This is a genomic window from Ruegeria sp. HKCCA0370, assembly GCF_013033705.1.
Taxonomy (GTDB): Bacteria; Pseudomonadota; Alphaproteobacteria; order Rhodobacterales; family Rhodobacteraceae; genus Ruegeria.
In genome coordinates this window covers 53,720-167,661 of the sequence record NZ_WQEP01000006.1, presented here as the reverse complement: position 1 = coordinate 167,661, position 113,942 = coordinate 53,720, and the positions used below count along the sequence as shown (strand labels likewise).

General features: G+C 59.2%; 108 protein-coding genes (2 of these 108 running past the window's edge). 65 read left to right on the top strand and 43 right to left on the bottom strand.

Features of this window, described 5'->3' with window-relative positions; all coding sequences use genetic code 11:
• Window positions 1–436, top strand: partial view of a nickel/cobalt transporter gene (locus tag GOW31_RS14105; RefSeq protein ID WP_171170883.1) — the 3' portion only. Its footprint begins 500 nt before the window's first position; the window shows 436 of its 936 coding nt (coding positions 501–936); its start codon lies off the left edge, out of view; it ends in the stop codon at window positions 434–436.
• Window position 437: 1 nt separating this feature from the next.
• On the opposite strand, the gene truA is transcribed toward GOW31_RS14105, so the two are convergent.
• Window positions 438–1,205 (bottom strand): tRNA pseudouridine(38-40) synthase TruA, encoded by a 768-nt coding sequence (gene truA, locus GOW31_RS14100; protein ID WP_171170881.1) that lies wholly within the window; start codon window positions 1,203–1,205, stop codon window positions 438–440.
• Window positions 1,206–1,312: 107 nt separating this feature from the next.
• Between truA and GOW31_RS14095 the strand changes: the two genes are divergently transcribed.
• The 6 genes from GOW31_RS14095 (at window position 1,313) to ileS (ending at window position 10,898) form a co-directional block, all read left to right on the top strand.
• Window positions 1,313–2,728 (top strand): YcjX family protein, encoded by a 1,416-nt coding sequence (locus GOW31_RS14095; RefSeq protein ID WP_171170880.1) that lies wholly within the window; start codon window positions 1,313–1,315, stop codon window positions 2,726–2,728.
• A complete protein-coding gene (locus GOW31_RS14090; RefSeq protein WP_171117459.1) occupies window positions 2,725–3,180 on the top strand; it encodes a GNAT family N-acetyltransferase in 456 nt (151 codons plus the stop codon). Before GOW31_RS14095 ends, GOW31_RS14090 begins: the two co-directional genes overlap by 4 nt.
• Window positions 3,173–4,162, top strand: a complete 990-nt coding sequence (locus tag GOW31_RS14085) for a YcjF family protein (protein ID WP_171170879.1) — start codon at window positions 3,173–3,175, stop codon at window positions 4,160–4,162. Before GOW31_RS14090 ends, GOW31_RS14085 begins: the two co-directional genes overlap by 8 nt.
• 60 nt (window positions 4,163–4,222) lie before the next feature.
• A complete protein-coding gene (locus GOW31_RS14080; RefSeq protein ID WP_171170878.1) occupies window positions 4,223–4,933 on the top strand; it encodes a VIT1/CCC1 transporter family protein in 711 nt (236 codons plus the stop codon).
• Window positions 4,934–5,111: 178 nt separating this feature from the next.
• Window positions 5,112–7,820, top strand: a complete 2,709-nt coding sequence (locus GOW31_RS14075; protein ID WP_171170877.1) for a DUF2339 domain-containing protein — start codon at window positions 5,112–5,114, stop codon at window positions 7,818–7,820.
• Between the two features lie 165 nt (window positions 7,821–7,985).
• A complete protein-coding gene (ileS, locus tag GOW31_RS14070; RefSeq protein ID WP_171170875.1) occupies window positions 7,986–10,898 on the top strand; it encodes an isoleucine--tRNA ligase in 2,913 nt (970 codons plus the stop codon).
• A gap of 40 nt (window positions 10,899–10,938) precedes the next feature.
• Here ileS and GOW31_RS14065 read toward each other — a convergent pair whose 3' ends face one another.
• Window positions 10,939–12,897 carry a hypothetical protein gene (locus tag GOW31_RS14065; protein WP_171170873.1) on the bottom strand — a complete coding sequence of 653 codons (1,959 nt, stop codon included), beginning with the start codon at window positions 12,895–12,897 and terminating at the stop codon, window positions 10,939–10,941.
• 134 nt (window positions 12,898–13,031) lie between these two features.
• Here GOW31_RS14065 and GOW31_RS14060 point away from each other — a divergent pair, with 134 nt between their 5' ends.
• Both GOW31_RS14060 and GOW31_RS14055 read left to right on the top strand, forming a co-directional pair.
• The gene (locus GOW31_RS14060; RefSeq protein ID WP_171170871.1) at window positions 13,032–13,487 is read left to right on the top strand and encodes a methylated-DNA--[protein]-cysteine S-methyltransferase; all 456 of its coding nucleotides are present in this window, start codon (window positions 13,032–13,034) and stop codon (window positions 13,485–13,487) included.
• 76 nt (window positions 13,488–13,563) lie between these two features.
• Window positions 13,564–14,031, top strand: a complete 468-nt coding sequence (locus tag GOW31_RS14055; protein ID WP_152457211.1) for a hypothetical protein — start codon at window positions 13,564–13,566, stop codon at window positions 14,029–14,031.
• 21 nt (window positions 14,032–14,052) lie between these two features.
• Here the strand turns inward: GOW31_RS14055 and GOW31_RS14050 are convergent, their stop codons facing one another.
• From GOW31_RS14050 to fsa, 4 genes are all read right to left on the bottom strand, one after another.
• A complete protein-coding gene (locus tag GOW31_RS14050; RefSeq protein WP_152457212.1) occupies window positions 14,053–14,748 on the bottom strand; it encodes a phosphatidylcholine/phosphatidylserine synthase in 696 nt (231 codons plus the stop codon).
• Between the two features lie 68 nt (window positions 14,749–14,816).
• Entirely contained in the window at window positions 14,817–15,737 is a 921-nt protein-coding gene (locus GOW31_RS14045; protein WP_171117476.1) for a tyrosine recombinase XerC, read from the bottom strand.
• On the bottom strand, window positions 15,734–16,441 hold the full coding sequence (locus tag GOW31_RS14040; RefSeq protein WP_152457214.1) for a DUF484 family protein: 708 nt from the start codon (window positions 16,439–16,441) through the stop codon (window positions 15,734–15,736). The genes GOW31_RS14045 and GOW31_RS14040 overlap by 4 nt, the downstream gene beginning before the upstream one ends.
• A gap of 196 nt (window positions 16,442–16,637) precedes the next feature.
• A complete protein-coding gene (gene fsa, locus GOW31_RS14035) occupies window positions 16,638–17,291 on the bottom strand; it encodes a fructose-6-phosphate aldolase (RefSeq protein ID WP_171170869.1) in 654 nt (217 codons plus the stop codon).
• 88 nt (window positions 17,292–17,379) lie between these two features.
• Between fsa and GOW31_RS14030 the strand changes: the two genes are divergently transcribed.
• The 4 genes from GOW31_RS14030 (at window position 17,380) to GOW31_RS14015 (ending at window position 22,278) form a co-directional block, all read left to right on the top strand.
• Window positions 17,380–19,575 (top strand): primosomal protein N', encoded by a 2,196-nt coding sequence (locus GOW31_RS14030; protein WP_171170867.1) that lies wholly within the window; start codon window positions 17,380–17,382, stop codon window positions 19,573–19,575.
• Between the two features lie 79 nt (window positions 19,576–19,654).
• Window positions 19,655–20,887 (top strand): MFS transporter, encoded by a 1,233-nt coding sequence (locus tag GOW31_RS14025; RefSeq protein WP_152457217.1) that lies wholly within the window; start codon window positions 19,655–19,657, stop codon window positions 20,885–20,887.
• A 66-nt stretch (window positions 20,888–20,953) separates the two neighbouring features.
• On the top strand, window positions 20,954–21,832 hold the full coding sequence (locus tag GOW31_RS14020) for a 50S ribosomal protein L11 methyltransferase (protein ID WP_171117480.1): 879 nt from the start codon (window positions 20,954–20,956) through the stop codon (window positions 21,830–21,832).
• An 89-nt stretch (window positions 21,833–21,921) separates the two neighbouring features.
• Entirely contained in the window at window positions 21,922–22,278 is a 357-nt protein-coding gene (locus GOW31_RS14015; RefSeq protein ID WP_224857539.1) for a hypothetical protein, read from the top strand.
• Between the two features lie 113 nt (window positions 22,279–22,391).
• Here GOW31_RS14015 and GOW31_RS14010 read toward each other — a convergent pair whose 3' ends face one another.
• Complete coding sequence (locus tag GOW31_RS14010; protein ID WP_170344966.1) at window positions 22,392–22,607, bottom strand: DUF1127 domain-containing protein; 216 nt, start codon at window positions 22,605–22,607, stop codon at window positions 22,392–22,394.
• 333 nt (window positions 22,608–22,940) lie between these two features.
• Between GOW31_RS14010 and ruvC the strand changes: the two genes are divergently transcribed.
• The 18 genes from ruvC to GOW31_RS13920 all read left to right on the top strand — a co-directional run bounded on the left by ruvC (window position 22,941) and on the right by GOW31_RS13920 (window position 39,355).
• Entirely contained in the window at window positions 22,941–23,438 is a 498-nt protein-coding gene (gene ruvC / locus GOW31_RS14005) for a crossover junction endodeoxyribonuclease RuvC (RefSeq protein WP_152457220.1), read from the top strand.
• The gene (gene ruvA / locus GOW31_RS14000; protein ID WP_171117485.1) at window positions 23,435–24,112 is read left to right on the top strand and encodes a Holliday junction branch migration protein RuvA; all 678 of its coding nucleotides are present in this window, start codon (window positions 23,435–23,437) and stop codon (window positions 24,110–24,112) included. The genes ruvC and ruvA overlap by 4 nt, the downstream gene beginning before the upstream one ends.
• A gap of 4 nt (window positions 24,113–24,116) precedes the next feature.
• Window positions 24,117–25,136 (top strand): Holliday junction branch migration DNA helicase RuvB, encoded by a 1,020-nt coding sequence (gene ruvB / locus GOW31_RS13995; RefSeq protein ID WP_171170866.1) that lies wholly within the window; start codon window positions 24,117–24,119, stop codon window positions 25,134–25,136.
• Between the two features lie 63 nt (window positions 25,137–25,199).
• Window positions 25,200–25,823, top strand: coding sequence for a hypothetical protein (locus GOW31_RS13990; protein ID WP_171171017.1), 624 nt, complete (start codon window positions 25,200–25,202; stop codon window positions 25,821–25,823).
• Window positions 25,820–26,203, top strand: coding sequence for a tol-pal system-associated acyl-CoA thioesterase (gene ybgC / locus GOW31_RS13985; protein ID WP_171170865.1), 384 nt, complete (start codon window positions 25,820–25,822; stop codon window positions 26,201–26,203). The genes GOW31_RS13990 and ybgC overlap by 4 nt, the downstream gene beginning before the upstream one ends.
• A gap of 110 nt (window positions 26,204–26,313) precedes the next feature.
• Complete coding sequence (tolQ, locus tag GOW31_RS13980) at window positions 26,314–27,009, top strand: protein TolQ (protein WP_152457225.1); 696 nt, start codon at window positions 26,314–26,316, stop codon at window positions 27,007–27,009.
• Between the two features lie 2 nt (window positions 27,010–27,011).
• Window positions 27,012–27,488 carry a protein TolR gene (gene tolR / locus GOW31_RS13975; RefSeq protein ID WP_152457226.1) on the top strand — a complete coding sequence of 159 codons (477 nt, stop codon included), beginning with the start codon at window positions 27,012–27,014 and terminating at the stop codon, window positions 27,486–27,488.
• Window positions 27,489–27,497: 9 nt separating this feature from the next.
• Window positions 27,498–28,601, top strand: a complete 1,104-nt coding sequence (locus GOW31_RS13970) for an energy transducer TonB (RefSeq protein WP_171170864.1) — start codon at window positions 27,498–27,500, stop codon at window positions 28,599–28,601.
• A complete protein-coding gene (gene tolB / locus GOW31_RS13965; protein WP_152457228.1) occupies window positions 28,598–29,917 on the top strand; it encodes a Tol-Pal system beta propeller repeat protein TolB in 1,320 nt (439 codons plus the stop codon). Before GOW31_RS13970 ends, tolB begins: the two co-directional genes overlap by 4 nt.
• Window positions 29,918–29,989: 72 nt before the next feature.
• Window positions 29,990–30,496 (top strand): peptidoglycan-associated lipoprotein Pal, encoded by a 507-nt coding sequence (gene pal, locus GOW31_RS13960; RefSeq protein ID WP_152457229.1) that lies wholly within the window; start codon window positions 29,990–29,992, stop codon window positions 30,494–30,496.
• A 4-nt stretch (window positions 30,497–30,500) separates the two neighbouring features.
• On the top strand, window positions 30,501–31,325 hold the full coding sequence (gene ybgF / locus GOW31_RS13955) for a tol-pal system protein YbgF (RefSeq protein ID WP_171170863.1): 825 nt from the start codon (window positions 30,501–30,503) through the stop codon (window positions 31,323–31,325).
• Window positions 31,316–32,575, top strand: a complete 1,260-nt coding sequence (gene tilS, locus GOW31_RS13950; protein WP_371807890.1) for a tRNA lysidine(34) synthetase TilS — start codon at window positions 31,316–31,318, stop codon at window positions 32,573–32,575. The genes ybgF and tilS overlap by 10 nt, the downstream gene beginning before the upstream one ends.
• 75 nt (window positions 32,576–32,650) lie before the next feature.
• Window positions 32,651–34,567 carry an ATP-dependent zinc metalloprotease FtsH gene (ftsH, locus tag GOW31_RS13945; RefSeq protein WP_171117497.1) on the top strand — a complete coding sequence of 639 codons (1,917 nt, stop codon included), beginning with the start codon at window positions 32,651–32,653 and terminating at the stop codon, window positions 34,565–34,567.
• A 97-nt stretch (window positions 34,568–34,664) separates the two neighbouring features.
• Window positions 34,665–35,261, top strand: a complete 597-nt coding sequence (locus tag GOW31_RS13940; RefSeq protein WP_171170861.1) for an MOSC domain-containing protein — start codon at window positions 34,665–34,667, stop codon at window positions 35,259–35,261.
• A 144-nt stretch (window positions 35,262–35,405) separates the two neighbouring features.
• Window positions 35,406–37,082, top strand: coding sequence for a formate--tetrahydrofolate ligase (locus GOW31_RS13935; RefSeq protein WP_171170859.1), 1,677 nt, complete (start codon window positions 35,406–35,408; stop codon window positions 37,080–37,082).
• A 60-nt stretch (window positions 37,083–37,142) separates the two neighbouring features.
• Window positions 37,143–37,448: a chorismate mutase gene (locus GOW31_RS13930; protein ID WP_171117503.1), complete on the top strand. Its 306-nt coding sequence runs from the start codon at window positions 37,143–37,145 to the stop codon at window positions 37,446–37,448.
• Between the two features lie 53 nt (window positions 37,449–37,501).
• Window positions 37,502–38,392, top strand: a complete 891-nt coding sequence (gene folD / locus GOW31_RS13925; RefSeq protein ID WP_171170857.1) for a bifunctional methylenetetrahydrofolate dehydrogenase/methenyltetrahydrofolate cyclohydrolase FolD — start codon at window positions 37,502–37,504, stop codon at window positions 38,390–38,392.
• Window positions 38,393–38,656: 264 nt separating this feature from the next.
• A complete protein-coding gene (locus GOW31_RS13920; protein WP_371813767.1) occupies window positions 38,657–39,355 on the top strand; it encodes a LytTR family DNA-binding domain-containing protein in 699 nt (232 codons plus the stop codon).
• 2 nt (window positions 39,356–39,357) lie between these two features.
• Here GOW31_RS13920 and pdeM read toward each other — a convergent pair whose 3' ends face one another.
• From pdeM to GOW31_RS13845, 15 genes are all read right to left on the bottom strand, one after another.
• Window positions 39,358–40,020, bottom strand: coding sequence for a ligase-associated DNA damage response endonuclease PdeM (gene pdeM, locus GOW31_RS13915; RefSeq protein WP_171170852.1), 663 nt, complete (start codon window positions 40,018–40,020; stop codon window positions 39,358–39,360).
• A 40-nt stretch (window positions 40,021–40,060) separates the two neighbouring features.
• On the bottom strand, window positions 40,061–42,472 hold the full coding sequence (locus tag GOW31_RS13910; RefSeq protein ID WP_171170850.1) for a ligase-associated DNA damage response DEXH box helicase: 2,412 nt from the start codon (window positions 42,470–42,472) through the stop codon (window positions 40,061–40,063).
• A 40-nt stretch (window positions 42,473–42,512) separates the two neighbouring features.
• On the bottom strand, window positions 42,513–43,820 hold the full coding sequence (locus tag GOW31_RS13905) for an ATPase (protein ID WP_152457240.1): 1,308 nt from the start codon (window positions 43,818–43,820) through the stop codon (window positions 42,513–42,515).
• 116 nt (window positions 43,821–43,936) lie between these two features.
• Window positions 43,937–44,482 carry a prepilin peptidase gene (locus tag GOW31_RS13900; protein ID WP_171170848.1) on the bottom strand — a complete coding sequence of 182 codons (546 nt, stop codon included), beginning with the start codon at window positions 44,480–44,482 and terminating at the stop codon, window positions 43,937–43,939.
• A 3-nt stretch (window positions 44,483–44,485) separates the two neighbouring features.
• Window positions 44,486–45,337, bottom strand: coding sequence for a lipopolysaccharide assembly protein LapB (locus tag GOW31_RS13895; RefSeq protein ID WP_171170846.1), 852 nt, complete (start codon window positions 45,335–45,337; stop codon window positions 44,486–44,488).
• 30 nt (window positions 45,338–45,367) lie between these two features.
• Window positions 45,368–45,910 (bottom strand): tetratricopeptide repeat protein, encoded by a 543-nt coding sequence (locus GOW31_RS13890; protein WP_371419729.1) that lies wholly within the window; start codon window positions 45,908–45,910, stop codon window positions 45,368–45,370.
• 57 nt (window positions 45,911–45,967) lie between these two features.
• Window positions 45,968–46,942, bottom strand: coding sequence for a type II secretion system F family protein (locus GOW31_RS13885; RefSeq protein WP_171170844.1), 975 nt, complete (start codon window positions 46,940–46,942; stop codon window positions 45,968–45,970).
• 10 nt (window positions 46,943–46,952) lie between these two features.
• On the bottom strand, window positions 46,953–47,921 hold the full coding sequence (locus GOW31_RS13880) for a type II secretion system F family protein (RefSeq protein WP_152457244.1): 969 nt from the start codon (window positions 47,919–47,921) through the stop codon (window positions 46,953–46,955).
• An 11-nt stretch (window positions 47,922–47,932) separates the two neighbouring features.
• Window positions 47,933–49,375 (bottom strand): CpaF family protein, encoded by a 1,443-nt coding sequence (locus tag GOW31_RS13875; protein WP_171170842.1) that lies wholly within the window; start codon window positions 49,373–49,375, stop codon window positions 47,933–47,935.
• Window positions 49,376–49,400: 25 nt separating this feature from the next.
• Window positions 49,401–50,636, bottom strand: a complete 1,236-nt coding sequence (locus GOW31_RS13870) for an AAA family ATPase (protein WP_152457246.1) — start codon at window positions 50,634–50,636, stop codon at window positions 49,401–49,403.
• A 199-nt stretch (window positions 50,637–50,835) separates the two neighbouring features.
• On the bottom strand, window positions 50,836–51,465 hold the full coding sequence (locus tag GOW31_RS13865; RefSeq protein WP_152457247.1) for an OmpA family protein: 630 nt from the start codon (window positions 51,463–51,465) through the stop codon (window positions 50,836–50,838).
• Window positions 51,466–51,482: 17 nt separating this feature from the next.
• The gene (locus GOW31_RS13860; RefSeq protein ID WP_152457248.1) at window positions 51,483–52,889 is read right to left on the bottom strand and encodes a type II and III secretion system protein family protein; all 1,407 of its coding nucleotides are present in this window, start codon (window positions 52,887–52,889) and stop codon (window positions 51,483–51,485) included.
• A 195-nt stretch (window positions 52,890–53,084) separates the two neighbouring features.
• The gene (cpaB, locus tag GOW31_RS13855; RefSeq protein WP_152457249.1) at window positions 53,085–53,963 is read right to left on the bottom strand and encodes a Flp pilus assembly protein CpaB; all 879 of its coding nucleotides are present in this window, start codon (window positions 53,961–53,963) and stop codon (window positions 53,085–53,087) included.
• A gap of 291 nt (window positions 53,964–54,254) precedes the next feature.
• Window positions 54,255–54,491: a hypothetical protein gene (locus GOW31_RS13850; RefSeq protein WP_171170690.1), complete on the bottom strand. Its 237-nt coding sequence runs from the start codon at window positions 54,489–54,491 to the stop codon at window positions 54,255–54,257.
• Between the two features lie 312 nt (window positions 54,492–54,803).
• Window positions 54,804–55,034: a Flp family type IVb pilin gene (locus GOW31_RS13845; protein WP_117869713.1), complete on the bottom strand. Its 231-nt coding sequence runs from the start codon at window positions 55,032–55,034 to the stop codon at window positions 54,804–54,806.
• Window positions 55,035–55,387: 353 nt separating this feature from the next.
• On the opposite strand from GOW31_RS13845, the gene GOW31_RS13840 reads away from it, so the two are divergent.
• A complete protein-coding gene (locus GOW31_RS13840) occupies window positions 55,388–56,254 on the top strand; it encodes a lytic transglycosylase domain-containing protein (protein ID WP_171170840.1) in 867 nt (288 codons plus the stop codon).
• Window positions 56,255–56,291: 37 nt separating this feature from the next.
• Here GOW31_RS13840 and GOW31_RS13835 read toward each other — a convergent pair whose 3' ends face one another.
• Window positions 56,292–56,918, bottom strand: a complete 627-nt coding sequence (locus tag GOW31_RS13835; protein WP_152457252.1) for a CoA transferase subunit B — start codon at window positions 56,916–56,918, stop codon at window positions 56,292–56,294.
• Window positions 56,918–57,622, bottom strand: coding sequence for a CoA transferase subunit A (locus tag GOW31_RS13830; protein ID WP_152457253.1), 705 nt, complete (start codon window positions 57,620–57,622; stop codon window positions 56,918–56,920). The genes GOW31_RS13835 and GOW31_RS13830 overlap by 1 nt, the downstream gene beginning before the upstream one ends.
• 163 nt (window positions 57,623–57,785) lie before the next feature.
• Between GOW31_RS13830 and GOW31_RS13825 the strand changes: the two genes are divergently transcribed.
• On the top strand, window positions 57,786–58,163 hold the full coding sequence (locus GOW31_RS13825) for a hypothetical protein (protein WP_171170838.1): 378 nt from the start codon (window positions 57,786–57,788) through the stop codon (window positions 58,161–58,163).
• A gap of 72 nt (window positions 58,164–58,235) precedes the next feature.
• Here GOW31_RS13825 and topA read toward each other — a convergent pair whose 3' ends face one another.
• The 3 genes from topA to tldD form a co-directional block, all read right to left on the bottom strand.
• Window positions 58,236–60,863, bottom strand: a complete 2,628-nt coding sequence (gene topA, locus GOW31_RS13820) for a type I DNA topoisomerase (protein WP_171170836.1) — start codon at window positions 60,861–60,863, stop codon at window positions 58,236–58,238.
• Window positions 60,864–61,030: 167 nt separating this feature from the next.
• Window positions 61,031–62,155, bottom strand: coding sequence for a DNA-processing protein DprA (gene dprA / locus GOW31_RS13815; protein WP_171170834.1), 1,125 nt, complete (start codon window positions 62,153–62,155; stop codon window positions 61,031–61,033).
• A 237-nt stretch (window positions 62,156–62,392) separates the two neighbouring features.
• Window positions 62,393–63,814 (bottom strand): metalloprotease TldD, encoded by a 1,422-nt coding sequence (gene tldD, locus GOW31_RS13810; RefSeq protein WP_171117528.1) that lies wholly within the window; start codon window positions 63,812–63,814, stop codon window positions 62,393–62,395.
• A 176-nt stretch (window positions 63,815–63,990) separates the two neighbouring features.
• Here tldD and coxB point away from each other — a divergent pair, with 176 nt between their 5' ends.
• From coxB to GOW31_RS13755, 11 genes are all read left to right on the top strand, one after another.
• Window positions 63,991–64,902, top strand: a complete 912-nt coding sequence (gene coxB / locus GOW31_RS13805) for a cytochrome c oxidase subunit II (RefSeq protein ID WP_152457258.1) — start codon at window positions 63,991–63,993, stop codon at window positions 64,900–64,902.
• A gap of 88 nt (window positions 64,903–64,990) precedes the next feature.
• Window positions 64,991–65,941: a heme o synthase gene (cyoE, locus tag GOW31_RS13800; RefSeq protein ID WP_152457259.1), complete on the top strand. Its 951-nt coding sequence runs from the start codon at window positions 64,991–64,993 to the stop codon at window positions 65,939–65,941.
• Complete coding sequence (locus GOW31_RS13795) at window positions 65,938–66,099, top strand: hypothetical protein (RefSeq protein WP_171170832.1); 162 nt, start codon at window positions 65,938–65,940, stop codon at window positions 66,097–66,099. Before cyoE ends, GOW31_RS13795 begins: the two co-directional genes overlap by 4 nt.
• Complete coding sequence (locus tag GOW31_RS13790) at window positions 66,099–66,674, top strand: cytochrome c oxidase assembly protein (RefSeq protein ID WP_152457260.1); 576 nt, start codon at window positions 66,099–66,101, stop codon at window positions 66,672–66,674. Before GOW31_RS13795 ends, GOW31_RS13790 begins: the two co-directional genes overlap by 1 nt.
• A 22-nt stretch (window positions 66,675–66,696) precedes the next feature.
• Window positions 66,697–67,512, top strand: a complete 816-nt coding sequence (locus GOW31_RS13785; protein ID WP_152457261.1) for a cytochrome c oxidase subunit 3 — start codon at window positions 66,697–66,699, stop codon at window positions 67,510–67,512.
• Between the two features lie 157 nt (window positions 67,513–67,669).
• A complete protein-coding gene (locus GOW31_RS13780) occupies window positions 67,670–68,347 on the top strand; it encodes an SURF1 family protein (protein ID WP_171170830.1) in 678 nt (225 codons plus the stop codon).
• Window positions 68,344–69,732: a threonine synthase gene (gene thrC / locus GOW31_RS13775; RefSeq protein WP_171170827.1), complete on the top strand. Its 1,389-nt coding sequence runs from the start codon at window positions 68,344–68,346 to the stop codon at window positions 69,730–69,732. The genes GOW31_RS13780 and thrC overlap by 4 nt, the downstream gene beginning before the upstream one ends.
• Entirely contained in the window at window positions 69,729–70,991 is a 1,263-nt protein-coding gene (locus tag GOW31_RS13770; RefSeq protein WP_171170825.1) for a pitrilysin family protein, read from the top strand. Before thrC ends, GOW31_RS13770 begins: the two co-directional genes overlap by 4 nt.
• Window positions 70,991–71,575, top strand: coding sequence for a GNAT family N-acetyltransferase (locus GOW31_RS13765; protein ID WP_171117536.1), 585 nt, complete (start codon window positions 70,991–70,993; stop codon window positions 71,573–71,575). The genes GOW31_RS13770 and GOW31_RS13765 overlap by 1 nt, the downstream gene beginning before the upstream one ends.
• Before the next feature lie 102 nt (window positions 71,576–71,677).
• Entirely contained in the window at window positions 71,678–72,496 is an 819-nt protein-coding gene (locus GOW31_RS13760) for an MBL fold metallo-hydrolase (RefSeq protein WP_171170823.1), read from the top strand.
• A gap of 38 nt (window positions 72,497–72,534) precedes the next feature.
• Entirely contained in the window at window positions 72,535–73,950 is a 1,416-nt protein-coding gene (locus GOW31_RS13755; RefSeq protein WP_171170821.1) for an FAD-binding oxidoreductase, read from the top strand.
• Window positions 73,951–73,986: 36 nt separating this feature from the next.
• Here GOW31_RS13755 and GOW31_RS13750 read toward each other — a convergent pair whose 3' ends face one another.
• Together GOW31_RS13750 and GOW31_RS13745 are read right to left on the bottom strand one after the other, a co-directional pair.
• Window positions 73,987–74,469 (bottom strand): fasciclin domain-containing protein, encoded by a 483-nt coding sequence (locus tag GOW31_RS13750; RefSeq protein WP_117869700.1) that lies wholly within the window; start codon window positions 74,467–74,469, stop codon window positions 73,987–73,989.
• 170 nt (window positions 74,470–74,639) lie between these two features.
• Window positions 74,640–75,179 carry an adenine phosphoribosyltransferase gene (locus tag GOW31_RS13745; protein ID WP_152457268.1) on the bottom strand — a complete coding sequence of 180 codons (540 nt, stop codon included), beginning with the start codon at window positions 75,177–75,179 and terminating at the stop codon, window positions 74,640–74,642.
• Between the two features lie 441 nt (window positions 75,180–75,620).
• On the opposite strand from GOW31_RS13745, the gene GOW31_RS13740 reads away from it, so the two are divergent.
• Window positions 75,621–75,794: a hypothetical protein gene (locus GOW31_RS13740; protein ID WP_171170819.1), complete on the top strand. Its 174-nt coding sequence runs from the start codon at window positions 75,621–75,623 to the stop codon at window positions 75,792–75,794.
• 7 nt (window positions 75,795–75,801) lie between these two features.
• Here GOW31_RS13740 and GOW31_RS13735 read toward each other — a convergent pair whose 3' ends face one another.
• The 3 genes from GOW31_RS13735 to GOW31_RS13725 form a co-directional block, all read right to left on the bottom strand.
• Entirely contained in the window at window positions 75,802–76,431 is a 630-nt protein-coding gene (locus tag GOW31_RS13735) for a LysE family translocator (RefSeq protein WP_171170817.1), read from the bottom strand.
• 303 nt (window positions 76,432–76,734) lie between these two features.
• Entirely contained in the window at window positions 76,735–77,607 is an 873-nt protein-coding gene (locus GOW31_RS13730) for an S-methyl-5'-thioadenosine phosphorylase (protein ID WP_171117547.1), read from the bottom strand.
• 66 nt (window positions 77,608–77,673) lie between these two features.
• Complete coding sequence (locus tag GOW31_RS13725) at window positions 77,674–78,234, bottom strand: hypothetical protein (protein WP_171170815.1); 561 nt, start codon at window positions 78,232–78,234, stop codon at window positions 77,674–77,676.
• 166 nt (window positions 78,235–78,400) lie between these two features.
• Between GOW31_RS13725 and GOW31_RS13720 the strand changes: the two genes are divergently transcribed.
• Entirely contained in the window at window positions 78,401–80,035 is a 1,635-nt protein-coding gene (locus GOW31_RS13720) for a SulP family inorganic anion transporter (RefSeq protein ID WP_171170813.1), read from the top strand.
• 31 nt (window positions 80,036–80,066) lie between these two features.
• Here GOW31_RS13720 and GOW31_RS13715 read toward each other — a convergent pair whose 3' ends face one another.
• Both GOW31_RS13715 and GOW31_RS13710 read right to left on the bottom strand, forming a co-directional pair.
• Window positions 80,067–80,705 (bottom strand): CatB-related O-acetyltransferase, encoded by a 639-nt coding sequence (locus tag GOW31_RS13715; RefSeq protein ID WP_171170811.1) that lies wholly within the window; start codon window positions 80,703–80,705, stop codon window positions 80,067–80,069.
• Window positions 80,705–81,310, bottom strand: a complete 606-nt coding sequence (locus GOW31_RS13710) for a flavin reductase family protein (protein WP_171170809.1) — start codon at window positions 81,308–81,310, stop codon at window positions 80,705–80,707. The genes GOW31_RS13715 and GOW31_RS13710 overlap by 1 nt, the downstream gene beginning before the upstream one ends.
• 71 nt (window positions 81,311–81,381) lie before the next feature.
• Here GOW31_RS13710 and GOW31_RS13705 point away from each other — a divergent pair, with 71 nt between their 5' ends.
• The 5 genes from GOW31_RS13705 to GOW31_RS13685 all read left to right on the top strand — a co-directional run bounded on the left by GOW31_RS13705 (window position 81,382) and on the right by GOW31_RS13685 (window position 84,435).
• Entirely contained in the window at window positions 81,382–81,876 is a 495-nt protein-coding gene (locus GOW31_RS13705; RefSeq protein ID WP_171170807.1) for a GNAT family N-acetyltransferase, read from the top strand.
• Window positions 81,877–81,928: 52 nt separating this feature from the next.
• Window positions 81,929–82,672, top strand: a complete 744-nt coding sequence (locus GOW31_RS13700; protein WP_171170805.1) for an EcsC family protein — start codon at window positions 81,929–81,931, stop codon at window positions 82,670–82,672.
• Between the two features lie 132 nt (window positions 82,673–82,804).
• On the top strand, window positions 82,805–83,266 hold the full coding sequence (locus GOW31_RS13695; protein WP_152457279.1) for an NUDIX hydrolase: 462 nt from the start codon (window positions 82,805–82,807) through the stop codon (window positions 83,264–83,266).
• Window positions 83,267–83,338: 72 nt separating this feature from the next.
• The gene (locus GOW31_RS13690; protein ID WP_152457280.1) at window positions 83,339–83,794 is read left to right on the top strand and encodes a DUF1178 family protein; all 456 of its coding nucleotides are present in this window, start codon (window positions 83,339–83,341) and stop codon (window positions 83,792–83,794) included.
• A 2-nt stretch (window positions 83,795–83,796) separates the two neighbouring features.
• On the top strand, window positions 83,797–84,435 hold the full coding sequence (locus GOW31_RS13685; RefSeq protein WP_171170803.1) for an SDR family NAD(P)-dependent oxidoreductase: 639 nt from the start codon (window positions 83,797–83,799) through the stop codon (window positions 84,433–84,435).
• Here GOW31_RS13685 and GOW31_RS13680 read toward each other — a convergent pair.
• Window positions 84,429–84,785: a hypothetical protein gene (locus GOW31_RS13680; protein WP_152457282.1), complete on the bottom strand. Its 357-nt coding sequence runs from the start codon at window positions 84,783–84,785 to the stop codon at window positions 84,429–84,431. The genes GOW31_RS13685 and GOW31_RS13680 overlap by 7 nt on opposite strands.
• Window positions 84,786–84,950: 165 nt before the next feature.
• On the opposite strand from GOW31_RS13680, the gene GOW31_RS13675 reads away from it, so the two are divergent.
• The 6 genes from GOW31_RS13675 to GOW31_RS13650 all read left to right on the top strand — a co-directional run bounded on the left by GOW31_RS13675 (window position 84,951) and on the right by GOW31_RS13650 (window position 93,760).
• A complete protein-coding gene (locus GOW31_RS13675; protein ID WP_152457283.1) occupies window positions 84,951–86,189 on the top strand; it encodes an aspartate kinase in 1,239 nt (412 codons plus the stop codon).
• Between the two features lie 46 nt (window positions 86,190–86,235).
• A complete protein-coding gene (ptsP, locus tag GOW31_RS13670) occupies window positions 86,236–88,479 on the top strand; it encodes a phosphoenolpyruvate--protein phosphotransferase (protein WP_171170801.1) in 2,244 nt (747 codons plus the stop codon).
• Window positions 88,480–88,628: 149 nt separating this feature from the next.
• Window positions 88,629–90,074 carry a glucose-6-phosphate dehydrogenase gene (gene zwf, locus GOW31_RS13665; RefSeq protein WP_171170799.1) on the top strand — a complete coding sequence of 482 codons (1,446 nt, stop codon included), beginning with the start codon at window positions 88,629–88,631 and terminating at the stop codon, window positions 90,072–90,074.
• Window positions 90,075–90,076: 2 nt separating this feature from the next.
• Window positions 90,077–91,882 carry a phosphogluconate dehydratase gene (gene edd, locus GOW31_RS13660; protein WP_174831776.1) on the top strand — a complete coding sequence of 602 codons (1,806 nt, stop codon included), beginning with the start codon at window positions 90,077–90,079 and terminating at the stop codon, window positions 91,880–91,882.
• 3 nt (window positions 91,883–91,885) lie between these two features.
• The gene (locus GOW31_RS13655; protein ID WP_171170797.1) at window positions 91,886–92,518 is read left to right on the top strand and encodes a bifunctional 4-hydroxy-2-oxoglutarate aldolase/2-dehydro-3-deoxy-phosphogluconate aldolase; all 633 of its coding nucleotides are present in this window, start codon (window positions 91,886–91,888) and stop codon (window positions 92,516–92,518) included.
• 51 nt (window positions 92,519–92,569) lie between these two features.
• A complete protein-coding gene (locus GOW31_RS13650; protein WP_171170795.1) occupies window positions 92,570–93,760 on the top strand; it encodes an alanine--glyoxylate aminotransferase family protein in 1,191 nt (396 codons plus the stop codon).
• A gap of 129 nt (window positions 93,761–93,889) precedes the next feature.
• On the opposite strand, the gene GOW31_RS13645 is transcribed toward GOW31_RS13650, so the two are convergent.
• Window positions 93,890–94,999, bottom strand: coding sequence for a pyridoxal phosphate-dependent aminotransferase (locus GOW31_RS13645; protein ID WP_171170793.1), 1,110 nt, complete (start codon window positions 94,997–94,999; stop codon window positions 93,890–93,892).
• 70 nt (window positions 95,000–95,069) lie between these two features.
• Between GOW31_RS13645 and GOW31_RS13640 the strand changes: the two genes are divergently transcribed.
• Both GOW31_RS13640 and GOW31_RS13635 read left to right on the top strand, forming a co-directional pair.
• Window positions 95,070–96,158: an SMP-30/gluconolactonase/LRE family protein gene (locus GOW31_RS13640; protein ID WP_253284213.1), complete on the top strand. Its 1,089-nt coding sequence runs from the start codon at window positions 95,070–95,072 to the stop codon at window positions 96,156–96,158.
• Between the two features lie 66 nt (window positions 96,159–96,224).
• Window positions 96,225–97,007: a crotonase/enoyl-CoA hydratase family protein gene (locus GOW31_RS13635; protein WP_171170791.1), complete on the top strand. Its 783-nt coding sequence runs from the start codon at window positions 96,225–96,227 to the stop codon at window positions 97,005–97,007.
• Here GOW31_RS13635 and GOW31_RS13630 read toward each other — a convergent pair whose 3' ends face one another.
• The 4 genes from GOW31_RS13630 to GOW31_RS13615 form a co-directional block, all read right to left on the bottom strand.
• Window positions 97,008–97,340 carry a DUF1992 domain-containing protein gene (locus GOW31_RS13630; RefSeq protein ID WP_171170789.1) on the bottom strand — a complete coding sequence of 111 codons (333 nt, stop codon included), beginning with the start codon at window positions 97,338–97,340 and terminating at the stop codon, window positions 97,008–97,010.
• Window positions 97,341–97,380: 40 nt separating this feature from the next.
• Window positions 97,381–98,544 carry a benzoate/H(+) symporter BenE family transporter gene (locus tag GOW31_RS13625; protein ID WP_171170786.1) on the bottom strand — a complete coding sequence of 388 codons (1,164 nt, stop codon included), beginning with the start codon at window positions 98,542–98,544 and terminating at the stop codon, window positions 97,381–97,383.
• A 138-nt stretch (window positions 98,545–98,682) separates the two neighbouring features.
• Window positions 98,683–101,844 carry a valine--tRNA ligase gene (locus GOW31_RS13620; RefSeq protein WP_171170784.1) on the bottom strand — a complete coding sequence of 1,054 codons (3,162 nt, stop codon included), beginning with the start codon at window positions 101,842–101,844 and terminating at the stop codon, window positions 98,683–98,685.
• 79 nt (window positions 101,845–101,923) lie between these two features.
• Window positions 101,924–102,652 carry a dienelactone hydrolase family protein gene (locus tag GOW31_RS13615; protein ID WP_152457295.1) on the bottom strand — a complete coding sequence of 243 codons (729 nt, stop codon included), beginning with the start codon at window positions 102,650–102,652 and terminating at the stop codon, window positions 101,924–101,926.
• A gap of 112 nt (window positions 102,653–102,764) precedes the next feature.
• Here GOW31_RS13615 and GOW31_RS13610 point away from each other — a divergent pair, with 112 nt between their 5' ends.
• The 3 genes from GOW31_RS13610 (at window position 102,765) to GOW31_RS13600 (ending at window position 107,856) form a co-directional block, all read left to right on the top strand.
• Window positions 102,765–105,056 carry a xanthine dehydrogenase family protein molybdopterin-binding subunit gene (locus tag GOW31_RS13610; protein ID WP_171170775.1) on the top strand — a complete coding sequence of 764 codons (2,292 nt, stop codon included), beginning with the start codon at window positions 102,765–102,767 and terminating at the stop codon, window positions 105,054–105,056.
• On the top strand, window positions 105,034–106,110 hold the full coding sequence (locus tag GOW31_RS13605; RefSeq protein WP_171170773.1) for a DUF2235 domain-containing protein: 1,077 nt from the start codon (window positions 105,034–105,036) through the stop codon (window positions 106,108–106,110). The genes GOW31_RS13610 and GOW31_RS13605 overlap by 23 nt, the downstream gene beginning before the upstream one ends.
• Before the next feature lie 153 nt (window positions 106,111–106,263).
• Window positions 106,264–107,856, top strand: coding sequence for a GMC family oxidoreductase (locus GOW31_RS13600; RefSeq protein ID WP_170380577.1), 1,593 nt, complete (start codon window positions 106,264–106,266; stop codon window positions 107,854–107,856).
• A gap of 217 nt (window positions 107,857–108,073) precedes the next feature.
• Here the strand turns inward: GOW31_RS13600 and GOW31_RS13595 are convergent, their stop codons facing one another.
• Both GOW31_RS13595 and GOW31_RS13590 read right to left on the bottom strand, forming a co-directional pair.
• Window positions 108,074–108,811, bottom strand: coding sequence for a methyltransferase domain-containing protein (locus tag GOW31_RS13595; RefSeq protein ID WP_171170770.1), 738 nt, complete (start codon window positions 108,809–108,811; stop codon window positions 108,074–108,076).
• Window positions 108,812–109,161: 350 nt separating this feature from the next.
• Complete coding sequence (locus GOW31_RS13590) at window positions 109,162–109,737, bottom strand: GcrA family cell cycle regulator (protein ID WP_152457300.1); 576 nt, start codon at window positions 109,735–109,737, stop codon at window positions 109,162–109,164.
• Window positions 109,738–109,863: 126 nt separating this feature from the next.
• Here GOW31_RS13590 and GOW31_RS13585 point away from each other — a divergent pair, with 126 nt between their 5' ends.
• Entirely contained in the window at window positions 109,864–110,667 is an 804-nt protein-coding gene (locus tag GOW31_RS13585) for an ABC transporter permease (protein ID WP_171170768.1), read from the top strand.
• 75 nt (window positions 110,668–110,742) lie between these two features.
• Here the strand turns inward: GOW31_RS13585 and GOW31_RS13580 are convergent, their stop codons facing one another.
• Window positions 110,743–111,627, bottom strand: a complete 885-nt coding sequence (locus GOW31_RS13580; protein WP_171170766.1) for a DMT family transporter — start codon at window positions 111,625–111,627, stop codon at window positions 110,743–110,745.
• A 273-nt stretch (window positions 111,628–111,900) separates the two neighbouring features.
• Between GOW31_RS13580 and GOW31_RS13575 the strand changes: the two genes are divergently transcribed.
• Together GOW31_RS13575 and argF are read left to right on the top strand one after the other, a co-directional pair.
• On the top strand, window positions 111,901–113,088 hold the full coding sequence (locus tag GOW31_RS13575; protein ID WP_171170763.1) for an aspartate aminotransferase family protein: 1,188 nt from the start codon (window positions 111,901–111,903) through the stop codon (window positions 113,086–113,088).
• A 76-nt stretch (window positions 113,089–113,164) separates the two neighbouring features.
• Window positions 113,165–113,942, top strand: the 5' portion of a protein-coding gene (argF, locus tag GOW31_RS13570; RefSeq protein ID WP_171117603.1) for an ornithine carbamoyltransferase. The gene runs 149 nt beyond the window's last position; the window shows 778 of its 927 coding nt (coding positions 1–778); it begins with the start codon at window positions 113,165–113,167; its stop codon lies beyond the right edge, outside the window.

The window sequence follows — 113,942 nt, the reverse complement described above, 5'->3', positions numbered from 1 at the left end:
CGCGTCGTCCCATGATCACCATCATCGTGAAAACGATCACACGCATCATCACCACCACGAAGGAGAGGTCTGCTCAGATTGCGGTCACCGCCATGGCCCCACCGCGCAGGAAATTGCAAATGTGGGTTCACTGCGCGAGGCCCTGATCCTGATAGCAGGCATCGCGGCGCGACCGTGCACAGGGGCTTTGTTCGTGCTGATCCTGACGTGGCAGATGGGCATCGCGATGGTCGGTATCGCCGGGGCCTTTGCCATGGCATTGGGCACGGCGTTGGTGACGACCTTGGTGGGATGGACGTCCTTTGGCCTTCGCGGAGGTCTGCTGGCCTCAGCCTCGGCCACACGGTTCGCATCGGTGCTGGCCCCAACCATCGAACTGGTCGCCGGGCTGATCATTGCCGTGATCGCAAGTGGATTGCTTCTGCGAGCGATTTAGGTCAGTCGAATACCGGTTCCGGGTAACCAACCCGCGCCAGATACAGCCCTTGCGGCGGGCACACTGGCCCGCAGGCCGCACGGTCGGCGGCTTCCAACGCCTTGCGAACATCTTCCGGGGTCCACGCGCCGGCGCCCACACGTTCCAGGGTTCCGACGAAACTGCGCACCTGATTGTGCAGGAATGACCGTGCCCTAACGTGGAAATGGACCTCGGGGCCGGAAAATCCCTGAACCTGTTCAACCCGCAACTCATCCAGAGTTTTGACCGGGCTGGCCGCCTGACAAATCGACGACCTGAAGGTCGTGAAATCATGGCGACCCAGCAGCATGTTCGCCGCTTCCTGCATGGCCTCGACATCCAGCGGATGATTGATCTGCCAAACCTGCCCTTTGTCATGGGTTGCAGGCGCGCGCCGCATCAGGATGCGGAACAGGTATTGCCGTTCGACCGCCGAAAACCGGGCGTGCCAATCCGCGTCGACCCGTGCTGCCTCAACAATCGCCACCGGCTGCGGTTTGAGGTGATAGTTCAGCGCCTCGGACAGGCGGAACGGATTCCAGTCCTTGGCCATGTCGCAATGAGCAACCTGTCCCAATGCATGAACACCGGCGTCGGTGCGCCCTGCGGCAGCAATCGTATGCGCACCCGGTTGAATGCGGGACAGGGCCTGTTCGATTGCCCCCTGCACGGACGGTTGATCCTTTTGCCGCTGCCATCCGGCAAACGGCTCCCCCTGGTATTCGACTTTCAACGCGTATCTGGGCATGTGCCGCTGGTACAGCGCGGCGCGGGAACGGGCAAGGGGGCGAAAGCGCTGGTATGTGCGGTACCCTCTACCTATCTTGGGTGAAACGATAATTGCGGGGCGACGGATTGGTCATCTCATCACTGGCAGACAGTCTTGTGCGCGGCGTCGAAACCATCGGCGACAGCGTATCCGAGACGTTTTTTGAGCCTGTAATCCGCCTGGGTGTCACCGGGTTGGCGCGGTCGGGCAAGACGGTTTTCATCACCTCGCTGGTGGCGAACCTGCTGGATCGGGGGCGCATGACCGGGCTGGTTGCGCAGCAGGAAGGTCGGATCAATGCCGCCTATCTGCAACCGCAACCGGATGACACCGTACCCCGGTTCGATTATGAAACGCACCTGTCCGCCCTGACGGGTCCGACACCGCACTGGCCGGACAGCACGCGCGCGGTGTCAGAGCTGCGCCTGTCCTTCAAAGCCCGCCCAGCCGGCTTGCTTGCCGGCTTGCAGGGACCGCGCACCGTTCATCTGGACATCGTCGATTACCCCGGCGAATGGCTTTTGGATCTGGCCCTGCTAGACAGGTCTTATGCAGACTGGTCTCGGGAAACACTGGAACGTATCGAGGCCCGCTCGGAGGCAGCCGAGTATTTGGGGCAGGCCCATGCCGCAGACCCGTCCGGCGCGCATGACGAGCCGACAGCGCAGGCGCTGGCATCCTCGTTCACGACCTATCTCAATCAGGCGCGTGACGCGGGGTATTACGACTGTACCCCCGGGCGGTTCCTGCTGCCGGGGGACCTGGCCGGATCTCCGGTTCTGACCTTTGCGCCGTTGGTGGTGTCTGGCCCGTCGCGGCGCAGAACGCTTCAACGCGAGATGGAACGGCGATACGAAGCCTATAAAGCCCAGGTCGTGAAACCGTTTTTTCGCGATCATTTCTCGCGCATCGACCGGCAGGTGGTTCTGGTCGATGCGCTGGGCGCTATTCACAAAGGTCCACAGGCGGTCGAGGATATGCGCCGCGCCATGGCTGATATCCTGTCGGCCTTTCGCCCCGGCCGAAATGCGTGGCTCAGCCAATTGCTGTTGGGCAAAAGGGTTGAGCGCATCCTTTTCGCGGCGACAAAAGCGGACCACCTGCACCACCTGCAGCATCCCCGCCTGACTGCGATTATCGAGGCGTTGACGCGCGAGGCGCGTGATCGGGCGAATTTCGCCGGAGCCCGGACCGAGGCCCTGTCTCTGGCTTCGCTGCGTGCTACGACCGAAGAACTGCGCCACCACGACGGGACAGACTTGCCATGCGTTCGGGGTACCCTGTTGGAGAGCGGCAAACAGGCCGCCTTCTACCCGGGAGAATTGCCCGAGGATCCAGCGCATCTGTTGGGTCCGGCCCGCAACGGGGCTGATGCGTGGTTGGGCGAAGATTACGGCTTCATGGCCTTTGCCCCGGCAAAGCTGTCGCTGAAACCCGGTGATGGCCCGCCGCATATCCGGCTGGACAGGGCGGCACAGTTCTTGATCGGAGATCGGTTGTGACGACAATTCTGCGCCACGCACGCCCGACGGATGCGGGCACCATCGGGTCGATCCTGCACAATTTCGCCTTGGAAAAAGACTGGATGCCTGAATTGCACAGCTGCGCCGAGACGATCGCTTTCTGTGGTCGAATGATTGATCTGGAATGGGTGACCGTGGCCGAAACCGAGGCCGGCGTTGTTGGTTTTTTGGCGCTCGACGGTCGTGAAATCCATTCGCTTTATCTGGATGCTTCGGTTCGGGGCCGCGGGATTGGTCGGCAATTGCTGGATCACGCCAAATCGGCCCGCTCAGAGCTGAGCTTGTACGCGTTTCAGGACAATGCCCGAGCCTGCCGGTTTTATGAACGTAACGGCTTTGCCGAGGTGGCTCGCAGCGATGGGGCGGACAACGACGAAAACCTGCCGGACATACGGTTTGTCTGGCGCAGCGAGGATGTGATCAATGGCTAAAGGCCCGGTTTTGATCGATCTTGAAACGGATGAGCCCCCTGCCGATGTCGCCAAGGCCCCGCCGGTGCCGGACATCGCGCAACCACAAGGGCAGGCGATGCAAAGCGCGGCGCGGCTGGCGGCGCGCAAACCATCGGCTCTGGCACGCTGGTTCTGGGGGCTTGCACTGGCAGTGATCGGGGCGGCCGTATCGGTGGCCGCGTGGGATTTTGCAACTTCGCTGGTGGCGCGAACGCCTTTTTTGGGTTGGATCGTAACCGGATTGATCGCCGCGCTGGTTCTTGTGGCGCTTATGATTGCAATCCGTGAACTGGCCGCATTGGGGCGGTTGTCCCGTGTGGATGGCCTGCGCCGGGCCGCAGATGCCGCGTTGGCTGAGGACGATCTGGCTCAGGCCCGCGCAGTCACCAATCGTATCATCGCATTCTACAAAGGCCGGGAAGACACGCGCTGGGGCCGCGAACGATTGACCGAGCGGATGGCGGATCAGTTCGATGCGTCAGCTCTGCTGGAACTTGCCGAAGTTGAGCTGTTGGCGCCTCTGGACGAAGCCGCCAGCCGCGAAGTCGAGGCCGCGGCCCGGCAAGTTGCAACCGTGACCGCATTGGTGCCATTGGCGCTTGCGGATGTGATAACCGCGCTGGCCGCGTCATTGCGGATGATCCGCCGGGTTGCCGAAATCTATGGCGGGCGCGCGGGTACGTTGGGCGGCTGGCGTCTGACCCGCAGTGTATTTGTGCATCTGGTGGCGACAGGGGCGGTTGCAGTCGGCGATGATCTGCTGGAGCCCGTCCTGGGCGGTTCGGTTCTGAGCAAACTGTCACGCCGGTTCGGCGAGGGTCTGGTCAACGGGGCCCTCAGCGCTCGTGTGGGTGTGGCCGCGATGGAGGTGTGCCGCCCGTTGCCCTTCTCGGACAGGCACAAACCTTCGACGCGGGGCATCATCAAGCGCGCCTTGCAGGGCCTGTTTTCCAAGGGTTGATCCAAAGCAAGGCGCCCCGGCCTGCGCTTCGGCACACTGAATGTGTCAAAGGAGCCAGCCATGACGGATCACGGTCACAGCCCGCAGGAAATCGCCGAACGGATCAACGCGCCGCCCGGCCGCGGCGTGTTGCGTGATGTCGTATATGGCGGCATCGACGGGTCCGTCACCACATTTGCCATTGTGGCAGGCGTTGCAGGGGCAGGTCTTTCCCCTTTCGTTATCGTGGCGCTTGGCCTGGCGAATGTTCTGGCTGACGGGTTTTCGATGGCTGCGGGCAATTATTCGGGCACCAAGGCCGAACTGGACAACATTCGCCGCATCCGCGCGGTCGAGGAACGCCACATTGCGTTGTACCCGGATGGTGAGCGCGAAGAAGTGCGAGAGATCCTTGCGCAAAAAGGGCTGTCTGGCGACATTCTGATCGATGCCACGGCAGAGATCACCTCGAGCAACGAAAACTGGATCAACCTGATGATCGAAGGTGAATATGGTCTGGGCAGTGTCGACCCGCATCCGATGAAAGCCGCATTGGCCACCTTCTTTGCGTTTCTGGTGGCGGGGATGATCCCATTGCTGCCGTTTCTGGCGTCCGTGCCGAACGCGTTTGCGATCTCGGCCTGGATGACCATGGCTGTCTTTTTTGCGATTGGCGCGCTCAAAAGCCGGTGGTCACTGGCCCCCTGGTGGCGGTCGGGGATCGAGACGTTTTTGATCGGCGGGCTGGCCGCGCTGATCGCGTATCTCGTCGGGTCCTTGTTCCACCCATGAAATTTGCGGCGCTGGGATGACGGTTGTTGCAGTGGGCCTTACCGCAGACCCCGGACCTTTTCAGGCCGACGATCGCGCGCCCGGCGATTTCGGTGCTTTAGATCGGATCACAGCTTTCCTTACTGTCACTTTCGGACGGCTCAAGATAGCCTGACCTCCAAAAGGATCGGAGACTCGGTTGGAATCGCTGCTTGTTCTTGTTGGCCTGATTGTTCTGGCCATCCCTGTGACATTGATCGCACTTTTGGTCGGGCATTCCCGTTTGCGTCGCCGAGTAGAGCAGCTGGAAGCGCAAATTAACGCCTTGGCCTCAGGCGATGCGACGGTCCTGCCGCAACCGGAACAGGAAACGCCTGCACCGCAACCTGCTGCTGAAGAAAAGCCGCGCAGGCCGGCACCTTGGTCGGCTCCAAAACGGCAGGAAGACAACAGTGCCGACGCTCAGGATGCAGAGGTTTCTTCTCCGGCTGTCGTGTTTCGCCATGACAGGTTTGCGGCTTTGGGCGCGTGGCTGCGCGAGAACTGGTTTTATGTGGTTTCGGCCCTGTCTCTGGCGCTGGCCGGTATTTTTCTTGTGCAATACGGCGTCGAAAACGGTTTGCTGCCGCCGGCGGCCCGTGTCGTCGCTGCCCTGGGTTTCGGCACGGTTCTGATCATCGGAGGAGAAGTCCTGCGCCGCAAGTTCGGTGATGACGAAGCGGTGGCAACCGCCTATCTGCCCTCGGTCTTTTCCGGTGCCGGGCTTGTCACTTTGTTCGGGGCGATCCTGTCCGCGCGCCAGCTGTACAACCTGATCGGTGCCGAAACGGCACTGGCAGGGATGGTCGTTGTCGCGCTGGTGGGGCTCGTTCTGGGGTGGTTCCATGGTCCGCTGCTGGCTGCGGTCGGTTTGATCGGTGCCTTCGCGGCGCCTTTCCTGGTCGGAGGCGCGTCCGATGATCCGTCGTGGCTTTACGCGTATTTCCTGCTGGTTGCCGTCTTGGGTCTGGGTATCGACACGGTACGGCGCTGGGCATGGATCTCGGTCCTGACACTGTTCGGGGCCTATGCGGCGAACCTGCTTCTGGTGATGGGCGCGCCGAGTACGGAATCGGGATACCTGATCGCGGCAACGGTGCTGGCGCTTTTGGCAACCGCCATTCCGGTGCGGCGCATTTGGCCAAATCACGCGGGCCCCATGCTGACTGAGATGATCCGCCGCCCAAAGGCCCGCCCTTGGCCGGAATTCCCAACTCGACTGGCCGCCGGGGCCATCGCGGCAAGTACGGTGATCCTGTCCTGGCATTGGGCGGACACGGAACCCGAATTCTGGTTGGGCGTGTGCCTGTTGTCTGCCCTTGTTCTGGCGCTGCTTCTATGGGCTAAGGATGCACCGGCCCTTCGGGACCTGACCGTCCTGCCTGCGGCTGGATTGGTGGTCTTTGTCGCCTCTCACGGGCTTGAGAATGGCGCGGTTCTGGACAGGTTTGCGGGCACTTACGCGGAAACGCCCGAGGCCGACTATCCGATGGTGGTCACTGTGCTGGTCGCTTTGGGAGGTTTGATGTCGGCCCTGATGGCGTGGCGGTCATTCAAGGCAAACCAGTATCGCGCCGTCTGGGCCGGAGGAGCCGCGCTTTTTGCACCCGTGCTGGCCATCGCGCTGGAAACAGGCTGGCATCCGGCTTCGGTGATCGGGGCTTATCCTTGGGCGCTCCACGCGATTGCGCTGGCTGTGTTGATGGTGGTTCTGGCTGAACGCTTTGCCCGCGTTGACGGCGATGACCGGATGCGGGCGGCACTGGCCACCCTGTCCATGCTGTCGTGTCTGGTCTTTGCCTGTGTCATCGTGCTCAGCTCGGCGGCGCTGACGGTTGCATTGGTCGCCAGCGTTGTTGTTGCGGCCGCGTTGGACCGCAGGTTCATCCTGCCGCCGATGAGCTGGTTCATCTGGGCTGGTGTCTTTACCGTCACGGTGCGTTTGGTGCTTGATCCCGGGCTGGACTGGGCCAATTCCGCTCCGGTGTCCGAGATGGCGATGGTCTATGGCGTGGCCACATTGGGATTTGTCGTGGGCTGGTGGCTTTTGCGTCCGTTGAAGCGCCCACTGGCGGCGCTGCTGCTGGAAAGTGCGGCCTGGGCGACAGCGGGTATCCTGCTTTCATTGCTGCTGCTGCGTTGGCTCGAAGGCTTCGGCGAGGGCGGCGCTGACAACAGCCATTGGGGCCTGGGTCTGTTGGCCGTCATCTGGCTTTTGCTTGCGTTCGCGCAGGTGCAGAGGTTCGGGTTGGGTGGCAAACTGAACTATTTGCGATACCTGCTTGCTCTGTTCTTTGCGGGTCATGGCCTTTTCTATCTGTTGCAGGCATTGGCGGACCAGAGCCCCTTGTTTGATCCGAATGCGGATCCGGTTCTTGGGCCGCCGGTTTTGAATACGCTGGCCGTTGCCTATCTGTTGCCCGCATTGGTCATCGGCGGATCGGCCTGGAGGATCCGGGAAATGCCGAAACCGATCATGCAAGCAAGCTTTGCCGTTGCAGGGACGTTAGCGGCAGTTTGGTTGGGTTTGACGATCCGTCACGTCTGGCAGGGCGCGGCGGGTATGTATGAAGGCAACGGCGTCACCCAGCCGGAACTGTATACCTACACTTTGGTGCTGCTGCTGATCGGGGCCGCTCTGTTCTATCAATCTCTTGCCCGCCGATCCGACCTGATGCGCAAGGCAGGGCTGGCGGTGATCGGGTTGGCGGTTGCCAAGGTCTTCCTGATCGACATCGCCGGTCTGGGGGGCCTGATCCGGGTGTTTTCGCTGTTGGCGCTGGGCCTTGCGCTGGCCGGTCTCGCGTGGCTGAACCGGTGGGCGAAACTGCGCCATTCGCTGCAGCGGGCAGAACCTCTGGACCATTAGGTGCAGGCGTCATATAAGCGCGGTCATGCATGACCGGATGGCCATCATTATTCGAATTATATCCCCGGCGCTCTGACCTCCTGAGACGCCGGGCAAAGGTGTTTGAGACTTCGCACCGACCGCTTCGATCCAATAGACGACCAGATCATCCAAAGGACGCCCCAAATGTGCGCCGACACGATCCAGACACCTGATTACAAAGACACGCTGAACCTGCCCAAAACCGATTTCCCCATGCGCGCCGGCCTGCCCAAGCGCGAACCCGCATGGCTGGAACGGTGGGAGACCATCGGTGTCTATGACCGCCTGCGCGAGAAAAAGGGCCGCTCGCCCTTTACCCTGCACGATGGCCCTCCTTATGCAAATGGGCATCTGCATATCGGCCACGCCCTTAACAAGACCATCAAAGACATGATCGTGCGATCCCATCAGATGATGGGCTTTGATGCGCGATACGTCCCCGGCTGGGACTGCCACGGCCTGCCGATCGAATGGAAGATCGAGGAACAGTACCGCAAGAAGGGCAAGAACAAGGACGAGGTGAACATCGTCGACTTCCGTCAGGAATGCCGCAAGTTCGCCGAGGGCTGGATCGACATCCAGCGCGAAGAGTTCAAGCGTCTGGGCATCACCGGCAACTGGGCCGATCCCTACATCACCATGGATTATCACGCCGAGGCGGTGATTGCGGACGAATTCATGAAGTTCCTGATGAACGGCACGCTCTATCAGGGCTCGAAGCCTGTCATGTGGTCGCCCATCGAAAAGACGGCCCTGGCCGAGGCCGAGGTCGAGTATCACGACAAGGAAAGCTTCACCATCTGGGTGAAGTTCAAGGTCGTGAATGCGGGCGATCTTGATGATGCCTATGTGGTAATCTGGACGACGACGCCGTGGACCATGCCGTCGAACAAGGCCGTCGTCTATGGCAAGGACATTTCCTACGGTCTCTACGAAGTTACCGGCACGCCCGAGGAATGCTGGGCCAAGGTAGGCGACAAGTTCCTGCTGGCCGACAATCTGGCCGCTGACGTTCTGGGCCGTGCCCGTCTGAACGACGAGCAATGGACCCGTGTGCGCGACGTGACCGCCGACGAATTGGAGAGCGTGCAGCTGCTTCACCCGCTGGCCGGGGCCGAAGGCGGCAATGGCGAATGGGACGACATCCGCGATTTCCGCGCCGCTGACTTCGTGACCGATACCGAAGGCACCGGTTTCGTCCACTGCGCGCCGTCCCACGGGATGGAGGAGTTCGAGCTGTACCGTGATCTGGGCATGCTGGAACAGGTCATCACCTATAACGTGATGGACGATGGCTCGTTCCGTGCCGATCTGCCGTTCTTTGGCGGCAAATACATCCTGTCCCGCAAGGGCGGCGAGGGTGACGCAAACAAGGCCGTCATCGACAAGCTGGCCGAAGTCGGCGGGCTGCTGGCGCGCGGCAAGATCAAGCACAGCTATCCGCATTCGTGGCGCTCGAAGGCGCCGATCATCTATCGCAACACGCCGCAGTGGTTCGCATCCGTCGACCGCAAACTGGATGACGGTATGGGCGAGATGGGCGACACCATCCGCGAACGTGCCCTGCGGTCGATTGACGAGCTGGTGAAGTGGACGCCGCAGTCCGGCCGCAACCGCCTGTATTCGATGATCGAGGCCCGCCCGGACTGGGTTCTGTCGCGCCAGCGTGCATGGGGTGTGCCGCTGACCTGCTTCACCAAGAAGGGCGCTCTGCCCACCGACGCGGATTACCTGCTGCGCAACGCCGAACTCAACGCCCGCATCAAGGCGGCGTTCGAGAAGGACGGTGCGGATGTTTGGTACACCGACGGTTTCAAGGAAAAGATCCTCGACGGAATTGCCAACCCGGACGACTACGAACAGGTCTTTGACGTGCTGGATGTTTGGTTCGACTCGGGTTCCACCCACGCGTTCGTTCTGCGCGATCGCGAGGACGGCACCGAGGACGGCATCGCCGACGTTTACATGGAAGGCACCGACCAGCATCGCGGGTGGTTCCATTCCTCGATGCTGCAAGCCTGTGGCACCAAGGGTCGTGCGCCCTACCGCAATGTAGTAACCCATGGCTTCACGCTGGACGCCAAAGGCAACAAGATGTCCAAGTCGCTGGGCAACACCATCGTGCCGGAAGAGGTCGTCAAACAATACGGCGCCGATATCCTGCGCCTGTGGGTGGCGCAGACCGACTATACCGCCGATCAGCGGATCGGGCCGGAGATTCTGAAAGGCACCGCCGACAGCTATCGCCGTCTGCGCAACACCATGCGGTTCATGCTGGGCTCATTGGCCGACTTCACCGAGGCCGACCGCGTCGCGCCCGAGGATATGCCGCGTCTGGAACGCTGGGTTCTCAGCCGTCTGGCGGAATTGGATGAGCAGGTGCGCAAGGGTTATGCCGCGTTTGACTTCCAGGGTGTTTTCAGCGCCGTGTTCAACTTTGCTACGGTTGATCTGTCGTCCTTCTATTTCGACGTTCGCAAGGATGTTCTGTACTGCGACGGAGACAGCACACGCCGCCGCGCCGCGCGCACTGTTCTGGATATCCTGTTCCACCGTCTGACCACCTGGTTGGCCCCGGTTCTGGTCTTCACCATGGAAGAGGTCTGGCTGGAGCGGTTCCCGGGCGACGACAGTTCGGTCCATCTGGTGGACTTTCCGGACACACCCGCCGATTGGCGCGATGCCGAGCTTGAGGCCAACATGGCCAAGGTGCGCCGTGTGCGCCGGGCCGTGACCGCCGCGCTCGAGGTTCAGCGTCAGGACAAGGTGATCGGCTCCAGCCTCGAGGCGGCACCGATCGTGCATGTCGAGGATGGTGATACCCGCGATCTGCTGGCCACGTTCGACGTGGACGACATGTGCATCACCTCGGGCCTGACCGTGACCGGCGATCCCGCCCCGGCCGAGGCGTTCCGTGTGCCGGAAATCGAAGGCGTTGCCGTCGTGTTCGAAAAAGCAGAAGGCGAGAAATGTCAGCGTTGCTGGAAAATCCTGCCTGATGTGGGCCGCCACACCCACGCGGGCGTCTGCGGGCGCTGCAATGAGGCATTGGGATAAATCAACGCGCCCCCCGAATTCAGTCGGGGGGCATTTAGGGCTATGTCTGCACAGGCTGCGGTGTTGGATTGAACAGATCAAAGCCAATCGCGGGATCTGACAGGGCTTTCCAAACCTGATAGTCCGTAAAGTAACCGGTGTGCCCGCCGGGATCGACCGGGATGTTTCGATTTGCAAAAATGAGACCACCCTCGATCTCGGTTCCGACAAAATCGTCCTGCCGGAAGATGTTGAACCACGAGGCGTTCAACTGACTGGCGGTGATGGTGAACATCTCGGGAAAATAGCGCTGATAGATATGCGTGACCGGAGAGCCCATCGTGATGAGTGTCAAAGTCCGCCCGCCGATGCGTCTCTGGACGCGTGGGTCAGCAAGCATCTGTGTGGCAATCACGGTGCCCTGCGAATGGGATATCACCGTAATATGATCCGCTGGAAAGATATCGAGAACATAGTACAACGTGCGATAGAAACGCTCGTCTATCGCCTTGCGATCCGGATAGTTGCGTTGTCGCGTTTCCAGATCTTTTCCCAGATAGCATTTGTCACGAATGGCGTAGGTAACGATATCCCGTGCAACGCCCAGCCCGGCGGAAACAAAATCAGAAAACCGGTACATCAACGCAGTTGCGCCAAGAACGATCAGGCCGATCTCGCCTTGCGAACAGGCCAACCTGTCCAAAGCCCAAGAGATCGGGTTGGTTTCACCTATGCCCACGTTGCATGCGGCCTCAAAACTCTGGTTGGCTGCGATCTCTCGGATCGTGACCAGAACCAGCACGATTGTACCAAACAGAAAGACCCACTGCGCCAGCCGGTTTACAATCGCCCGGCTGATTAGACCGCTGCGGGTGTGAAGGTTGGCCTTGTACGTTTTGCGACCTGCAAAAAGCCCGACGCCAACGAACCCCAACAGAACGATGGCCACAAAGGCCACGCTGAGAGTTTCGATGGACTCGTTCAAATTGCTTTCAAAAAGACGTTGCAGCTGACCGCCGGACAGGCCCGAAACAGTTTCCAGCAATTGCTCTATGGTCAACCAGAGGCCGGAAATGAAGAACATCCAGAAAACCAGCATGCCTGCACAGATGCTGGGGTACAGCCGCCTGTGCTCTGAAAGTGTGTCATTGATCTGCAACGTCCAGGCGGACAACGCGTAAAGAATGAGTGTCAGGAAGATAAGAGTCGCCCAGAAGATGGAGAGCAGAAAAACCTGAAACGCCACGAATTGCTCCAGGGCCGGCGGGCAATTTCCCGTGTCGGAAGGGACGCAGACCCACAATTTCAGGCCCAGCGGTCCTATGACCAGGCACAGAGTCAGTGCTGTTCCCATTGCGAGCATTCCACGCCAGAAGACCCGCCTGAGATAGGTCGGCGCCGATCGGCTTTGCCCCAGCCCGACAATGGCCCCGCCGGCGTACAGCCCGAACAGAAGCCAGAACAACAGGGTAGGGTTCTGGAAAACCGAGACAGGTATCCGGTCGGTCATGACCGCTGCGGCACCAATCAACAAAAAGACGTTCAGCGTCGCAACCGCACCGAAGAAGATCCATGTGAAAAGATGTACCAGCTGTGCCGCAAGTGTATTCCTGCCATTGGGCTGGTCCGAGGCAACGCCTTTGCGGATGTGGGTTTGCTCGACATTGTCCATCGCCAGATATCCCAACGCCAGAACGACCCAAATCAGGTCCAGCACGGTTTTGATCGCTCCTTTCGGGGCCGGAGAGCGATCAGCCCAATAAACTTCGGCAAACAGGGCCTTGTCCTGAGGAACAGCCGGGTCAGTCACCGTGCGCAGATTGACTTCGAACAGCTCTGCATTTCTTGGATTTCCGTCGAAGGTGGATTCGGCCAGTTCGATCATGCCGCGTTCGACTTCGATCGGTGGTCTGGGGTTTCCATCCAGCCAGGTTGTCGCTGCGCCAACGACCTGATCGACGGTTTCGCCGGGTTTTTGTTCACCGATTCCATGTACCGTGAGGATCAAATGTCGACCCATTGCGTTCTCCAAAATCTCTTTAAGTAACGGCAGGAGCGTATCACGAATGGCGCCAATGCCCAAAAATGACTTTTTGCGTGGTCTTGCACATTCCCGCGCTTGTGCTTGGCGCTTTGATCTGAAACCGTCGGTCCATGGCGATGATTTCCGTTGAAACTCAGTTCGGACGACTTGGTGTTGAAGAAACAGACGGGGCCCTTACACGGCTTGTCTGGAACGGCAGGGACGAGGGTGAGCCGACTGCGCTGCTGCGCGAAGCCGCCGCCCAGTTGAGGGCCTATGATCAAGGACGGCTTGACCGTTTCGATCTGCCGTATCGCGTTGACGGATCAGAGTTTCAAAAGCGGGTCTGTGACATGATGTATGCCATCCCGCTTGGAGAAACGCGCACCTATGGCGATATCGCCAAAGAACTGGGGCAGCCCGCCCAGCCGGTTGGCCAAGCCTGCGGATCAAACCCCATTCCCGTGATCATTCCCTGCCACCGGGTACTGGCCGCAAATGGCTTGGGCGGTTTTTCGGGCGACGGTGGTGTTGAGACGAAAGTTGCCCTGTTGCGGCATGAGCGGGCGGCAGGTCTTTTGATCTGAGCGTCGAAATTCGGTTGCAATCCGCTTTTTGCAGACACAACTTGTAACCATTGCTGAATTTGAAGGACCGCATTGCATGACCACTGAACAAGACCGTGCAGCCCGCAAGAAGGCCATTATCGACCGGTTGATGTCGCTTGAAGCGCAAGAGCTTGCAACGGCGCAGGCGCATTACGATGCGTTTTTGAAAGATGCCCAGTTGGACGACCGGGAAGGTCACGACAAGGATGACATTGCCGCATCGCGGGAAAACGCCGATCTGGCGGCTGCCTTTGATGCCCCGGTCCATGCGCATCATGCAAAGATTGATGTCATCGAAAATACCGATTTCAGCCTTGCCGACACGGTCAGGCCAGGAGCTGTGATCAAGTTCAACAACCGCAGATTTGTTGTGTGTGTTTCAACAACGCGGTTTGAAGTGGATGGCAAGACCTATATGGGCATTTCAACCCAAAGCCCGATATATCTGGCGATGGCAGGTCTGCAAAAGGGCGACGTCTTTACCCATAACGGCACCGAATTCGAGGTGCAGGACGTTCTGTAAAACGGGACGGGCAGCGCTGCGTCAGGCGCGGCGCTGCGGAACAACCTGTTGGGCGATGCCTGCGAAGGTCAGGTACAGGCTGGTGATGACCAGCCCCCAATGGGCCCAGCTTTCCGGGTGGAAATCGACCCATGCGGCCCAACCCGCGAAGAACGTCCATGCCAGCGCCATCGGCAAAGTCAGGCTGCGCCAGCGCTCGGTGCGCACGGGATGAACGAATTTCAGCGGTAGAAACATGGCCAGCGACAGCAGGGTGACCAGCAGCAGGATGATCCAGAAATTCGGTTCCAGCGCGAAGATCACGATCACGAACATGTTCCAGCACCCGGGAAAACCGGAAAAGGAATTGTCCTTGGTTTTCATGCGTGTATCCGCGAAATACATCGCACTGGCAAATGTGATGACGATGATCGCGAACCATCCGGTCCAGCCGTCCATCAGCCCCGATTTGAACAGGGCAAAGGCCGGGATGAACACATAGGTCAGGTAATCGATGATCAGATCCAGCAGAACGCCGTCGAACTCGGGCGCGTTGTGCTTGACGTGATAATGTCGCGCCAGCGGGCCATCGATACCGTCTACAATGAAAGACACGACAAGCCAAAGATACATAAGGCTCCATTTCTCTTCGACTGCGGCCAGCATGGCCAGCATGGCAAAAACAGCGCCTGTTGCAGTAAAGAGATGAACGGAAAGAGCTTTGAATCTGAGTGTCATGCGAGCGTCATGACTGATGCGCGTCCGAGATGCAAACCAAAAGCCCGGGTTTCTAGGTGATGTGCACGTCAGGCTTTGGGATGCGCGCGGTTGTAGACCTCCATCAACCGCGCTGTGTCCACCGCCGTATACGCCTGAGTCGTCGACAAAGAGGCGTGGCCAAGAAGCTCTTGGATGGCACGCAGGTCGCCTCCGGCTGACAGCAGGTGGGTGGCAAAGCTGTGCCGCAACGCGTGAGGTGTCGCGGTTGAGGGCAGGCCCAGCTGCATACGCGCTTTGGCCATAACCCCTTGGATTGCACGTGGGTTCAATGGCCCGCCACGGACACCTCGAAATAGGGCTTTGTCCTGTGCTCGTGGATGGGGGCATAACTTCAGGTATCTGTCGACCGCTTCGCGAGCGGCAGGAAGAACCGGTACGACCCGTTCTTTGTCGCCTTTCCCGACGATGCGCAGCGTGGCGGGCAAAGGCACGTCCGCTCCGGTCAGGGACAGCGCCTCGGATATGCGCAGGCCGCATCCGTACAGCAGCGTCACAACCGCGACGTCGCGCGCCGCGACCCAGTCGGATGTGGATTGCAGTTCCACCGTATCGATCATGGCGCGGGCTGCATCTTCGGCCAGTGGCCGGGGCAGTTTCTTGGTGAATTTCGGCGCGCGGGTGGACAGAACGGCGGTGGGCTCGAACCCCTCACGCTCTGCCAGCCAACGGTAGAAGCTTTTGACCGCCGACAGTTTACGCGCCAAAGACCGCGCGCTGACGTCCGCGCCGCGCTGATCCGCCATCCAGGCGCGCATATCCGACACTGTGATCCGTTCCAGCGCCTTCAGGCCATGCCGTTCGGCGTGATGCAGGGTCATGAACGACAGAAACTCGACGACGTCGCCACGATAGGCGTTTAGCGTATTCTCGGATCGTCCGGCCAGTGCGCTCAGGCTGTCCAGCCAATGCTGAAGCGCGTCGCGGCAGGCAGGCGAGATCAGGCTCACGACAACCAGTGGCGCATCGAGCGTTCGAACACGCCGGCAAAAAAGGCCAGAAGATCGGTGCCCAGCTGCGGTGTGAAATGCCGCGGGTCGCGGGCGGCCATGACGATCATGCCAGGCAGGCGACCGGCCCCGAGGTCCAGCTTCAGGCAGGCCTCGGAACGAAGCTGATCGGCCTGTGACCCGAAAATACGCCGACTCGGCTGATGGATTTCCCGCAAGATCACATCCCGCGCAGGACCGCCGCGATCAATGGTCAGGTACCGGTCGATGAAACCGGGTTCCGCAATCGTCAGGACCCCGCCCAACGTGTCGATTGCGGGATCGTTCTGAACCACGGTTGTTTCCAGAACCAGCGTAACGCTGTCGACGCGCAGGATGTCCGCCACATCGGCGCCCAGCGTGCGCAGGAAATCTTCGAACTCGACAGGTTCCAGCAATCGCAGAATGGCGCGGTGGACCTGATTGGTGCCCGCGAGGTTTTCATAGGCCGCAGCGATGACGGAACGGTGGGTGTCTTCCAGCCGATCCAGTCGGGCCTCGAGCCGTTGCATCGCAATGCCGCGCAGGTCAATCACGTTGTCGCCGCGCGCTTGCTCGTTGGCTGCGACAAGCGCCTGCATCAGGTCTTTGTCGTCCAGCACGACATCCGGCTCGGCCAGAATCGCCGCGCGGAGGTTATCCTCGAGTTTGGGGGTGCTGCTCATGTCCCGTCCGGTCTTTTTTGTTGTCGCGGCTTATAACATGCCGGACCGGATTTGCCTTGGAAAAAATGCACGCAAAGGTGGATTTCCTTGTATGCTGTGGCAAGGGGCTCCCGCCCGCCATGCCTGATCACAGATCAGACATTTGGCCGTTGGGCCGGGCGCGGCGCCTTTCGGCACCGCGCGGTCGGGTCTGGGATCAGAGGATCTTCTGACCGGTTTTAACCCAGTCCGCGAGGAAGGTTTCCAGGCCTTTGTCCGTCAAGGGATGGTCGGCCAGTTTCTTGATCACGGCAGGCGGTGCGGTGATCACATCGGCCCCGATGCGGGCGCTGTCGGTCACGTGGTTGACGGTACGGATCGATGCGGCAAGGATTTCGGTCTCGAACCCGTAGTTGTCATAGACCTGACGGATGTCTGCGATCAGATCCATGCCGTCGAGGTTGATATCGTCAAGCCGTCCGATGAATGGCGAGATGAATGTCGCGCCCGCTTTTGCAGCCAGAATCGCCTGATTGGTCGAGAAGCAGAGTGTCACATTGACCATCTGGCCTTCGTCGCTGAGCGTCTTGCAGGTTTTCAAGCCGGCCCATGTCAGCGGCACTTTGACGGCGATATTCGGCGCGATCTTGGCCAGTTTGCGGCCTTCGGCGATCATGTCGTCAGCTTCGGTGGCGACAACCTCGGCCGATACCGGGCCATCGACCAGATCACATATCTCTTTGGTCACTTCCAGAATGTCGCGACCTGACTTCAGGATCAGCGAAGGGTTGGTGGTGACGCCGTCCACCATGCCCAGATCGTTCAGTTCGGCAATGGCGTCGATCTCGGCGGTGTCTACGAAGAATTTCATGAGGGCAGTCCTTTGATGGGTTGGCCTTGGTCGCGGATGGCTTTACCTCAAAGAGACCCCTGCTGGAACCCCCTGCGAAGGATATGCCGTGAGCGCTAACGGATTTTTCGACCAAGGAGAGCTGGTTGCGGTGCTTACAACGCAGCCGCTTGACCGGACGCTGGATTACAAGGCGCCCGAAGGCGGGTGCGTTCTGGGCGCGTTTGTCGAGGTTCCTTTGGGCCCGCGCAAGGTGCTGGGGGTGGTTTGGGGGCCTGGGCAGGGCGGCTTTGACCTGAGCAAGGCGCGCTCGGTAATCCGGGTTCTTGGCGTTGCACCGATGCGTGAAGAGATGCGGGTGTTTCTGGAAAAGGTCGCCGATTACACTCTGACACCCATGCCTGCGATGCTGCGTCTGGCGACGCGGGCACCGGGCTTGGGTGATCCGCCATCGATGCGCAAGGTCTATCGGTTGGGTGAAGGTCAACCAGACCGAATGACCGATGCCCGGACCCGGGTTCTGGAGGTATTGCGCGACTACGGCGGGCTGGCTTTTACCTTGAAGGAACTCGCCGAGCAGGCGGGTGTAACGTCATCCGTTGTCAAAGGGTTGGTCCAACAAGGCGCCGTGCGCGAAGAGGACAGCCCGCGCGACCTGCCTTATCCTCATCTTGATCCGGACCTTCCCGGGAAAGACCTGACAGCGGATCAGGCAGCGGCGGTCGAACGGCTTCAGGCCGGGCAGCGGACCGGCGATTACGGCACCACGCTGCTGAAAGGAGTTACCGGTTCTGGTAAGACCGAGGTTTATTTGGAGGCTGTGGCCGAGGCACTGCGCATGGGGCGGCAGGCCTTGGTTCTGCTGCCCGAGATTGCCCTAACCGCAGAATTTCTGACCCGGGTCGAGGCGCGGTTCGGTGCGCGCCCGGCGGAATGGCATTCCGGCGCAACCATGACGGAACGGCGGCGGGTCTGGCGGATGGTCGGGCAGGGCAATGCGCAACTGGTCGTTGGCGCCCGGTCGGCGCTGTTTCTGCCATTTCGCGATCTGGGGCTTGTGGTCGTCGATGAGGAACACGACACGTCCTACAAACAGGAAGACGGCGTGCACTACAGCGCACGCGACATGGCGGTTCTGCGCTCGGCGATCTGTGGCGCGCGGGTGATTCTGGCCAGTGCGACACCTTCGCTTGAAAGTTGGGCCAATGCCGAGGCGGGCAAGTACGAAAGGCTTGACCTGACCTCGCGCTTCGGAGCGGCGGTATTGCCCGAGATGAAGCCCATCGACATGCGGGCCGAGCAGATGCCGCCCGGAACGTGGGTTTCTCCGTCTTTGCGGCAAGCGGTACAGCAGCGGATCGAAAAAGGTGAACAATCGCTGTTGTTCATCAACCGCCGTGGCTATGCGCCGGTCACCTTGTGCCGGGCCTGTGGCGAGCAGATCGCCTGTGATCAGTGCGACGCACGCATGGTCGAGCATCGGTTTCTCAAGCGATTGATGTGCCACCAATGCGGCGAAACCAAGCCGATGCCCGAAGCCTGCCCCTCCTGCGGCGTGGAGGGTAAGCTGGCCCCGGTCGGGCCGGGGATCGAACGGCTGGCGGAAGAAGCCGAGGCGACCTTCCCCGAGGCGAAAATCGCGATGCTGAGTTCCGATCTTTTTGGTTCAGCCCGGGCATTGAAAGCCAAGATTGAAGAGATCGCCGCCGGGGATGCCGACATCATCATCGGTACGCAATTGGTGGCGAAGGGGCACAACTTCCCCAAGCTTACATTGGTCGGTGTGATTGACGCTGACCTTTCCCTGCACGGCGCGGATCTGCGCGCGGCTGAGCGTACGTTTCAATTGATGCGGCAAGTGGCGGGGCGCGCGGGACGGGCGGACAAGCCGGGGCAGGCGCTATTGCAGACCTTTCAACCGGAACACCCGGTGATCCGGGCCATCCTGTCGGGTGATGAGGAAGGGTTCTGGAAAGCCGAGGCAGCGGGTCGACAGGCGGCAGGCGTGCCGCCCTATGGTCGCATGGCCGGGATCGTGTTGTCGGGCCCCGAGGTCGGGCCGGTGTTCGATATCGGCAATGCAATGGCCCGCAACGATGCGCCCCTGCGCGCCATCGGTTCTCAGGTCTTTGGCCCCGCGCCGGCACCTATTGCGCGTATACGCGGCCGCCACAGAGTGCGCTTGTTGGTGAAAGCCCCCAAAGGGGCGCCGATTCAGGATGCCATTGCGCGCTGGATCGCCCCATTGCGTCTGAAGGGCGATATCCGCCTGACCGTCGATATCGACCCACAGAGTTTTTACTGACCTCTGCAACTGTGCAGGGTGATTGTGCGCAGACCGCTTCCCTCTCGCCAAAGCAGCGAAATGGGCGTAGAGGGGTCTCATGCTGAAACCGATGCCCCTTACCGAGGCGCAGAGCCTGCCGTTCTGGCGCCGCCCCATCACGCTGTTGTTCATGATGGCGCTGACCATGCCCATTGCGTTCAACGCATGGAGCGCGCTGCTGAACAACTTTGTTATTGAAGTGGCGAACTTTGATGGCGCGGATATCGGTCTGCTGCATACGGTGCGCGAGATTCCGGGGTTTCTGGCGGTTGGCGTGATTGCCGTCATCATTTTCATTCGCGAGCAGGTGCTGGCGATGATCTCTCTGATGATGCTTGGCGTCGCAACGGCGGTGACCGCGTGGTTTCCCAGCCTGGGCGGGTTGCTGTTTGTGACCTTGTTCAGCTCGATCGGGTTCCATTACTACGAGACCGTAAACCAGTCGCTTCAATTGCAGTGGCTGCCCAAGGATCGTGCTCCGCAGGTGCTGGGATGGCTGGTTGCGATGGGATCGGCGGCGACCATGGTGGTGTATGGGCTGATCGTACTGACCTGGGATCGCTTTGATCTGTCCTACAACTTTGTATTCATGGCGTCGGGTGGAGTTACGGCTGCGCTGGCACTGTTCTGTCTGTTCGCCTATCCGCAATTTGATGCGCCCACGCCGCAGACCAAGAAGCTGATCCTGCGTCGCCGGTATTGGCTGTATTACGCATTGCAGTTCATGGCAGGCGCGCGGCGGCAGATATTTGTCGTTTTTGCCGGGTTCATGATGGTCGAGAAATTCGGCTTTGAAGTGCATGAGCTCACCAGCCTTTATCTGATCAATCTGATGATCAACATGATGGCCGCCCCATTGCTGGGAAAAGCGGTGGCAAAGTTCGGTGAGCGGCGCACGCTGATATTTGAATATACCGGTCTGGCCATCGTGTTCGCAGCCTATGGCGGCATCTATTGGTTCGGTTGGGGCGTTCTGCTTGCGGCAATCCTTTATGTGATCGACCACGTGCTGTTTGCGCTGGCTTTGGCATTGAAAACCTATTTCCAGAAAATCGCCGACCCTGCTGATATCGCGCCGACCGCTGCGGTGGCCTTTACGATCAATCATATTGCGGCGGTGTTTTTGCCCGCTTTGCTTGGCCTGCTTTGGGTCGTGTCGCCGGGTGCTGTGTTTGGCCTGGCCGCGGCGATGGCGATCGTTTCGCTGCTGCTGTCCCTGTTGATCCCGCGTCACCCCGAGCCTGGCAACGAGACCATCCTGACCAAATACGCTCCGGCTCCTGCGGAATAGGTCTCGGCGCTTGACGTTGACGGCGCGGCGTCCTAGGCGCGGTGTCAATCGAGACAGGAGGCCCCAATGCCCACATTCACCGCACTGACGACGCTGACAGGTAAGAAGGCCGCCGAAGGTCTGGGCGAGGCGATGGAACGTCTGGAGCCAGAGCCAACCGGCGTTGGTGTGTTCGAAGTCGAAGACGGCTCCGGCCTGTGGGAGGTCGGCGGATATTTCACCGAAGCCCCCGACGAGACCGCACTGGCGGTTCTGGCCGCGGCATTCGACGCCAAACCGTTTGTTGTTTCAGAGCTGCCGGAAACCGACTGGGTTGCGCATGTACGGCGCGAGCTTGCGCCCGTCGAGGCGGGGCGTTTCTTTGTCTATGGAAGCCACGATGCCGACAAGCTGCCCGAGGGTCGCATTCCATTGCTGATCGAGGCCGCAATGGCCTTTGGCACCGGCCACCATGGTACGACGTTGGGGTGCCTCAAGGCCTTTGACAGATTGCTGTACGAAGGGTTCACCGCGACGAAAGTGGCGGATATCGGCTGCGGCACCGCCGTTCTGGCCATGGCCGCAGCCCGGGTTTGGGACGGCGACATCATTGCCAGTGACATTGATGAAGTGGCCGTTGACGTGGCCGAAGCCAACCTCAAGGCGAACGGGATGTCCGGTGCCGTACGGTGCGTGGAAGCCGCTGGTTTCGATCACCCCGATCTCAGGGCGCACGCGCCCTATGACCTGATCTTTGCCAATATTCTCAAAGGTCCTCTGGTCGCCCTCTCGCCGGAAATCGCGGCGAATCTACGTCCCGGAGGGTATGCAATCCTGTCGGGGATCCTCAACGAACAGGCCGATGATGTGGTGTCCGTTTATTCTCAAAATGAATTCAATCTTACCCATAGGGATGAGATTGGTGAATGGACGACCCTAATCTTAATGAAACAGGGCGCAAACTAGGCCATTTGCAGGAGTTTTGTGGAATTTTGCCACGTTTTTGTCGTAATCTCTTTTTACCGTTTTCTGACTGAAGTCGAGGGGGGCGGTTTTTGGAGGCTGCCATGACGGGTAAACAACTGGAGTTCACTCAGCGCGTTAATCGCCTGAACAAAAAACATCAAAAGATGAGCCGTGGCTATCGCGCGACGATGCGCAAGGATGGTCTGGTCGTCATGAAGCCGCAGCGGGTAAGCTCGGCAGTGCCGGCCAGGGTGCTGTTGCTTACGCTTCTGAGTGTTGTGGCGTTCAAGGCGTTTCTTTTGTCCAGCCTTGGCCCGACCGGATACCAATATCGGATCGACAGTTTAAACGAAGGCACATCGGTCGAAAAAGCAGGTGCCTGGGTGATGCAGATTGACCCGGTGTCGCAGGCGATTGCCGTGCAACTCAACAAGATTTTATACTGAATCTCAGTTTTGACTCAGTTTTCGGACGAAAAACACCGCGTGCCCGGGGCGCTCGGTGTTTCTGTTTGCCCCTCAAGGGAGGAGGAAGGGGCGTATGCGAGTGGTGGTCGGTATCACCGGCGACCTTGGGCGATGGCGTCGATGTCGCCACGGCACAGGCCGATATCTTCCAGTTCACGATCGCTTAGACCGGTCAGCGCGTTGCGGGTAACGCGGGCGTCATTCCATTCGACGGCGGCGTTCACGGCCGATACGAAAAATGCGCCGATACGGCCAACGAGGCCGAACGAGCCAGTGGAGGCGAAGCGGGTGGTGTCCAGTGCAGCCATATCCTGTTTCCTTCTGGTTGGTGTTCATTTTGCAGTCTTGCGATCTGCCCGGCATCTAGTGCCGCCAAATCGCCCGCACAAGTTCAGTTTTTGCATGTGTCCTATGCGTTTCCTGCAATGCTCCAAAAGGCTGTAATCCCCTTAAATAATTGGTGAAAACGCGTTCACAAAAGTGTCGAATTCAGACTTTTTGAAGTCGCAATTGGCGTGTTGAGTCGCCTATGGGACAGGTGTGTCGTTTTCAGGCCTTGGGTCAATTCGCTTGGAAAATGTTCACGCTTCGTGCTAGGCGTTGAAAAAAGATCACAGAACCCGAGCAGGCCGAGGCAAAACATGCGAATTCTGGGCATTGATCCGGGGCTTAGGACCCTGGGGTGGGGCGTCATCGAATCAAATGGCAGCCGCCTGAGCCACGTGGCCAACGGTTTGTGCAAGTCGGATGGGGATGATCTGGGTGAGCGGCTGTTGTCTCTGCATAACCAGATTGTCGAAGTCATCGCCGATCATCAACCGGACCAGGCGGCCATCGAACAGACCTTTGTGAACAAGGATGGCGCCGGTACGCTCAAACTGGGTCAGGCGCGAGGCGTGGCGTTGCTGACGCTGGCACAGGCCGGATTGCCGGTGGGGGAATACGCCCCGAACCGGGTCAAGAAAACGGTCGTGGGTGTCGGGCACGCGGAAAAGGAGCAGGTGTTGCACATGGTCAAACTGCAATTGCCCGGATGTCAGCCCAAAGGGGCGGATGCAGCAGATGCTCTGGCGATTGCGATTTGCCATGCCTATTACGGCAAGACCCAACAGGTGCGTGTGAAAGAGGTGCGGGCATGATCGGAAAACTCACCGGAAGGCTGGACTATCGCGCAGCAGATCACGTGCTGATCGATGTCCGGGGTGTGGGATACATCGTCTATTGCTCTGACCGGACCATGGCTGCACTGCCGGGTGTAGGCGAGGCGGTTTCGATCTATACGGACATGGTCGTGCGCGAGGACCTGATGCAGCTTTATGGCTTTCTTTCGCTGGTCGAGAAGGAATGGCACCGCCTTTTGTGCTCGGTTCAGGGGGTCGGAGCGAAAGTCTCTCTGGCGATCCTCAGCGCGCTGGGGCCGGACGGTGTCAGCCGCGCAATCGCACTGGGAGATTGGGCGGCGGTCAAGGCGGCGAAAGGTGTGGGGCCGAAAACGGCGCAGCGGATCGTTCTGGACCTCAAAGACAAGGCGCCGGGCGTGATGGCCATGGGTGGCACCTTGACCGATGCGATGGATGGCCCTTCGATCGAAGTTGTAGAGCCTGTCGAGGCAGCGCCTGCTCGGAAGCAGACGCCAAAACCGGCCTCTGGGGCCGCCGCGGCGTCCGCGGGTGCGCTGTCTGCCTTGTCTAATCTGGGTTATGGGCCATCGGATGCAGCAGCCGCGGTTGCCGAGGCGGCCGCCAACAACCCGGATGCAGACGAAGCGGGTCTGATTCGTGCCGCGCTGCAATTGCTGGCTCCGAAAGGCTGAATGAATGGTAGACGCTGATCCCACTGTGCGCCCCGATCCATTGCCCGAGGACAACGACCGCGCATTGCGCCCGCAGGGCTTGGATGAGTTCATCGGTCAGGCCGAGGCACGCGCCAATCTGCGCATCTTCATCCAATCCGCCCGCCAGCGGGGCGAGGCGATGGATCACACGTTGTTCCATGGCCCTCCGGGGTTGGGCAAGACGACGCTGGCGCAGATCATGGCGCGTGAACTGGGGGTGAATTTTCGCATGACGTCCGGGCCGGTTCTGGCGAAAGCGGGCGATCTGGCTGCGATCCTGACCAATCTCGAAGCGCGGGATGTCTTGTTCATCGACGAAATCCACCGCCTGAACCCGGCGGTGGAAGAGGTGCTTTACCCCGCGATGGAAGATTTCGAACTTGATCTGGTGATCGGCGAGGGGCCCGCCGCGCGAACGGTTCGGATCGAGTTGCAACCCTTCACGCTTGTCGGGGCCACGACGCGCATGGGTTTGCTGACCACACCTTTGCGCGACCGGTTTGGTATTCCGACCCGGTTGCAGTTCTACACTGTGGACGAACTGCATGAGATCGTCACCCGAAACGCGCGGAAACTCGGCGCTCCGGCGGATGATGAGGGCGCGCGCGAGATTGCGCGCAGGTCACGCGGTACACCGCGCATCGCCGGACGTCTGCTGCGGCGGGTGGTGGATTTCGCCATTGTCGAAGGAGATGGGCGGATCACCCGCGAACTGGCTGACGGAGCCTTGACGCGGCTGGGGGTGGACCATTTGGGACTGGATGGTGCGGACCGCCGGTATCTGAAACTGATCGCCGAGAATTACAGTGGTGGTCCTGTCGGGATTGAAACGATGTCAGCCGCCTTGTCTGAAAGCCGTGACTCGCTGGAGGAAGTGATCGAGCCCTTTCTGTTGCAACAGGGGTTGATCCAGCGAACACCGCGTGGGCGGATGTTGGCGCAAAAGGCCTGGACGCATCTGGGCATGACTGCACCCAAACGGCAGAGCGATCTGTTCGGTTGAAGCTTGCGCTTGGAAAATTTATGCCTTCGGCGAGAGTGTTTTCGAAAAGATGAAGGCTTGACCGTGACACCGGAAGAGATTGAGGCGCTGTTCACGCGCGAAAGCGGTGAGTTTCTGTTTGCCCGTTGGGGACGACCCATCGTGCCGATTGTGTTTGGTGTTGAAGATGAAACGCTGTCCACTGTGAAGGGCGCCTTCGAGGCGGTTGTCACCTTGGCCGGTCACAAAATGGCCGAAACCGACCCCGAACTTGGTGCCAACTGCATGGTCTTCTTCTTCCGGGATTGGCAAGAGCTGCTGGACGTGCCGGATCTTGATCGTCTGATCCCGGATCTGGCACCGTTGGTCGGGCGCTTGGTTGAAGCGGATGCAAACCAGTATCGCATTTTCCGGTTCGAGGAAGACGGCGCGATCCGTGCGGCTTTTGTTTTTCTTCGCATGGACAAGCAGTTGTCCAAGGTACCGGCGGAAACGCTGGCGCTGAGCCAGGTGGTGCAGACCATCCTGCTTTGGTCCGATACTGCGTTTCGGACGCAATCTCCGCTGGCCGTGGCGGGCGAAACGACGATCCTGCGCCCCGATATTGCTGCGTTGATTCGGGCTGCTTACGATCCGGTTTTACCGGGTTCGGCGCAGGATGCGTCTCATGCGCTCAGGTTGTTTGCCCGGTTGGAGCCACTGCAATGAAACATACCTATCCGGTTCGCGTTTATTATGAAGACACCGACATGGGCGGCGTCGTCTATCACGCGAACTATCTGCGGTATATCGAACGTGCGCGTTCGGATTGGGTGCGCAATCTGGGCAATGACCAGAACGCGATGCGGGAAGAAGGCATTGTTTGGGTCGTGCGGCGGGTCGAGGCCGAATACCTTGCGCCTGCCAGGTTCGATGACGAACTGATCGTCGAAACCGAAGTCACGGAAATCTCGGGTGTGCGGCTGACCATGGCGCAGCTGGTCCGGCGCGGCGAGACCGAGATTTTTCGCGCCTCGGTCACTGCCGTGTGCATCAACAAGGATGGCAGGCCGATCCGGCTTCCGGCAGAGATTCGCGCATTGATGTAACAATTTGCGGGTCAGGGGTGGTTCTGTTGGCATTTCAGCCCCAACTGCGTTAGCGTTTGGCAAAACAAGGCCAAACAAACGGCCGTCAGGCAAAAACAAAGAGCAGGTTCATGGAAGCTGAAACGCTGGCGCTGGCGCAGGAGATCGATTTCTCCATGTGGGGGCTGTATGCCCGCGCGACCTTTATCGTCAAATTGGTGATGTTGATGCTGATCGGTGCATCAATCTGGTCCTGGGGCATCATCATCCAGAAGCTGATCAATTACCGCGCGGCCCGTCGCGAGGCGCAGGCATTTGACGAGAGCTTCTGGTCCGGCAACCCTTTGGACGAGCTGTTCGAGCAGATCGGAACCCAGCCGGATGGCAGTTCTGAAAAGATTTTTGCTGCTGGAATGATCGAATGGCGCAGGTCGCACCGAAATGATGGCGGATTGATTGCCGGAGCGACCGCGCGGATAGACCGGTCCATGGATGTGGCCATAGCGAAAGAGGCAGAGACCTTGCAGAAAGGTCTGCCCATCCTGGCCACGGTTGGATCGACTGCGCCGTTCATCGGCCTGTTTGGTACCGTCTGGGGCATCATGAATGCGTTTATCGAAATCGCCGAACAGCAGAATACCAATCTGGCGGTCGTGGCCCCGGGTATTGCCGAGGCACTATTGGCAACGGGGCTCGGCCTTCTGGCCGCGATCCCGGCGGTTATTTTCTACAACAAGCTCAGTGCAGACTGTGACCGCATCGTTGGCGGCTACGAAGCCTTTGCCGACGAGTTCGCGACCATCCTGTCGCGTCAGTTGGACAGCTGACAATGGGCGCGGCGGTTCAGCAATCCTCGGGTGGAAACGGGCGCAGACGCGGTCGGCGTCGCGGGCGCGCGCAACCCATGGCCGAGATCAACGTGACCCCGTTTGTGGATGTCATGCTGGTTTTGCTGATCATCTTCATGGTGGCCGCGCCATTGCTGACCGTCGGTGTTCCGGTAGATCTGCCCAAGACCGCCGCCAGTGCTTTGCCCGGTGACAATGAAGAACCTTTGACCGTAACCCTGACGGCAGATGGACGTGTGCAGATCCAGACAACAGACGTGTTGCGCGAGGAACTGATCGGCAAGCTGCGGGCCATCGCCGCTGAGCGGAGCAGTGACCGGGTTTTCCTGCGCGCCGATGGCGCGATTCCTTACGCGCAGGTCATGCAGGTAATGGGCGCGCTGAACGCGGGCGGGTTTTCCAACGTTGGGCTTGTGACCGATACGGGCGGGCCGACGCTGGACGAAGGTGGAGAGTGAGGGCGCACGGTGGATACCGGCACCAAGATTTCGGCGATTGCGCATGTCAGCCTGATCGGAGTGGCGCTTTTCGGCGGCACCTTCCGGTCCGAGCCTTTGCCGATGGCCGTACAGGATGTGTCCGTGATCACCGCTGAACAATTCGCGGCCATGACGGCCCAGCGGGATGCGCCTGAGATCCCAGAGGTGCCGGCGGCATTGCAACAACCGCCCGAACCACAGGCTGATAGCACGCCGCCAGAACCTGTGGTCGAGGAACAGCCCCGCCCTGAACCCGTCGTGCCTGCCGAACCCGAACCCGAGCCTGCGCCCGTTATCGTCGAAGCACCGCCGGAACCGGACGTGCCGGATGAGCTACCGGTACTGACAGAGCCCGAGGTCGAACCTGTCGCACAGCCTGTGCCTCCGGGGCCCGAGGCGCAGCCTCGCCCGTCCGATCGTGTTGCCCCCGAGGCCATAGCGCCACCACCGCCCGAGGCAAAACCGGATGATTTCGAAACGCCGCCCGTTTCACTGGATGAGGGCGCCGAGGTTCAGCAGGAACAACAGGATCAGACCGCGCCGGAAGAAGCGGCCCCCGAGATCGTGACCGAGGCAGAGGAAACCAAAGAGCAGTCTCCGCTTACGTCTCCGCGACCGCGGGTGCGTCCGAACCGCCCAAGCCCACCGCCCGAACCCGTTGTGGCAGAGACGCCCGAGGCGGCGCCCGAACCGAACGCGCAGGCCGACGAGGCCGCGATCAATGACGCTCTGGCCGAAGCCTTGGGTAGTGGAACCCAGCCATCCGGCCCACCACTGACCAGCGGCGAGAAGGACGCGATGCGATTGGCCGTGTCCAAGTGCTGGAATGTGGGCTCTTTGTCTACGGATGCACTGAGTACTGTGGTCGTTGTGGCTTTTTCGCTAAACCGTGATGGTACGGTTGTGGATGGCAGCATTCGGATGCTGGACAGTTCTGGTGGGTCTGCTGGCGCGGCCAATCAGGCCTATCAGGCCGCCCGGCGCGCGATTTTGCGCTGCGGGGCCAGAGGATATGACTTGCCTGCTGACAAATACGCTCATTGGCAGGATGTTGAGATTACATTCAATCCCGAGAGGATGCGGATCAAATGATGAAACTTCTGACCAGCCTCTTTGTCGGCCTGACGCTGATGTCTACGCCGGTTCTTGCACAGAACAGTCCCCTGCGGCTGGAATTGGACCAGGGCATTATCGAACCATTGCCCTTTGCGGTGCCGAACTTTGTTCCCGATGGCCCGTCAGCGGCGCAATATGCACAGGACATCTCGCGCGTGGTGGCAGCTGATCTGACAGGAACCGGGTTGTTTCGCGAGATCTCTTCGGATGCCTTCATCAGTCGGGTCAGCAGCTTTGAGGCTCCGGTTCAGTTTGCCGATTGGAAAGCGATCAATGCGGATGCGCTGATCACGGGGGCGGTCAATGTTTCGGGCAAGAACCTTACGGTTCGGTTCCGGGTCTGGGATGTGTTTTCGGGTCAGGAACTGGGCAATGGGTTGCAACTGGCGGGTACCACCGAAGGTTGGCGGCGCATGGCGCATAAGGTGGCGGACCAAGTTTATAGCCGGATCACAGGTGAGGGCGGGTATTTCGACAGCCGCGTGGCCTTCGTTTCGGAAAGCGGGCCGAAAAACCAGCGCCTGAAGCGACTGGCGATCATGGATTATGACGGGGCGAATGTGCAGTACATGACCGACAGTGCCGCAATCGTTCTGGCGCCGCGGTTTTCGCCTACCGGCGATCGGTTGCTTTACACCAGCTATGAAAGCGGCAGCCCGCGCATCTATGTTCTGGATGTGGGGCGCGTCAAACGGCAGGAGTTGAAGACGCAGGACGGAACCATGAGCTTTTCGCCCCGCTTTTCGCCGGATGGCCGGTCGATCGTGTATTCCTTGATTCAGGGCGGAAACACGGATCTGTGGAAAATGGATCTGGCGTCGGGGCAAAGCACTCGTCTGACCAACACGCCAGCGATTGAGACCGCCCCCAGCTATTCGCCGGATGGCAGCCGGATCGTGTTTGAAAGCGACCGTTCGGGTACACCTCAGCTGTACGTGATGCCCGCGAATGGCGGTGAGGCCACGCGGATCAGCTTTGGCTCGGGTCGTTATGGCACGCCGGTATGGTCGCCGCGCGGCGATCTGATTGCCTTTACCAAGCAAAATCAGGGCCGCTTCCACATCGGGGTGATGCGCACGGACGGATCAGAGGAACGCTTGTTGACCGCCTCGTTTCTGGATGAAGGCCCAACCTGGTCGCCCAATGGCCGCGTCATCATGTTCACCCGTGAAACGCAGGGCGCCAGCGGCCGGGCCTCGCTTTATTCGGTGGACATCTCGGGTCGCAACCTGCGCCCGGTGCGTACACCGGATGGCGGCAGTGATCCGTCATGGGGCCCACTACAGAATTGATCGCAGCAAAGTTCACAACGAATCGTCCCTGTGGTAGACAGGCGGCAACAATCAAAACACGAGGCACTTGAAATGAATGTATTGAGCAAAGTCCTGGCGTTGGGCGCGCTGAGTGTGATCGCCGCCTGTACGAACAATGACCCATCCGCCTTGGGCGGCAGCGGTGCCGGCGGCACAGGCGCAATTGTACCGGGCTCGCCCAGTGACCCGCGTTCGCCTGCGTATTTCCAGCAGACCGTCGGGGATCGTGTTCTGTTCGCCGTGGACCAGTCCACCCTGACACCACAGGCGCAGACCGTGTTGCAAGGGCAAGCGGACTGGCTTCTGGCCAATCCGGATTTTGTTGCCACGATCGAAGGTCACGCGGACGAGCAGGGTACGCGCGAGTATAACCTTGCGCTGGGTGCGCGTCGCGCAAATGCCGCTCGTGAGTATCTGATTTCGCGCGGTGTTGCTGGCAACCGTCTCAAAACCGTCAGCTACGGCAAGGAGCGCCCAATCGAGATTTGCAGCGTTGAGGAATGCTATTCCAAGAACCGCCGCGCAGTGACTGTGCTGACCGGATCAACACTGGGGTAAGACAATGCGTATGGCAGGATGGGTATTGGCGGCGGTCGTGGCGACAGCCGGTGTTGCACAGGCACAGGATCAGCAAACCCTGGCCGACATACGTCAGGAGCTGACGGTGCTGCATGTGGAAATTCAGCGCCTGAAGCGCGAGTTTTCCACCACAGGATCGCCAGCGCCAAACTTGTCCGGCAGTTCGGTTCTTGAACGGGTTGACGCCATTGAAGCGGAACTGCAACGCCTGACCCGTCAGACCGAGCAGCTGAACCAGCGTGTGCAAAACATTGTCTCGGACGGCACCAATCGCATCGGAGATCTGGAGTTCCGCCTGTGCGAGCTTGAGGCAAACTGCGAGATTTCAGGCGAACCGACCAGCACACTGGGCGGAGAGGGCACAGATGTAGGTACGGCCGTCATCACGCCTGCCACGCCATCCCAAACCGATCAGGGTGAACTGGCCGTGGGAGAGCGGGCGGATTTCGACGCGGCATCGCAAGCACTGGCCGATGGGGATTACCAGACTGCGGCTGATTTGTTTGCGCAGTTTGATACGAACTATCCCGGCAGCCCCCTGGCGCCCGAAGTGAATCTGAAACGTGGTCATGCGCTTGAAGGCCTTGGCGACACCCGCGAAGCGGCACGGGCGTTCTTGGCAAGCTTTACCGGAGATTCCGAAGGAGCATTTGCCCCCGAGGCCCTGTTCGAGTTGGGCGCGGCGCTGGGGCGTCTGGGGCAGACCGATCAGGCCTGCATCACGCTCAATGAAGTTGGCGTGCGCTTTCCATCCGCACCGGCGTTTGCGGATGCGACGCAAGAGATGTCTGCGCTGGGGTGTTCTTGAACCGTCACAGCGAAAACCTGCTTGCAGAGCTTCGCGCCCGGCTTCCCGAAAGGCTTCCGCCTAAACTGGGCGTGGCGGTCTCGGGCGGTGGGGATTCCGTCGCGTTGATGCATCTTTTGCATCAAGTCGCCCAAAACGAAGAGATCGCCCTTTTTGTGGCCACGGTCGATCACGGCTTGCGCCCCGACGCAGCGCAGGAGGCCGTGACAGTGTCGCGCCAGGCCGCTGCTTTGGGGCTGCCGCATGACATTTTGCATTGGGCGGGTTGGGACAGGTCGGGCAATGTTCAGGACGAGGCCCGCAAGGCGCGTTACAGCCTGCTTGCCGGTTGGGCGCAACAGCGCGGAATCGACGCTATCGCGTTGGGGCACACGGCGGATGATCAGGCAGAAACGTTGCTGATGCGACTGGGTCGTTCATCAGGTGTTACGGGACTGTCCGGCATGTCGGCAAGCCGGCAATGGGAAGGTGTGACATTGCTGCGGCCAATGCTGGGGATCACACGCAAGGATCTGAGAACCTACCTGACCGGTATCGGCGCAACATGGGTCGAAGATCCGTCGAATCAGGACCCTCGTTTCGACCGGATCAAGGCACGAGAGGCCGTGTCCGGCCTCAAACCACTGGGAATTGACGCGCTTTCATTGTCGCGAGTGGCCGAAAATCTGGCGCAGGCCCATGCAGCCCTGGGTGTGTTTGCGCAGGAATCCGCACGGAATGTCGCCCAGGTCGAACAAAGCGACGTGAAGGTGGACAGGGCCGGTTTTGCCGCATTGCCCAAGGAAATCCGACGCCGCGTGTTGCTTGGATGCCTTGCCTGGATCGCAGGGCAGGGATATCCCCCGCGTCAGGCGGCGGTCGAGCAGGCCATGAAGGCCATAACCGACGGGCGGGCAGGGTCGCTCAGCGGTTGCCTGTTGGTCCCGGAAGGGATGAGTGTTTGGATTTGCAGGGAATTCAAGGCCGTGGAGGCTCGGATTTCAGCACGTGACGAAGTTTGGGATGGCAAATGGGTCTTGACCGGGCCCGAGATTTCCGGTGCCGAGATCCGCGCTCTGGGTGAAGACGGGCTGCGACAGGTGCCCGAATGGCGCGAAACAGGCCGGCCCAGGCTGGCCTTGAGTGCGACGCCCGCAGTCTGGAAGGGGGGCGCGGTGCTGGCCGCTCCGCTTGCGGGATTTGCGAACGGATGGCGCGCGGACACGACGCCGGAATGGCCCGAGTTCTACGCATCTTTTTTATCGCATTGAACATACCACAATCCTCTCTATTTTAAGAGGTAACTTGGCAGCTCCTCACCTGCCGGAACTTTTGGGAGAATTTCCTTGGGCAACGCTCGCAATATCGCGTTTTGGGTCGTTCTGTTTCTGCTGATCCTTGCACTGTTCAATCTGTTCAGTGGACCGGGCGGAACGCTTCAGAGCAATGAAAGAACTTATTCCGATTTCGTCGGCGCCGTGCAAAGCGGTGAAGTCAAGAACGTGACGCTGGACGGCGAACAGATCCGCTATACGACCGAAAGCGGTGCGACTTACGTCACGATCAAACCCGGCGACGCCGAGGTCACCAAGCTTTTGATCGATGAGAACATCCCGGTTCAGGCGGTCAAGCAACAGCAGTCGGGCTTCCAGTCTTTCCTGATCACGCTCTTGCCGTTCCTGCTGCTGATCGGTGTCTGGGTCTATTTCATGAACCGGATGCAGGGCGGCGGCAAAGGCGGTGCGATGGGCTTTGGCAAGTCGAAGGCCAAGATGCTGACCGAAAAGCATGGCCGCGTCACATTTGACGACGTCGCGGGCATCGACGAAGCCAAGGAAGAGCTGGAAGAGATCGTCGAATTCCTGCGCAATCCACAGAAGTTCAGCCGCCTTGGCGGCAAGATCCCGAAAGGCGCGCTGCTGGTCGGTCCTCCGGGTACTGGTAAAACATTGCTGGCCCGCGCCATCGCGGGTGAGGCAGGCGTTCCGTTCTTCACCATTTCGGGGTCCGACTTCGTCGAGATGTTTGTCGGCGTCGGTGCATCCCGTGTCCGGGACATGTTTGAACAGGCCAAGAAGAATGCGCCTTGCATCGTCTTCATCGACGAGATCGACGCGGTGGGTCGCCATCGTGGCGCTGGATACGGCGGTGGTAACGACGAACGCGAACAGACCCTCAACCAATTGCTGGTTGAGATGGACGGGTTTGAGGCCAACGAAGGCGTGATCATTCTGGCGGCTACCAACCGTAAAGACGTTCTGGATCCCGCGCTGCTGCGTCCGGGCCGTTTTGACCGCAACGTGACCGTTGGTAACCCCGACATCAAAGGCCGCGAGAAGATTTTGGGCGTGCACGCACGTAAGACGCCTCTGGGCCCCGATGTCGATCTGCGCATCATTGCGCGCGGTACGCCGGGCTTCTCGGGGGCCGATCTGGCGAACCTCGTGAACGAGGCTGCGTTGATGGCCGCCCGCGTGGGGCGCCGCTTTGTCACCATGGAAGACTTTGAGAACGCCAAGGACAAGGTGATGATGGGCGCCGAGCGCCGCTCGATGGTGCTGACGCAGGACCAGAAGGAAAAGACAGCCTATCACGAGGCGGGGCATGCCGTTGTCGGCCTGACCCTGCCGTTGTGCGATCCTGTCTACAAAGCCACGATCATTCCGCGCGGTGGTGCGCTGGGTATGGTGGTTTCGCTGCCTGAAATGGATCGCCTGAACTACCACCGTGATGAGTGTGAGCAAAAGCTGGCCATGACCATGGCCGGCAAAGCCGCCGAGGTTATCAAATACGGTGAAGACCACGTTTCGAACGGCCCGGCCGGGGACATCATGCAGGCCAGCCAGTTGGCGCGTGCCATGGTGATGCGCTGGGGCATGTCGGATAAGGTCGGTAACATCGACTATGCCGAGGCGCACGAAGGCTATCAGGGCAACACCGCAGGGTTCTCGGTGTCGGCGCATACGAAAGAGCTGATCGAAGAAGAGGTGAAACGCCTTATCCAGCAGGGTTATGAGCGCGCGCACCAGATTTTGACCGAACAGCGCGAAGAATGGGAACGCCTGGCGCAGGGCCTGCTTGAATACGAAACCCTGACGGGTGATGAGATCAAGCGCGTCATGAATGGTGAATCACCCAGCGAGGATGATGATGAAGGCGATAAGCCGGATGAAGGCAGCGCGCCCAGTGTCACGGCCATTCCCAAGACAAAGGCCAAGAAATCTCCGCCCGATGGCGGGATGGAGCCCGAACCCACCGCATAGTCAAAAAAGACCCGGCGCATAGTCCGGGTCTTTTTTCTTTTCATCGGTGTTTTGCCTGGCAATATGCACGCAAGAAAAAGAGCGAAAAGGGAAGGCTATGCCATTTTTGCGTGAAACCGAATTTGCCGCCGAAGCAGTCTGGCTTGGCCATGTCTCTGCGGGACCCCCTTTACGGGCCAAGGCTGTTGACACGCTGGATCTGGGTTTTGACGGCGTGAAGGGTGAGCGCCACGAAGGCCTTAATCGGGCGTCCTGTGTCAGGGTCTCGAACCTTTACCCGAAAGGCACTGAAATTCGCAACGTGCGTCAGCTTTCAGTTTTGTCCGAGGAGGAGTTGCAGCAAATTGCGCAGGACATGGGGTTGGATCAGCTTGATCCGTCCTATCTTGGGGCTTCCATTGTGCTGCGCGGAATCCCGGATTTTTCACATATCCCCCCGTCTTCACGTCTTCAGGCAACAAGCGGGGCGACGATAACGGTGGACATGGAAAACGCCCCTTGTGTTCTGCCGGGGCGCGAGATCGAAGCGGATCAACCGGGGCATGGCGCGGCTTTCAAACCTGCGGCGGTCGGGCGTCGGGGCGTCACGGGATGGGTCGAACGCCCGGGGCGCATTCAACTGGGGGATCGGCTGAAACTGTTTGTTCCGGATCAACCTGCGTGGGTTTGTGAAAACAGGCTTGTTTCCGATTAGAAACCCCTGAAACGAACTTACGACGCTTCGCGACGCCAGAATGTCGGAATCCATGGCTATCGGGATTGTACACAAGGGTATGGAATGCACAGCGCCGACGCCCCGCGTCGGTTTTGCACGGTATTCAATCAAGGACCCCGGCCAATGAGCTACAAATCCGATATCGAAATCGCCCGCGAAGCGAACAAAAAGCCGATTCAGGAAATCGGTGCCAAGATCGGCATCGACTCTGCGGATCTGCTGCCTTACGGCCATGACAAGGCGAAGGTCAGCCAGAACTTCATCAACTCGGTGCAGGACCGCGAAGACGGCAAGCTGATCCTGGTGACTGCCATCAACCCGACCCCGGCAGGTGAGGGCAAGACCACGACCACAGTGGGTCTGGGTGACGGTCTCAACCGCATCGGCAAGAACGCGATGATCTGTATCCGCGAAGCCTCGCTTGGCCCGAACTTCGGTATGAAGGGCGGCGCTGCGGGTGGCGGCTATGCGCAGGTCGTTCCGATGGAAGAGATGAACCTGCACTTCACCGGTGACTTCCACGCCATCACCTCTGCTCACTCGCTGCTGTCGGCGATGATCGACAACCACATCTACTGGGGCAACGAGCAGGAGATCGACACCCGCCGCGTCGCATGGCGCCGTGTGGTCGACATGAACGACCGTGCCCTGCGTCAGATCACCGCCAGCTTGGGTGGTGTGTCGAACGGCTTCCCGCGTGAGGCAGGTTTTGACATCACCGTAGCGTCCGAAGTCATGGCGATCCTCTGTCTGGCGAACGACCTGAAAGACCTGGAAAAGCGTCTGGGCGACATCATCGTTGCTTATCGCCGCGACAAGACACCGGTCTACTGCCGTGACATCAAGGCCGAAGGCGCAATGACCGTTCTGCTGAAGGACGCGATGCAGCCGAACCTGGTGCAGACGCTGGAAAACAACCCGGCCTTCGTCCATGGCGGCCCGTTCGCGAACATCGCGCATGGCTGTAACTCGGTCATCGCGACCAAGACCGCTCTGAAAGTCGCCGACTATGTCGTGACCGAAGCCGGTTTCGGTGCGGATCTGGGTGCCGAGAAGTTCATGAACATCAAATGCCGCAAGGCGGGCATTGCCCCGTCGGCAGTTGTTCTGGTTGCGACCGTGCGCGCGATGAAGATGAACGGCGGCGTTGCCAAGGCCGATCTGGGTGCGGAAAACGTTGAGGCCGTCAAATCAGGCTGTGCCAACCTGGGCCGTCACATCGAGAACGTGAAATCCTTCGGTGTACCGGTTGTCGTCGCCATCAACCACTTCGTCACCGATACCGATGCCGAAGTTCAGGCGGTGAAAGACTATTGCGGCGAGCACGGCGTCGAGGCGGTTCTGTCGCGTCACTGGGAACTGGGTTCCGAAGGGTCTGCGCCGTTGGCTGAGAAAGTCGTCGAAATCGTCGAAGGTGGCACCGCGAACTTCGCACCGATCTACCCCGACGATATGCCTCTGTTCGAGAAGATCGAAACCATCGCCAAGCGCATCTACCGCGCTGACGAGGTTCTGGCTGACAACAAGATCCGCAACCAGCTGCGTGAATGGGAAGAAGCCGGATATGGCAACCTGCCGGTCTGCATGGCCAAGACGCAGTATTCCTTCTCGACCGACCCATCGCTGCGCGGTGCACCTACGGGCCATTCGGTTCCGGTGCGCGAGGTACGCCTGAGCGCGGGCGCGGGCTTCATCGTGGTCGTCTGCGGCGAGATCATGACCATGCCTGGTCTGCCCCGCAAGCCGGCTGCCGAAACCATCTGCCTCAATGACGCAGGTGAGATCGAGGGCTTGTTCTAAGCCGCCGAATAGGACATCTCGTGGTCCGGGGATTCATTCCCGGGCCATGAGGAGATGACGATGCCCACTCTGACACCGCCTCAGAACTGCAACACGATGCAGGAGCTGCGGGCTGAGATCGACAAGCTGGATCGCCAACTGATCGAAATGTTGGTAACGCGCGCGACATATATTGACCGCGCGTCGCAGCTGAAACCGGGCGAGGGCCTTCCGGCCCGAATCCCGGAACGTGTCGAAGAGGTGGTGCAACGCGTGCGTGCAAGTTCGGACGCGCTGGGGATGGACCCGGATCTGGCCGAGAAGCTATGGCGCATATTGATTGACTGGTCGATTGCACGCGAAGAGCGCGTGATTGGCACCGACTGACTGACCGGGCGTTCTGTGCGCCCGATCCGTTTTTTGAAAGAAGGGATCGAAGTATGGTAGCTCAGGTTATCGACGGTAAGGCCTTTGCCGCAAAAGTGCGCGGTCAAGTTGCCGATCAGGTCGCAAAGCTGAAAGAAGAAAACGGCATCACCCCCGGCCTGGCCGTGGTTCTTGTGGGCGAAGACCCCGCCAGCCAGGTCTATGTCCGTTCGAAGGGCAAAATGACCGTTGAAGTCGGCATGAATTCGTACGAGCACAAGCTGGACGTCGATACATCCGAGGAAGATCTGCTGGCGCTGATTGACAAGCTGAACAACGACCTGGCCGTGCATGGCATTCTGGTCCAGTTGCCGTTGCCCAAACACCTGAACGAGGATCTGGTGATCAACTCGATCGACCCGGCCAAGGATGTGGATGGCTTCCACATTTCGAACGTGGGCCTGCTGGGCACCGGTCAGAAGTCGATGGTGCCCTGCACCCCGCTGGGCTGCCTGATGATGCTGCGTGACCACCACGGCTCGCTTTCCGGCATGGACGCGGTTGTGATCGGCCGCTCGAACATTGTGGGTAAACCGATGGCGCAGCTGCTGCTGGGCGATAGCTGCACCGTGACCATCGCACATTCGCGCACCAAGGATCTGCCGGACGTCGTACGCCGCGCCGACATCGTCGTGGCTGCCGTGGGGCGTCCGGAAATGGTGCCGGGTGACTGGATCAAGGAAGGCGCGACCGTGATCGATGTAGGCATAAACCGCATCGAACGCGACGGAAAGAACAAGCTGGTCGGGGATGTGGACTATGCCAGCGCGTCCCAGCGTGCTGGCGCCATCACTCCGGTTCCGGGGGGTGTAGGTCCGATGACCATTGCATGCCTGTTGGCCAACACTTTGACTGCGTGCTGCCGCGCCAACGCTCTGCCCGAACCAGAAGGTTTGACGGCGTAAGGTAATCTGGTCGGGTCGATCTTGTCGGCCCGGCACATTCCTCGGTTGTGCATGACTTCGCGGGACAATCATCGGACGCTCCAGTCAATTTGCCCTGAATAGGTTTGACAGCTTAAAAAATCGTGATATCCCTGTATTCCCAGTTGGTTACAGGTAAGGTGCTTCAGTGCTTGTCGTGCTAAGGTTGAATTTTGTTAAGTCATGCACAAAAGCGGTATGACGTCTGGGATAAACACTATTCGGAATGCTTGTACCCCACAGCGAGTGACGGCGGGCCTTGTCTTTCTTCCATTGCTTGCTTACGCGTTTCCTCCGTTTCTGGTCGCGGATCTGAGCTTCGGTTTGCGTCTTCTTTTCTGGACCGGGGTGATGGTTCTTGCCCTGACAGTCACCGGGTTGGCGCGCAACTTGATGCAGAAAAACCCCGTTCTGTTGAATGTTCCCGTCCGTGATCTGGCATTCGCGGCACTGATCCTGGTTCTGTTCACGCCGTCCCTTTGGATGTTGGCATGGATCCTGTTCACCTGCGGAGGTCACATGGCACCAGGCGCCCAGACCGTGGCGGTATATGGGGTCCTGTTTGCAACGGGCTTGGTTCTTGTGCAACGCAATGATCTGAACCCATTGATGGCCTCGACACCTGAAACCGAGAGGCCGCGCCTGATCAGGCGTCTGCCGCCTGACTTCCATGGTCAAATCCATCGTTTGACGGTCAGGGATCACAATGTGGATATTGTCACTTCGGAAGGCACGTTCACGGTCCGCTCGCGCTTTACGGACGCAATTGCCGAGATGGAGCCGGTTCCCGGACACTGTTCGCACCGTTCACATTGGGTGGTGGACGCATCAATCGTTGGGGTTGAAAAATCGGGGGGCAAAACTTTTTTGCGCCTGATGAACGGCGATCTGGTTCCAGTAAGCCGCAAGTACAAACCGAAGTTGGAAGAAGACGGGTTGATCTGAACTCAACGCGGCATTGGAATCATCTGTGGTTGCTGGCCCGTCAGAATGGCCATGGCGTCCGCGCCCAAAAGATCGGAAAGTGCCCGATCCGAACTGCGCAACCCCCCGGTGTAAGTTCCGTAGGCAGGCAGGATCAGCCGATTTCTGTCCAGCAGAAAGGCAGGTCGTGAAATGTGCCTGCCTTTCGTCCGAATCTGTGCTTTCGGATGAAAATGGCCCGAAATTTCACCTTGCGGCCGATCCTGGGCGATGTGACGAAAGACGAGAGGGCCGCACTGCCATTCGACCAGATGAGAGCCCCCCATCTCGATCGGGCCGGGATCGTGATTGCCTTCGATCCAGATCCAATGGCGCCCGGCCTGCAAAGTCGCAATCCTCAACCCTTCTGCGTCGGGCAAGGCTTGGGCCGCTTCGAGATCGTCAAAGCTGTCACCTAGGCAGATGACGGTTTCGGCGTTGGTGTGTTCCAGATCGCGGGCCAGCCGGTCAAGCGTTTCGCGACTGTCATAAGGCGGCAGCGTAGCCCCGCGCCGACGGGCCATACGTTCGGATTTTCCCAGATGCAGGTCCGAAACACAGAGCAGTTGCCGCGCCGGCCACCATAATGCGCCAGACGGCAACGCATCGAGTTGCTGGCCTGCAAAGGAAAACTTGCACACGTTCATGATACGTTCTTGGCCTGATTCGACATCTTGCGCAAGGGGATCAAAGCTGGTCCAACCCGGCGGCTTCCAGCAGGCGTGCGCTTTCTTCTGCAAGCAGCCTTTCCTCGGCGGCCCCTTTGACAGGCACCTTTCCGACCTCAAGAAACAGCGGCGCGGCCAGTGGGGAAACGCGATCTAGACGCAGCAGGTCGATGCGGTCGCCGATGCGCGCCAGCATTGCCTCGATCCGACCGAAGTCAACCAACCCGCGCATGGCTTCTTCGCGGGTGATCTGCATCAACAGATGATCGGGATCATATTTCAGCAAAGTGTCATAGAGAATATCTGACGAAAACGTGGCTTGCCGCCCGGTTTTCCGTTGCCCGGCCATGTTGCGTTCGATCAGACCGGCAATCGTGGCCGACGCGCGAAAGGTACGCTTCATGACTGCGTTGCCTGCCAGCCATGTGTCCAGCCCGTCACGCAGCGCTTCGGGTTGAAACAAAGGGCGTGGGTCAGTGACCGCATCCAAACCCCAAATCAGCGTGGCATAGTCTGTGGCGACAAACCCCAGCGGCGCCAAACCGGTATCCTCCATCCGCTTGGTCAACAGCAGCCCCAGTGTTTGTTGCGCGTTGCGGCCAGCGAATCCGTATACGCACAGATGCTCTCGCCCGTCGCTTGGAAAGCTTTCGATCAGCAGACGATCCCGTTGAGGCAGGCGGGACATTTGACGCTGCAAGTCCAGCCAATCAGCCGTATGGGAGGGCAGGTGCGGCCAGTCAGTTTGGGCGAACATGCGCAGAATGCGGTCGCTGAGTTGCGTTGAGGTCGCAAATTTCGTGCCCGAGAAGGTCGCGATCTTTGGTTTGCGATCGGCGCGACGGCTGACTTCGACCACCATTTCGCGCAGACCTTCATACCGTACGATCTGTCCGCCGATCAGGAAGGTATCGCCGGAGGTCAGCGAAGCAGCAAAGGCTTCCTCGACTTCGCCCAACGGTTTACCGCCACGGCTGCGTTTAAGGCGAACTTTGAGTGTATCCGTGTCCTGAATCGTGCCCAGATTCATGCGAATGCGCGACGCTGCGCGAGGATCGCGCAATTGCCATTGCCCGTCGGCACGCTTCTGCAACCTTTGCCATCGATCATAGGCGCGCAAGGCGTAGCCGCCGGTGGCACAGAAATCCAGACAGGCGTCAAATTCCGGTCGGGTCAACTGTGCGTAAGGTCCGGCGGATGTCATCTCGGCATATAGATCATCAGCGTCAAAGGGCCCGGCACAGGCCGCAATCAGAATGTGCTGGCACAACACATCGCGGGGGCCGGGGCCTCGGGGTTCTCCGTCCAGTTCATGGGCTTTGGCAGCCTCGAGCGCAGCGACGCATTCGACAACCTCAAAACGGTTCGCAGGAACCAGCAGCGCCTTGGAAGGCGCGTTGTAGCGGTGGTTGGCCCGACCAATCCTTTGCACCAGCCGCTTGACGTTCTTGGGCGCACCGATCTGAATCACCAAATCGACATCGCCCCAATCAATGCCCAGATCGAGGCTGCCGGTGCAGACGATGGCACGCAATTCGCCACGCACCATCGCGGCCTCGACCCGCTCGCGTTGCTGTCGGTCAAGGCTGCCATGATGGATGCCGATGGGCAGGCCGTCGTCATTCGCCAGCCACAGATTGTGAAAGTAGATCTCGGCCTGCGCGCGGGTGTTGTGAAAGATCAGCGTGGTCTTGTGCCGCCGGATCTGGTCCAGCACAGCCGGAATCGAATAGGCCGCGCCTCCGCCGGACCAGGGCGGCATTTCCGTTGTTTCCAACATCTGGATGTCTGGGTCCGGGCCGGGATCGGCCTGCACAATCCGGCAGGGGTCCGGGTGGCGCGCCAGAAAGCCGGCAATTGCCGCGGGGTCTTCGACTGTGGCTGACAGGCCTACACGACGTAGACCCGGGTTGAGGCGCTGAAGGCGTGCCAGGGCCAGCATCAGCTGATCGCCGCGCTTGCTTTCCGCCAGCGCGTGGATTTCGTCGACGATGATCCGCTGTACCCCATCGAACATGCGCGGCGCATCTTCGTACGAGGTCAGCAGTGCCAGACTTTCCGGTGTGGTCAGCAGGATATGGGGTGGATCGGCCCTTTGGCGTTTTTTCTGCGTGGCCGAGGTGTCACCGGTGCGATCCTCGATCCGAATGGGCAGGCCGATCTCTTCCACCGGGGTGCGCAGGTTACGTTTGATATCCGCTGCCAGCGCCTTGAGCGGCGAGACATAGAGTGTATGCAAACCGTTGTGGCCACCGTCGGCCAGCTCGGACAGGGAAGGCAGAAATCCGGCCATGGTCTTGCCGCCACCGGTTGGGGCGATCAGCAGGGTTGCCGGCTCCTCCGCCCGGTCGAACATCTCTTTCTGATGCGGGTGGATGGACCAGCCTTTGGAGGAGAACCACGTACCAATCCGAGCGGGAATCTGCGTCATGGTTGCAGATTACCCGCCCGGAGGAGGGATTGGCACGGCGTTATTTAACGATTTTCTCGTCTTTTACGAACATGTTGGCCCAGGCACGGTCAATCAGGTCCGGGCTCATCTGATAAGGGATGCCTTCGAACTCGCAGATCGAGATCATCTGATCAATCAGGAAGATCGGTTGGTAGTTGGCATAAATATTGTTGATAGTCGGGTACTTGACCTTCAAGAGGTGCACCAATGCCGCCTCGTCCAGCGGCATTCCACGTTTGCGGGCCACCATGGCAAAGATTTTCAGAAAGTTCTCCTGATTGGGGCCGTCAATCTTGATCTTGAAGAAGATCCGGCGCAAGGCCGCTTGGTCGAAGATCTCATTGGGGTGGAAGTTGGTCGAGAAGATGACCAGCGTGTCAAACGGAACTTCGAACTTTTCACCTGATTGCAGGCCGAGGATATCCTTGTTTTCTTCAAGCGGGACAATCCAACGGTTGACCAGCGCCTGCGGCGGTTCGGCCTGACGGCCAAGGTCATCTACGATGAAAATGCCACCGGTGGATTTCAGCTGCAACGGGGCCTGATAGGTTCGGGCGGTCGGGTTATAGACCAGATCCAACATACTGAGCGAGAGCTCACCACCGGTTACGACGGTGGGGCGTTCACACTGAACATAGCGAGAATCGAACCGCTTGCGACGACGCAGGCTGTTGGGGTCGTCCGGCTCCTGTTCGATCGCCGTGTGCACGATCGGGTCATAGACCGTGATCACCTGCCCCGCATATTCGATAGCGTAGGGCACATAGACGTTGTCACCCAACGCATCCCGGATGCCGTTCGAGATTGAGGATTTACCGTTGCCCGGAGGACCGTACATCAGAATCGACCGGCCCGCGCTAACCGCCGGGCCCAGATGGTCCAGCAGGCTGTCGGGCAGAACGAGATGACCCATTGCGCCAACCAGTTGCTCTCGCGTGACTTGAATATTTCGGATCGACTGGCGTTTGACCTGCTCGCGATAGACATCCAGCGGCACCGGCATCGCGCCGAAATATTCGGATTGGCTCAGCGCATCCAGCGCGCGGGCCTTGCCTGCATCGGTCAGCTGATACCCCATCTCATTGCCGCTATTGGCGTTCAGTGTCCCGGTCGCTTCAAGCAGTTTCTGATCGCGCGCGATATCGACCAGTTCCTGAGTTACCGATCCCGGGAGACAGATCGCTTCGGCCACTTCTGAAACCGTGCTCGCGTTTTTACGAAAAACCGTCTTCAGAAGGATGTCCCGCATCATTACAAGCGGAAGCTTCATTTCGCCCAAACCCTTGGGGGCAGGGGGGGCCATAACAGAGGAATTCTGCATATTCATGCGCGGTGCTCGTCCATCAATTTGTCACGCCAAGAACCCGAAAAAGGGCGTCTTGAAGAAAAATGAACCAGCTTTGTGGCGGGACAAAGGCAGCGACAAGGCGCGCTGATGATAGTTTACGATCCGAGAACAGTACCCAAAATCAGGTACATGGCCAATGATCCGCCCAAGGCGAAACCCATCGGAAACTGCTTGCCCCGGCTCCAGCTTTCCCAATGCGGCGCGATCGTGCGCAGCCTTGTGATTTTGGCCAAACGATGTGTGACCACGGCAGCCAGAACACAGGCGGTCAGGATCATCAGTATTATTCTCAGATCGCCCAGCCAGACAAACGCCGAAGCGGCGGCCAGAAATTTGGCATCGCCAGCGCCCATTGTGCCCGCGGCATTCAGAAAGATGCCAGTAACCAAAACCACGACAATATGCAGCAATTGCCAGAAATAGACCGGCATAGACACGGTGACCGGCCCCAGATTGCCGCTGAGGCTGCCTGTGGACCAGGGTGGAATGGCGATCAGACCTATCACGATGTAAACCAGCGTCAGCGCAAGGACTGCATGGTTCTTGATCCGCATCTCACGCATATCCGTGAAGGCCACGTAAAAGCAGATCGGCAGCACAAACGGCAGAAACCAGGCCGCTGCCACTGCGGGTATTTGCATGTGTCAGGCCCCTTCAAGCGCCCGAAGCGAGCGGACCGCCTCGTCGAAATGCTGCGGGTGGGTTGAAATGGCTTCGCGGAACAGGTTCTTGGCTGTGGTGATATCGCCCTGTTTGACTGCCGAAATACCCATCGTGTTGAGCAGACGCGCCCGCTCGACCTGAGTCATCGGGACGACTGGCAGGCTGTAGTTGCCTTGCGCCGATCGGGCCAAAACCAGGTTGTTCTTGGCGGTAAACAGCGAATTGTCCTGTCGGATCGCTTCCGAGAACAACCGCTCCGCTTCGGCATATTCGCCGCGAGTCAATTTGGAATAGCCCCAGTTGTTCATCACACTGCCCGGACGTGTCGTCAGCCCGACAGCGGTTTCATAGAAATGATCCGCGCGTTTCCACTCTTTCCGGGAATCCGCGACGACTGCCTCGAGGCGATACCGTTTGAAGGTTTCAAAGGTGGGGGGAACCGAATCCAGAACCGTTTTGGCCTGCGACCAGTCGCCGTTTCGGACCAAGGCGTCCGCGTATTCAACCTTGTCCGCGGCGTTCGTGCCCTTCATCGTTGTGACGCGCTTCCATGCGGTCACGGCCTCGGTCGTGCGTTTGGCGCGGCCCAAAGAAATTGCCAGTCCGCGCTGAAGATCGATCCGGTCCGGGTTCTTGAGTGCCGCACCATGGAAATAGGTCACCGCCTCGTTTGGATCTGCGGCGCTCAGAAGCACATCGTTCAGGTTTGTTTCGTCAATAACGTTCACTTCCTGAAACGTTCGTTCAACCTTTTCCTCTTCGGTTTCCTTTGCACAGGCCGAAAGGATCAGACCACTGATAACAACAGTCGGAATCAAGAATTGCTGGCGCATTTTTTGCGTCCTTTACTGCTCTCGCCTCAATTACTGGATCTTGCGTAGCGTGAATTGCCCGTCGCCAAGCTGCTCCAGTGTGTATTCTTGTTGTTCTTGTGGGGTATTATTAACAGGATTTTCCATTTTTGCGAGCGCTAAGCGCAGATTGTCCCGGATTGCGTCACTTTCGCCATTGTCCAGCGCATAGGCCCGCTGAAACACTTGCGCGGCCTCGGGGTATTCCTGTTTTTCCATCAGCAGGACACCGAGATTGTTCCAGGCCACCGGCCAGTCCGTGTCGTCTTCGACGGCTCTGCGCAGCAGTTTTTCGGCCTGTCCCAAGCGGCGTAGCCCCACATTTGCGGTACCCAGAGAGGTTAGGACCTGGGGCGTCATACCCTGTTCAAGCGCGGCCCGGGTAAAGGTTTCAAGCGCCAGTTCGTATTCTCCGGCGGCCATCAATCTGTTTCCGACCTCGATGTTGTCCTCTGCCTGACCCTTGGCGTCAATTCCCGGTGCATCCAATCCGTTGGATGACAGGCCTTCTGTGCAAGAAGCCACCATGGCAAAAACCATGGTGGCCCGGAGCATTCGGCGAAACCCGGAAGGGAAGCACCTGAATTCAGCTTTCATATGGTTCTATCCGACCTAGCGTCCAAAACTCGAAATAACATTCGCCGACGGGCCAACCAGAATAATCAGCAGCGGCGGGACCGTCAGCATCATTGTGACAAGAGTCATCTTGGTCGGCAACTTGTTCGCGGCCTCCTCGGCGCGCATCACGCGTTTGTCGCGCATCTCGCCGGCGTAAACCCGCAACGCCTCGGCAATCGATGTACCAAATGTCGCCGATTGGATCATAACGGTGACAAAAGAGTTCACATCCTGCACACCACATCGCACGCCGAAATCACGCAGGACGGTGTCCTTGTCCTTACCAGCCTTCATTTCGTGCGCGACAGTTTCGAATTCCTGCGCGATATCCGGATATGACGCACTCATTTCGCTGGCAACGCGAACGATGGCCTGATCAAGCGATTGACCGGCCTCGACACAGACCAGCATCAAATCGAGCGTATCAGGAAAGCCAGCGGTAATTGCTTCCTTCCGTTCTTCAACCCTGCGCGTGATCCAGTATTTTGGAGCGAAATAGCCAATCGCACCGGGGACAAGCACCCGGATCATCATCTGTGTTCCGGTAAATTCCTGGCCGCCGGAAAAGACCGTGACCAGCAGTACACCAATGAAAATACCAAGGATACCCAAGGAAAACTGCGCAAAGTGGAAGAACCGAACCGAATCCTTCGACCTGTAGCCCGCCTGGCGCAGCTTCAGCTCGACGGCCGAGTATTCTTCTTCGTTCTTGGGCTCAAGGAATGTTGCGAACTTCTCAAGCTGCTCGTTTCGGCTTGAGTTTCGAAGCTGCTCTTTCTTCCCTTTTTTCTGCTTTGGAGGAGCCGCATTCGATCTTTGCAGTTTCTTCAGCGGGTCTTCCGGCTGCTTCATCATCAGTGTGACAGCGACCAGAACCATCAGCAGGCCAAGTACGCCGACAATGATAAGGGGGCCGAATTCGCCCAGATGTTGGGTTAACAGGTCATTGATGCTGGTCAGGAATTCCATTGTGCTGCCCTCAGACCTTGATGTTGGTGATGATTTTCATGACGATCAGGTTCAATGTCAGCAGGATGGCGACAACAAAACACGCGGGAATAAACCATGGGTGATCCAGCACCTCGTCGTAATAGCCCGGGTCTTTGACCAGGATAAAAATCAGACAGGCAACGGGAAACCCGGACAGGAACTTGCCGGACCATTGTGCCTCGGCCGTAATCGCCTTGACGCGACGGAACAGGCGAAAACGAGCGCGGATCACCTTTGCCAATCCGGCCAGAATTTCGGCAAGGTTGCCGCCGGATTGCTGCTGAATACCCACGGCTACGGCAAGAAAGCGCATATCCTGCATGTCCAATCGTTCAGCCATGTCCTTCAGCGCCTCGCCCACATCGCGACCATAGGCACATTCATCAGCGATAACGCCAAATTCGGTTCCCAGCGGATCCTGAACTTCGTTTGCAACCACCTGAATCGTCGACACAAATGGATTGCCAACACGCAGAGATCGAACCATCAGCTCAACCGCATCGGGCAGTTGTTCTTCGATCATACCCATGCGTTTCTTGGCCTTGTGGTTGACCCAGGCGTAAACGCCGCCGATGCCGATTGCGATGGAAACAACGATACGAAGTGCCGTGTCCGTTGCGGTGCCAATGCTCAAACCGACAAAGGCCATGGCTGATACCAGACCCATGATCATAATCAATTGACGTGGAGAGAACGCGATTGCAGCCTTTTGCGCCTTGTCAGCAAGAAGTGAGTACAGAGGAATGCTCTGCGATTTCATATGCTGCTGCATCTCTTTGCGCAGCTGCTCCAGCACCTGTTCGCGTCCGGCACCCTTTTCCAGCATATCCAGGCGTCGGTTGACCCGGCTGTTCAGGCTGATGGACTTGCCGAAGGCGACAAGATAGATGCCCTCGACCAAGGCAAGAACCCCCACAAAGATGGCGACATAAATGATCGCCTCCATAGGCAATTGCATACCTGGTTCTCCTACATTGTGGTTGGGTCGTAGATGGACGCTGGCAAGTCAAAGCCCCACAGACGGAACCGTTCCGAATAGTGGCTGCGGACGCCAGTGGCGGTGAAATGCCCGATGATCTTGTTGTCTGGTGTCAGGCCAACGCGTTGAAAACGAAAGATTTCCTGCATGGAAATCACGTCCCCTTCCATCCCGGTGATCTCGGTGATCGAGGTCATCCGGCGTGAACCGTCCTGTAGGCGGCTGGCCTGCACGATCAGGTTCACAGCCGAGGCGATCTGACTGCGGACCGCCTTGATCGGCATTTCGATCCCGGCCATCGCGATCATGTTTTCCAGACGTGAAATGCCGTCACGGGCCGAGTTGGCGTGAATCGTGGTCATCGATCCGTCGTGACCGGTGTTCATGGCCTGCAACATGTCGATGACCTCGGCGCCGCGTGTCTCACCCACGATGATGCGGTCAGGACGCATACGCAGGGCGTTTTTCAGACAGTCGCGCGGGCTGACTTCACCTTTGCCTTCCACGTTGGGCGGGCGGCTTTCCATCCGACCCACATGCGTCTGTTGCAGCTGAAGTTCCGCCGTGTCCTCGATGGTCAGGATCCGCTCGGCATCGTCGATGAAACTGGACAGGGCGTTGAGAGTGGTTGTTTTACCCGAACCCGTACCCCCGGAAACGATGATATTCAGTCGGGTGGACACGGCGGCCTGCAAATACGCGGCCATTTCTTCGGTGAACGCACCGAAATTGACCAGGTCGTCAATTCCCAGCTTGTCTTTCTTGAATTTACGAATGGAAACAAGCGATCCGTCCACCGCGATCGGAGGCACCATGGCATTGAAACGCGATCCATCGGCCAGACGGGCGTCAACATACGGGTTGGATTCATCGACGCGGCGGCCCACGGCGGACACGATCTTGTCGATGATCCGCATCAGGTGCTTTTCATCCTTGAAGGTAATGTCGCTGAGTTCCAGCTTGCCGGCACGTTCCACAAAAATCTGTTGTGGACCATTCACCAGAATATCGTTGACCGAATCGTCCTGAAGCAGCGCCTCAAGCGGGCCAAGGCCCGTCACCTCGTCATACAGTTCCTTGTTCAGTTGGGACCGGTCTTCGCGGTTCAGAACAATGTTTCGTGTTTCCAGAACTTCACTGGCGATAGCACTGATTTCAGTGCGCAACTCGGCTTCGCCGGCGTTTTCCAGCGCTGCCAGGTTCAGGTTCTCCAGCAGCTCGCGGTGCAGTTCGATCTTGATCTCACCCAACCGCTCCTTGCGTTTGCGGTCTTTGTCTGAACTTGCGACCTCACCTGCAATCTTTTTCACGGGTTTGCGTGCCACCGCGGTCGCAACAGGTGTCGCCTGTGCGGAAGACGCCGTTGTTTCAGCCGGTTGTGCCGGCGTTTTGACGGGCTGCGCTGCAGGTTGCTTTTTGTATCTTGAAAACACGGCTTATCCCCCCTTTGGGATGATGTTACGCAGCTTCTTCGGCACTGCTGCCGAGGCTGTGAAGCGACTTCGCCAGCTTTGCGATTTCCCGGCGCAACGGGTTCTTGGCGGCCGCATTTGCCAGAGGCAGACCATGATCCCCACTTTGCATGACCGGTTTGCCACCATCAGGCAGCAGCAGGTCGATGGAGATTCCAAGACTTTCCCCCATGCGTTTCACGCGGCTTTTCCCGTTCAGATCGGTAAATTTCGGCGCTCGGTTCAACGCAAAACGCAGCTTGTTGAATGGCAGTTCCTCTGCCTGCAACGCACGCTTCAGACGCAGGGCATTCTGGGCGGACCGCATGTCCAGCTCGATCAGGGCGAAATACACATGGGCGGCCTGCAAAACTGTTTCCGACCACAGGACCAGCGTTTTTGGCATGTCGACAATGACATAGTCGAAATGCGCGCGCGCCATGTCGATCACGCGCTGAATGTCTTCCGGAGTGATCAAGTCCAGTGGCACCATATCGGAGGGTGCGGTTAAAACCTGAAGCTTTTCTTCATATGTTTGAAGGGCTTGCGAGAATACTTCGCTGTCCATCGCATCGGTGTCCGACAGCATTTCAAACACGGTCTCTCGTCGCGGCAGATCCAGATAGGTGGAAACGGTCCCGTATTGCAGGTCCAGATCGATCAGACACACGGTCGGCGCGTCTTTGTCAGAGGCACAGGCCAGTTCCCAGGCCAGGTTAACGGCCAGTGTCGTTGCACCGACACCACCTGCCAGGCCCTGAACGACAAACAAAGCGCCTTCTTTGGACGCGCCGCCGGCCAAAGGAACGGCGGCTGCTTGCGCAACGGCAACCGGGTCGGGCTGCTTCATACGCTCAATGGCTTCCTGCAATTCGCCTTCGGGAAGAGGATAGGGCACGAACTCGTCAGCACCCTTGCGTAGCAGTTGGTGCAGGGATGCCGGAGTAACATCCTCGGCGATCAGAACGACTTTTACTTTCTTTTCATTGGCTTGAGTGATTATCTCACCTAGCAGAGAAAGGTTGTCTTCGTCTTCTCCGTCGATCGCCAGTGCTACGAATTCCAGCGTTTCAGCTTCGGGTTGGCTGAAAAAGGCCAACGCTTCTGCAAATCCCAGATCTCCCCAGCGTTCGCCCAAGATGGCTTCCATGTCTTCGATCAGAAGGTCGAAATTCTGAACATCCCGACTGATGGTGCAGGCCAAGATTGCAGTATTGTCGTCTTGCGGCGTCGCGCTGGTCATAAACACTATCCTCGTCGTGAGGGCTCAGCATGTCATATGAACGAAATCCGCCAGATTGATGTGCTGTCGCCCCAATACGGTCAAATTTGGCCGCAGGTCACCCTATTGTTCACAATGTTGCTTTGAAGTTGGGCGAGAATTGGGCGCAAAAGAACCAATTGTAGGGAAATGGGCGACGATGTCGCCCATTTCAAACGTATTATCCACCGCTGCCAGCGTCTTGGGCGTTCACTTCCTGAATCTGGCTTACAGCGGTCGCACTTTCCACATATTCGCGGTAAATGATCTGAGCGTACTTGCCGTCCAGAAGCTGCGGGTTGCGATCAACGAATCCCGAAACTTCAGTGACCGTTCTGCGATTCCTGCGATCCCGGTTTTGCGTTGCGATCAACGGTTGCGTTTTGCCAAACGATACCACCGCCTCAAGCCGTGAGCGCGAGATACCCTGCTGCCCCAAAAACGCGACGACTGCTTGAGCGCGGCGAAGGCCAAGGCTTTTGTTGTAGCTGGCCGACCCCACAGCATCCGTATGTCCGTAAACGCGGAACCGGGCCTCGGGGAACTGCTTGATCCAGTCAGCCTGTTGCAAAAGAATGCGCTGAGCCGAAGCATCGAGTTGCGAGCTGTTGAACGCAAAGTTTACCTGGCTGGGTACATCCGCGGCAAACCGGCGGCTGAGAATCTGCGCGTAGGTTAATTCGCCGCTTTGTACCTGGACGTTGTTGAGCGTCGCGTTTCCGAAAGTGCCTGTATCGATCTCGTACCCGGCCTCGCGGGTGCATGCGGCGACAGCGACCGAAAGACCCAGTGTGATGATCCACTTATGCATTGGTCCTATCCTCCTGATCAATCTAGGACGTAGCCGTAGGAGCTGCCGAAGTTCTGCTTGGCAACCTCTGACGCTCCGCCGGCGCCCGTGCGCTGTGTGCGCGCCACCTGGCCGTTCAAGAACAAGTCAAATTCGCTGGGCGGTTTGACCCGATCGGTTGGAAGCGCAAGAGTTTCGCCCCGAGTCGGTGAAACCAGATGCGCGGTGATGATAACGACGAGTTCACTTTGCTCGCGCTGGTAGTTGGCGCTGCGGAACAACGCGCCCAGAACCGGCACATCCCCCAACCATGGGATCTGGTTGCTCAGATCCGCGAAATCGTCCTGGATCAGGCCTGCAATGGCAAAGCTTTCACCATCGCGAAGTTCAATCGTTGTTTTGGCCCTGCGGGTGATGAAGCTAGGAACCGAATCCCCGTTGATGGTAAAATCCGAGCTGTTGTCGATACTCGAAACAGCCGTGCCCATCTCAAGGTTGATCAGATCGCCATCCACGACGCGTGGGATGAAGTCCATTTCAACGCCGAAGGCCTTGTATTCGATGGCCACAACGCCGTCATCCTGCGGTACCGGGATGGGAACTTCGCCACCGGCTAGGAACGATGCCTCCTGGCCGGACAGCGCGGACAGATTCGGCTCGGCCAGGCTGCGGGCCAGCCCCTTGGTTTCCAGAGCTTCCAGCAACAGGCGAACCTGCGTCGAACCCGCGCCAAACCCAAACAGGATGGCACCGGTATTGGCCTGAACTGCCGGAATGTTGTTCGCCAAAGCGTTGTTCAGTGCGAACTGGTTGTTGAGCGTGTTAAAGCCTCCGGTAACGTCGCTTCCACCGAAGCCAAGCGACGCTGTCAGGCTTTTGGCGACCGAGCGGTTCATCTCTGCAAAGCGGACCTTCAGCATGACCTGCTGCACACCACCGACCGACATCAGGTTCGAGACACGCTCGGGGGCATACCGTTCAGCCAGTTCCAGCGCGCGCGCCAGTTTGGCCGAGCTGGAGATCGTACCGGACAAAACAATGCCATCATTGGCTGTGCGAACCTCGATTGGTTCGTTGGGCAGGATTTGACGCAGACGTTCCTTGAATTCTGTAACATCCGGTGCGACCCTGACGCGGACATTGGCCAAAAGATTGCCCGCGCCGTCAAACAGTGTCAGCGTGGTCAGGCCAGGCGCCTTGCCTAGAACATAGATCGTGCGCTCCGACAACGACGAGATGTCTGCAATGCCGGCATTGGCAATGCTGAGCTCTGCGAAAGGTTGTTCGCTTTCTACGACGATTGCGCGGTTCATCGGGACGTCCAGTGTTTCCACAGTCCCTTTTTTCACCACGCGCAAAGTTTCAGCCCAGGCGGTGTCGCCAATGGGGCCCATAACAAGCGACAACCCCAGCAGGGTTGCGCTGATCCAGGTACGTATTGTCATGTGACCTGCCTCTCCGATCACGCCTCGTTTTTTTGGGTCTTATGCCCTATGGGAGGAGAGACTGCGCGAAATCCGAATTTATTGCAATAATCAATGGTTTCCGTAAGTTTCCTTATGTGGGGAATTGGCAACATCCGCAAAAAAATGAGCCGCACCAAGGGCGCGGCTCTGAACCTGTAACGTTCTGAATTGGCGTCAATTTGTGCAGGGGATAGGCACATTTACAATTTCGCCACCGCGGCGAATACGTGTCGTGCATACCCTTTCGGCTTTTGCTTCTGGTTCCGGCGCGGCTTCTTGAATTCCCAACAGCTTGCGCTGATCCACTTCAATCGTAGAGGCAACGGACTCATCCTGTACCCCAACCAGAGCCAAGGAAAGACGCCCCGTGTTCTGAGCCTGTGCCAAAGCCGCGACCTGTTCAGGTGTGGCTGCGACCGTGACTGTACGTGCAATGGTTGTGTTGGTGACGTCTGAACCAGCGGTCTGATCGACGGCAATGAGCTGCACGTTGGTTTCGATCAGGCGGGTAATTCCGCCGCTGTTCCCTTCGATGGTTCCACTGGAACCGGTCCAATAGATGTCGACACTGTCGCCGGGCCGCAGGAAACCTGAAACGCCAGAAGCTACGTCAACGCTGATCGCAAAGGCACGCATACCTTTTTCCAGACGTGACGTCAGGCCGGCCTTTTCGCCTGGACGAGTGATCTTGACCTCCATGATCGCTTCGTCTTTTTCCATTGCCCTCAAAACGAAACGTTCATTTGCGCCGCTTTCGGGGAACAGGGCTGTGAGCTCTGTGAATGTACCTTCCGGAATCGCGTTTTCCGGCCAGTCAACTGCGCGGATATCTTCCTCCGTCAACCGCTCGCCGTATTTAAGGGCGCGGTTCGATACCAATACAGTGACTGTCGGAACAACATCGACTTTGGCATTGGCCAGAGCCTCTTCCGCAGCAAGCCTTTGGCGGGCCAGTTCACTTTGGTAAGCCGCGATATAGTTTCGCGCCATGTATACGGCGCCCCCGGCCAGTGCAACGCCGACAATCAGGACAAGTCCGAAAACTGCTCGCATGCGTGTACCTCATTCTTTTGTTTGGTCGAATACTTAGCGGCCAAGGAACCACATTGAAACAGCCTATTTGCTAACCGCAAATTGTGTCGAAATGTGGGACAAAAATGCCTGATTGTCAGATTTCTGCGCCTTCTTCCGCACAATTCCGCATGGTTATTGTTACCTTTCCCATGATTGCCAGCGGACCGAGCGTAACAAAACAACGCTGCACCCAACGGGCGCAGCGCTTTGCTTCGAAAGGGTTAAGCAAGACGTTTTTGGAAACCAGCCAGAGCGCGCACCAGCTGCAACTTAGCCGCCGCCGGCAGTTCCCGCCGTGATAATACCAGAAGGTGCAGTATTCGAGCCGGTGCTGACGACGGCGCTGTTCATGGCCCCGTTGATATTGCCGCCCATGCTGTCGACGCTTGAGCTTATTACAAGGTAGGTCGCGCCCGACAATCCTATGACCACTGCGGTCAACACCACCCAGTCAACTGTCACCGCTCCTGCTTCGTCAGATTTGAACTGATTAAGGAACCTTAACATGTGCTTATCTCCAAATACGTCGCGTCAGTGCTAACAACAGGTTGGCCTAAAACTGGTTCGCATGGATGGCGAAAGTTGGGCTAAATATTGATTTCGTAGGGAAATTTTGAGTTCCTACCAGGTTTTGCGCGTTGGTCGAGTTGATCGGGGCAGAAGAAACGCGGCAATTACAGCAAAACGCCATGATCGTCGCGATTGCCTTCACAACTTGCGCGCGGGCAGGCTCCAGCGAACTTGGGATGGAGCAGTTTCAGATCATAAAAAAGGCCGCGCCCGATGAGCGCGGCCTTGGAAATTCTCTAGATCAGCAACTTAGTTGCTTTTGCCTTCGCCGGTGATACCACCTGTCGCGGTGTTGCTGCCGGTGCTCAGCGATGCGGCGTTCAGCGCTTCGTTTACGCCGGTTGCCAGGCCAGTGGCGCCAGCCGAGATCTGCTGATAAGCAACGGCGGCCAGGCCGATGACTGCTGCGGTCAGAACAACCCAGTCAACTGTTACTGCGCCGTCTTCGTCTTTGCGGAAGTTCTTGATGAACTTGATCATGTTACGTCCCTCCTAAAGGATCAAAAAGAGTTTAACAAACCTAGGCGTCTTTCAGAGCTTTCTCTCTCAGTCCGCTCATGTCCGTCTCGGTATGGGACTATGTTTGACCGTTGGGCGTGGCAGGAATTGGGCCAAACACAGATTTTTTTTCGCGCGGCTTAACTTTTTGGTTATATTTTTTATAACATCATGAAAATAAAAGATAAAAAAATCACAACGGTTGAAGCAAAGGCTCTATAGCGATGCAAAATTGCGCCAAATGAGGCGAAACTGCCCCATTTCGCTTTGTTTTTCTGGCCTTGCGGGAAGATTCGGGGTTCAAATCGCCTAAAAAGAAAACATGAGGCAGGCAAATGAATCTCCGGAACGCACTTCAATGCGCCGGTGTGCTGGCGTTTCTGATATCGGGCACCGCATCTTTAAATGCGACCGAGACAGAGCCGCGCGGCGTATACAAGCGCGTCAAAGCCCCAAAACCCGGTGAACGTCCGCGTGTGACCGTGCAGATCACTCCGGAAGAACACGCAGCCAACCCTTCAGCGCCCAGCACGGGCACTGAACTGGTAGTCCCGGAAATCATCGCGCGTACCAAAGTCGCCCCGCTGCCAGCGCCGGGTGCGGAAGTCAAACGAGATCCCAAAGGATCGTACAAGGCTTTCTGGAGCCGGATTTCACCGCACATTGATGAACGCGGGGCCGGGCGGCTTGACGCAGCGATCAACGCGCTGGCCGCAACCAACGTGAGATCACCGCGACTACAATCGCTGCAAGATATCGCAAAGGAACGCGGGATCGATATCCTCCGTTCCACTGTGGGAACTAATGTTTCACCAGCGCTGGTGCTTGCGGTCATCTCGGTGGAATCGGCCGGACGTGCAGACGCGGTCAGTTCCGCAGGCGCACAGGGGCTCATGCAATTGATGCCCGCGACAGCGGCCAGATTCGGAGTAAAGGACAGCCTTAAGCCCTCTGAGAACATTGCGGGCGGTGTGAAATACCTCAACTGGCTGATGGAAGAGTTCGGGAATGATCCAATACTTGTATTGGCTGGATACAACGCGGGAGAGGGGGCCGTGCGCAAACACAGTGGCGTGCCACCCTATGCTGAAACTCGAGACTACGTGCCAAAAGTCCTCGCCGCGTTTCAGATCGCGCGGGCTTTGTGCGCAACGCCGCCAGACCTGATTTCCGATGGCTGTGTTTTTCAGACTTCCAACTAATAAGGCCCGCCGTGATCCGGCGGGCCTTTCCATTTGATCAGGAAACGATTGTCGCTTCCGTTGCGGCGCGCAGCTCGTCTTCGCTGACACCTTCCGCCAGTTCGACGATTTTCAGACCGCCTTCAACCACATCCAGCACACCAAGATTGGTGATAATGCGATCCACGACGCCCTTTCCGGTCAGTGGCAGGGTGCATTCCTTCAGGACCTTGCTGTCGCCATGCTTGTTGGTGTGATCCATCACGACAATCACTCGGCCCACGCCTGCAACCAGGTCCATCGCGCCGCCCATGCCCTTCACCAGCTTGCCGGGGATCATCCAGTTTGCCAGATCGCCCTTCTCATCTACTTCCATGGCACCCAGAATCGCCGCAGCGATCTTGCCACCGCGGATCATGGCGAAGGATGTGGCACTGTCGAAATAGGCCGTGCGGGACAGTTCGGTGATCGTCTGCTTGCCTGCATTGATAAGGTCCGGGTCTTCTTCGCCCTCAAAGGGGAAGGGGCCCATGCCCAGCATGCCGTTTTCCGATTGCAGAGTGATGTCCTTGTCACCCACATAGTTTGCCACCAGCGTCGGGATCCCGATGCCCAGGTTCACATACATGCCGTCTTCCAGTTCCTCTGCCGCGCGTGCGGCCATCTGATTGCGGTCCCAGGGCATTATGCTTCCTCCTTCTTGCGGGTGGTGCGCTGTTCGATGCGCTTTTCGTGTTCGCCCTGAATGATGCGATGCACATAGATACCGGGCAGGTGGATGCAGTCGGGGTCCAGCGAACCACGCGGAACGATCTCTTCCACTTCGGCAACGCAGATCTTGCCACAGGTCGCAGCAGGAACGTTGAAATTACGGGCGGTCTTGCGGAAAACCAGATTGCCGGTGTCGTCAGCCTTCCAGGCTTTGACGATGGCCAGATCGGCGAAAATGCCTTCTTCCAGAATGTAGGTCTCGCCGTTGAAGTCCTTGTGCTCTTTCCCTTCGGCGATCACGGTGCCGACGCCGGTCTTGGTATAGAAGCCCGGAATGCCCGCGCCACCGGCGCGCATCCGTTCGGCCAATGTTCCTTGGGGGTTGAATTCCAGTTCCAGCTCACCGCTCAGATACTGGCGCATGAACTCGGCGTTTTCACCGACATACGAGCTGATCATCTTTTTGACCTGCTTGGTCTGCAACAGGATGCCGATTCCAAAATCGTCCACACCGGCATTGTTCGACGCAAAGCTCAGGTCTTTGACGCCCGAGTCCCTGATGGCCTCAAGCAACAGTTCCGGAATTCCGCAGAGGCCAAACCCGCCTGCGGCAATCAGCATGCCATCCGACAGCACCCCATCGAGCGCCTCGGTGGCATTGGCATAGACTTTCTTCATGGAAAACTCCCCCAATGACATGGTGATGGGCTGGTTGTGCCGCCGTGTCACGGGGAAGTCAATGAAACCAAGGGGGAGGTGGTATTTCTACCAGTGAAATGAGCTGTTGCAATGAACCGGACGGTTCAGCATAAGCGACGTACCTTTATAGAAGATTGAAAACATGGAACGAATTTGGGTCGGAACAGTCGCGGGTGTTGCGCTTTTGGCTATGTCAGCCTGTGAGCCTGAGCAAGCGACCGTACTTCCGCTCGACGATAACAAGATCAAAGTTATAGGAACCGGTTATTCTGAGAAGTCTTCACTTGAATCTGCAATTTCAACCGCCAACGCACGGTGCGCACAGCAGGGTAAAGAGGCCTTCGTTCTGGCCAGCGATACCGGCTATCAGGGGGTGGACAAGAATGCAGCCCTGATCATCGATGTCCTGACGGCTGCTGCCCAGAACTCAGGCAGCGCGCCCGGCTACTATCCTAGCTCAAGCAGCTCGGAAGACTGGCAGACGACGCTCGAAGTCCGGTGCGGCCCACAGCCCAAGTAACACGCTGACAGCCCCCCGTAATGCCGAAACGGCGATTGCGGGGGGCTTGTTCAACCCCGAACACCTGACCGCCTAGGTTGTTGCTTTCTTGGTGGTTGCTTTCTTTTTAGACGTGGCCTTTTTTTTGGTGCCTTTTTTGGCTGCGCGCTCGTTGACAATCTCGATGGCCATTTCCTGCGTCACGTCCTCGGGTTTAATGTCCTTGGGGATCGTTGCGTTGACCTTTTCCCATTTCACATAAGGCCCATAGCGCCCGTCCAGAACCTGCATCGCGCCGCCATCGGGATGCTCACCCAACTCCTTCATGGGTTTTGCCGCGGCCCGCCGCCCACGACCGGGGTTTGCCCGTTTTTCGGCCAGCAACTCAACGGCGCGATTCATGCCGATCTCGAACACGTCATTGGGGTCTTTCAGATTGGCATAGACCGGCTTTGCCTCCGCCGGCAGCTGATGCATCAGGTAAGGCCCGAACCGCCCGAAATTCGCGCTGATCATGCCGCCTTCGGGGTGTTCGCCGATCTGACGGGGCAGGGAAAGAAGCGTCAGCGCCTTTTCCAGGTCCATGTCATCCTTGCTCCACCCGCGCGGAAGGGATGCGCGCGGGGGCTTTTTGTTCTCGGGCGTGGGTTCGCCCCGCTGAACGTAAGGACCGAACCGGCCGGATTTCAGCCAGATCTCATCCCCGGCATCTTCGCCCAGCAGCCTTTCGTCACCTTCCGCGCCTTCTCCGGCAATCGGGCGCGTATAGGTACATTCCGGATAGTTCCCGCATCCAACGAACCCACCCGTACGAGAGGTCTTCAGGTGCAACTGACCGGTGCCGCATTTCGGGCAAATACGCGGATCGGACCCATCCTCGCGCGGCGGGTAGAGCTGCGGAGCCAGAGCTTCATCGAGCTTGTCCAACACTTCCGAAATCCGCAGTTCGGAGGTCTCGCCAATCGCGGCTGAAAAATCACGCCAAAACTTGCCCAGCAGGTCTTTGTAGTCGCGCTCCCCGGCGCTGACGTCATCAAGTTCTTTTTCCAGATTGGCAGTGAATTCATACCCCACATACTGCCGGAAGAAATTCAGCAAGAAGATCGTGACGATCCGGCCCTTCTCCTCGGGGATCAGCCTGTTCTTGTCCTTGCGGACATATTCCCGATCCTGGATCGTCGTTACGATCGAGGCATAGGTTGATGGGCGCCCGATCCCCAGTTCTTCCATCCTTTTGACCAGCGTCGCTTCGGTATAGCGCGGGGGCGGTTGGGTGTGGTGTTGAAGGGCCAGAACGGATTCGTTCTCGGACAGGATTGCTTCTTTCGCGATCTTGTCGCCGCTGTCGCTGGTCGCCTTGGCAAACTGATCCTTCAGAGAGGTTTTGGCAAAACGGGCCGGATCGCCCTGCGCGATCTGTGGCAGACGCTTTTCATCCTCGTCCGAAACGTCATCCCGGCCTTCTTCGTATACCCGCATGAACCCATCGAACATGACCACCTGGCCGGTGGCGCGAAGGCCGACCTGACCGTCGTCGCTGCCGATCTCGACGGTGGTGCGCTCCAGACGCGCGGCAGCCATCTGACAGGCGATGGTGCGTTTCCAGATCAGATCATAAAGCTTGCGCTGATCTTCATCCGTGACCTTCAGCGCCTTGGCATCGCGCGACATATCCGTCGGGCGGATACACTCGTGAGCTTCCTGAGCGTTCTTGGCCTTGTTCTTATACATGCGCGGGCTGTCCGGTACATATTCAACACCGTAGCGATCTGCGATTGTTTCGCGCGTGGCTGCCACGGCCTCAGGCGCCATGTCGATGCCGTCGGTCCGCATATAGGTAATGTACCCGGCCTCATAAAGCCGCTGCGCCACCTGCATTGCGTGGCGCGCGCCCATGCCGAACTTGCGGCTGGCTTCCTGTTGCAGGGTCGATGTCATGAACGGCGCGCTGGGGTTGCGGGCGGCGGGTTTGGCCTCGACCGAAGTCACGCTCAGCGTGCGGCTGGTGATGGCCTGAACCGCAAGCTCGGCCTGCGTCGCATTGGCCAGATCGTGCTTGTCCAGCTTCTTGCCGGCCAGCGTGACCAGACGCGCCTCATAGGTCTGCCCACGCGGTGTCTCGAACAGCGCCCGAACCGACCAGTATTCCACCGGCTTGAATGCCTCGATTTCCATTTCGCGTTCGACGATCAGGCGCAGACAGACGGATTGCACGCGACCTGCCGATTTCGCACCTGGCAGTTTGCGCCACAAAACCGGAGACAGGTTGAAACCCACCAGATAATCCAGCGCGCGGCGGGCCAGATAGGCCTCGACCAACGGCATATCGACCTGACGCGGGTTCTGCATCGCCTCGGTCACGGCGTCCTTGGTGATGGCGTTGAAGGTGACGCGGCTGACGGGCGTATCCTTCTTGATCGAACGGCGTTTGGTCAACGCCTCTTGCAGGTGCCAGCTGATCGCCTCGCCCTCGCGGTCGGGGTCGGTGGCGAGGATCAGCGCATTGTCTTCTTTCAACGCGTCGGCAATGGCCTTGACATGCTTGCGGCTGTCGTTACCGACCTCCCATTTCATCGAGAAGTCATGTTCAGGATCGACCGATCCATCCTTTGGCGGCAGGTCCCGCACATGGCCGTAAGAGGCCAGAACTGTGTAGTCGGGGCCCAGGTATTTATTGATTGTTTTTGCTTTGGCCGGAGATTCTACAACAACTACGGGCATTTAAGGGGAAACCTCGCTCGACGAATTTGGCGCCTTCTATGGTGGTGCAAAATGTGTGGGGCAAGCGGGAATTGTCAATGCGTTCCTTTCGCCGGTGGAAAAGCGCCGTGATTTCAGTGCGCTACCACTGATCTTAACAAAGTGGGCACGCCGTAAGGAGGGTTCGATCAACTTGCCAGCGACAGCAGACCTCCGGGCTGACGTTGGATTCGCCCATCAAGTTCAAGGTCGATCAGCGCCGGTCCAAGCTCACCGGCCGAGGCCGCGATATCCCGCAGCAATTGATCCTCGGCGATGGGTGAGGGGCCAAGCCGCGCGATGATTTGCTCGTGCAGGTTTCTTGCAGGACGCGCAATTGGTTCCGAGCGCGGTTCGATTGGTCGAGAAAACAGGTCGTCCTGCCGCGGCAAGGCTTCAACAACGTCTTCAGCGGATCGGACAAGTGTGGCGCCATCACGAATCAACAGATTGCAGCCGGCGGCCCGCGCATCGAACGGATGGCCCGGAACGGCCAGAACCTCGCGCCCCTGATCCAGTGCGTCCCGTGCCGTGATCAGACTGCCGGACTTGGCGGCAGCCTCGACGACGACAACCGCCTGCGCAAGCCCGGAAATGATCCGATTTCGGCGTGGAAAGTGCCGGGCCTGGGGTGTCACGCCCATCGGTTGTTCCGAAATCCGCAAGCCGCGGGACGCGATGTCATGGGCCAGTTCCGTGTTTTCGGCCGGATAGATCACATCAACGCCACCGGCCATGACTGCCACCGTGCCGGTTTCCAGCGCGGCCATATGCGCGGCTGTATCGATGCCACGCGCCAAGCCCGAGACGATAACGTGCCCTTTGCTGCCCAGTTCGGTGGCCAGGCCACGTGCCATCCGCGCGCCGAGCGAGGAACAGTTTCGCGCGCCGACCATCGCAATTGCTGGTTTTTGCAGCAGCGAAACGTCTCCGATCGCCCAAAGCAGCGGCGGGGCTTCGTTCAGTTCAGCCAGGGCCGCGGGGAATTCAGCGGACCCAAGGCACAAAAGCCGCGCTTTAGCGGCTTTTGCGGCCCTGAGTTCCGCCTCGATCACGCCGGGGGGGCAGGTTTCATACCCTTTTATACCGGCGGCGCGTGCCATTTCAGGCAGCGCGGCCAGCGCGTTCTGCGCTGAGCCATGTTCGCGAAGCAGCCGACGAAATGTCACCGGACCGACCTTGCGAGAACGCAACAGACGAAGCCACGAGAACCGGTCCTCTTCCGTGGTGGGTGGGAGTGGGGGGTGATTGGAAGAAAGCTGCTCTTCGGTCATCCGTTGCTCCGCCTTGTTGCAGAACTGGTTTACGGGACAGGCAGTTAACAGCTTGTGAATCGTTGAAAATTAGAAGTGATTTTTTGCAATTCTGTCGGGGGAAAGCATATAACATATTGATAATAAGTAAAATAAATAATGCTCAATCAGAAAGGGCGCTTTGGTCACCTAAGGCGATCTTCGGAAAAAAGAGACGCTGGGTTAACCCTGCGCCTCTTGGACTGCGCCGCGTCCGACTCAGGCGGCCGAACCGCCGACAGTCAGCCCGTCCATAAGGACGGTCGGCTGGCCAACACCTACCGGCACCCATTGTCCGTCCTTGCCACAAGTACCCATGCCGGGGTCCAGCGCCATATCGTTGCCCAGCCCTCGGATACGTTTCAAGGCCGATGGCCCGTCACCAATCAACGTGGCGCCCTTGACCGGCGCGCCGATTTTGCCGTTTTCGACACGATACGCCTCGGTGCACGAGAAAACGAACTTGCCATTGGTGATGTCCACCTGACCGCCGCCGAATCCAACCGCCCAGATACCGTCCTTGATATCGGCTACCAGGGCCCGCGGGTCGGCTTCGCCACCCAGCATGATCGTGTTGGTCATGCGCGGCATGGGTTTGTGCGCATAGCTCTGCCGCCGCCCGTTGCCCGTAGGAGCAACCCCCATCAGCCGCGCATTCTGGCGGTCCTGCATGTAGCCGGTCAGCACGCCATCTTCGATCAGCACCGTGCGCGCGCTGGGCGTGCCCTCATCATCCACGGTGATCGAACCGCGACGATCAGCAATCGTGCCGTCATCCACCACGGTCACACCTTTTGAAGCAATCTGCTGCCCCATCAACCCGGCAAAGGCAGAGCTGCCCTTGCGGTTGAAGTCGCCTTCCAGGCCGTGGCCGATGGCCTCGTGCAGCAGGATGCCGGGCCAGCCGGGGCCAAGCGCAACTTCCATGACACCGGCCGGCGCAGGAACTGCGTCCAGGTTGACCAGTGCGATACGCAGGGCTTCGCGGGCCTTGGCCTGCCAGTCGGCGGGGTCGATCAACCCGCTCAGGCCAACCCGGCCACCACCACCGGCGGATCCGCTTTCGCGGCGTCCGTTCTGTTCGACAATGACCGATACGTTCACGCGGGTCATGGGGCGCACATCGCGAACCATCACACCGTCAGGGCGCAGAATCTCGATTTCTTGCACGGCTGCCGCGATCGTGGCGCTGACCTGAACCACACGCGGGTCCAGATCGCGGGCGAAGGCGTCGATCTCACGCAATGTCTCGATCTTGACCGGGAACGCGGCAGAATCAATCGGGTCTTCGTCCGTGTAGAGGCGCGTATTGGTGGAGCGCGGAGCATCCGCCAAGACCCCGCCGCCATCCCCGACAGCCAGTCTTGCCGTTTCCGCCGCCCGTTTCAGGGCAGGAATCGAAACGTCTGTGGAATGCGCATATCCAGCCACTTCACCTTGTACGGCACGCAGCCCGAACCCTTCCGACGCATCGTAAGACGCGGTGCGCAGACGGCCGTCATCGAACACGAGAGACTCGGATTTTCGCCGCTCGACAAACAGCTCTCCGTCCTCGGCACCGTCCGTGGCCGAGCGCAAAATGGCAAGCGCTTCATCGTGCGGTAGAGCGCTTTCAAACGGGCGAAACGGGGCGTCGGACATGGGTTGGGACCTTTCGGGTTTGATCCAGATCAAAAATAGCGTCTGTTTGACGCAAGCATTTTGCTTTATCTACCCGACGGAATATGGTTTTTAACGCGGCCAAAGACAACGGGAGAGGTGCGACCGATTCACACCTTTTCGCCAGGGACGCAAAGATCAAACGATCAGGACAGAACATGAAGAATGCTTTGATGCTTTCAGGGTTTATGACAGCCCTCTCCAGCCTTCCAGCCATGGCTCAGGAGCTTGAGATTATTGGCAAACCGGTTGACGGCGGTATGGGCTTTCAGCCGGCAGCCACCAGCCTTGCCACAGGAATTCAGCGTCTGGACGGCATGATTCTGGTGATCATCACCGTTATCTGCCTGCTGGTTGCCGGCCTGCTGGTTTATTGCATCGTGCGTTACAACGAACGCGTTAACCCGAAACCGGCACGTTTTTCGCACTATACCCCGGTTGAGATTGCATGGACCCTTGGCCCCATCCTGATTCTGGTCTTCATCGGTGCGTTTTCGCTGCCGGTTCTGTTCAAACAGCAGGAGATCCCGGAAGGCGATATCACCATCAAAGTCGTGGGCAACCAGTGGTATTGGACCTATGAATATGTTGATCACGATTTTGCCTTCGACAGCTACCTGCTGGGCCATCCGGCCACTCTGGACGAGGGCGCGCGCCCGGCTGACGCCGACGTGACCCCGTTTGTGCTTGACGATGCCATGCGCGCGAAGCTGGCAGATGCGGGTTACAGCGATGACGAATGGCTGCTGGCCACGGACACTGCCGTTGTTGTTCCGGTTGGCAAGGTTATCGTGATGCAGGTTACCGCATCTGATGTGATTCACTCCTGGACCATCCCATCCTTCGGCGTAAAGCAGGATGGCGTGCCCGGGCGTCTGGCGGAACTGTGGTTCGAGGCCGAGAAGGAAGGCATCTACTTCGGTCAGTGTTCGGAACTCTGCGGCAAAGACCACGCCTATATGCCAATCACCGTGAAAGTCGTCAGCCAGGAAGCGTATGACCAGTGGCTGCAAGGCGCGATCGAAGAATATGCCGGTTTGCCGCAAAGCTATCAGGTTGCATCGAACTGAGCACACTGAGGGCGGGTTGAAGCCCGCCTGACACGAAATGCAGGCTGTGCGGGCTGACCGCGCAGCTTTCGCCCCAGAAGGACCCGAGATGACCGACGCAAGCATCAATGCCAGCACAGCGACCGCCCACGCGGACGAGGCCAGCTTTGGCGATTACTTCGCCTTGCTGAAGCCACGCGTGATGTCTCTGGTCGTGTTTACGGCGCTGGTCGGTCTGCTGGCGGCCCCGGTTCCGGTCCACCCCTTCGTCGGGTTCTGCGCCATTCTGTTCATCGCCATCGGTGGCGGCGCATCCGGTGCGCTGAACATGTGGTGGGATGCGGATATCGACAAGGTGATGAAACGCACCAAAGGTCGCCCGATCCCCTCCGGCAAGGTGGAAGAGGGTGAGGCGATGGCCATCGGCCTGACCCTGTCGGGCCTGTCGGTGATCATGCTGGGCCTTGCGACCAATTGGTTCGCGGGTGCGTTTCTGGGCTTCACAATTTTTTTCTATGTCGTTGTCTACACGATGTGGCTGAAGCGCTCGACGCCGCAGAACATCGTGATCGGTGGTGCGGCGGGCGCTTTCCCTCCGGTGATCGGCTGGGTGGCCGCAACAGGGTCCATGGCGGTTGAGCCGTGGCTGATGTTCGCCCTGACCTTCATGTGGACACCGCCGCATTTCTGGGCTCTGGCCCTGTTCATGCGCTCGGACTATGACGATGCGGGCGTGCCCATGCTGACTGTGACTCACGGCCGCCGTGCAACGCGTGTACACATTCTCGTCTATACGGCCCTGCTGGCGATACTGGCGGTGGGAACCGCATTCTCTGGCATCGGTGGTCCCATCTATCTGACCGTGGCTTTGGTGTTGAACGCGTTGTTCCTGCGCGGCGCCTGGCAAATTTCGCGTCGGACCGAGGATGACTCGGAGGCCGATAATTTCAAGGTCGAACGCAGCTTTTTCAAGCTTTCGCTGCTCTACCTCTTCCTGCATTTCGGCGCTATTCTGGCCGAAGCCTTGCTGAAGCCCTATGGTTTGGGAGGATGGTCATGAGCCTGCGCAAAAGCCATGAACTGCATCAGAGACGGTTCAGCCGCAATCTGGGCGTTGGACTGACACTGGTAGCCTTTATCGTGATCATTTTCGGCCTGACGATCGTCAAGGTCTCGGGCACTGATTTCAATATGGCCACACAGGAGGTCCAGAACTGATGGCTTTGTCTGGTCCACAGAAAACGGTCGCTCAAACCGTAGGTGTGGTTGTCCTGATGGGCAGCCTGGCCTGGGCGGCGGTACCATTCTACGACTGGTTCTGCCGCGTGACCGGATTTGGCGGTACAACCGGTGTGGCCGAAGCCGCCCCCGAAGACATTCTGGACCGCACGGTCACAGTACGGTTTGATGCGTCCAAGGCCAAAAACATGGCCTGGGAATTCAAACCGGTCGTTCGCGAGATGGAAGTGCGCATCGGCGAGACCGGGCTGGCTTTCTATGAGGCCTACAACCCAACGGATCGTCCAATAGCGGGTCAGGCCTCATACAATGTGGCACCCTACTCGGCAGGCGGGTATTTTCAAAAGATTGCCTGTTTCTGCTTTGAAGAGCAGGTGCTGCAACCCGGCGAGCGGGTAGAGATGCCGGTGACCTTCTTCGTCGATCCTGAAATGGTCGAAGATCTTGAAGCAAAGTATGTTCATACGATCACGCTGTCGTATACATTCTACGAAATCGACCTGCCAGAGGGCTATGCCGCCCTTGAAGCGCAGGCAGAAACAAACACGAATTAACGCCTGTAGGTGAGGGACGCTGATGGCACACGCTAAAAACCATGATTATCACATTCTGGCCCCGTCGATCTGGCCTCTGATCGGAGCTGTCGGCGGCTTTGTGATGTTGTTCGGAGCCGTCCTTTGGATGCACGGATTGACCCCGTGGATGTTCTGGGCCGGTCTGGTCGCAGTTCTTTACACCATGTTTGCATGGTGGTCCGAAGTTGTTGTCGAAAGCCGCCAGGGGGATCACACCCCTGTCGTTCGCATCGGTCTGCGCTACGGTTTCATCCTGTTCGTCATGTCCGAGGTAATGTTCTTCTTTGCCTGGTTCTGGTCGTTCTTCAAACATCGCATGTACCCGATGTACGACTATGCCGGCACCGAATACATCCAGCCGGACATCCACGCGGTTGACCCGTTCCACCTGCCGCTGATCAACACTCTGGTTCTGCTGCTGTCAGGCTGTGCTATTACCTGGGCGCACCACGCGCTGGTGCATGACAACGACCGCAAAGCGCTGATCAACGGCCTGGCCATCGGTATCGTTCTGGGCATTGCCTTTACCGGTTTGCAGGCGTTCGAGTATTACGAGCTGCTGGCCCATGAAGGCTGGAAATTTGGCGATGATCAGTTCTATTCGAACTTCTTCATGGCGACCGGTTTCCATGGATTCCACGTCATCATCGGCACCATCTTCCTGTCGGTCTGCCTGATCCGGGCCCTCAAAGGCGACTTCACACCGGAAAAGCATGTCGGGTTCGAAGCGGCGGCCTGGTACTGGCACTTCGTTGACGTTGTCTGGCTGTTCCTGTTTTTCGCGGTCTACATCTGGGGACAGGCCCCGCTGATGTAAGCCCGATCAGCTGATCAAATTGCAAAAGCCGCCCTTGAGGGGCGGCTTTTTCTCTGTTCCGGGCGCAAGATTGCGCCCCATACAATTGCGTGGTTGCAATTTGGCCCACACACCCCTTAACAAGACGCCGGTTCCTGAAACGAGGTTCGACCCTGCCATGCGCCGCATTCTGTTCTTGCTGATCTTCGGCCTCGCCGGTTTGGGCGTTCTGCTGTCGCTGGGGATCTGGCAGACGCAGCGTCTGGCCTGGAAACAGGAGCTGTTGGCAGAGATCGAAAGCCGCATTTCAGCCGACCCCATCGCCTTGCCCAGGCATGTTTCAGAGGACACCGACAAATACCTTCCGGTAACGGTTTCGGGTGAGATGGAACCAGGCGAAATCCATGTGCTTGTTTCGGTCAAACAGGTCGGGGCAGGGTATCGCATCATCCAATCGTTCAGCACCGAGGACCGCACAATTCTGGTCGATCGGGGTTTTGTGCGGACAACGGCGAAACAAGCGCAGCGTCTGACCGGCCCGATGGAGATCACCGGCAACCTGCACTGGCCGGATGAGGTCGACAGCTATACGCCCGAGCCCGATATTGACGACAACATCTGGTTTGCCCGGGACGTGCCCAATCTGGCCGCAGCGTTGGGGGCCGAGCCGGTGTTGCTGATCGCGCGGTCCCAGACCGACCCGAACGTGACGCCTTTGCCGGTGGATACGGCGGGGATTCCAAATGATCACTTGCAATATGCAATCACCTGGTTTGGCTTGGCTCTGGTCTGGGCTGTGATGACCGGGTATTTCCTGTGGCGCAATCGCGCCCCTTCTGAGAGTGAAGAGCAATGAAATACATCTCGACCCGTGGCCAAGCGCCAGAACTGACCTTTGAAGAGGCGATGCTGACCGGATTGGCCCGCGATGGGGGGCTTTATCTGCCCGCCGAGATCCCTGTGATGAGCCATGACGAGATCGCGGCGCTTGCTGGTCTGCCCTATGAAGACATCGCATTCCGTGTGATGTGGCCCTATGTCAGCGGGTCCTTTGCCGAGGATGAGTTCAAGCAGATCATTGCCCACGCCTATGAAGGATTTGGTCATGACGCCCGCGCACCGTTGAAGCAACTGAACGAGAACCATTTTCTGCTGGAACTGATCCATGGGCCCACGCTGGCGTTCAAGGACTTTGCCATGCAGTTGATCGGCCAGCTGTTCCAGGTGGCCCTGAAACGGCGCAATGATCGCGTGACCATCGTCGGCGCGACCAGCGGTGACACCGGCTCGGCCGCGATCGAGGCCTTCCGGGGGCTGGATTCCGTGGATGTATTCATCCTGTTCCCACATGGCCGCGTGTCCGAGGTGCAGCGTCGCCAGATGACGACGCCTGCGGACAGCAATGTTCATGCTCTGGCCGTGGATGGCGATTTCGATGATTGTCAGGCTGCGCTGAAAGATATGTTCAACGATTTCGACTTCCGCGACGGGGTCAAGCTGGCGGGTGTGAATTCGATCAACTTCGCCCGGGTGCTGGCGCAGATCGTCTATTTCTTCTCGGCCGCCGTCAGCCTCGGCGCGCCGCACCGCAAGGTCAGCTTCACCGTGCCGACCGGCAATTTCGGCGACATCTTCGCGGGCTATCTGGCCAAGCGCATGGGCTTGCCCATCGATCGTCTGGTCGTGGCAACCAACCAGAACGACATCCTGCACCGGTGTCTGTCGGGTGAGGGGTATTTCAAGGGCGACACCATCCCCTCGATCAGCCCGTCGATGGACATTCAGGTCAGCTCGAACTTTGAGCGGGCGTTGTATTACGCCTATGGCGAGGACGGCGGTGCCGTGGCGCAGTTGATGGATGAGCTCAAGTCCGGCGGCTTCAATGTCAGCCAGGGCGCGATGGAAGCGCTGCGCGAGAGTTTTGACTCGGGCCGGGTGTCCGAAGGCGAAACGCTGGCGACGATCAGGCATACGCTTGCCCACAGCGCGGAACTGGTCTGCCCCCACACTGCGGTCGGGATCAAGGTCGGCCAAGACCACCGTGCCACCGATACCCCGATGATCACCTTGGCCACTGCGCATCCCGCCAAGTTCCCTGCCGCAGTCGAGAAGGCGAGCGACGTGCATCCGCCTCTTCCATCCCGCATGTCTGATCTGTATGAACGTCCGGAACGGGTCACCCGGATCGCCAACGATCTGGGCGCCATCGAGGATCATATCAAAGGGCACATCGCCGAGTGACTGTCAGACAAGACCAACTGAAGAACGGCTTTCGTATCGTCAGTGAACATATGCCGGGGCTGCAATCTGCGGCCATCGGCATCTGGGTAACCGCCGGTGGGCGGCATGAGCGGATCGAACAGAACGGCATCGCACATTTCCTTGAACATATGGCGTTCAAGGGAACCGAGCGACGTTCGGCGCTGCAAATCGCCGAGGCGATCGAGGATGTGGGCGGGTATATCAACGCCTATACCTCGCGCGAGGTAACGGCCTATTACGCGCGCGTCCTGAAGGACGACGTGGCGCTGGCGATGGACGTGATCGGCGACATCGTTCTGAACCCGGTTTTCGACCCGCGCGAAATCGAGGTTGAGCGCGGCGTGATCCTTCAGGAGATCGGCCAGGCCTATGACACACCTGACGATGTGATCTTTGACTGGTTGCAGGAGCAGAGCTATCACGACCAGCCTTTGGGCCGCAGCATTCTGGGACCCTCCGAACGGGTCAGTGCGTTTTCACGAGAAGACCTCTCTGGCTTCGTAGCAGAGCATTATGGCCCTGATCAGATGATCCTGTCCGCTGCCGGTGCCGTGGATCACGATCAGCTGATGAAAATGGCCGAAGAGATGTTCGGTCATCTGCAACCACGCACCGGGCTGATCGCCGAGCCTGCGCGTTTTACCGGTGGTGAAGCGCGGCAGGAAAAAGTGCTGGAGCAGGCCCATTTCGCACTTGCGCTGGAAAGCCCGGGCTATCGCGACGATGCGATCTATACGGCGCAGATCTATTCCACCGCTTTGGGGGGTGGCATGTCTTCGCGGTTGTTCCAGGAGGTGCGCGAGTCGCGCGGGCTGTGCTATACGATCTTTGCCCAGACCGGTGCCTATGCCGATACCGGTACGACGACGATCTACGCCGGTACCTCGGCAGATCAGGTGGCAGAGCTTGCCACTATCACCATCGACGAAATGAAGCGCGCAGCAGAGGACATGACCACGGAAGAGGTTGCCCGTGCCCGTGCGCAGATGAAAGCCGGGATGTTGATGGGGCTGGAAAGCCCGTCAAACCGGGCCGAACGCTTGGCGCGGCTGGTTCAGATCTGGGGGCGGGTCCCGTCTCTGGAAGATACGGTGGCCCGGATTGATGCGGTCAGCACCGAAGATGTGCGCGTATTTGCCGAGCAGATGGCCGTCAACGCACCTGCCGCTTTGGCGCTGTACGGGCCGGTTTCGGGGGCGCCGACATTGGCCGAGCTACAGGAGAGGCGGGCGGCGTGATGCTGTTGGGCAGACGCAAGCTGAAACTCGAGACTGCGCGGCTCAGCCTGCGCCCGCCAGTACATTCCGACTTCAACGATTGGGCCGCGTTGCGGCGGGCCTCGAAAGACTATCTGACACCTTGGGAACCGATCTGGGCCAAGGACCACCTGAGCCGCAAATCCTTTACCAACCGTGTGTATTGGGCACAACGTTCGGTAGCGGCCGGGACGGCAATCCCGCTTTTTCTGTTTCGCCGCGAGGATGACGTGTTGGTTGGGGCCATCACGCTGGACAACATTCGGCGCGGTCCCGCGCAGGCGGGCACATTGGGGTATTGGACCGGTCAGGCTTTTGCCCGACAAGGGTATATGCGTGAAGCCATCGGCGCGATGGTTCACCATGCCTTTACCCGTTTGGACCTGAGCCGGATCGAAGCCGCCTGCCTGCCGGAAAACCGGGCGTCGCGCGGATTGCTGGAAAGTTCGGCCTTCAAATACGAGGGCGTGGCGCAGTCGTATTTGCAAATCAACGGGCGGTGGCGGACGCATGTTCTGTATGCCAGCCTGCGGTCCGACCGGCGCGGAAGAACCGACGCGGGATAGGGGGCGCTGCCCCCGTCGCGGCAAGCCGCGCCTCCCCCGGGATATTTGGGGCCAGATGAACAAGGGGCATGACTTGTCGTCGTTCTGCGCTACACTCGGGGTATGCGCTGGTTGATTGCGGCATTGATGGTGATTTCGGGCGGGGCCGCTGCGCAGGAGCGTCGGCCAAGTCACTGTGTCGCCATTGCCGATGCGGCGCCCGGACTCGAGTATCTGCACAGGGCGGCCTGGCAGGATCCGGTACCGGAATTCTCGGTGCGGATCAGCTATATCGCGCATGCCTCTTTCATGATCCAGACCCGCGGCGGGCTGAATGCGGTGACCGATTTTACCGGATTTATCGGCAGCGCAAACCTCATCCCTGACGTGGTGACGATGAACCATGCCCACGGCACGCATTGGACGGCGCATCCCGACCCGGCCATTCCGCATGTTCTTCCGGGGTGGGGAGAGTTCGGGAAAGGTATCGAACATCATCTGGATCTGGGGGAGATGCTGGTGCGCAATGTCTCGACCGATATCCGGTCTGTTTATGGTGGGGTCGAAGAACGCGGCAATTCAATTTTTGTGTTCGAGGTTGAGGGGTTGTGCATAGGTCATCTGGGACATTTGCATCATGTCCCTTCGGATGAGCAGTTTGCCGCGCTTGGGCGGCTGGATGTGGTCATGGCCGCCGTTGATGGCGGGACCACCATGCCTCTGCCCGATATGATTGCGGTTCTGAAACGGCTGAAGAGTTCTGTCATCATTCCGATGCACTGGTTCTCGCAGTTCTCGCTGGATCGGTTCCTGGTGGATATCAGGGATACATTTCCGGTTGAGCGCGACGGGGTTTCGGAGATCACCGTGTCGTTGCGGAACCTTCCGGACCGCCCCACGGTTGTGGTGCTTGAGCCGCGCTATCTGATTGATCTTGAATAAGGCTTGCGGCAACCGCATCGCTTGGGCATTGGAGGCGCATGAGTTTGAACCCCGCTGATGACCGTTTTGCCGCGCTGCTCCGTTCGAAACTGGGCGACGGTGTGCTGCGCCCCGTAGAAGAACGGTATTTGGAAGAACCGCGTGGGCGTTTTTCGGGACGGGTCGGTCTGTTGGCCTTGCCGCGCAACACCGATGAGGTGGCGGAGTTGGTAAAACTTTCTGCGCAGGCACAGGTTCCAATCGTTCCATATGGCGGCGGCACTGGCCTGGTCGGCGGGCAGGTGATGTCGGCGGGGCCCGCGCCGTTGGTGATTTCGTTAGAACGGATGACCGCCATCCGGTCTGTCTTTCCAACCGAGAACGTTCTGGTCGCCGAAGCCGGGGCTGTTCTTCAAGATGTTCAGACCGCAGCCGAGGCGGTAGACCGTTTGTTTCCTTTGTCATTGGCGGCGCAGGGGTCCTGCCGGATCGGGGGCAACCTGTCGACCAACGCAGGGGGCGTCAACGTTTTGCGGTATGGCAACGCGCGCGACCTGTGCCTGGGGCTTGAGGCGGTGCTGCCCAGTGGTGAGATCTGGCACGGCCTCAGCCGGTTGCGAAAGGACAACACCGGCTATGACCTGCGCAACCTGCTGATCGGGGCCGAGGGGACGCTGGGGATCATCACTGCGGCATCGCTCAAGCTGTTCCCGCGACCTGCCGGTGTCGGGACGGCGGTGTTTCAGGTGGCTTCTCCCGAAGCGGCGATCGACCTGCTGGCTTTGGCGCGCGACAAGGTGGGTGAGGGCGTCAGCACGTTTGAGCTGATCCACCGGCAGGGGCTTGATTTCCTGACCGAGGTTCTGCCGGATGTCCGTCAACCGTTCGCCTCGCCGCCGGAGTGGAGCGTGCTGATCGAGCTGGGTCTGGCTGACGGGCAATCACCATTTGCCGCGTTGGAGGAACTCTTTGTTCGCGCTGAAGAGCTTGGTCAGGTTCAGGACGGAGTAATCGCCCAAAGTGAAGCGCAGCGGGCCGATTTGTGGGCGGTGCGCGAACGCATTCCCGAAGCCAATCGTTTGATCGGGTCAGTGTCGAGCCATGATATCTCGATCCCGATTTCTAGAATCCCCGATTTCATTTGCGAAGGCAGAGAATTGATTGCGGGCCTGGGGCCCTTCCGGATCAATTGCTTTGGCCATCTTGGTGACGGCAATCTGCATTACAACGTGTTCCCGCCCAAAGGGCAGCACCGATCGGAATTTGATGATCAAAGAGGCGCGATCAAGCAGACCGTCCATGATCTGGTTTACGCCTTCGACGGTTCGGTCAGTGCCGAACATGGGGTCGGGCGCCTCAAAACCAACGATTTGGAACGCTATGGCGATCCAGCCAAGCTGGGCGCGATGCGGGCTATCAAACTGGCATTGGACCCGCAGGGCATCATGAATCCCGGCGCGGTTCTGAAAGGGTGAACACGGCCCGAGCGTCGGACCGTGCCCGGTTGTTTCTTAAGAGGCAGGCAGGATCACCTTGTCGATCACATGGATCACGCCGTTCTTGGTTTCGATGTCGGCCTGAACCACGTTGGCGTCATTCACCATCACACCCGAATCCAGATCGATCGTGATATCGCCGCCTTGTACGGTTGCAGCCGTCATGTCATCGCTCAGATCACCTGACATCACTTTGCCCGGCACGACGTGGTAGGTCAGAATGGCCACCAGCTGATCCTTGTTTTCGGGCTTCAGCAAGTTTTCGACGGTGCCTTCGGGCAAAGCCGCGAACGCGTCATCGGTGGGGGCAAATACGGTGAACGGGCCTTCGCCTTTGAGTGTGTCCACCAGTTCGGCGGCCTGAACTGCCGCGACGAGTGTTTCAAAGCTGCCAGCGGCGACGGCTGTGTCGACAATGTCCTTGCCGTGACCATCGGCGAATGCAGCAGTGCTGAACAGGATCGAGGCGACACCGGCGGCGGCGAATTTGCGGAACATGAGCTAAACTCCCTAGGTTGAAATGCTTCAAGCAGCATCACCCGGGTTACGGGGCAACCTGACCGCAAGATCACTTGTATTGATCCGTTTTGCGCCTTGATCGGCGCAAAAACCGCGCTAAGCCCGCCCGGTTTTCAGTTTCCAGTCACGTTTTTGTGAAAAACTCCTGGTCAGAGTCCTTCGAATTCGCACAGAACATGCACGTCCATGCCCATCTCTTCCAACACTTTGCTGCCGCCAAGTTCGGGCAGGTCAATGATGAAGGCGCACGAGACGATTTCGCCCCCAAGCCGTTCGATCAGCTTGATACCTGCCGCTGCGGTTCCGCCCGTGGCCAGCAGATCGTCAACCACCAGAATTTTTTCACCGGGTTGGATGGCATCGTCATGGATCTCGACGATCGCCTCTCCGTATTCCAACTTGTAGTCCTGACTGATTGTTGTGCCGGGCAGTTTGCCTTTTTTGCGGATCGGGACAAAACCGACGCTCAACTGATGTGCAATCGCACCGCCCAGAATGAACCCGCGTGCTTCGAGCCCGACCACTTTGTCGATCCGCTCACCGGCATAGGGGTGCAGCATCTGGTCAATCGCCATCCGAAACCCGCGGGGGTCGGCAAACAGGGTTGTCACATCCCGAAACATGATCCCTTCATGGGGGAAATCGACGATGGTTCGGATGTAATCTTTGACAGATTTGTTTCTGGACATGGACCAACCTTTTAGCGTCAAACACAGATATTGTGTTTGGCCCAAGAGGGTTGGCCATGCAAGGAACAATTCCAAGGCCGGATCAGCAGCGGATTTGGGTTGCAGCGTTGAGCAGGCCAAAAAACCGAGGCAACCCGCGCGCCGGCCATGATAAGTCTCCGACCCATTTGCTTGCTTGCTGCCACCTGTTCCAAACAGCCCCCCGCGCTTGGATTTCCGGAAGCGCAATGAGCAATCTGTTTGGTTTGCAATTCGACATGTCCGGGTCCCAGGCGCGGTCGGCTTCAATTGGGAGGAACCGGCTCAAGAACTGCCCGAAAGTGGAAAGGTTCATTGTCAATTTCCTGTCCTTGCCGTTAAGTGCCCGATAACGACAAAAACTATGCTATGGATATACACGGCATCGCCAGATAGAGCTTAACTTCGTTGGGAAAAATACACGTGGCCAGGAATGAAGGCAAAGGATCGACCAAGAAAAACAGTCAGTTGGTCTTGCGCCTCGACAGGGATGAACGTGACTCGTTTGTCGAGCTTTGCAAAGAGCTGGACACGTCGGCTGCGCGCGAAATCCGCAGATTTATCCGTGGATTCATTAAAGAGCACGCCGAAGACTGATGCGGTATCAGGCCGGTCGGCGCAGGACCGCCGTGGCCATGCCCATTCCGATCAACGTCAACCCGCCAAATCGTGTCATCGCAGTGATCACGCTGGCGCGACCGATAAGCCGCCGCAACCTGTCCGCCAAAAGCGCGTAGGCCAACGCATTCAACCAGGCCAGCCCGACGAATGTGGCAATCAGGATGACGAACTGAGGTCCAAGTGGTTCAGCAGGGCGTATGAACTGCGGCACAAAGGCAACGAAGAAGGCGATGGATTTCGGGTTCAGGGCAGTAACGGCGGCTGCGTGGCCGAATACTCTGCTCGCGGTGACATCCCGCCCGGTGTCGACCGTGCTCAATCCACCGGCCGGTGCGCTGCGCAACAGTTTGACCCCAAGCCAGACCAGATAGGCTGCGCCGACCCATTTCAGCACGGAAAACAGGGTTGCCGATGCAAGAACAAGCGCGCCTAGTCCCAACAAAGATGCAGTCATGGCCACAAGATCGCCCACCGCAACACCTGTGGCGGACGCGACGGCGACACTGCGCCCCTTGGACAGGGCATAGCTGAGCACCAGCAACACCGTCGGGCCGGGGATCAGCAGCAATGCCGTGGAAGCAGCCACAAAGGCCAGCCAGACTTCAAAAGGCATGATGCGGTTCCTTTACTCAAGTCAGTTCATACAGATTTTCTGTCATACTACGAATTGGATTCAAGTCGACAATGCCGGACTCAATATCCCTGTTCGAGGCGACAAAACAGGCCAAAAAACGCAAAAAGCATTACGCTCGAAACCCAAGAAGTTCTAGAAAGCGCTTTCTTCAGTAAACACTTAACGAAAAATGCCAAGGAACGCTCCGTTCTGAAGAACTGGCAAAACAATAAACCTTACTAGTACCCAGTGCTAGGCCGGGCTTCGGCGCGATCCCCAGCCAGCAGTAGAAAAACCGGGCGTTTACATCACTCGCCCGGCCACCGCATCCAACTTGGCCAAAAGCGCCGGATCGCGGTTTTCCGGTGCGGTCAGGATTGCGTATTCCAGCGCCCGGTCGCAGCCATGCGGGCAGGGTGCTCGTTCGGCCCCCAGAAGGGATGGCAGGCCCTTGACTAGTGTGCGGCCCTTGTCGGCATTGCCGGTCAGGGTGGCGATGATCGTGGACACGTCCACCTCGCCATGGTCCGGGTGCCAGCTGTCATAGTCGGTGACCATCGCGATCGACGCGTAACACAGCTCGGCCTCGCGGGCGAGTTTCGCCTCGGGCATGTTGGTCATGCCGATCACGTCACAGCCCCATTGCTCGCGATACATCCTGGATTCCGCAAGGCTGGAAAACTGGGGGCCCTCCATCGCCAGATAGGTGCCGCCCCGGTGGATGGTGATGCCGGCGGCCTTACCTGCCGTCTCGCATGCGTCCGACAGGCGTGGGCAGGTGGGATGGGCAACGCTGACATGGGCAACGCAGCCCGTTCCGAAAAAGCTCTTGTCCCGTGCAAAAGTGCGATCGATGAACTGATCGACAATCACGAAGTCACCCGGAGCCATATGTTCGCGGAACGATCCGCAGGCCGAAACCGAGATCACGTCCGTCACGCCCAACCGTTTCAGCGCATCGATATTGGCGCGATAAGGTACATCGGTGGGTGAATGCACATGACCGCGCCCATGACGTGGCAGAAAGGCCATATCGACACCGTCAAGCGCTCCTGTCAGGATCTGGTCTGACGGCGTTCCCCAAGGGGTCTCAACCTCTACCCATTCCGGGTTTTCCAACCCATCGATGTCATAGATGCCCGATCCGCCGATGACGGCTATCCTGGTTTGGGTCACTGTCCTGCTCCGCCTGAATAACTGATGTTGAATTTGTGCGGGTTCAGCCCGGATTTGACAAGAGGCCTATTCCCGTAACGTCAACAGGTTGCGCTGCTGCGATTGCACGGTGAAATCATCCCAGGCCGCGCCAAACATGTCCAGAGACCAGGTCAGATCCTGTGATTGTCCGTGCCGGTCTCGGAACACGAAGCGGAACGCATCGCCGGTTAGCATGGCATCCAAAAGCGCCTTGGCGCGTTGGTCTTCGAAGGTACAGCCAAGCCCGGTCAGGCATCCGGGGCGCCGCGTGCGCCATATGGCTTCTTCGCCGTTGTCGATGCGAAATCCGGATGGGTTGAAGAAAGTGCCCGGCTCGATCCCGAATTCAACTTTGAAACCTTCAGGTTCGGGCGTAATGAAAACGAACTGTGCCGCAAATTTTGGCCGAAAGGAAAACACTTCTGCCCGTCGGATGTAGCACCGCTGCCGCAGAGCACCGTCTTCTTCGCGCTCGTCACAGATCGAATTCCAGATGCCGAAAATCTCGTGATGCGTTACCCGCCAGTTGCCGGCCGTGTCATTGCCATCCAAATCCTGTGCAAGGACGGGAAGGGCCGGGAACAGTAAGAAGAGGATCCAACGCATGGCCTCACATGTTGTGGCTTCATCATGGTTCTGCAAATCAACTTGCCGCGAGCGCCACGTATGCGTCACACGCATGGCTGCATCCCGTTTTATGCAGTAGCTCAATGCCGGCGCGCCAGCTACAACGACGCCTTCGCGCGAACATATAATCCTATAGGACTGTCTGATGCCCCGAGCCTTGCTGGCAAGCTTTGCCAATCGCCTCGCCATTCCCGATCTGCGCTGGGTTCCAGATGAAGGGCTGACCTTCTCACGCCTGCGGATCGAGCTGCTGTCCGGCCTGACTGTTGCCCTTGCACTGGTGCCCGAGGCGGTGGCCTTTGCCTTTGTGGCGGGCGTGCACCCGCTGGTCGGTCTTTATGCGGCGTTTTTGGTCGGTTTGATCACGGCACTGATCGGTGGACGACCGGGCATGATCTCGGGTGCGACCGGCGCGCTTGCGGTTGTCATGGTGGCACTGGTGGCCGAACATGGGGTTGAATACCTGTTCGCGACCGTTGTTCTCATGGGAATCCTTCAGGTCATCGCCGGGGCGATGCATTGGGGGCGCTTCATCCGTTTGGTGCCGCATCCTGTCATGCTGGGCTTTGTGAACGGTCTGGCCATCGTGATCTTTCTTGCCCAGATGGGACAGTTCAAAGTGCCCGGAACCATGGAAAATACCGGTCATGGCATGAGCGGCGGCGAATGGCTGTCCGGGATGCAGCTTTACACCATGCTGGGACTTGTCGGGCTGACAATGGCAGTGATCTGGGTCATGCCCCGGATTACACGCATCATTCCTGCGCCGCTGGCCGGTATTCTGGTTGTCGCGGCAATCGTGATCGGCTTTGGCCTTGATGTGCCGCGCGTCGGCGATCTGGCATCGATTGAAGGCGGCCTGCCTTCGTTCCATATTCCAATGGTTCCTCTGAACTGGGAAACCTTTGAGATCATCCTGCCATATGCAGTCATTCTGGCCGCCATCGGCCTGATCGAATCCCTGCTGACCTTGAACCTCGTGGGTGAGATCACGGGCAAGCGTGGTGGGGCGTCTCAGGAATGCATCGCGCAGGGCGCGTCGAATATCGTGACCGGATTTTTCGGCGGCATGGGCGGTTGCGCGATGATCGGGCAGTCGATGATCAACGTGAAATCCGGCGGGCGTACTCGTATTGCCGGAATTGCAGCAGCGCTTTTCCTGCTGGTCTTCATCCTGTTCGCATCACCCCTGATCGAACAAATCCCGCTGGCCGCGCTGGTTGGCGTGATGTTCATGGTTGTGATCGGCACCTTTGCGTGGAACTCGTTCAAAATTCTGCGTAAAGTGCCAATGACCGATGCCTTCGTCATCGTTCTGGTCACCGTCGTAACGGTGATGGAGGACTTGGCCATTGCCGTTGTGGTCGGCGTCATCGTCTCGGCGCTGGCCTATGCCTGGAACAATGCCAAGCGCATTCATGCGGTCACGCGTGACTCCGAGACCGAGAAAGGCGCGAAAGTCTATGAGATTCAGGGGCCGCTGTTCTTTGGATCCTCTGAGGGATTTATCGAACTGTTCGACGTCCCGAATGACCCCGAAACCGTTATCATCGACTTCGCCGAAAGCCGCGTGGTGGATCAGTCCGCCCTGCAAGCCATCGAAAACATCGCCGCAAAATACGAGGCGGCAGGTAAACGGGTCATGCTGCGTCACCTGAGCCGTGACTGTCACAAACTGCTGAAAAAAGCGGGACACCTCATGGTCGACAGTGATGATGATCCGGATTACGAACTGGCGGTGGACTACTCTGTCCGCACCGGCATTCTGGGCGGGCACTGACTTTGAAAGGCGGCTGAACAAGCCGCCTTTTTCAAAGGGCCAGACGCTCCAGGTTTTCGATATCTCCCCTCAACAGGCCGCTTTCGGCTTCGATGATCAATTCGGCTGGCCAATCCCACCACTTCAAAGCAAGCAACCGCTCGATCTTGTCGGCGTCAAAACGATACCGCCTTACCTCGGCAGGATTGCCGGTGACAACAGAATAAGGCGGGATCGTCCCGCGAACAACTGAACCCGCACCAATTACCGCTCCGTCACCGATACTGGCTCCAGGCATGATCAGCGCGCCATAGCCGATCCAGACATCGTTGCCGACTAGGGTGTCCCGGACGTCTGGCTGATATTCCAGCATCCGTTCCGGATCGAAAACCGGAAAGGGAAAACAGGTTATCCCATCCGTTGCGTGATTTGCCGAAGCTGTCACAAAGCGGACGCCATGGGCAATTTGGCAAAACTTTCCCAAAACCAGCTTTTCGCGCGAGAACTCGAAAAGGTAAGGCGCCAAACGATTGGCCCAATCCTCGGGCGCGTCAAAATCTGACGCATAGGTGTAATCGCCCACCTGAATTCTGGGGTGGTTGATCACCTGTGACAGAAAGGCTGTTCCTCTGTGTTCCGTACCATCTGGCAGAGTGACAGGATATCGGCGCGCAGCGTCAGGAAGTGGCATCAGTCATCCGGTCTCGAAAGGCTGAACAACTCGGAAACGACGGAGTAATCGCGATACCCGAGCCGCGCCAAAGGTTGGAACGAGGTCACGTCAAACTTGCCGTCCCGAATGTGATCGTCGTGCAGGTGCACACCCGTCACCTCGCCAAACACCACCCGATTGGCTTCACCGGGCAGCGTGACGATCTGGGTCAGCTTGCATTCCAACGCAGCTGGGACCCCTTCGATCCGTGCGCAGGGTATGGTTTCGCATTCTATGGGTGAAAGCCCGGCATGCGAAAACTCATCAACTTCTTTCGGCAACCCGGCCGAACTTGCATTCATTGCGTCCCGATGCGCATGGGCCACGACATTTACGCAAAACACGCCCGTGGCCTCGATATTGGCGATGCTGTCCTTGCCGGCGTTCTGATCCTGTTTGGTGCCGGTCGAGGCAAACATGACCTGCGGTGGCGTATAGGCGACGCCGTTAAAGAAGGAATAGGGTGCCAGATTGTTGACCCCATCCGCGTCCCGAGTCGAAATCCAGCCAATCGGGCGCGGTGTGATGATGGCGTTGAACGGGTTGTGCGGCAATCCGTGGCCGTCTTCAGGGCGGTAGAACATCTGATCTCCAAGCGTTTGCCCAAGGCGTAGCGAAGTGCTAGGGCGATTGCCAGCAAGTAAATGAGGGCAGGGTGCAGCAATTCGGGATCAGGCCGGAAGAGCCGGACGACTGGTGGGAGGTCGAAGCCCTGTATGACCTGTGTTTTGCGCCGGGTCGCGAGGCTTTGTCGTCCTACCGCTTGCGTGATGATGTGCCGCCGGTTGCGGGCTTGTCTTTGGTCGCGCGCGACGGTCAGGGGATTCTGGCCGGTGCGATCCGGTTCTGGCCGGTTCATGTCGGTGATCACGATGCTCTGCTGTTGGGGCCGGTTGCCGTGCACCCCACCCATCAGGGTGAAGGCCTTGGCGGATATCTGATACATGCAGGAGTCGAAGCGGGGCACACCCGCGGTTGGCAAAGGGTCATGCTGGTCGGGGATGAACCCTATTACAGCCGGTTCGGTTTCACACGATTGCACGCGGTCGAGATGCCTCCGCCCACCAACCCTGACCGGGTTTTGGGGCTGGAACTGGTGCCCGGTGCCTGGTCCGGGATTCAGGGCGCGGTGACACGTTGGAGCCGCTGACCTATTGAAACCATGCTGCGCAACGCCGATGTTGAAAGGCAGGAGGGCGTGAATGCAGAACGTTGTTCTTGTTGAAAACGTGGATACCGAGGCCGAACTGGATCGTTTGGCGGATCACTACCGATCCGCCGGAGGGGCTGGCGTGAAACTTCTCAACAAGCTTGGAGGATCAGCCGAGTCATTGCTGGAGCAATTGCCAGAACCCGTTCGGAATGGCCTGACAGGCGCAACCGAGCAGGCGTTATGGCTGGCGATGCATGCGGCCGAGGGTTCGCGGCGCGCGGTTCCTGATCAGCAGCCCTGGGTCAATACCGCAGTGACGACTGCCATGGGTGCGGCCGGGGGGCTGGGCGGTGTTTCGACAGCCCTGATGGAGCTGCCCGCGACAACCGCGATGCTGCTACGTGCCATTCAGGGGGCTGCGGCGCGCGAGGGGTTTGATCCCTCTGCCGAAAACGTAAAGTTCGATTGCGTCCGCGTCTTGTCGGCAGCGGGACCATTGTCGCATGACGATGGGGCGGACCTGGGTTTTTTCTCGGTCCGGCTGACCCTGACCGGACCGGCCATGCAACGCCTGATTGCCGCCGTTGCGCCGCGTTTTTCGATAGTACTGGGGCAAAAGCTTGCAGCCCAGTCCGTTCCTGTGCTGGGGGCATTGGCCGGCGGTGGCACGAACTATGTCTACACGCGCTATTATCAGCAAATAGCGCGCGTGCATTTCGGTTTGCGCCGGCTGGCAATTGACGCTGACATCCCCCATGAGGATCTGGCACGGCGGCTTTCTGCCCGAATGTAGGCGATATCTTGGGCGACGCGAGTGACTTGGCGTGTGATACATCATGTGGTATGATTGCAGGTGCCGGCCGCTAGATTAGGTGAGCGTACCAATTTGGATGGCTGACGTTCGACCGAAAGGGAGCGTCGCTCGATGAAAGCACGATTGTTGCTTCATGACCTTCCAAAAGCTGCAAGGCAGCCAGTTTTGCGGCAATCCTCGGCTTTGTGTTTCCGGATCAAGCGCGGCCGACCCAAGGTTTTGTTGGTCACGACACGCAAGTCGCGGCGATGGATCATTCCCAAAGGATGGCTCATCCCCGGTCTGAGCCCGCAGGAAACCGCATTGCAAGAGGCTTGGGAAGAGGCGGGTGTATCTGGCCGGATCAACGGGGCGCGACTGGGGCAGTTCCTGCACCACAAACATCATTCTAACCGGCCCCCATCCTTGTGTCTGGTGGATGTTTTTCCAGTGCATGTAAGCACTGTGTCGCAGGAATACCCGGAAAAGACCGAGCGTCGGCGCAAATGGTTTTCGCCGAAAAAAGCAGCGCTAAAGGTCGATTCTCATGAGCTTGCTGAATTGTTGCGCGACTTTAAGCCGTACTCACATTAAAGTAGCATCTGATAGGCTTGATATTGTCACCTTGATCGGTATCTATTCGCCAATCGTTTTTTTGGACTGAACATGATTCAATACGCGTTGAAATGCAGCGAAGGCCACAGTTTCGACAGTTGGTTCCAATCCGCAGAAGCCTATGACAAGCTGGCCTCTGTGGGTATGGTCACCTGCGCGGTTTGCGGGTGCACGCAGGTCGAGAAAGCGGTCATGACGCCACGCGTCCGCCCGGCGCGGAATGCCCGGAAGGAAAGTGAAATCCGTTCCGCCCCGGAACAAAAGATCGACGTTGCCACCCCATCGCCCGAAGTTGAGAAGGTTTTGGCCGAGATGCGCCGCCATGTCGAAGAAAACTCGGATTATGTCGGGAAAGATTTCGCCAGTGAGGCGCGCAAGATTCATCTGGGCGAGGCGCCGGAGCGTGCCATTTACGGAGAAGCCAAGCTGGATGAGGCGAAATCCCTGATCGAAGATGGCGTGCCGGTGGCTCCGCTGCCGTTTGTCCCCAGCAGAAAGACCAATTGATCATGCACATCATGATCACCGGCGCCAATCGCGGCATCGGGCAAGCCCTGGCAAAGGGTTACGTGAACCGGGGGGACAAAGTCACTGGGACGGCGCGTGACGGCAGCATGCAGGTGCGTCTGGATGTGGCCGATCCCGTGCAGCAATCAGCCATGGCAGAACAGATGAAAGACCAGCCTGTCGATCTGCTGGTCTGCAATGCCGGCGTGTATCTGGACAAGGGGCATTCGATCGATGGTTATCCGGCCGACATGTGGGCGCACAGCTTTGCGGTAAATGTCACGGGGGTCTTTCTGACCATACAGACCCTGTTGCCCAACCTGCGCGCCGCGGGCGGTAAAGTTGCGATCCTTTCGTCGAAAATGGCGTCGCACACACTTGCGCCGGGTGGCAGTTACATCTATCGCGCGTCCAAGGCGGCGGCTCTGAACCTGGGGCGGAATCTGGCGATGGATCTCAAAGATGACGGGATTGCCGTCGGCATCTATCATCCGGGCTGGGTTCAGACGGATATGGGCGGTGCAGCGGCGGATATCGATGTGGATCAGGCCGTGTCCGGCCTGATTGAACGATTTGATGCCTTGTCGCTAGGCACAACGGGCTGTTTTGAAACCTATGACGGGCAACCGCACGCCTACTGAGAGGTCAATGCGGCTTTGGGGATTTCGAAGACCTCACCAGGTTCAATGTAGACCACCATCATATCGCCTCGCGTTTCATGTGAGATTTTCGAGGTCGAATTGCTGGATTCCGGCACGCCATCCTTGAAATAGATATTGCGCACATGTCCGCCTCCTAGGGCCACTGCGACCGTTATGTTTCCGTCGTCATGGCGGCGCAGTTCCGCGTGGCAGCTTTGTACGGGATCACCGGCATTTGCAGCGCAGGGTATTGTGCCCAGCGCGTTCTTGCCGTCTGTCCCGGCGACACTCGCGACCTGGGCCAGTGCAGGCGACGACAATAGGGCAAAGGCGAGGGCTAGGCGAAACATGAAGAACCTCTTGATCTGGTTGGTGTCCTTAGGCTGACATTGCGCCAGTGCAATGTAAAGCGGCCCTGCGCCGCAGGGGCGACCGCTTTGCGCCCTTGCCCTTGCGGTGCCCCTCGCTTATGAGGCACGGAACTTCTAATCCAAGGCGCGGAGACTTTTGCCCCCATGCCCGTACTCGTAATGAAATTCGGCGGCACATCGGTCGCCAATCTGGACCGCATCCGCCGCGCCGCCAAACGTATCGGCGTTGAAGTTGCCAAGGGCTATGACGTGATCGTCATCGTCTCGGCCATGTCGGGCAAGACCAACGAGCTTGTGGGCTGGGTGAACGAAACGTCGCCTCTGTTCGACGCCAGGGAATACGATGCCGTCGTGTCCTCGGGCGAGAACGTAACCGCTGGCCTGATGGCCCTGACCTTGCAGGAAATGGACATCCCCGCGCGCAGCTGGCAGGGCTGGCAGGTGCCGCTGCTGACCACCAGCGCGCACAGTCAGGCGCGGATCGAAGAAATTCCGACAGAGAACCTGAACCAGAAATTCAGCGAAGGTATGCGTGTTGCCGTGGTTGCCGGGTTCCAGGGCATCAGCCCGGAAGGCCGGATCACGACATTGGGCCGGGGTGGGTCGGATACAACGGCGGTTGCCTTTGCAGCAGCCTTCGACGCCGAACGCTGCGATATCTATACGGACGTTGATGGCGTCTATACCACCGATCCACGCATCTGCGAAAAGGCACGTAAGCTGGACCGCATCTCGTTCGAAGAAATGCTGGAACTGGCGTCGCTTGGTGCCAAGGTTCTGCAAACCCGCTCGGTCGAACTTGCGATGCGATACAAAGTGAAACTGCGCGTTCTCTCAAGCTTTGAAGAACAATCCGATGAGGCCGGCACGCTGGTCTGCGACGAGGAGGATATTATGGAATCCAATGTTGTGGCCGGTGTGGCCTATTCCCGCGACGAAGCCAAGATGACCGTTGTTTCCGTGGCCGACCGACCGGGCATCGCCACGACCATCTTCTCGGCGCTCAGCGAAGAGGGCGTGAATGTCGACATGATCGTCCAGAACATCTCGGACGAGGGGCGCACGGACATGACCTTTTCCTGTCCCACCGATCAGGTGGCCCGCGCCGAAAAAGCGCTGCTGGCGATCAAGGAAAAGGGCGAGCTGAACTATGCCGAACTGGTTGCAGATACTGATGTCTGCAAGGTCTCGGTTGTGGGTATCGGGATGCGCTCGCAATCGGGCGTGGCGGCCAAGATGTTCAAGGTGCTCTCGGATGAGGGGATCAACATCAAGGTCATTACAACCTCCGAGATCAAAATTTCCGTCCTTGTCGACAGGAAATACATGGAACTTGCTGTTCAGGCACTGCATGATGCCTTTGAACTGGACAAGGCGGCCTGAGCTTATCGGCCAAAGGTATCGCCTGACACACTAAATCGGTTGGGCCATGGCGGACGGCACGGAAACAGAATCCCGCAAGCTGCTGCGGCGGTTGCGCGAAGAAATGGCGAGCGAAGCCGCCGGTCAGGAACGTCTTGACCGGATCACGCACCTGATTGCCGACAGTATCAGGGCCGAGGTGTGTTCCATCTACCTGTTTCGCGATGAAGACACGCTGGAACTTTGCGCGACCGAGGGGCTGTCTCCGGAAGCGGTCCATAAAACCCGGATGCGCATGGGCGAAGGTCTTGTGGGGCGGGTCGCCAAGTTCGGCAAGGTCGTCAACACCGCCGACGCGCCGTCGGCCAAGGGCTTTCGTTACATGCCGGAAACCGGCGAGGAACGATTTTCCTCGTTCCTTGGTGTGCCGGTTCAACGCCTTGGGGAAAAGCTGGGCGTTCTGGTCGTCCAGTCCCGCGAGGCGCGCGAGTTTTCCGCCGATGAGGTCTATGCGCTGGAAGTGGTGGCCATGGTTCTGGCCGAAATGGCCGAGCTTGGGGCTTTTGTCGGCGAAGGCGCGGCCCTGTCACCCCTGCACCAGCAATCGGTTCTGCTGCGCGGCGGCCCGGCGCAGGAAGGGTCTGCCGAAGGGCATGTCTGGCTGCACGAACCCCGCGTTGTGGTTACCAATCCAATCGCCGAAGACCCTCAACGGGAACGCGAACGTTTGGTCGAAGCGGTGGAGGAACTGCGCGTCGGCGTCGACAAGATGCTCGAAATTTCGCAGGGCGGCGACAAGGAACAGCTAAAGGTTCTGGAAGCTTACCGCATGTTTGCCAATTCCAAAGGCTGGATGCGGCGGATGGAGGAAGACATAGCCCTGGGTCTCAGCGCCGAAGCCGCGGTGGAGAAAGAACAATCCCAGGCCCGCGCGCGCATGGGGCAGGTCACCGATCCGTACTTGCGTGAACGTCTTGCGGATCTGGACGATCTCAGCAATCGCCTGCTGCGCATCCTGACCGGTCAAGGCAAGACGGACAGTGCTGATCTGCCACCCGATCCGATCCTGATCGCGCGCAATATCGGCCCCGGCGACTTGCTGGAATACGGACGGGCGCTGAAGGGGATCGTGCTCGAAGAAGGCTCTGTCGGCAGTCATGCCACGATTGTTGCGCGGGCGCTTGCGATTCCTTTGGTCGTGCATGTGGGCCGGATCACCACCGAGGCCCTGAACGGAGATCACATTCTGGTGGATGGTGATCAGGGCGTTGTGCATCTGCGCCCGGAAGACAGCGTGGTCAGTGCCTTCCGCGACAAGATCGCGATGCAGGCAAAGGCGCAGGAACGTTATGCGTCGATCCGCGAAACACCCTGCGTGACGCGGGACGGATCGCGTATCAACCTTGTGATGAATGCAGGTCTGATGGCCGACCTGCCATCGCTTGGCACCTCGGGCGCCGAGGGCGTTGGCCTGTTCCGCACTGAACTGCAATTCCTGATCCGCAACCAGATGCCGAAACGGTCAGAACTGGTCAGCCAGTATCAGCGTGTTCTGGACGCGGCTGGTGGCAAAAGGGTGGTATTCCGCACACTCGATATCGGGTCGGACAAGGTTCTGCCCTATATGAAGCACGTGGCGGAACCAAACCCGGCGCTGGGCTGGCGCGCCATTCGGGTCGGTCTGGACAAGCGCGGCGTGATGCGGATGCAGTTGCAGGCCTTGCTGCGGGCGGCCAATGGCCGGCCGCTGACCATCATGTTCCCCTTTGTCGCACAGGCCGAGGAATATCGCGAAGCCCGCTGGGAAGTGAACAAAACCATCGAGCGGGAAAAGCGACTGGGCCATGTGCTGCCCGAGATGCTTGAAGTTGGCGCCATGCTGGAAACGCCGTCGCTGGCCTTTGCGCCGCAGAAGTTCTTTGACGAAGTGGACTTTATTTCGATTGGCGGGAACGATCTAAAGCAGTTCTTCTTTGCTGCTGACCGTGAGAACGAACTGGTCCGGCGCCGCTATGACACGCTGAATGTCAGCTTCCTCAGCCTGATGGAACGCATCGTCGAACGCTGCGATATCTCGGACACGCCACTCAGCTTCTGTGGTGAAGATGCAGGCCGCCCGGTCGAGGCCTTGTGCCTTGCGGCGATGGGGATACGGACGCTGTCGATGCGGCCTGCCTCGATCGGCCCGGTCAAAAGCCTGCTGTTGCGGTCCAATCTGGCGGAGGTTCGCAAAATCATCGCTGACGCGCGCCACCGCGGAGAGCAATCGGTGCGTCCTGCGGTCATGGACTGGCTGCGCCATCAGACCTGATGCGCTAAACGGCACGGTTTCTTCAAACTGTGCTTGATTTTTCATGGGCGACTTTCTAATAGACAGGCAGTGTTAGCGATAACATGTCAGGTTTTGCGGGGTATCACGCCGTGCTAAGCTGATATCGGCAAATTCAGAAGGAGCCTGTGATGGTTTCACGCGTAATTCCGGTAGAGCCATTTGATCTGGTACTCTTCGGTGCGACCGGCGATCTGGCGCAGCGTAAAATCCTGCCGGGCCTGTATCATCGCTTTGAGGTCGGCCAAATGCCCGACGGCGCGCGGATCATCGGTACGGCACGCTCTGATATCGACAATGACGGGTTTCGCGATCAGGTCCGCAAATCGATGGAACAGTTCGCGCCCGGTTTTTCCCGGGAAACATTGGATCAGTTTCTTGCCCATGTCGAATATGTGCCCGTGGATGCGCTGGGCGAGGCCGGGTGGTCCGATCTGAAAGAACGGATGCGCGAAGACGTCGTGCGGGCCTTTTATTTATCCGTTGGTCCAAGCCTTTTTTCGGGTATAGCGCAGCGGCTGCATGACGCCGGTCTTGCGACACCGGACAGCCGCATTGTCGTCGAAAAACCATTTGGGCACGACCTTGCCTCGGCGAAGGCGCTGAACGAAGGCTTGCGTGCCTGTTTCGAAGAACATCAGATTTACCGGATCGACCATTATCTGGGCAAAGAGACCGTGCAGAACCTGATGGCGCTGCGCTTTGCCAACTCGCTGTTCGAACCCCTCTGGAATTCGACCCATATCGACCACGTGCAGATCACGGTGGCCGAGACCGTAAGCGTCGAAGGGCGCGGGGCCTATTACGATCAGTCCGGCGCAATGCGGGACATGGTCCAGAACCATCTGGTTCAGTTGCTGTGTCTGACCGCAATGGAACCGCCGTCGAAATTCTCACCCAACGCGGTGCGCGATGAAAAGGTCAAGGTGATCGAAGCGCTGGAGCCCGTGGCCCAGTCTGACATCGCGCGCGGTCAGTACCGGGCCGAAAAGGGCGAGGGCGGTTATGTCGATCATGTCGGCAACCCTGCCAGCCGAACCGAAAGCTTCATCGCCCTCAAGGTTCATATCGGCAACTGGCGTTGGGCAGGTGTGCCGTTCTATCTGCGCACTGGCAAGCGTCTGCGCGCGCGGGAATCCGAAATTGCGGTGTTCTTCCGCGATCCGCCGCACACGATTTTTCCCAATGTCGGCCCTCTGCACGGAAACGTTCTGGTGATCCGGTTGCAGCCTGACGAAGGCATCACTCTGCGCACCACGATCAAGGATCCGGGGCCAGGGGGCTTCCGGTTGTCGGATGTCGCGTTGGACATGAGCTTTGCCGATGCACTTGGGGCCGAAGCGCAAGCCCCCGACGCTTATGAGCGGCTAATCATGGATGTCATCCGTGGCGATCAGACACTGTTCATGCGTGGGGACGAGGCCGAGGCCGCCTGGGCCTGGGTCGACCCCATCATTCAGGGCTGGGAGCAGCGCGGAGACCGCCCATCCCGATACGATCAGGGCAGTTCAGGCCCCGAAGAAGCATTGATGCTGATGCATCGCGATGGGCGCCGCTGGCGTCAGATCGGAGGTTAATCATGGTTCACTCAGTCATTTCCGATGTCACCAAACGGATCATCGACCGCAGCGCCGATCTGCGCGGCCCACATCTTGAACGGATGGAGCAGGCCAGATCCAAGGGTCCTGCCCGTGCGCATCTGTCCTGTAGCGGTCAGGCCCATGCCTATGCGGGCGCAGGCGAAGATCAGCAATCGATGGCCACCGGCACCGCCGGCAATCTGGGCATTGTCACCGCTTATAATGACATGCTTTCGGCCCATCAGCCGTTTGAACGTTATCCCGCCCTGATCCGCGACGCGATCCGCGCCGCCGGCGGAACGGCACAGGTGGCAGGCGGTGTGCCAGCCATGTGCGACGGTGTCACCCAGGGCGAAGCGGGGATGGAGCTGTCGCTGTTCTCGCGCGACGTCATCGCGCTGGCAACCGGTGTGGCGCTTAGCCACAACACCTATGACGCGGCTGTTTTTCTTGGGGTGTGTGACAAGATTGTGCCCGGCTTGATCATCGGCGCGCAGGCCTTTGGCCATCTGCCGGCCGTATTCCTGCCCGCAGGCCCGATGACCAGCGGCTTGCCGAACGACGAAAAAGCCAAGGTCCGACAGAAATTCGCCGCCGGGGAAGTGGGCCGCGAAGAGCTGATGAAGGCTGAAATGGCGGCCTATCACGGCCCCGGCACCTGTACCTTTTATGGCACCGCCAATACCAACCAGATGCTGATGGAGTTTATGGGGCTGCACCTGCCGGGTTCCAGCTTCGTCAATCCGAATACCCCGCTGCGTGACGCCCTGACCGAGGAAGGCGCGCGCCGTGCCCTGTCGCTCAGCGCGCTGGGCAACAGCTATACACCGGTCTGTCAGGTTCTCGATGAACGCGCTTTCGTCAATGGCATCGTCGGTCTGATGGCGACCGGTGGTTCAACCAATCTGCTGATCCACCTGATCGCCATGGCGCGCGCTGGTGGTATCGTGTTGGACTGGCAGGATTTTTCTGATATTTCCGCTGTGGTTCCGCTGGTTGCGCGGGTTTATCCCAACGGCCTGGCGGATGTGAACCATTACCACGCGGCCGGCGGACTTGGGTACACGATCGGTACATTGCTTGAACAAGGCTTGCTGCACCCGGACACGCTGACCGTCGCAGGGCAGGGGCTGCACAACTATACCAAGGAACCCAAACTGATCGATGGTGAGTTGATCTGGCAGGATGGTTCGGGACACAGCCTGAACGAAAAGATCCTGCGCCCGGCCAATGACCCGTTCCAGCCCACCGGGGGCCTGTCGCGCCTGACCGGTAATCTGGGCACCGGGGTCATGAAAGTATCAGCCGTCGCGCCAGAACATCAGGTCGTCGAAGCACCCGTGCGGGTGTTCCACGATCAGGATGAGGTAAAAGCCGCCTTCAAGGCCGGAGAGTTCACAGATGACGTCATCGTCGTGGTCCGCTTTCAGGGGCCAAAGGCCAATGGGATGCCTGAACTGCATTCTCTGACCCCGATACTGTCGATCCTGCAAGGCAGGGGGCAAAAGGTGGCGCTGGTCACAGATGGTCGCATGTCGGGTGCATCCGGCAAAGTGCCCGCCGCCATCCATGTCTGCCCCGAGGCACTGGACGGCGGGCCCATCGCCTACCTGCAAGACGGTGACATTCTGCGTGTCGACGCGGTCAACGGCGACCTGGAAATCCTGACCAAAGGGGTTTTGGACCGGTCCCCCGCCACCGCCGACCTTTCTGCCAATCAACACGGTGTCGGGCGCGATCTCTTCGCTGCGTTCCGGCAGAATGTCGGGTCCGCCGACACTGGCGCCAGCATATTCGGAGCGTAATAGATGTCCAAAACTCAACGCACCCGCGAAATCTGCGCCCTGGCGCCCATTGTTCCGGTGCTGGTTGTCGATGACGCCGCACAGGCCCGCCCGCTGGCCGAGGCGCTGATCGCCGGCGGCGTGCCCGCGCTCGAGGTGACCTTGCGCACCCCGGCGGCACTGGATGCGATCAAGCTCATGTCCGAGGTGCCCGGCGGCGTGGTCGGTGCAGGCACGCTGGTCACGCCCGAAGACGTCCGCGCTGCCAAACAAGCGGGTGCGCTTTTCGGCGTTTCCCCCGGTGCCACGGATGCCCTGATCGCGGCCTGCGAGGCCGAAGACCTGCCGCTGCTGCCCGGTGCCGCGACGGCAAGCGAGGCTATGGCGTTGCTGGAAAAGGGCTATGACATGCTGAAATTCTTCCCGGCCGAGGCGTCGGGCGGCGCGCCCGCGCTCAAGGCAATCGGCGCGCCGCTGCCCCAGATCAGCTTCTGTCCGACGGGTGGCGTGTCGCCTTCCAACGCCAGCGACTACCTGTCATTGCCCAACGTGATCTGCGCTGGTGGAAGCTGGGTCGCACCAAAGCAACTGGTCGAAAATGGCGACTGGGCCGGGATCGAGACACTTGCGCGCGAGGCGTCGAAGCTGGCGGATTGACGCCGCGCGGCCTCTCGGTAATGTGGGCGTCAATTCATACAGGTTGACCCCATGACACAGACAGTTTCCCTTTCCCAGGGGCGGACATATTTGGCCATTCCGGGCCCTTCGGTCATGCCGGACGCGGTTTTGCAAGCCATGCACCGTCCGTCGCCCAACATCTATGATGGCGAACTTATTGATATGATGCCCGGCCTGACGCGCGATCTGTGCCGGGTTGCCGGCACAAAGCACAACGTTGCCATCTATATCGCCAATGGCCACGGCACCTGGGAGGCGGCACTGTCCAACGTGATCGCCCCCGGCGAAACCGTTCTGGCCCCTGCCTCGGGCAGGTTCACCCATGGCTGGGCAGAAATGGCCGAAGGGATCGGGGCAAAGGTCCAATTGATCGATTTCGGCACCTCGTCAGCCTGGGATTTCGACCGGATCGCAGATGCGTTGCGTGCGGATCGAAACCACCAGATCAAGGCGGTTCTGGCGGTCCACGTGGATACATCCAGTTCGATCCGGAACGATATCCCGGCGCTGCGCAGGCTTCTGGACGACCTGCAACACCCGGCGCTGTTGATGGCAGACTGCATTGCCTCGTTGGGTTGTGACAGGTTCGAGATGGATGGCTGGGGCGTCGATGTCACAGTTGCCGCTTGCCAAAAAGGCCTGATGACCCCGGCGGGCATCGGTTTTGTTTTCTTCAACGAGAAAGCACAATCCAAACGGGCCACCATGCCGCGCGTTTCGCAATATTGGGATTGGCAGCCGCGCGCTAATCCAGACCTGTTCTACCAGTATTTCAACGGCACCGCGCCCACGCACCACCTCTATGGCCTGCGCGCCGCGCTTGATCTGATCCATGCAGAGGGGATCGAGCAGGTCTGGGCCCGCCATGAGCGCCTGGCCAATGCCATCTGGGCGGCCTGTGAGACCTGGGCCGAAGGCGGCATGTTGTACCTGAACGTCGCCGACCGTGCCTTTCGCAGCCACGCCGTCACGGCCCTGCGATTGACGGAAGGTCGCGGCACGGCCCTGCGTACGTTCACCGAAACCCGGTTGGGCCTGACATTGGGCATCGGCTTGGGGATGGAGGATTATGACAGCTGTTTCCGTCTCGGTCATATGGGGCATATCAACGGGCAGATGGTCATGGCGATTCTGGGCGGTGTGGAAACAGGCATGGCTTCACTTGACATATCGCGTGGCAAGGGGGCCCTCGAAGCCGCCGCCGCCGTGCTGGCGGCCTGACACCCTACGGGCGTCTCCGCAGGATCCGCCTCTTCATCTGGCCAAAAATATCCTCGGGGGGATCGCGCCGTGGCGCGATGGGGGGCAGACAGCCCCCCTTTGCTGTCCGACCGGGCGCAAAGGGATCAATCAGCGCACCCGCGCGACCGCGAGCGCCTTGGGCAAAGCGGCGGCGAACGCATCCAGATCAGACGCCGGGCCACAGCTTACCCGAATGCACCTGTTTTGCGGTGCCGCGAACGGCATTCGGACAAAAATCCCCTGCGCCACCAGGGCGCCCAGCACGGCCTTGGCAAAATCCCCGTCGCGCCCGCAGTCAATCGCCACGAAATTGGTGGCCGAAGGCAGGGCCGCCAATCCGTTTTCCTGGGCAATCGTACCGATCCGCGCGCGCGCCTGTTCGATCTGCGCCTGAACATGCTCCAGCCACGCGCCATCCTGCAAAGCCGTCAAAGCACCGGCCTGCGCGGCGCGGTTCATGCCGAAATGGTTGCGCACCTTGTTGAAGGCCGCGATCAGATCTGGCGTGCCCATGGCATAGCCAACCCGCGCACCCGCCATGCCATAGACCTTCGAGAAGGTCCGCATCCGGATTACGCGCGGATCATCTATGCTGACAGGTGCCGCCGTCCCTTCGGGCGCACATTCCACATAGGCCTCATCCAGAACCAGAAGGCACCCATCAGGCAAGGCATCCATGGCAGCCACGATGTCCGCGCCGGAATGCCAGCTGCCCATCGGATTGTCCGGATTGGCCAGATAGACCAGCTTGGCACCAACCTCAGCTGCCTTGGCAAAAAGCGCCGAGGGGTCCTCGTGATCACCTGAATACGGCACTTTGTGAAGAATGCCGCCGAACCCGGCCACATGATAGTTGAAGGTCGGATAGGCCCCGTCCGAGGTGACAACCGCATCCCCGGGCCCGACGATCAGCCGCACCAGATAGCCCAGCAGCCCGTCAATACCTTCGCCCACGACGATATTTTCCGGCGATACGCCGTGATGGTCGGCCAAAGCATGGCGCAGGTCATGGTTTTCGGGGTCACCGTACATCCAGATCTCTGACGCGGCTTGCGCCATGGCCTCGATCGCGCGGGGCGAGGGGCCGAAAATGCTCTCATTGGCGCCCAGTCGGGCCACAAAGGACTCGCCGCGCTGGCGCTCTTGCGTTTCCGGGCCGACAAAGGGCACGGTGGCGGGCAGGGATTGGGCAAGCGGGGTGTATCGAGGTCCGGTCATGTCCGCAGATAACCCCAAGCCCGATCGATGAGCAAGCGCGCACAGGCGTTGGGCGTGCTGGAAAAGAAGTATGAATAAAGGAGCGCAGATGCGCATTCTCTCGATCGTTATTCTCCTGGGGCTCGCCTATCTTCTGATCTGGCCGGTCCCGGTAAAACCTGTCGCCGTCAAAATGCCGGAAGATGCCGGGTTTGTCGGGGATTTCGTTGAAAACACGGCACTGGATGCGGCGCAGCTGATCCCCCTGCCGGGTCAAGAGATCGGGCCCGAAGACATCGCCGTCATGCCAGATGGGGCGATCTACACAACCGGCCTGTCAGGTACCCTTTACCGCATCGACGGGGTGGAACCGGTCGAGGTTGACCAACTTGGTGGGCGTCCCCTGGGCCTCAAGGCCGGACCGGATGGCGCGCTTTACATCGCTGACAGCTATCGGGGGGTGATGCGTTGGACCGGTCCGGGCACATTGGACACGCTGGTGGGCGACATCAACGGCGCCCCGGTAATCTACGCCAACCAGCTGGATGTGGCGCGGGATGGCACGATCTACTTCTCGAATTCATCTGACCGCTTCGATCCTGAAACCATGGGCGGGACCAAACCGACCTCTGTCCTCACCATCTGGGAACAGTCCGATACGGGTTACGTCGCGCGTCGCACACCCGATGGCCGCACCGAGAAAATCGCCGAGGGCTTTGTCTATACCAACGGTGTCGCACTTTCACCTGACGAGGATTTTCTGCTGATCGCGGAAACAGGTCGCGCGCGCGTGCACAAGCTGTGGCTGACCGGACCAAATGCAGGGCGGCAGGAGATCCTGCTGGAAAACCTGCCCGGCTATCCCGACAACCTCGAGGCTCAGGGCGACGGCACCTATTGGATGGCCTTTGCCAGCCCGCGTGTCCCGTCCGAGGCGCTGATGCCGTACCCGTTCCTGCGCAAGGTGATCTGGCGATTGGGTCCGGCAGTGCGCCCCGCGCCGATCCATCGCGGCATGATGGTGCAGTTCGATGGCGAAGGAACGATCCTGCGCACGCTACAGGACCCGCAAGGCCGCTTGGGCATCACGACCGGCGGAAAGATCGCAGGCGATCAGTTCTATGTCATGACCCTCGACTCCCCATGGTTCGGGCGAATGCCTGTCAGCGACATGCCCTGACGTCGCAGTGGTATTCGGCATGCTGTCCGGGCATGTTTGTCACGATTGAATTACCGGAGGTCCTCCATGTCACGCGTATCCGTTGCCTATCAAGACCACGTTGCCCATGTCACTCTGACCCGAGGCGACAAGATGAATGCGCTGGATGATGCAATGATCAAGGCGCTTTTGTCCGCCGGGCAAGAGGTCGCGGCGTCGGATGCCCGTGCCGTGGTTCTGTCCGGCGAAGGCAAAAGCTTTTGCGCGGGACTCGACATGGCAAGCTTTGCCAAGATGGCCCATATGGACCCCACGGAATGGCTGATGACCCGCAGCCATGAAGACGCCAACGAGATGCAGGAGCTGGCGCTGATCTGGCGTCGCGTACCGGTTCCGGTGATCTGCGCAATTCAGGGCGTGGCTTATGGCGGTGGCCTGCAAATCGCGCTGGGCGCGGATATCCGTATCGCACATCCCGAAGCGAAACTGGCCGTGATGGAGATGAAATGGGGCATCATTCCCGATATGGGCGGAATGGTTCTGCTGCCCCGGCTGGTCCGGTCGGACGTGCTGCGGCTGCTGACCTACACGGCCCGCCCGATCGGTGCGCCGCAGGCGGCGGAGTGGGGCCTGGTGACGCAATTGTCCGACGATCCGCTGACCGAAGCGTTGGCCCTTGCCGAAAACATCGCGGGTCAAAGTCCTTCGGCCATACGTGCTGCCAAGCGTCTGATCGAGGTCGCTGAAACTCAGTCCCGCGCAGACATTCTGATGGCGGAATCCGCTGAGCAGGTGGAACTGATTGGCAAACCCGACCAGATGGAAGTTGTCATGGCGCAGATGCAGGGCCGCAAGCCCGTGTTCAAATGATCACCGCATGAAGGCCCGCCGTGCGTCGCGGGCCATGTTGTAGCGCATTTCCAGATCGGCGATACGGGCCATTGCGGCCTTGCGCTCGGCGGGGTCCGTCAGGGTCGCATAGTCCTGCCGCGCTGTGTCGAGCTGCTTTTTGATGTCGAATTCTTCCGGCATTACGCCTGCCTGCGCCATGATCCGATGGCCGGCGGCGGTGGCCGGATCGCTCAATGCCTCGGATGACCGGTCAGGCAGTGGTTGGCCTTCGCCCTCGAGGCCCAGCAACTGACCCTCGGCTTGGGCTTTCTTGATCTGGCGCTCGACCAGTTTTCCCAACGCTCCAAACATGGCCTCTACATACTTGCTTTGAAGTGCAGTTTGAACCCGTTCACCGAAAGCGTTGTTTCACAAGATAGGCCATCCCGCCTGCCAGCAAGCCCCAGACCGCCGCACCAAGCCCGAACGCGGTGATCCCTGATGCAGTGATGGCAAAGGTCAGGATGGCCGCTTCGCGCTCTGCCGGAACTTCCAGCGCGGCGGATGTGGCATTGGCCATCACCCCGATCAGCGCAACACCGGTCAGCGTGCCCATCAACAGTGGATCGGCATGAATGGCGAACCCGGTAATCGCCACGGCGAACACCCCGAACAGGCAATAGAACAATCCACCCATCACGGCAGACCAATAGCGTTGCGCGGGGTCGGGGTGGCTGTCCTCGTTCGCGCACATCGCAGCGGTGATCGCCGCAAGGCAGGTGGCGGGGGCACCGAACGGAGAAGACAAGATGCTGGAAATACCCACGGAAGAGAACAGTTTGCCGGTCTGCGGCGCATAGCCAAAGCTGCGGATCACCGCGATGCCGGGGATGTTCTGGGTCGCCATCGTGACGATGAACAGCGGCACGGCAATCCCGATGACCGAAGCCGCAGAGAAGCTGGGCGTGGTCCAGACCGGAGCCGCGACCCATTGCGTCGGCGTCAGCGACGCGTCCCCGGCGTTCAGAACCACGACGGCTGCCGCTGCCACGACCGCAGCCGGAACGGCAAACAGGCGGTTGATCCGGCCGGCGATGAACCATGTCAGAATTACCGGCAAGGCTTGCCATGGCAGGTCAACCGCTGCCTGAAAGGGCAATATGCAAAGCGGCAGCAACACGCCCCCCAACATGGCCTGCGCCAGGGTCGTCGGTATAGCCGCAGCCATTCGCCCCAATGGTCGCCACAGCCCGGCCAACACGGTCAAAGCCCCTGCACAAAGGAACGCGCCTGTCGCTTCGGCAAACCCCAGCGCAGGTGTGGCGGAAACCGCCAGTAGGGCCGCACCCGGCGTGGACCAGGCCACGCTGATCGGCTGTCGGTACCACAGGCTCAGCACGATGGCGGTCAGGCCCATGGCGATCGCCGCCATCATCAATCCGGACGCCGCCTGCGCCGGGGACGCGCCCATCGCCGCCAACCCCTGCAAGACGATCGGGAAGGAGCTGAAAAAACCGACGATTGCCACAACCAGCCCGGTCGAGACTGTCTGGAACGGTGGGGCATTGTGCGTCATGACGGCCTCGGAGAAATGTGTTCGCTGATTGCTAACAAGCAGGGGCAGGTTCGGGCAAGGCCCGAGCGTGCAAAAGAAAACCCCGCCGTTGTGGCCGCGGCGGGGTTCCGGATTTGAGTATTTGTGAAAAGATGAAGATCAGGCGATTTCGGTCAGTCGGGCCAGCGCCTCGTTCAGTTTCGCCTCTTCCTCTTCGCGGGCGGCGAGGTTGGCTTTGGCCTCTTCCACGACCTCTGCGGGGGCCGAGGCCACGAATTTCGGGTTGTTCAGACGGCCGCGCAGGCCACCAAGTTCCTTGGCCAGCTTGCCCTTGGCCTTTTCCAGCCGTTCCTTTTCCGCGCCGATGTCGATGATATCCGCCAGCGGCAGGCCAAAGGACGCGCCGGGCGCCGCGATAGAGATGGTGCCCTTGGGCAGCGTGTCGGCCGTGGTCAAGCTGTCGATCCGGGCCAGTCGCTTGATCAGCGCCTCGTTCCGGTCCCAGGCGGCCTGGCCGTGGGCGTCGATCTCGGTCACCAGCATCGGCACGTACAAACCGGCCGGAACGCGCATCTGGGCGCGGGCCGAACGGGTGTTCTCGATCACCGAGATCACCCAGTTCATTTCGCGATCCGCGTCGGCATCGACCAGTTCGGCGGCGGCATAGGTCGGCCAGTCGGCATGCACCAGCATCTTGGCACGGGTGCCGGTCAGGCCCCACAGTTCCTCGGTGATGAAGGGCATGATCGGGTGCAGCAGGACCAGGCACTGATCCAGAACCCAGCGCATGGTGGTGCGGGTTTCAGCCTGGGCCTCGGCGTCATCGCCTTGCAGCAGAGGTTTGGACAGTTCCACATACCAGTCACAGACCTTGCCCCAGACAAAGGCGTAAAGCCCGTTCGCCGCGTCGTTGAAGCGGTAACTGCCCAGCGCCGCGTCGACCTCTTCGCGCACCCGGGCGGTTTCGCCGATGATCCAGCGGTTCACGGCGGCCTTGGGTTTCAGATCGGCAACGTCCAGCTGCGGGACGGCATCGGTGAAAACCTCGTTCATCTCTGCAAAGCGGACGGCGTTCCAAAGCTTGGTGCCAAAGTTGCGATAACCGGTGATGCGTTCGCGGGACAGTTTCAGCACGCCGCCAATCGCCGCCATAGACGCGTTGGTAAAGCGCAGCGCGTCGGCGCCGAATTCGTCCACAATCTTCAGCGGGTCAATGACGTTGCCGGTGGTCTTGGACATTTTCTTGCCCTTCTCGTCGCGGACGAGCTGGTGCAGGTAAACGGTGTGGAATGGGATCTGATCGACCACGGCCAGCTGCATCATCATCATCCGGGCGACCCAGAAGAACAGGATGTCGAAACCGGTGATCAGAACGTCCGTGGGGAAGTAGCGCTGCAACTCTTCGGTCTGTTCGGGCCAGCCCAGCGTGCCGATAGGCCACAGGCCGGAGGAGAACCACGTGTCCAGCACGTCAGGGTCGCGCCAGACCGGGTAAACCAGCTTGGTCGGATCCTGTTCAACGGCGTACTGCGCCAGGCTTTCGGCGAACCGATGGATCGCCTCCTGCTTGTCGGTGACTTCGATCACGGTCGCGTGGCTCAGAGGGCTGGGAATGTCCGCATTGTCGTCAAGAAACTTTTCGGTAACGGCCTCAAAGCTCGCGGCACATTCCATGACATTGCCACGGTGCAGCATGCCGCCTTCGTTCAGCAAACGACCCAATTCAACCAGATCAAGGTCGCCATCATTCTCGTCGTCAATGAAGTCTTCTGCCGACAGGTCGAGACCATACCAAACCGGAATCTGATGCCCCCACCACAGTTGGCGGCTGATACACCAGGGCTCGATATTTTCCAGCCAGTGGTAATAGGTCTTCTCGCCCGACTCGGGGATGATCTTGACCGTGCCGTCCTTGACCGCGTCCAGCGCGGGGCCGACGACCTTGGCGGCATCGACGAACCACTGATCGGTGAACATCGGCTCGATCACCACCTTCGACCGGTCGCCGAAGGGCTGCATGATCGGTTTGCTTTCGACCAGCGGCACCAGCGTGTCGGCGCCTTCCTGATCCGGCTTCAAAGCGGTTGATCCCAGGCGCGGATCATCCGCGCGGGTCATCACGGCCAGACCATCAGCGGTGATCTCTTCCACCACCTTGGCCCGCGCTTCGAACCGGTCGAGGCCACGCAGATGATCCGGCGCCAGATTGATCGCGTCGATTTCGTTCTCGGTGAACGCGCGCCCACGCGCATAGTCCTGCGCCTTGCCTGCCTCTTCGGCATAAGGGGCCCCATCGGCCCGCATCGCGCCCTTGGTGTCCATCAGACGATACATCGGAATGCCGCCGCGTTTGGCGACCATGTTGTCGTTGAAGTCATGCGCGCCGGTGATCTTCACCGCGCCCGAGCCGAAATTCGGATCGGGGTATTCATCGGTGATGATCGGGATCTGGCGGCGATGCTCTTTCGGACCAACCGGGATTTCGCACAGCTTGCCGACGATGGGCGCATAGCGTTCGTCCGAGGGGTGCACCGCGACCGCGCCGTCGCCCAGCATGGTCTCGGGGCGGGTGGTGGCAATGGAAATATAATCACGCTCCTCGCGGAAGATCACATTCCCATCTTCATCTTTTTCCAAATACTCATATGTCTCACCGCCCGCCAAAGGGTATTTGAAGTGCCACATGTGGCCGGCGACCTCGATATTCTCGACCTCGAGGTCCGAAATCGCGGTTTCGAAATGCGGGTCCCAGTTGACCAGCCGCTTGCCGCGGTAGATCAGGCCTTTGTCGTACATGTCGACAAAAACCTTGATCACCGCGTCGTGGAAGTTGGGGCTGTTTTCGTGGCCCGTGCGCGGATCGCCCGCCGCACCGGCCATGGTAAATGCGTTGCGCGACCAGTCACAGGAAGAGCCGAGGCGCTTCAGTTGCTCGATGATGGTGCCGCCGTATTCACCTTTCCATTCCCAGACTTTCTCCAGAAACTTTTCGCGGCCCAATTCGTTGCGGCTGGGTTGTTGCGTGGCGGCCAGCATCTTCTCAACCTGCATCTGGGTTGCGATGCCGGCGTGATCCTGCCCGGGCTGCCACAACGTGTCAAAGCCACGCATCCGGTGCCAGCGGATCAGAATGTCCTGTAGAGTGTTGTTGAACGCATGGCCCACATGCAGCGCACCGGTCACGTTCGGCGGCGGGATCATGATGCAAAAGCTCTCGTCGCGCGATTTGTTCGCGCCTGCCTTGAAGGCTCCGGCCTGTTCCCAGGCCTTGTAGATCCGGGCCTCGGCCTCGGCCGCGTTGAATGTCTTTTCCATCGCCATGGGATGCGTCCTGCGTCAACAAATTCGGGTCAGCGCCTGCAATAGCGAATGCGCGCGGCAAGGGGAAGGCCTAGTGCGCCTACGCCATGCCAAAGCGTGCTTTGAAATAGGCGTCAACGCGTTGATAGGCGGGTTCATGGAAATCCAGTGTCAGCAGCGAATGATCCTTGCCGGGATATTCGACGGTTTCCAGCAGATTGCCGAATGCCTGTTCAAGCGCCCGCATCAGTTTCTTTGGTGCAAGCTTGTCTTCGGAATACCGCATCGCCAGACCGGGGCCTTTCGCGGCCATACCCGCAGAGGCCGCGCCGATGTCTTCAGCGCTCATATGCAGATGGCGGCCCCCGAGGATCGGCAGCGCTGGTTGGCTGGCTACCCCGCCCAGAACGGCGTCTTCTGCCATGAGGGTAAGGGCGAAACTGCCGGTCAGGCACATGCCGATGACGCCCACACCGGCGCTGTTTTCGCGTTGCTTGATCTCACGGGTCAGGGCGCGCATCCATCCTGCAATGGGGCTCTGCCTGCCACGGGCGAAAATGTTGAACTCGCGCCGCACGCAGAACAACCGGGCCATGTTCTTGCCCATTTCAACCTTGCCATAGGTTCCAAACAAATGAGGCAGGTAGACGCGAAAGCCGGATGCGTTGAGCTTGGCGGACAACGCCAGCGTTTCGGGCCCGATCCCGGGCAGTTCCTGAAGGATCAGGATCGGTGGGCCTTCGCCTCCGACATAAACGTCATGTGTGGTCGACTGCCCGCTGGTCATCGGGGCAGAGAAGGGAAAAACGGTTTCATGCGTCCAGCTCATGGCCAAAGGCTAGCCGAACATCCTTTGCGCGCAAACGAATTTCGGTGAACCCCGCTGGACATCGCCGGGTCGCGGGCTAGGCTCGCCCTGATATCGCGCAGGAGGGCCACCCATGGAAAAGTTCGGCAGAAGCCAGCCGGTGAAACGGACCGAGGATCAACGGTTCCTGACCGGGCAGGGGCGTTACATGGACGATGCGGTGCCCGGGAACGCTTTGTTTGCCGCATTCTTCCGCAGCCCGGTGGCGCATGGTGACATCACGTCTCTGGATGTCGAGGCCGCACGGGCTGCCGACGGCGTTCGGCTGGTCATGACGCTGGACGATCTGGCAGCATCAGGCATCGATACGGTGCTGAATGCGGCCGTCTTGCAGAACCGGGATGGGTCCAGGGCCGCTGCGCCCGATCGGCACATGCTGGCCAGGGATCGCGTGCGTTTCGTGGGCGAGCCGGTGGCAGTTGTCATTGCGGATACCCTGACGCAGGCGCAGGACGCGGTTGAATTGATCTGGATGGATACGCAAGAGCGCCCGGCCAAGTTGGACGTCGAGGCCGGGGGCGAGATCCTGCACGTGGAAGCGCCCGAGAACCGTGCGTTCGATTGGGGGTTGGGCGACGAAACCGCGACCCAGGCAGCCTTTCAGGCGGCCGCGCATACCGTGTCGCTGAACGTCACCGACAACAGGGTCATCATCAGTTCGCTGGAGCCGCGCGGATGTCAGGCGAACTGGTCCGAGGGGCGCCTGCATTTCTCCTACGGAGGTCAGGGCGTATGGGCGATGAAGGCCCAACTGGCACAAAAACTGAAACTGGATGCGGACGACATACGCGTCACGACCCCGGATGTGGGTGGTGGTTTCGGTATGAAAGTCATGCCGTACCCTGAATATTTCTGCGTCTCCGTGGCGGCGATGAAGCTGGGTCAGCCGGTGCACTGGATGTCCGACCGATCCGAGGCGATGCTGTCTGATCATCATGGCCGCGATCTGACCTCGCTGGCCGAGCTGGCCTTCGACGCCGATCACAAGATCACCGCCTATCGGGTCCACAGCAAGGTGAACCTTGGCGCATACAACAGCCACTTTGGTCAGGCGATCCAGACCAGCCTGTTCAGCAAAGTGCTGATGGGTGTCTATGACGTTCAGACCACCTGTTTGCGGGTCGAAGGCTTCTATACGAACACGACGCAGGTGGATGCGTATCGCGGTGCGGGCCGCCCCGAGGCGATTTACGTGCTTGAACGCGCGATGGACCGCGCCGCGCGTGAACTGGGCGTTGACCCATGGGAACTGCGGCGCAAGAATTTCATCCGCCCCGGCGATTTCCCCTACACCACTTCCACCGGCGAAACTTATGATGTCGGCGATTTCGACATGGTTCTCACCCGTGCGGCCGACCAGACCGCCGGGTTCGAGGCCCGCAAAGCTGCGGATGCCGAACGCGGTCTGATCCGGGGGCAGGGTCTCTGTTACTATATCGAAAGCATTTTGGGAGACCCTTCCGAAAACGCGAAGTTCGCGTTTTGCGAGGATGGAACGGTGAATCTTTACGTCGGCACACAATCGAACGGGCAGGGGCATGAGACGGTCTACGCCCAGTTCCTGTCAGATCAGACGGGTATCCCCATTGACAAGATCACCGTCATTCAGGGCGATACCGACCGGCTTGCCCATGGCGGCGGCACTGGCGGGTCTCGCTCGGTCACGGTGCAAAGCACCGCCACCCTGGCCACGATTGACAAGATGATCGCCGCATTCACGCCTTATCTTGCCGATAAGATGGGGGTCGAGGAAAACGATGTGAGTTTTGACCACGAGACATTCCGAGCGCCGGGCTCCAACCTGACGCCGACCCTGACCGAAGCCGCCGAGATGGCGCGTGCCGATGGTCGAACGGATCTGCTGCAACATGAGGCCCGCGCCAACCTGGATGCGCGCAGCTACCCGAACGGCGCGCATGTTGCCGAAGTCGTGATCGATTCTTGCACCGGCGAAACCTGGGTGGACCGCTACACGGTGGTTGACGATTTTGGCAATCTTATCAATCCAATGCTGGCCGAAGGGCAGGTGCATGGCGGGGTGGTGCAGGGTATCGGCCAGGCCCTGACCGAACATGTCGTGCACGATGCACATGGGCAACTGCTCACGGCTTCGTTTATGGATTACGCCTTGCCCCGTGCAACCGACATACCCATGATTAAGTTTACCTCGGCGCCGGTTCCGTCAACCTCGAACCCGATGGGGATGAAAGGGTGTGGCGAGGCTGGCACCGTGGGCGCACTGGCCGCTGTGGCAAACGCGGTTCAGGATGCGCTCTGGGACCACGGGGTGCGGCAGGCGGACATGCCTTTCACACCTCACAAAGTATGGGAATTGCTGACGCATGAATCTGTCGCGGCTGAGTAGAAAGGTACTGGGATGGCTCGGGCGCCCTTTGCGGTCCGAGCATTCCGCCGAGACGCGGCACCGCGAACCGATCAGCCATGTCATCATCCTTGATGGCACCATGTCCACTCTGGAACCGGGGTTTGAAACCCACGCCGGTCAGACATTTCGCCTGTGCTGCGAGATGGGCAGCAAGGTTTCGGTGTTCTACGAGGCAGGCGTGCAGTGGGAAAGCTGGAAGTCCTCGCTGGACGTGATGATGGGCCGGGGCATCAACCGCCAGATCCGTCGCGCCTATGGGTATTTGGCGTCCCGCTACAAGCCGGGCGACAAGATCTTTTTCTTCGGCTATTCGCGCGGTGCCTATGGCGTGCGCAGTCTGGCCGGCGTGATCGACATGATCGGCCTGCTCAAGGCGGAACACGCCACCGAGCGAAACATACTGCAAGCGTATCGCCACTATGAATGCAATCCAGACGGCATCGCCGCCAGCGAATTCCGCCGACGTTTCTGCCACGACGGCGTCGAGATCGAGATGATCGGCGCCTGGGACACGGTCAAGGCGCTGGGTTTGCGTCTGCCGCTGCTGTGGCGCTGGGCCGAAGAGAAGCACGCATTTCACAATCATCAGTTGGGCCCAGTCACCCGCCACGGGTATCACGCTTTGGCGCTGGATGAGACGCGCGAAGTGTTCGAACCAGTTCTGTGGACCTGCACGCCCGAGTTCAAGGGCCATGTGGAGCAGGTCTGGTTCCGTGGAACCCATGGCGACATAGGTGGCCAATTGAACGGCTACGAAGAGGCGCGGCCGCTGAGCAACATTTCCCTGATCTGGATGCTGGGCAAGGCGGAATTGCACGGTCTGACATTGCCCGACGGCTGGCGCGATCGGTTTCCCATTGACCCCCATGCGCCGTCGGTTGGCACATGGCGCAGCTGGGGCAAGATTTTCCTGCTGCGAAAGCACCGCAAGGTCGGGCAGGACCCTTCAGAACGCCTGCATGTTTCAGTTTCGCCGGACGAACTGCCCGGATGGGTCGCGATGCCGAACCTGCCGACACATCCCGCGCAGTGAAAGGCTGCCATGTGCCAGTGACTCCAAGATCACCGGCACTTCAATGTCAGGTTCGAGCCCAAAGCGGACATACCCAACCTCCGCAAAATGTGTTGCTTGATAAAGGGCAGACTGTCCGCCACTCTTTCCGGATTGGTAGTTTGGGGTTTTGTCATGACGGATAGTTTTGACGTTATTATCGTTGGCGCCGGAAGTGCAGGATGCGTGCTCGCCGCTCGTTTGACCGAAGATGTAAAGCGTTCCGTTTTGCTATTAGAGGCCGGTGGATCGGACGACGACCCCCGGGTTTCCACACCCGCAAAATTTGGCGCTCTCACTAATACACGCTTCGATTGGGCCTTTCGGACAGCTCCGCAGGGCGAACTTTCGGGACGCCAGATCGCCTATCCGCGCGGTCGATGTATCGGCGGCACTGGTTCGATTAACTACATGATATACCTGCGCGGGCATCCGGCAGACTACAACACTTGGTCCCAAATGGGCGCAACGGGCTGGGGATGGGACGGTGTGCTGCCCTATTTCAAGAAGGCTGAGAATTGGGAAGTCGATGGAGATCCGTCGATCCATGGAGACGGTGGCCCGCTGACTGTGACCAAGCCAGGTGAACGGTCGCCCTTGACCGAGACATTTATCCAAGCCTGCCAACAGGCCGGGATTCCGTTTAATGGCGATCTGAATGGCACGGAACTGGACGGCTGCGGTTATTTCCCCGCGACTTTGCAGGATAACCGGCGGGGCGGCACCGCGCAGACATACCTCTCCGCGGCGATGGGGCGCCCCAACTTGACCGTTGTGACAGGCGCGACGGTTATGTCGTTGCAGTTTAAGGGCAGTTCTGTGACCGGTGTGAACTATGTCGCCAAGGGAGAACTGAACAATGCAACTGCACAGGAAACCGTCTTGGCAGCGGGCGCCATAGGTTCACCACAGATCCTGCAACTCTCGGGCGTTGGCCCAGCAGACCTGTTGAACAATGTCGGCGTCCCGGTGAAGCATGACCTCCCCGGTGTGGGCGAAAATTTGCAGGATCACTTTCATTACCGCGCCCGTTGGGAAATCGATCAACCCTTGACCTTCTTTGGCCGAAGCTCTGAGCAAACTGCGGAAGTTGAGCGCCTCTATTCAGAGGAGTCGCGCGGGCCCCTGACAACGAACCACTTTGAGTCTGGTGCATTTCTGAGATCCGGACCTCATGTCGATATTCCCGATATAGAACTGCTTATGATCCCATATTTCATAAGCTTGGGAGCCCCGGAGTATCGCCCACCGGATCGCCACGGTTTCACAATCTCTGGTTTTCCGACCCGTCCATGGAGCCGAGGGCGTGTGACTATTGCATCAAACGACCCATTGGATCGGCCCATTATCGATCCTAGATATCTTAGCGATCCGGCGGACGTCGATCTGATGCGCGCGATCATCAAAGAAGCGCGGAAGATTGTGTCACAGGAAGCTTTTGCGAAGCTCAATCCAGTTGAGATATCTCCGGGGGCGGACGCCCAGAGCGACGAAGAACTTCTTGCGGACATCCGCGAGATTTCGTCGACGTCCTTTCATCCTGTCGGCAGTTGCAGGATGGGGCAAAGCGATGATTGCGTCGTTGCTCCCGACTTGAAGGTGCGCGGGCTTGAAGGGTTGAGCGTTGCCGATGCGTCTGTGATGCCGCAGATGAACACCGGACATCCCAACGCGCCGGTGATTATGATTGCTGAAAAAGCTGCCGAAATGATCGCCGCGCGGGTCTGAGTGAAAAACTGCTAGGCGTCAGATAAGAGACATTTTTGCGAAAGGTTCACCAGTAACTTTTTCCCGCTTATGGGGATTTGCATAGTTTAGTTGCGAATGTCCGGTTTGGGCTGCGAGCGGCCACCGATGCGAAAAGCGGCGAATGGCCGTACCGAGCCCAAAGTGACTGATGCTGCGCGGCGAACGAAAGTCCGGTCTACCAGAGTGCTTAGTTGCCCTAAGGCTTTGTCGCAATCTGGCTTACGTAAGACATGAAACCGAAGAAGGTCTTCTCAGCCACCCGGCGTCTTGCCTCCGCCTTCAACGCCTCCGCTGTTTCGGGAAACAGTACGCGCTCTTCGATCATGCGGTCAGCACCTCGGTCTATGACAGTCAGGAAGTATGTCGCTTCTGCTTCGGCGACGTATCCATGCCCTCTTCTTGCCCCAAGTTGAAAGCCGGTCTTGGCGAGCATTCCGGAGACCTGACGCATTATCCAAAGGTTGGTGACATTTTGATTGATCATGAACCGAATGAGTTGATCCAGCGGATCGAAATCTGCAATCTGCGCCGTCGCTGTGTCGTAGTCGCCATCACAAATCGCCAATACACCACCCGGCTTCAGGATGCGGAATGCTTCCTGAACAACAACTTCGGGGTCAGGCACGTGACACAACAGGGTATGCATTAGGACAACGTCGAATGATGTGTCCTCAAACCCCGTGTCCTTTGCATCGCCGATATCGAAGCTGAGCCGCGCATCATCTCCAAAGCTCTTTTTCGCCCGTTCAACCATCACCGGTGAAGGTTCGAGCCCATGCGCTGTTTTCGCGCCTGCAACGTCCAGTAGGTCCTTAGTTACGTGGCCTGTACCGGACCCGAGTTCCAACGCACGTGCATTGCTCGGGAGCTTTAACTCACTCAAGTAGGCCTTGCGAATTGCGACCTGTGCAGGCTCAAGGCAACGGGCTTCCATCGCTGCTGCAATACGTTCCTGAAGCGCGGTGTCTTGTGCGCCAAGATCAGAATATGGATCAGACATGGCTTAGCTCTCAAAATACATCCTGCAGAAATGCTAAACACACTTAGCCACGAAATCAAAAGAAGCGGACCTGTGGGCAACCCGATCAAACGGCAGCAAAGTCCGCAAAGCTGACGCTCCGAACTAAAACACCCTCGCAGCATTCAGCGAGGGTGTTTTCTTTGTAAGAACCCGTTACGCCTTGCGTCGTTTTTGACTATGCAACGCCTCCGATAAGAGGCGCGGCGAAACGCCTGCGCCCTTTTCACGTTCCATAGACATGATTTAGGTTCTTGTGTTCGCAATTACCGCCGACGATCCCTGCGCGAGCTCATCGGCTGGAAGGCCACTCCCACATGCGCCTCGCAATAGGGTTTGCCCGCCTCAACCGGAAGGCCGCAGAACCAGAAATCCTCGGTCGCGGGGTCGCCCACGGGCCATTTGCAGGTCTTCTCGGTCAATTCCATCAGAGTCAGCTTCTTGGCTTTCTTTTCAACCTCGTTGACCTTGGCCAGCGCCTCGGGGCTGATCTCGTTGGCCGATGGCTGCGGTGGCAGCGGCTGACCGGCGGGGATGATCTGACGGCGGGCCGGAACGACCGGTTTCGCCTCGGCGGTCGGGGCCGGGGCCGGACGCGCCGGTTCGGTCTTGGGTGCAGGTTTGGGCTTGGCCTCGGCCTTGGGGGCAGGCGCCGGTTTTTCTTTCGGTTCCGCCTTGGCCGGGGATGCGCCTGCCGTCCGGTTCGACAGGCCCAGGCGGTGCACCTTGCCGATCACCGCATTGCGGGTCACGCCGCCCAGTTCCTTGGCAATCTGGCTGGCCGACTGGCCTTCGCCCCACATCTTCTTCAGCAGTTCAACACGCTCGTCTGTCCAGGACATCGTTAGCCTTTCAAAAGCGGAAAGCGGCCCCGGATTCGGGCCGCCTTGGGAATTCGTCTCAGCCCCCTATTCTAAACACTGCTGCCCGAGTTACAAGCTGTCTTCGAATCAGGTTGAGGGCAAATCATGCAAAATCCCGCAGATCAGACCGCGCGTCGCTTCGGAGCAGTCAACTGGATGGGCCTGTACACGCTGGCGCAGCGCGAAACCCTGCGTTTTCTGGCCGTCTGGACGCAGACGGTTCTGGCACCACTGGTTACGGCGGGGCTGTTCCTGTTGATCTTCACCATCGCCATCGGACCCAGCCGGCCCGATGTCATGGGTGTGCCGTTTGTGATGTTTCTGGCACCGGGGATCATGATGATGACCGTGATCCAGAATGCCTTTGCCAATACCTCGTCCTCCATGGTGATCGCCAAGGTGCAGGGCAATATCGTCGATACCCTGATGCCACCGCTGTCACCGCTCGAGATTCTGCTGGGTTACCTCGCGGGTGGTATTGCCAGAGGCGTGATGATCGCACTGGTGATCTCGATTGCGTTCTTGGTCTTGCTCTCCATTGCGCCTCAGCACCCCCTGATCGCGCTGACCTTTGTTGTTCTGGGTGGGGCATTCATGGGCGCGTTGGGCCTGTTTGCCGGTATCTTCGCCAACAAGTTCGACCAGATGGCAGCAATCACCAACTTTATCGTCACGCCGCTGGCCTTCCTGTCGGGTACGTTCTACTCGGTCGAGGCGCTGCCGCCCGTGCTGAACCGCCTGACCCACCTGAACCCGGTGTTCTATCTGATCGATGGTTTGCGCTATGGAATGATCGGAGTGTCCGACAGCTCTCCGTGGCTGGGGATGGCGGTATGTACGTTTGCGACACTCGTGATCGGAGCCATCACCTGGCTGATGCTGCGCACCGGATATCGCCTCAAGGCTTAGGGCGGCCTGGCCATCGCGGCCGGTTGCACGGGCCGGGATGCAGGCGCACCCGTTCCCGCCGCGCGGGGCAGGCTCTCAGGCGCGGCGCCGCACCGCTTCTCGCCAGACCAGGATCAGCCCGCCGGCCAGGATGGTCGCAGATCCGACCAGACTGATCCAGTCGGGGATCACATCAAAGACCGCAAAGTCGTAAAGGGCGGCAAAGATCAGCGTGGCGTAGCTGATCGGGGCCACAAAGGATGCATCCGCCCGCGCCATGCCGTTGACGAAACAGGCCTGGGCGCAGGCCATCAGAACGCCGATCCCCACCAATGCCGCCCACTGCTGCGGGGTTGGCATCTGAAAGACGAAGCTGACGGCCAAAGTGGCGATCAGCACCCCCATTGCGTTGTTGATCAGCAGGATCTGCATCGGTGGCTCGCGCCCGGACAGCTTTTTGATGAAAATCAGCTCCATCCCGATCAGCGCAGCCGCCGCCAGCGCCAGAAGGGCGGCGGGCTGAAAGCTGGCGGAGGTCGGGCGCAGCAGGATCATCGCGCCCGTCAAGGCGACAGCCGCCGCCAGCCAGCGCCAAGGACCAACCCGCTCGTGCAGCAGCGGAATGGCCAGCACCATACCAAAGACAGGGTTCAGAAAGGATATGGCCGTCGCATCCGCCATCGGAATGAAGGCAACCGATGCGAACATCAATGTCACCCCCGCCCAGCCAAAACTGGTCCGCCCGACGTGAAGCCCCCAATGGGGCCGCACCAACCGGGGCCGCAGAGTTGCAACCGCCAGCACAATCGCCAGCAGGGCAAACAGAAACCGCCCGTGACTGATCTGCATGGCGTGCAAGGGCGGGCCCAACGCATCCGTCCCCAGCGCCTTGGCCAGCAGCGTCGTCGCGGCGATAAATGCGGTGGCGATAAAAATCAGCGCAGCGGCAAGCGGTGGATTGTGGTGCTTGGGTTGGAACATGGCCAAGCGGTGCGCGGTTGCACAGGCTTTGGCAAGGGCAAAATTCGATCCCTGCAAAATACCGGCTTCCCAACCTGCGCAAGCATCGCTATACGGTCGGCCATGATCAAACATGTGCATATCCAACTGCTCCGACGCCGACGCATCTTTGCGTAACCGGCCTGTTTGATCTCGTGTGCCCGGCAAATCGGCACAGACCTCACCAAAATTGTTGACGAACAGGGCCTTCGTGTATCACTCACGAGGCTCATACTACCTGAAAAGGATGATCCCATGATCCCGTCCGTTCTGCCGACCTATAACCGTGCGCCCCTGACATTCGTGAAGGGCGAAGGCGCCTGGCTGACCGAGGCGGATGGCCGACGTTTCTTGGACCTCGGCGCAGGGATCGCCGTGAACGCGCTGGGCCATGCCCATCCGGCATTGGTGGCCGCGCTGACGGACCAGGCCCATGCGCTGTGGCATGTCTCGAACCTGTACAACATCCCTCAGCAACAGGCCTTGGCTGACAAGCTGGTGGAACACAGTTTTGCCGATACGGTTTTCTTCACGAACTCCGGCACGGAATCCTGCGAACTGGCCGTGAAAATGGCCCGCAAGTATTTCTATGACAAAGCTCAGCCCGAGCGGGTCGAGATCATCACTTTCGACGGTTCCTTCCACGGCCGGTCGTCAGCCGGCATCGCCGCTGCCGGGTCCGAGAAAATGACCAAGGGCTTCGGCCCTCTGCTGCCGGGTTTCGTGCATGTGGCATTCGGAGACCTCGACGGCGTGACCGACGCCATCACCGACAAGACCGCCGCGATCCTGATCGAGCCCATCCAAGGCGAAGGCGGTATTCGCCCCGTCCCCGACGCCGAACTCAAGGCACTGCGTCAGATCTGCGACGACAACGGGCTGCTGCTGATCCTTGATGAAGTCCAGTGCGGCGTCGGCCGGACAGGCAAGCTCTTTGCCCATGAATGGGCTGGGATCACGCCTGATATCATGATGGTCGCCAAGGGCATCGGCGGCGGCTTCCCGTTGGGCGCGGTACTGGCGACCGAGGACGCGGCATCCGGCATGACTGCGGGCACCCACGGTTCGACCTATGGCGGCAACCCGCTGGGCTGCGCGGTGGGCTGCGCGGTGATCGATCATGTGGCAACACCAGCCTTTTTGGAAAGCGTCAACCGCAAGGCGGGCCTGCTGCGCCAAAAGCTCGAAGCCCTGATCGCCGATCACCCTGAGGTGTTCGAAGAGGTGCGCGGATCGGGCCTGATGCTCGGCCTCAAGTGCAAGCCTGCCAATATTGACGTGGTCAATGCAGGTTATGACAACCTCGTCATCACCGTTCCCGCCGCCGACAACGTGATCCGCCTGTTGCCGCCTCTCACCCTGACCGAGGACGATATCGCTCAGGCCATGATCCGCCTCGACAAGGCCGCCCGGCAGATCGAGACCCAGCTCCAAACCGCCTGATTTTCATCTTTTCCCAAATACTCCGGGGGTCCGGGGGCAGCGCCCCCGGCAACCGACAGCCAGGAAACGAACCGACATGAACCATTTTCTTGATATCCACAAAACCGATTCCACCGATCTGCGGGCCATGATCGATCAGGCCGGCGTGATGAAGCAGGCGCGTTTGGGCCGCCCCAAGGCCGCCCCTGACGACGAACGGCCGCTGAAAGATCGCATGGTGGCGCTGATCTTCGAAAAGCCTTCGACGCGGACGCGCGTGTCTTTCGATGTGGGCGTGCGCCAGATGGGCGGGCAGACCATGGTGCTGTCCGGCAAGGACATGCAGCTGGGTCACGGCGAAACCATCGCCGACACTGCCCGCGTGCTGTCGCGCTATGTAGACATGATCATGATCCGCACCTTCGATGAAACCATCCTGACCGAAATGGCTGAATACTCGGACGTGCCGGTGATCAACGGCCTGACCGACCGCACCCACCCCTGCCAGATCATGGCCGACGTTCTGACATTCGAGGAACATCGCGGCCCCATCGCTGGCAAAAAGGTGGTCTGGACCGGTGATGGCAACAATGTCTGCGCTTCCTTCCTGCACGCCGCCGGTCAATTCGGATTCGATCTGACCTTCACCGGACCGGCTCAGCTTGACCCGGAAGAGGAGTTCATGGGGTTTGCCCGTCAAAAAGGTTCGAAAATCGTGATCGAAAGGGATCCGCACAAAGCGGTGGAAGGCGCGGACCTCGTCGTCGCGGATACCTGGGTTTCGATGCATGATTCCCAGTCGGCCAAAGAGCGCCGCCACAACATGCTGCGCCCATATCAGGTCAATGCTGAACTCATGTCGCATGCCAAACCGG

Excerpts from the sequence above, each read along its gene's own strand:
- truA (WP_171170881.1), bottom strand. The coding sequence starts at position 1,205 with ATGCCCAGATACGCGTTGAAAGTCGAATACCAGGGGGAGCCGTTTGCC.
- GOW31_RS14085 (WP_171170879.1), top strand. The coding sequence starts at position 3,173 with ATGGCTAAAGGCCCGGTTTTGATCGATCTTGAAACGGATGAGCCCCCT.
- GOW31_RS14080 (WP_171170878.1), top strand. The coding sequence starts at position 4,223 with ATGACGGATCACGGTCACAGCCCGCAGGAAATCGCCGAACGGATCAAC.
- ileS (WP_171170875.1), top strand. The coding sequence starts at position 7,986 with ATGTGCGCCGACACGATCCAGACACCTGATTACAAAGACACGCTGAAC.
- GOW31_RS14065 (WP_171170873.1), bottom strand. The coding sequence starts at position 12,897 with ATGGGTCGACATTTGATCCTCACGGTACATGGAATCGGTGAACAAAAA.
- GOW31_RS14060 (WP_171170871.1), top strand. The coding sequence starts at position 13,032 with ATGGCGATGATTTCCGTTGAAACTCAGTTCGGACGACTTGGTGTTGAA.
- GOW31_RS14055 (WP_152457211.1), top strand. The coding sequence starts at position 13,564 with ATGACCACTGAACAAGACCGTGCAGCCCGCAAGAAGGCCATTATCGAC.
- GOW31_RS14050 (WP_152457212.1), bottom strand. The coding sequence starts at position 14,748 with ATGACACTCAGATTCAAAGCTCTTTCCGTTCATCTCTTTACTGCAACA.
- GOW31_RS14040 (WP_152457214.1), bottom strand. The coding sequence starts at position 16,441 with ATGAGCAGCACCCCCAAACTCGAGGATAACCTCCGCGCGGCGATTCTG.
- fsa (WP_171170869.1), bottom strand. The coding sequence starts at position 17,291 with ATGAAATTCTTCGTAGACACCGCCGAGATCGACGCCATTGCCGAACTG.
- GOW31_RS14025 (WP_152457217.1), top strand. The coding sequence starts at position 19,655 with ATGCTGAAACCGATGCCCCTTACCGAGGCGCAGAGCCTGCCGTTCTGG.
- GOW31_RS14020 (WP_171117480.1), top strand. The coding sequence starts at position 20,954 with ATGCCCACATTCACCGCACTGACGACGCTGACAGGTAAGAAGGCCGCC.
- GOW31_RS14010 (WP_170344966.1), bottom strand. The coding sequence starts at position 22,607 with ATGGCTGCACTGGACACCACCCGCTTCGCCTCCACTGGCTCGTTCGGC.
- ruvC (WP_152457220.1), top strand. The coding sequence starts at position 22,941 with ATGCGAATTCTGGGCATTGATCCGGGGCTTAGGACCCTGGGGTGGGGC.
- ruvA (WP_171117485.1), top strand. The coding sequence starts at position 23,435 with ATGATCGGAAAACTCACCGGAAGGCTGGACTATCGCGCAGCAGATCAC.
- ruvB (WP_171170866.1), top strand. The coding sequence starts at position 24,117 with ATGGTAGACGCTGATCCCACTGTGCGCCCCGATCCATTGCCCGAGGAC.
- ybgC (WP_171170865.1), top strand. The coding sequence starts at position 25,820 with ATGAAACATACCTATCCGGTTCGCGTTTATTATGAAGACACCGACATG.
- tolQ (WP_152457225.1), top strand. The coding sequence starts at position 26,314 with ATGGAAGCTGAAACGCTGGCGCTGGCGCAGGAGATCGATTTCTCCATG.
- tolR (WP_152457226.1), top strand. The coding sequence starts at position 27,012 with ATGGGCGCGGCGGTTCAGCAATCCTCGGGTGGAAACGGGCGCAGACGC.
- tolB (WP_152457228.1), top strand. The coding sequence starts at position 28,598 with ATGATGAAACTTCTGACCAGCCTCTTTGTCGGCCTGACGCTGATGTCT.
- pal (WP_152457229.1), top strand. The coding sequence starts at position 29,990 with ATGAATGTATTGAGCAAAGTCCTGGCGTTGGGCGCGCTGAGTGTGATC.
- ybgF (WP_171170863.1), top strand. The coding sequence starts at position 30,501 with ATGCGTATGGCAGGATGGGTATTGGCGGCGGTCGTGGCGACAGCCGGT.
- GOW31_RS13940 (WP_171170861.1), top strand. The coding sequence starts at position 34,665 with ATGCCATTTTTGCGTGAAACCGAATTTGCCGCCGAAGCAGTCTGGCTT.
- GOW31_RS13935 (WP_171170859.1), top strand. The coding sequence starts at position 35,406 with ATGAGCTACAAATCCGATATCGAAATCGCCCGCGAAGCGAACAAAAAG.
- GOW31_RS13930 (WP_171117503.1), top strand. The coding sequence starts at position 37,143 with ATGCCCACTCTGACACCGCCTCAGAACTGCAACACGATGCAGGAGCTG.
- folD (WP_171170857.1), top strand. The coding sequence starts at position 37,502 with ATGGTAGCTCAGGTTATCGACGGTAAGGCCTTTGCCGCAAAAGTGCGC.
- pdeM (WP_171170852.1), bottom strand. The coding sequence starts at position 40,020 with ATGAACGTGTGCAAGTTTTCCTTTGCAGGCCAGCAACTCGATGCGTTG.
- GOW31_RS13910 (WP_171170850.1), bottom strand. The coding sequence starts at position 42,472 with ATGACGCAGATTCCCGCTCGGATTGGTACGTGGTTCTCCTCCAAAGGC.
- GOW31_RS13905 (WP_152457240.1), bottom strand. The coding sequence starts at position 43,820 with ATGAATATGCAGAATTCCTCTGTTATGGCCCCCCCTGCCCCCAAGGGT.
- GOW31_RS13900 (WP_171170848.1), bottom strand. The coding sequence starts at position 44,482 with ATGCAAATACCCGCAGTGGCAGCGGCCTGGTTTCTGCCGTTTGTGCTG.
- GOW31_RS13895 (WP_171170846.1), bottom strand. The coding sequence starts at position 45,337 with ATGCGCCAGCAATTCTTGATTCCGACTGTTGTTATCAGTGGTCTGATC.
- GOW31_RS13890 (WP_371419729.1), bottom strand. The coding sequence starts at position 45,910 with ATGCTCCGGGCCACCATGGTTTTTGCCATGGTGGCTTCTTGCACAGAA.
- GOW31_RS13885 (WP_171170844.1), bottom strand. The coding sequence starts at position 46,942 with ATGGAATTCCTGACCAGCATCAATGACCTGTTAACCCAACATCTGGGC.
- GOW31_RS13880 (WP_152457244.1), bottom strand. The coding sequence starts at position 47,921 with ATGCAATTGCCTATGGAGGCGATCATTTATGTCGCCATCTTTGTGGGG.
- GOW31_RS13870 (WP_152457246.1), bottom strand. The coding sequence starts at position 50,636 with ATGACCAGCGCGACGCCGCAAGACGACAATACTGCAATCTTGGCCTGC.
- GOW31_RS13865 (WP_152457247.1), bottom strand. The coding sequence starts at position 51,465 with ATGCATAAGTGGATCATCACACTGGGTCTTTCGGTCGCTGTCGCCGCA.
- GOW31_RS13860 (WP_152457248.1), bottom strand. The coding sequence starts at position 52,889 with ATGACAATACGTACCTGGATCAGCGCAACCCTGCTGGGGTTGTCGCTT.
- cpaB (WP_152457249.1), bottom strand. The coding sequence starts at position 53,963 with ATGCGAGCAGTTTTCGGACTTGTCCTGATTGTCGGCGTTGCACTGGCC.
- GOW31_RS13850 (WP_171170690.1), bottom strand. The coding sequence starts at position 54,491 with ATGTTAAGGTTCCTTAATCAGTTCAAATCTGACGAAGCAGGAGCGGTG.
- GOW31_RS13845 (WP_117869713.1), bottom strand. The coding sequence starts at position 55,034 with ATGATCAAGTTCATCAAGAACTTCCGCAAAGACGAAGACGGCGCAGTA.
- GOW31_RS13840 (WP_171170840.1), top strand. The coding sequence starts at position 55,388 with ATGAATCTCCGGAACGCACTTCAATGCGCCGGTGTGCTGGCGTTTCTG.
- GOW31_RS13835 (WP_152457252.1), bottom strand. The coding sequence starts at position 56,918 with ATGCCCTGGGACCGCAATCAGATGGCCGCACGCGCGGCAGAGGAACTG.
- GOW31_RS13830 (WP_152457253.1), bottom strand. The coding sequence starts at position 57,622 with ATGAAGAAAGTCTATGCCAATGCCACCGAGGCGCTCGATGGGGTGCTG.
- GOW31_RS13825 (WP_171170838.1), top strand. The coding sequence starts at position 57,786 with ATGGAACGAATTTGGGTCGGAACAGTCGCGGGTGTTGCGCTTTTGGCT.
- topA (WP_171170836.1), bottom strand. The coding sequence starts at position 60,863 with ATGCCCGTAGTTGTTGTAGAATCTCCGGCCAAAGCAAAAACAATCAAT.
- dprA (WP_171170834.1), bottom strand. The coding sequence starts at position 62,155 with ATGACCGAAGAGCAGCTTTCTTCCAATCACCCCCCACTCCCACCCACC.
- tldD (WP_171117528.1), bottom strand. The coding sequence starts at position 63,814 with ATGTCCGACGCCCCGTTTCGCCCGTTTGAAAGCGCTCTACCGCACGAT.
- coxB (WP_152457258.1), top strand. The coding sequence starts at position 63,991 with ATGAAGAATGCTTTGATGCTTTCAGGGTTTATGACAGCCCTCTCCAGC.
- cyoE (WP_152457259.1), top strand. The coding sequence starts at position 64,991 with ATGACCGACGCAAGCATCAATGCCAGCACAGCGACCGCCCACGCGGAC.
- GOW31_RS13795 (WP_171170832.1), top strand. The coding sequence starts at position 65,938 with ATGAGCCTGCGCAAAAGCCATGAACTGCATCAGAGACGGTTCAGCCGC.
- GOW31_RS13790 (WP_152457260.1), top strand. The coding sequence starts at position 66,099 with ATGGCTTTGTCTGGTCCACAGAAAACGGTCGCTCAAACCGTAGGTGTG.
- GOW31_RS13785 (WP_152457261.1), top strand. The coding sequence starts at position 66,697 with ATGGCACACGCTAAAAACCATGATTATCACATTCTGGCCCCGTCGATC.
- GOW31_RS13780 (WP_171170830.1), top strand. The coding sequence starts at position 67,670 with ATGCGCCGCATTCTGTTCTTGCTGATCTTCGGCCTCGCCGGTTTGGGC.
- thrC (WP_171170827.1), top strand. The coding sequence starts at position 68,344 with ATGAAATACATCTCGACCCGTGGCCAAGCGCCAGAACTGACCTTTGAA.
- GOW31_RS13765 (WP_171117536.1), top strand. The coding sequence starts at position 70,991 with ATGCTGTTGGGCAGACGCAAGCTGAAACTCGAGACTGCGCGGCTCAGC.
- GOW31_RS13760 (WP_171170823.1), top strand. The coding sequence starts at position 71,678 with ATGCGCTGGTTGATTGCGGCATTGATGGTGATTTCGGGCGGGGCCGCT.
- GOW31_RS13755 (WP_171170821.1), top strand. The coding sequence starts at position 72,535 with ATGAGTTTGAACCCCGCTGATGACCGTTTTGCCGCGCTGCTCCGTTCG.
- GOW31_RS13750 (WP_117869700.1), bottom strand. The coding sequence starts at position 74,469 with ATGTTCCGCAAATTCGCCGCCGCCGGTGTCGCCTCGATCCTGTTCAGC.
- GOW31_RS13745 (WP_152457268.1), bottom strand. The coding sequence starts at position 75,179 with ATGTCCAGAAACAAATCTGTCAAAGATTACATCCGAACCATCGTCGAT.
- GOW31_RS13735 (WP_171170817.1), bottom strand. The coding sequence starts at position 76,431 with ATGCCTTTTGAAGTCTGGCTGGCCTTTGTGGCTGCTTCCACGGCATTG.
- GOW31_RS13725 (WP_171170815.1), bottom strand. The coding sequence starts at position 78,234 with ATGCGTTGGATCCTCTTCTTACTGTTCCCGGCCCTTCCCGTCCTTGCA.
- GOW31_RS13720 (WP_171170813.1), top strand. The coding sequence starts at position 78,401 with ATGCCCCGAGCCTTGCTGGCAAGCTTTGCCAATCGCCTCGCCATTCCC.
- GOW31_RS13715 (WP_171170811.1), bottom strand. The coding sequence starts at position 80,705 with ATGCCACTTCCTGACGCTGCGCGCCGATATCCTGTCACTCTGCCAGAT.
- GOW31_RS13710 (WP_171170809.1), bottom strand. The coding sequence starts at position 81,310 with ATGTTCTACCGCCCTGAAGACGGCCACGGATTGCCGCACAACCCGTTC.
- GOW31_RS13700 (WP_171170805.1), top strand. The coding sequence starts at position 81,929 with ATGCAGAACGTTGTTCTTGTTGAAAACGTGGATACCGAGGCCGAACTG.
- GOW31_RS13695 (WP_152457279.1), top strand. The coding sequence starts at position 82,805 with ATGAAAGCACGATTGTTGCTTCATGACCTTCCAAAAGCTGCAAGGCAG.
- GOW31_RS13690 (WP_152457280.1), top strand. The coding sequence starts at position 83,339 with ATGATTCAATACGCGTTGAAATGCAGCGAAGGCCACAGTTTCGACAGT.
- GOW31_RS13685 (WP_171170803.1), top strand. The coding sequence starts at position 83,797 with ATGCACATCATGATCACCGGCGCCAATCGCGGCATCGGGCAAGCCCTG.
- GOW31_RS13680 (WP_152457282.1), bottom strand. The coding sequence starts at position 84,785 with ATGTTTCGCCTAGCCCTCGCCTTTGCCCTATTGTCGTCGCCTGCACTG.
- GOW31_RS13675 (WP_152457283.1), top strand. The coding sequence starts at position 84,951 with ATGCCCGTACTCGTAATGAAATTCGGCGGCACATCGGTCGCCAATCTG.
- ptsP (WP_171170801.1), top strand. The coding sequence starts at position 86,236 with ATGGCGGACGGCACGGAAACAGAATCCCGCAAGCTGCTGCGGCGGTTG.
- zwf (WP_171170799.1), top strand. The coding sequence starts at position 88,629 with ATGGTTTCACGCGTAATTCCGGTAGAGCCATTTGATCTGGTACTCTTC.
- edd (WP_174831776.1), top strand. The coding sequence starts at position 90,077 with ATGGTTCACTCAGTCATTTCCGATGTCACCAAACGGATCATCGACCGC.
- GOW31_RS13655 (WP_171170797.1), top strand. The coding sequence starts at position 91,886 with ATGTCCAAAACTCAACGCACCCGCGAAATCTGCGCCCTGGCGCCCATT.
- GOW31_RS13650 (WP_171170795.1), top strand. The coding sequence starts at position 92,570 with ATGACACAGACAGTTTCCCTTTCCCAGGGGCGGACATATTTGGCCATT.
- GOW31_RS13645 (WP_171170793.1), bottom strand. The coding sequence starts at position 94,999 with ATGACCGGACCTCGATACACCCCGCTTGCCCAATCCCTGCCCGCCACC.
- GOW31_RS13640 (WP_253284213.1), top strand. The coding sequence starts at position 95,070 with ATGAATAAAGGAGCGCAGATGCGCATTCTCTCGATCGTTATTCTCCTG.
- GOW31_RS13635 (WP_171170791.1), top strand. The coding sequence starts at position 96,225 with ATGTCACGCGTATCCGTTGCCTATCAAGACCACGTTGCCCATGTCACT.
- GOW31_RS13630 (WP_171170789.1), bottom strand. The coding sequence starts at position 97,340 with ATGTTTGGAGCGTTGGGAAAACTGGTCGAGCGCCAGATCAAGAAAGCC.
- GOW31_RS13625 (WP_171170786.1), bottom strand. The coding sequence starts at position 98,544 with ATGACGCACAATGCCCCACCGTTCCAGACAGTCTCGACCGGGCTGGTT.
- GOW31_RS13620 (WP_171170784.1), bottom strand. The coding sequence starts at position 101,844 with ATGGCGATGGAAAAGACATTCAACGCGGCCGAGGCCGAGGCCCGGATC.
- GOW31_RS13615 (WP_152457295.1), bottom strand. The coding sequence starts at position 102,652 with ATGAGCTGGACGCATGAAACCGTTTTTCCCTTCTCTGCCCCGATGACC.
- GOW31_RS13610 (WP_171170775.1), top strand. The coding sequence starts at position 102,765 with ATGGAAAAGTTCGGCAGAAGCCAGCCGGTGAAACGGACCGAGGATCAA.
- GOW31_RS13605 (WP_171170773.1), top strand. The coding sequence starts at position 105,034 with ATGAATCTGTCGCGGCTGAGTAGAAAGGTACTGGGATGGCTCGGGCGC.
- GOW31_RS13600 (WP_170380577.1), top strand. The coding sequence starts at position 106,264 with ATGACGGATAGTTTTGACGTTATTATCGTTGGCGCCGGAAGTGCAGGA.
- GOW31_RS13595 (WP_171170770.1), bottom strand. The coding sequence starts at position 108,811 with ATGGAAGCCCGTTGCCTTGAGCCTGCACAGGTCGCAATTCGCAAGGCC.
- GOW31_RS13590 (WP_152457300.1), bottom strand. The coding sequence starts at position 109,737 with ATGTCCTGGACAGACGAGCGTGTTGAACTGCTGAAGAAGATGTGGGGC.
- GOW31_RS13585 (WP_171170768.1), top strand. The coding sequence starts at position 109,864 with ATGCAAAATCCCGCAGATCAGACCGCGCGTCGCTTCGGAGCAGTCAAC.
- GOW31_RS13580 (WP_171170766.1), bottom strand. The coding sequence starts at position 111,627 with ATGTTCCAACCCAAGCACCACAATCCACCGCTTGCCGCTGCGCTGATT.
- GOW31_RS13575 (WP_171170763.1), top strand. The coding sequence starts at position 111,901 with ATGATCCCGTCCGTTCTGCCGACCTATAACCGTGCGCCCCTGACATTC.